This window comes from Zwartia lucis, from assembly GCF_965234455.1.
In the GTDB taxonomy this organism is placed as follows: Bacteria; Pseudomonadota; Gammaproteobacteria; order Burkholderiales; family Burkholderiaceae_B; genus Zwartia; species Zwartia lucis.
Map to the genome: position 1 here is coordinate 57,672 of NZ_OZ248476.1, position 113,696 is coordinate 171,367.

The window sequence follows — 113,696 nt, forward strand, 5'->3', positions numbered from 1 at the left end:
AAATTCGTTCCATTGGCGCTGCTCCCATGATTGGTGGATCCAAGCAGCTTGCTGAGCTGCTCAATCAAGAGATCGCACGAGCCGGAAAAGTTGTCAAAGATGCTGGGATCCAGCCGGAATAATGATGATGCGTTCACCCCGTATTTTTCTTGTGCATGCCGTTGACGTTTCGATGGCACCGGCCTCCACAAGTTTCAAACAGCAATGGCCAGAGGCGAACATTATCAATGTGCTCGAGGAGTCATTGGCCGTCGATATGTTGGCCGACGGGAAAATGACCCCTCGAATGATTGAGCGGTTTTCACGACTGGGTCAGTACTGCGTAGACGCGGGCGCCGATGGCATTTTGTTTACATGCTCGGCATTTGGCGAAGCCATCAATTATCTCAAAACTCAGCAATCGATTCCAATACTGACCTCCAACCAAGCGATGTTTGAAGAGTTGCTCGAACGGGGTGGCACGATCGCGATGTTAACGACCTTTGGCCCTTCTTTGCAGACGCTGCGCGATGAGCTATCTCAGATGATGCAAGAAAAGGGTGTTGAGGTACAGGTGGATTCTTTCATGGTGGATGGTGCGCTGGATGCCTTGTTAGCCCGTGATCAAGCGCAGCACGATTTTTTGATTGCAGAGCAGATTAATCGACTTAGTCAGTATTCAACTATCGTACTGGGTCAATTTTCGATGGCGGCTGCGGCAAATCATCCTGCGATTCGCACGCAGGCGCGGGTGATGACCACACCTGATAGTGCTGTTAGAAAGCTTAAGCAGTCCTTGAATTAATTTTTAATCTTTTTGTTCAAAGGGTTTTGCCATGCAAAGTTGCTATGATCGTTATACACGCTTGAAGTTTGATCGACCCCATCCCCGTGTCCTGCGTATCACGCTCGCCTCTCCACTGAAGATGGGTGCGATGGATGCGACGATGCACAGAGAGGTCTCAGAGATCTGGAAAGATGTGGATGCCGATCCTTCGGTGTCAGCGATTATCATGACAGGCGAGGGCAGAAACTTCTCGGCGGGCGGTGACTTGAATCACGAGCGCAAAGTGTGTGATGACTACGCGCAGCGTATGGAAGCCATGCGCGAAGCGCGTAACCTCGTCAACGGGATGATCAATTGCAGCAAGCCGATCGTGACAGCCGCGCGTGGCTGGGCGGTGGGTGCTGGCCTTGCTCTGTTGATTTTGGCAGATGTGTCGATTGCATCAAAAGATGCAAAATTTTCAGATGGACATTTGAAAATTGGTATCGCTTCGGGCGATCATGCCACGATTATTTGGCCACTATTATGTGGCATGGCCAAAGCCAAGTATTACCTGATGACTGCTGATACCTTTACCGGTGAAGAGGCAGACCGCATGAATCTGATTTCGATGGCATTGGATGATGCGGAAGTCGAACAAAAAGCAATCGATATCGCCAGCAAGTTCGCCGACGGTCCTCCAGGTGCCTTGCGTTGGACCAAGCACGCTCTTAATAGCTGGTTGCGTCAAGCCGGTCCGATTTTCGATGCCTCACTCGCGCTCGAATTTATCGGCATGGCAGGTCCTGAGGGCAAAGAAGGGATGGATGCCTTCTTGCAAAAACGCCCACCTAATTTTGATCAAGACTTTTCGATTTAGTCACAAAACCAAGGGGAGCCTTCGTGCATGTTCCCCCTGAACGCTCAAGTTCTTGATGCCCTTGTTCTAGACAATCTCTCAATCCCTGCGCGTCACAATTTGAACATTTAGTTCGAATTGAGCTTGATCTTTAATGATAATGAGCTATTATTATCATTAATACAGAAGCCAAATTTTCAATATTGGTGTTCTCAATCATCGAGTGTTGTTGAGAGAAAAGAGGAGCTTGTCATGCTTTTAGTCAGACGTTTAGCCCAACGTTTTGTCATGTTGGCAGCAATTTCTGTGCCGCTGGTGGCTCCTGTCACTGCGCAGTCGGTTTCTGCGGCGGATATTGAGAAACTTCAGGAAAGTGTCCGCGCGATGCGTGAGCAATATGAGCAAAGGATTAATTCGCTTGAGCGCAAAATTGAGACGTTGCAAAAAGTACAGGCCGTACGCCCTCAGCCCGCCACAATAGCGGGCCCAACAACCCCGGCAAACAAAGGTGGGACAGCACAGGCGGTGCCAACGAGCACAGCCGTGATGACCAGTGCAAGCTCCCCTGCGCAGCCAGTCAATGGTCAAGCAGGTGACTTGACTCCCATCCCGCAGCAAGCACGTGTCGTGACACGCAACCCTCCCTCATCGTTGGGTTCCGGTATCACTCTACCGAAAATAGGTGCGGTGACACCTGAAATTTCATTGATTTTGGACGGCAAATATTCGTCACAGAGTCAAAATCCAGAATCGTTTAGACGAGGATTTATACCGTCTGGTGGGGAGAGTGTCCCGCGCGGCTTCAGTCTTGGAGAGTCTGAATTTGCAATCGCAGGTACGGTTGATAATTTGTTTCGAGCAGAGGCTCGCCTAGTGTTGGGACAAGAGGGTTCTGAGTTTCATGTTGCACTTGAGGAGGCCTTTTTTGAGACAATCAATTTACCTGTTGGCTTAAAAGTCAAAGGCGGTAAGTTCTTTTCAAATGTCGGCTACCTCAACAACAATCATCCTCATGCGTGGGATTTTGTGGATCTCCCCCTGGTCTACAAGGCCTTCTTTGGTGGGCAGCTGAACAATACGGGCGCACAGCTTTCATGGGTAGCCCCGACAGACAAGATTTATATCAGACTAGGCGCGGAACTCGGGCAGGGTATGCATTATCCGAATAGCGATAATTTCAATCAAAATAAACCAAGACTAAGTACGTTTTATGCCAAAGCAGGTGGTGACTTTAATGAGTCTTCATCTTGGCTCGGTGGATTGTCATTTGTATCTGCTTCCACAGGCGATAGACCGAATATCTCCGTTTTTAATGACAATGCAGACTCCTTCGATTTCACGGGAAATACAAATATCGTGATTGCAGATTTTGTTTATAAATGGGCGCCAAATGGAAACCCAAGTAGACAAAATTTCAAATTACAAGGAGAAGCTTTTTGGAATACACAAAAGGGATCAGCAGCCCTTTCAGGACAGGGACCCTTTGGAAATTGTGAGGCACCCTGTCTAGGTCAATCATACACAAACACACAGAGTGGCTTTTATGTCCAGGCGATTTACCAGTTCATGCCAAGGTGGCGTGTAGGTTATCGCTTTGATCAATTATTCGCAGGCAATTCCAACTATGGATTCAGTCCAGGCACATTGGACGGCACGCCAATTGAGCCGTGGAATCCAACACGGAATACGCTGATGTTGGATTGGGCAAATTCAGAAAATTCGATGCTTCGATTGCAGCTTGCGAGAGACACGGTGTATGGACCCAATATGCCGAATAATCAAATCTATCTTCAGTACATCATGAGCCTCGGAGCCCATGGTGCGCATCGTTTTTAAGCGAATCTCCAATGAAACTAAATCGAATGTCGCTTAAATGGCTCGTGACTTTTACAGTCATTCTTTGCTGTTTTTTTCCTCAGGCAAGCCGCGCTACGCTCAATGTTTTTGCCACGGTACCAGAGTGGGGTGCACTTGCTCAAATGCTAGGTAAGGATAAAGTAAAGGTTTTCATTGCAACCACTGCATTGCAAGACCCTCATCAAATCCAGGCCCGTCCCTCATTGCTTGCAAGAGCAAGAACCACAGATTTGTTGATTGCGACAGGAGCAGACCTTGAGGCAGGCTGGCTTCCTGTTCTGCAGCGCGACGCGGGAAACCCTAAAATTCTTCCTGGCCAGCTCGGTATGTTGGAGGCAGCAAGCTATGTGCAAGTGCTCGATATCAATAGTGCGCCAGATCGAAGTATGGGACACGTTCATGCCTCAGGGAATCCACATATCCAGACCGATGCGCGAAACTTCATGCCGATCGCTCGTGCCATGACGGAACGGTTGATAATTTTAGATCCTCAAAATACGACTCACTATCAAGAGCAATTACAGATATTTTTGACGACTTGGTCAAAAAATCTTGAACGTTGGCAAAGCCAAGCTAGACCCTTGATCGGCGCAAAAGTATGGGTTCAACATGATGCGTTCAGATACATGAATGAATGGCTTGGTTTGGATCAGGTCGGCGTGCTTGAGATCGTACCGGGCGTAGATCCATCTGTCACACAACTGAGTACGATTCTAAAAAAGCAGTCTGAAATCAACGCCAAAATGGTGTTGTCACCCGTGTATCTCAATCAGAACGCATCGAAATGGCTCAGCGAAAAAGCAAATATCCCTTCAGTTATTTTGCCATTCACAGTCGGCGGAAATAATGAGTCGAGAACCTTGGAGACACTGTTTGATGACACGATCCGGCGGTTATTGCAGGCTTGGAATCGTGGATAGTTCAAGGGCATGAATATTGATTTTATTTTGCCTGGTGGTGTGCCTGTCGATCTATTGATCTTCGCCGTGTGTGCAAGTTTGTTGGTGATCGCGACACATGTGCCGTTAGGCATGCAGGTATTGAACAGAGGTATTATTTTTATTGACTTGGCGATCGCGCAGGTTGCGGGGCTTGGCGCTTATCTTGCTATCGCTGTGCTTGGGGAGCAAATTGATCCTGTTTGGACCCAGGCGTGTGCAATGGGGCTTGCTTTATTAGCTGCGTGGTTGTTTAGCATGACAGAAAAGTTATGGCCTCGTTATCAAGAGGCACTCATCGGTGTGGTGTTCGTGTTGTCTGCGACGGCTGTTTTGATTCTTTTAAGTAGTCATCCCCATGGTGGTAATCAACTCAATGAGTTGTTATCCGGGCAATTGTTGTGGGTGGGGCAAGAAAAGTTGATGTATTCAACGCTAGCCACCTTGATACTGTTGTTATTGATGTATCTCTTACGACATCAACAGAAAGCATTTTATGCGCTCTTTGCCATAGCAATTACTATTTCGGTCCAGCTCGTGGGTGTTTACTTAGTGTTTGCGACCTTGATCGTTCCGAGTTTGGGTGCTGCGGCTTGTCAGGATAATCGATACAAGAAATGGTTGGCCTTCACTATTGCGCTCACAGGCTATTTAACAGGTTTGGTGCTTTCTGCATGGCTGGATTTGCCGAGCGGACCGTTAATCGTCTGGACACTAGTGATGTCCGCACTCACCCTTGGCGTGATTGGACGACGATGTATAAAAAAACGTGCTCAACAGAGCACGCTTGATCACTGAATTAAGCAGACCTTTTAGGAAAAAATTAGAAAAAAGCCTGGATGCCTGTCTGCGCACGACCCAAGATGAGCGCGTGCACATCATGCGTACCTTCGTAGGTGTTGACCACTTCGAGGTTGACCAAGTGACGCGCCACGCCATACTCGTCAGAGATTCCGTTACCACCTAGCATGTCGCGCGCCATGCGTGCGATGTCGAGCGATTTGCCGCAGGAGTTACGCTTCATGATCGACGTGATTTCAACCGCTGCAGTACCTTCATCTTTCATACGACCCAGACGCAAGCATCCTTGTAGGCCTAATGTGATTTCTGTTTGCATATCGGCCAGTTTTTTCTGGATCAACTGATTCGCGGCAAGTGGGCGACCGAATTGTTTGCGGTCCATGGTGTATTGACGCGCCATGTGCCAGCAGAACTCGGCAGCACCGAGTGCACCCCAAGCAATACCAAAGCGTGCGGAATTGAGGCAGGTAAAGGGGCCTTTGAGGCCGGACACACCAGGCAACATTTGTTCGTCGCTGATTTCAACGTTGTCCATCACGATTTCACCCGTGATGGAGGCACGCAAACCGACTTTGCCATGAATAGCCGGTGCTGACAGTCCCTTCATGTTTTTTTCAAGGATAAAACCGCGGATACGGCCATCGTAATCGCCGCCCACGCACTTGCCCCAGACCACAAACACATCCGCGATGGGGGAGTTGGAGATCCACATCTTGCTGCCGGTCAAGGAGTAGCCATTGGCCGTTTTAACGGCGCGTGTTTCCATTCCGGCTGGATCAGAACCATGATTGGGTTCAGTCAGACCGAAACAGCCAATCCATTCGCCGCGGGCGAGTTTGGGCAGATATTTTTGCTTTTGCGCTTCGCTGCCGAATTCGTTGATCGGTAACATGACAAGTGACGACTGCACGCTCATCATCGAACGGTAACCGGAGTCTACGCGCTCAACTTCGCGGGCGATCAAACCGTAGCTGACGTAGTTCAAGCCAGAGCCGCCGTACTCAACAGGGATCGTGGCGCCAAGCAGTCCAAGTTCACCCATTTCAGGAAAAATCTTGACGTCTGTTTTCTCGTGACGAAAACCCTCGAGGACGCGTGGGGCCAGCTTGTCCTGACAGTAGGAGCGTGCAGCATCGCGCACCATGCGTTCCTCGTCGGTCAGCTGGCTATCCAGCAAGAGTGGGTCTTCCCAGTTAAAAGAGGCTTCAGCCATTGTCATGCTCCAAATTAAAAACTATCCAAAATTTTACAAAATGCCGACTCAGGTACATCCGAAAACCTTAGGCTTTCTGGGCAGCGGCTCTGAGCTTGGCAATGGTTGTCGTTGGGGTGATGGCCTCGGGATCAATCAACAAATGCAAAATCGCGGGCTGGCCGCTCGCGACCGCGCGCTCATAGGCGGGGCCGAACTCTTCGGTTTTCTCGATCCGCTCGCCGTGACCGCCAAAGGCGCGCGCATAAGCAGCAAAGTCTGGATTTTTCAGGTGCGTCGCGGAAATGCGGCCGGGGTAATGTTTTTCCTGGTGCATTCGGATTGTGCCGAACATGCCGTTATCGATAATCACCACGATGATAGGCAAGTTGTACTGAACAGCCGTCGCGAACTCTTGACCGTGCATCATGAAACAACCATCACCAGCAAAGCACACGACCAGTTTTTCAGGTGAGAAGCGCTTGGCACCAACCGCAGCAGGCAGTCCGTACCCCATCGAGCCTGAAGTCGGGGCGAGTTGGGTACCGAATTGCGTAAAGCGGTGGAAACGGTGCAGCCAAGTCGCGAAGTTACCGGCACCGTTGGTCATGATGGCATCAGCGGGTAAATGCGCCTCGAGATATTCCATCACACCGCCCATTTGCACGGCACCGGGCGTTTTGATGGGGGCTGGATCGCTCCAGGCGAGGTAGCTTTTGTGCATAGCCTCGGTACTCGCTGCCCAGGGTGTTGCCGTAGGCGTTGGGAGCGCGGCCAATTCGGCGGCAAAGGCAATCGGTGAAGCATTGATCGCGATCGAAGCGCGGTAGACCCGACCGAGTTCGCCACTGTCAGGGTGCACATGTACAAGCGCTTGCTTGGGCACGGGAATATCGAAAAGCGTATAGGCCTGGCTTGGCATTTCAGACATGCGACCACCGACAAGCAGCACCAGATCAGCGTCTTGTACGCGCTTGAGCAAGTCGGGATTCAGACCGATGCCGACATCACCGATGAAACAGGGATGGTTCGCAGGGAAAAGCATTTGGCGACGAAACGACACCGCCACCGGCAGCTTAAAGCGCTCGGCGAACTCAGCGAACTGTGCGACGGCCTGTGCGCTCCAGCGTGCGCCACCCAAAATCGCGACGGGTGCTTTCGCTTTAGACAGGCGTTCTGCCAAGGCAGCCATTTGACCGGCAGCAGGTGCGGAGTCGATGGCTTCGTAGTGTGGTGCATCGGCGACCGTGGCCATTTCAACCAACATGTCCTCGGGCAAGGCAATGACCACGGGACCAGGGCGTCCTGAGGTCGCAACATGGAAGGCACGCGACAAGATCTCGGGGATTCGCGTCGCATCGTCAATCTCGGTGGCCCATTTGGCGGCCTGTCCAAAGACCGCGCGATAGTCCATTTCCTGAAACGCTTCGCGCTCGCGCATGCCGCGTTCGATCTGTCCAACAAAGACAATCACCGGGGTGGAGTCTTGCTTGGCGATGTGGATACCGGCCAAGGCATTAGAAGCACCGGGCCCGCGCGTGACCATGCAAATGCCAGGGGTGCCCGTGAGTTTGCCATAGGCGTCAGCCATCATGGCGGCCCCGCCTTCCTGTCGACAAACCGTGACCTCGATGCTGACATCCACCAAGGCGTCGAGTACGGCAAGAAAGCTTTCGCCAGGCACGCAAAATACGTGCTTGACGCCATGGCTGACGAGTTGACCGACGAGAATCTGACCGCCGGTGCGAGGCTTGCTGGGGGAGGGTGCTTGGCTCATTTTTCTTGTCTTCTTTTTAGAGAAAAGGGATAAGTGTAATCATAGGGTTAAATCGAGGCGGATAACCAGTCGACCAGACGTGCGTCCGCTAAAAGTGGATCGGCGATCGGGTCACGTGCAGCGAGACGATGCTGCAAGACAAGGTCGGCAAGAAGGCTGCGGATGGGCATCTTGGCCTGTTTGGCCTCCCAGCGCATACCCGCCATGGTGACGACGTTGTAGAGGGAGGTGGCGACTTGTCTTGCTTGTTCGGAGTTGTTTGAGTCGCTGGCTGTCGCGGCGAAGGCAAAGGCACGCTCGATGCGTTCGGCTTGCAGAGCGGCCAAGGAATTGCTGACGGATGCGCCTTCGGCAAGTAATGTCTCTACATGCAAGCGTAAGGCTGGGAGTGAATCCTCGCGCTGAATGGCTCTAAGTACGTCGAGTGCGACGATATTGCTCGTCCCTTCCCAGATAGACCCAAGATGTGCATCGCGCAAGATCCGTGGATCACTCCATTCCTCGATATAGCCGCAACCACCTCTGACTTCCATGGCATCGCCCGCGACTTTACGGGCATCGCGACAGGCGCGAAACTTGATCAGTGGCGTCATGATGCGCATGAGTGGACGCTTTGAGGCGTCCTCGTCCGCCGCCGCCAGCGCTCGCGCAGTTTGGTAAACCATGGTGCGGGCTTGCTCGGTCAGCATGGCCATTTTGCTCAGTTGGCGTTGCATCAAGGGCATCTGGTCGAGTCGCTTGCCAAACGCCTGGCGATGCTTGGCGACGTAGAGGGCCTCAGTCAAGGCGCGTCTCATGAGTCCCGCGGCGCGCACACCATTGGAGAGCCGCGAGTTGTTGATCATGTCCGACATCTGCTTGAAACCCTGGCCGCGTTCACCCACGAGCCAGGCAAAGGCCCCTTCGAGACGAATTTCACCGCTCGCCATTGAGCGCGTACCGAGTTTGTTTTTCAAACGCAAAATGCGATAGCTGTTCCGCGAGCCATCAGGCTTCGTGCGCGGCAACAGAAACAAGGACACGCCTTTGAGTCCGTCAACGGCCTCGGAGCGTGCTAACACCATGGCGAAACCCGCATCGGGATTTGAACAAAACCATTTGTCACCAGAGAGCTGCCACTGACCATCCGAGCCCAAGGCGGCCTCGGTCGCTGTCGCGCTCACATCCGAGCCCGCACCTTGTTCGGTCATGAACATGGCGCCTTGATGAAGGGCGTCAAAATCTTGCGTCGTGACCATGGGGAGCACTCGCTCGACCAGCGCGGGATCACCAAACTTGCGCAAGGTCCGGGCCAGCGAATCGGTCATACTTACAGGGCAACACAAGCCAAACTCAGCCTGCACAAATAAATAGGTCAATGCATATTTAGCCGCGGGCGGCATGGGCGTGGGCCAACCAAGCACGCCACTCCGGTGCGACATCGCCGCGAGTCCGAATTCGCTGTAGGCAAAGCGCTCAAGCTCGACATACGCGGGATGCTTGTCGACTTGATTGGTATCGACCCCTGCGCGCGTACGCACGGAGAGCGTGGGGGGGTGTTTATCAGCGACGCCGGCGAGATCGTCGAGCAAGGCGCCTGCCAAGCCTCCAAGTCGCTCTAGATGCGGCAACAAATGCGCATGTAAATCATTAGGTAGGTAGCAGGCCAGGAGGTCACGTCCCGCGTCCGCTGCAAAAAGATTCAGTCCGTGAGCGTCTGGAACGGGGTGTGACATGTTGAGTGTCTCTCTGGCTTAGGGATGGAGGCGGACGAGGGTTTCCTCTGCGATCGCGAGGCTAGAGGTGAGTCCTGGCGATTCGATACCAAAGAGGTTAACCAGGCCAGGGATACCATGGGTGGCTTGACCCACAATCATAAAGTCGGCGGCAGGCTCGTGTGGTCCGGAGACTTTAGGTCGAATACCGGTGTAACCGGGCGACAACGAGCCATCTTTCATGCCTGGCCAGTAACTCCGAACCGCTTCATAAAAACCATCGCAGCGGCTAGGGTCGATGTCGTAATCCACGCGGTCAATCCACTCCGTGTCAGGGCCGAATTTGGCCTGACCTCCGAGATCGAGTGTGAGATGAACCCCAAGACCCGCATGGTGCGGTGTAGGATAAATCAGGCGCGTAAAGGGCGCGCGACTCTGCAAGGTAAAGTAACTGCCTTTGCACAAATACTCGTTAGGAATAGAGGCTGGAGGGATGCCTTCGATGCGACGCGCGAGGGTAGGCGCATGCAAGCCCGAGGCGTTAATCAGTACGTTGCAAGACAGGCTCATGGCCTCTGAGCCCCCAAACTGAAGCTCAAATCCGCCACCTTCGCGGACCCGTCCAGTCGCGAGGGGCGTATGAAAAACGCATTGCGCTCCGGCGTTTTCGGCGTCACCTTGATAGGCGAGCATCAAACCATGGCTGTCAATGATGCCCGTGGACGGCGACAGTAACGCAGCGGTACAAAAGAGCGCCGGCTCGAGTGCCATCGCTTGTTGCGCTGTCAACAACTCCATATCCTCGACCCCGTTGACACGGGCTTTCTGCAAAATGTCGGTGAGCTTAGGAATCTCTTCTTGGCTGGTTGCGACAATCAGTTTGCCAATCTTTTTATGCGCAACACCTTTTTCAGCACAATAGGCATAAAGCATGTGCCTGCCTTTTACGCAGAGCTTGGCCTTAAGGCTTCCCGCAGGATAGTAAATGCCTGCATGGATGACTTCGGAGTTGCGGGCACTGGTACCAGTGCCAATCCCTTCGGCGGCTTCGACCACCATCACTTCGCGACCTGAGAGCGCCAAGGCGCGTGCGATCGCTAACCCAACGACACCGGCTCCAACAACGATGCAATCAATATCTGTACTCATGATGTCTCGTGATATTTTGATTTATTTACGCACGTCAGCAGGCGTCAGATCATAGCCGCCGGCGTGATAGACCAAAGGTAGCGCTTCAGTGCGCGCGCAATGTTCTACGGCACCAATAAAGATAATGTGATCGCCTTCTTCGTAGCGACGATGATTGGCACATTCAAACCACGCGGCACACGGCAGATCGAGCCGAGGTGAACCATTGGGCGCACTTGTCAGGGGAATGCCGTTAAAACGCTCGGCCGCAGGACCGCTCGCAAATTGTTGGGAGACCGACATTTGGTTCGAACCCAGGACATGAATCACATAGCGATCACATTGCTCTAAGGTCTTGAGCGAAGAAGAATTGCGCGACAGGCTCCAGACCACAAGAGGTGGATCGAGTGAAACGGAATTAAACGAACTCACGGTGAGACCAACCGGTGCCATGCCCTCAGCCGCAGCGGTAATAACCGTAACACCCGTAGGAAATCTGCCGAGTGCTGCCCTGAAAAAAGTCGAATCAAAAGAAGGGGAAGTGGCGTTCATATCAGGGAGCAATCCGTCCGATCGACCACTGTCCCGCAGCGGTGGCTTGGTAGGTCAGGCGATCGTGCAGGCGCGAAGGGCGCCCTTGCCAAAACTCGAAATACTCGGGCTTGAGTCGATAGCCGCCCCAGTGGGGGGGACGCGGAGGCTTTTGATCGCCGTATTGTTCTTTGAGCGCCTTTTCGGTCGCGGCAAGTTGCTCGAGCGTGACGGGGCGGCTCTGGGGAGAGGTCCAGGCACCAATCTGTGAGCCGAACGGACGTGTTTGAAAGTACTCATCGGACTCCGCAGCCGTCACTTTTTCAACAACACCTTCGATGCGGACTTCGCGCTCAAGCGGTTGCCAGAAAAAGAGCAGGCTCGCCCAGGGCTGAACGGCAAGCTCGAGACCTTTGCGAGATTCGTAGTTGGTGAAAAATAAGAAACCTTGGTCGTCCACGCCTTTGAGAAGCACGATCCTCGAGGAGGGCCGTCCCCGCGCATCTGCAGTCGCCAGCGTCATCGCAGTGGGTTCGGGGACGTTTTGACGCAACGCCTCGTCAAACCAGACTGAAAACTGTTCGAAAGGGGATGTTTTGGCATCCTTTTCTAACAATGTGAATTTTTCGTAGCTTTGTCGGATATCGGCAATAGACATGATTCGGGTCCGATACGGCGCGCTGTGAGCGGTCGCCAAACGTGAGTTAAGGGTAACAAAGAGTTTACCGTGACATCAGTCGGGTTGCTTTGATTGACCTGCTGTCAGGAAAGGGAGTGATACCATTTTGGCTAGCGTTGATGAAGTCTCTCTTTGAGTCGTGTCACGAGCGCTTTCAGCCTCGCATCGTGAATACCCGCAACCTCAAGCGCATCGGCTGTTTGCGTGACATATTCAAGGCAAGAACCGTAAATGCCAGAGGCTCTCAAGATAATCTCGATCAGAGCGTCATCGGAAGGCTCGGGCACATAGGCCGGGCCTGTACGATCAATCACAAAAGCGAGCGCCTTGACAGCACCCTGGGGCGTTTGGCAATCAATCCAGCTTGGGTGGTAGGCACCCGTCGACATTTCCCTACGCCAAAGTGTTTCAAAGATCGGAAAAACTTGGTCGGCAGCGACGCGAAAAGTCATGCCATTGCATTTACCGCCAACCTCCAGCCCAAACACCAGGCCGGGTAACTCAGGCGTACCACGATTGATACGAGACCAGAGGCACAGCGCACGATGATGACCGGGGAGCAAAGCGGGCCGCTGCTCGATAAAGTCGAACTCGGGTTTCCAGATGAGTGAGCCATAGCCAAACACCCAAACGTCCTGAATACCGCACCAATCTTTGAGTGCGGCTTCGCGCGATGTTTTTAGACGCTCTTCGGGCCAGCGGGTAAACGTGTTGAGAGGCGGGGCAACAGGGATATGTGAGGATGCGCTCATGACGAGTCACCTTCAGCCTTTTTTGCTGTCTCTGCATGGCGGGTGAACCAACGGCCAGCGCCGAGTCCAACGGCGGTCAGCCAGAACAGTGGCATGACCCCGATCACGGCGCCTAGAGCACCGAAGGCAAGTGGTAGTGTGACCTGACAGCCATTAATCAAGGCCATGCGCAGTCCAAAGGCCTCTCCTGCACGTCCGGCAGGGGCATTCTGTTGCAAAAGAGTCAAAACACTAGGCTGCGTTGAACCGAGTCCGAGGCCTAAAATAAAAGACAAGGTCATCAAAATCCAGACTTGCTCGAAAAATGGATACAGCACAAAGTTTAGACCCGTTGCCAGTAACGCAAAATGGATGAGTTGCCAGGGGCGAACGCGATGTTGCAGCAAGGGCAAGGCTAGCCGTATCACAATCGTGGCGGCCGCGAAAGAGGCCAAAATCAGACCGATTGTGGTGGCTGAAAGTCCTACCATCACACCGAAAATCGGTACAACGAACATGTGCGTGTCCCAGGCGCTGGAGAGCAACATGTTGGCCGTATAGACACGACGAAGCTTTGGACTCGAGATCAGGTCAGTGACGCTTTGTTTCTTTTCGCTGACGGCGGTGGGGGGCGTATGGGAGGTCTTAAGATAATTGCGGACGCGATACAGACCAAACACACAGATCACTGGAGAAATCGCCAGTAAGGCGAACACGGCGCGGTAACCAAGATAGTCAATCGACATTCCCGCTAGCAAGGGTCCGAGCAGACCAGAGGTGGCCATGGAGAGGGATAGCCAGGAAAAATTGCGGAGCCGCTCTTCTCCGGCGCTCAAGCCCATTTGCCGCTGTATGGCGAGTTGAAAAATCATGTGACCGATACCGACACAGGCCGCGGCAATAACTAGGGCAACGAAGTCCTGCCAGACCCAAGGCAGAATGGTGCCAACAATCACCACAAAGGCGCTCGCTCTCATCGGGCGCCAAGGGCCAATCTGATCAAGCATGCGACCAGCTTTGATCGAAAGCAGCATCGGCAAGAGGGCAAAGACTGCGATGAGGATACCGACCTCGAAGGTCGAGCGTTTGAGCTCAAGCGCAGTGAGAGACACCGCCACGCGACCACCGGAGATCGCCATATGGATCAACAAGAGGAGCAGGCATAGGGCAATCGGTCCGGCGATGGCGGACGATTTGGCAGAAGATGGGGTGGATGGGGACGACATGCTCACGGTGTTAGATTCAAATTGTGTTCCTCTGGCGGACTCTTGTCGAGAGAGAATGCCAGTTTTTTTCTGGATCATGCAAAAATGCATCATTCAGCAGACCACAGGATACTCAATGCACGGCGTTCAGGCAGAAGTTCAGTCGAATGTTCGTATCGATGACACCAGCGAGGCAGAACGCCGCTTCGGTGGACTCGCTCGCTTGTTTGGCTTGGAAGCGTATGTTGCGTTGCGTCAAGCACATGTGGCCGTCGTCGGTATCGGCGGGGTGGGTTCCTGGGCAGCCGAAGCTTTGGCTCGCCACGGGATCGGAGCCTTGACCTTGATTGACCTCGATCACATTACCGAATCCAATATCAATCGACAGGTGCATGCCCTCTCGGAGACACTTGGGCAGTCCAAGGTCGAAGCGATGGCGGCTCGGATTCAAGGGATTCACCCAGAATGCCAAGTCACCCTGGTGGACGATTTTTTAACGCCTGAAAATGTCCATGAAGTTCTGCCCGAAACCCTCAGTGTCGTCATTGATTGCACCGATCAAATGAGCGCCAAGGTAGTGATGGCGCTTCAGGCCCGGGCGAGAGCTCAATCGCTCATCGTTTGCGGGGGCGCAGGAGGTAAAACGAATGTGCTTGCCCTGCGCGTGGGAGATTTGTCCGAGGCCACCCATGACGCTCTTCTCGCCAGGTTGCGCAATGTCTTGAGAAAGCAACATGGCTTTGCCCGGGCCGCTACCCAAGCGGGCAAGTCACGCAAGCGCACTCCTAAAATGGGTGTGCGGGTGTTGTGGCTCGATCAGCCAACGATTTTGCCTGAGGCCTGGCAAGCCTCTGAGGTGACCACAAAGGCTGGATTGCAAGGCCTCTCTTGCGCTGGGTACGGCTCAAGCGTTACTGTCACGGCATCGATGGGACTTGCGGCGGCAGCGGAGGCCGTCAACAAGATTATTTACACACAATCAAAATAACAACCATGACTCAGACACGTGCTTTATCCAAGATTTTGTCTTTAGCGGATTTTGAGAGGGCTGCGGAAAAACGCTTGCCGAAACCTATTTTTGGTTATGTTGCAGGCGCCTGCGAGGACTGCTACTCGCTGCGCGCGAACCGTGATGTCTTTGCCGAATATGAGTTTGTTTCCCGTATTTTGGTCGATATTTCACAGCGTTCCCAAACCGTCGAGATTTTTGGAAAGCAATACCAAGCACCCTTTGGCATGGCACCGATGGGCATTACCGCGATGTCAGCGTATCGGGGCGATGTCGTTCTCGCCGAAGCCGCAAAGCGTGCGGATATTCCAATGATTATGAGCGGTTCTTCGCTGATCCGGATGGAAGAGCTGATCGCCGTCGCGCCAGATACGTGGTTCCAAGCCTATTTGCCCGGCAAGGTTGAGCAGATTGCGCCCTTAATCGATCGCGTCGCGACGGCTGGTTTTAAAACCTTGGTGATCACGGTGGATACGCCGTCAGCATCGAACCGCGAAAACAATGTTCGTTCAGGGTTTTCGACACCGCTCAGGCCCAGTGTGCGTTTAGCTTGGGAGGGGATCACGCATCCGAGGTGGTTGTTTGGCACCTTTTTAAAAACGTTGATGCGTCACGGTATGCCGCATTTCGAAAACTCCTTTGCGACCCGCGGCGCTCCCATCATGTCTAAAAATGTGTTGCGTGATTTTTCATCGCGTGGCCATCTCAATTGGGATCATGTGCGGGAGATTCGAGCTCGCTGGAAGGGTCCGATGGTGATCAAAGGGATTTTGCATCCCGGGGATGCTGCGCTCGCGCGACAATACGGCATGGATGGCGTGATTGTTTCCAACCATGGCGGCCGTCAGCTTGATGGCGTGGTACCACCCCTGCGGATGTTGCCGCAGATTCTAGATCAGTTTAAAGATGGCCCTGTGATGCTTGACAGCGGTGTGCGGCGTGGGACGGACGTTTTAAAAGCCCTTGCGCTTGGTGCACGTTGTGTGTTTTTGGGCCGACCGTTTAACTATGCTGCCGCGGTGGGTGGCCCAGCAGGGGTAGATCATGCGATTTCCTTGCTGTCGCAAGAGATTTCACGCAACATGGCGATGATGGGTATCAACCGACTGAATGAACTCAGCCCGGCTTCGCTCATTCACGTCGGTAAGCGCTAAGCTTTTATTTTTTTTCACACTCTTTATTTTTTTAAACGGAGTCAACATGGCAGACCTAGGATTCGCAGTCAACACACACAAGCACACCGTCAGCAACGCCACGCTGAAGAAATTCGCTAAATTCGCCGTGGCAAACATCAGTGATGCCGTGAGCCGCACCAATGGAACGGTTGATCTGCGTCCGATCCATAAAGGAGGCCGCATTCTGGGTCGCGCCTTTACGGTCAAAACAGCGCCTGGCGATAACCTGATGGTGCACAAGGCGATTGATATGGCTGCGCCTGGCGATGTGATCGTGGTCGACGCGGGAGGTCTCCAGCGCAACGCCATCATCGGTGAAATCATGTCCACCTTGGCCGAAAGCCGCAAGATTGCTGGTTTCGTGATTGACGGTCCTATTCGTGACTTTGATGCCTTGAGTAAAGGTAAATTTCCAGTCTTCGCACGCTCCATTTCGCATCGCGGCCCTTACAAAGAAGGTCCAGGAGAGATCAATGTGACGGTATGTGTGGACGGTATGGTCGTTCACCCCGGTGACATCATTGTGGGTGATCAGGACGGCGTGTTTGCGATTCGCCCAGAAATGGCTGAGCAGTTGGCAAAACTCGTGGCTGATATTGAAAAGAAAGAAAAAGAGATTTTTGTCAAAATCGCTAAAGGTACCTTGGATCGCAGCTGGGTCGATCAGTCCCTGCGCGCAAAAGGCATTCTCAAGTAATGCTTCACCGCTATAAGCGCATACCCTGATACACAGTATGCGCTGAATCAATAAAAATCAGTCACACTGCCCACTCCGGTGGGCAGTCCATTATTGGACGGAGACAATGAATAAAAAGGTTGTGCGGTTTGATTTTTGGCTGAACCCAGCGTTTGATCGGCACATGAGTGGCCTCAAGGACATAGATGTGTCCGTGTGTCAGTACTCGGATGACGAGCAAAAGACGCTTGCGCTTTTTAAAGAAGCGCACATCTACCATGTCTGCGCAGCGAGAGACGAGGTGCCCTCAAAGTGGTGGGTCGACGAGGCTTTGCTCAGCAAGATGCCTCATTTATTGTGCGCATCCACTTCGGGCGCGGGGTACGATCCGGTCGATGTCGAGGCGTGCAATCGTCATGGCGTGTTGGTCGTCAACCAGTCTGGTTGCAATGCTAACTCTGTGGCCGAACACGCCATGGGAATGTTGCTTTCCGTCAAGCACCGGATCACGGAGTCCGATCGTGTCATGCGCGCCAATGCTTACACCACGCGTGAAGATCTCATGGGCAATGATATTCGGGGCTCGACGATCGGCATCGTAGGTGTGGGCAATATCGGCACACGCATGGCGGAGTTGGCAAAAGGTTTTGACATGACCGTGTTGGGTTATGACCCCTATTTGTCTGATGAGGAAATCAAGCGACGTGGTGCGACGCCTGTGAGTTTCGAGGATCTTTTGGCGCGTTCCGACGTGGTGACGGTCCATTGCCCTCGAACCCCTGAGACCCTAAACTGGATTGGTGCCAAAGAGTTCCGCGCCATGAAAAAAGGCGCTGTGTTCATTGCCACCGCACGTGGTGGCATTCACGATGAGCAAGCCCTCTATGAAGCCCTGCGGGACAAGCATCTTTCGGGCGCGGGTCTGGATGTTTGGTCCGTTGAGCCCCCTGCGCCTGACAATCCTCTTCTGAGTCTTCCTAATGTCACGGCCACCTATCACACTGCTGGCGTCAAACATGAGGCGCGTGGCAATGCTGCAGCCATGGGGGCAGCTCAAATCGAAGTGATCCTGCGTGGAGAACGTCCGCCGCGCTTGGTCAACCCTGAAGTATTTCCAGTGTTTTTGGAAAGATACAAAAAGATGTTTGGCTAACAACACTTAAACAGTACAACAGTCATAAACCGAGGAGAATGAGTATGAAAAAAGTCTTCAATAAATTGGGTCGTCTGAGTTGCGTTGCTGTGCTTGCTGCAGCGGCTTGGTCTGGTTCGGCGGCGGCGCAGCAGTATCCCTCCAAACCGATCACGATGATCATCGCCTTCGCGCCAGGTGGAGGCACAGATTTGATTGCGCGTTTGATTGCGCCTTACATTGAAAAAAATCTAGGCAATAATGCACGCATCATTGTGACTAATCGTCCGGGTGCGGGCGGTGGTATTGGTTTTACTGAGATCGCCAGGGCCACACCAGATGGTTACACCATTGGCTTTGTCAATACACCTAATATGTTGTCGATCCCGATCGAGCGTCCTTCCAATTACACCTGGCAGAGCTTTGACCTGATTGGTAACCTGATCGATGATCCAGGTGCTTTCGCTTTAAACACCTCCTCCCCGATTAACAACCTCAAGGAGCTTGCCGCCTTCGCTAAAGCCAATCCCGGCAAAGTCACCGTTGGCACAACTGGCGTTGGTTCCGATGATCACCTCGCGATGCTCCTTTTTGAGCGTTCGGCGGGCGTCAAAATGACACATATTCCATACAAAGGCTCTGGTGAAACGCGTGCAGCAGTGGTCGGTGGTCAAGTCATGGTGGCTGCGATCAACGTTGGTGAGGCACTCGCCTATATCAAGGGTGGATCTCAAATCAAAATGATCGGTCAAATGTCGGCCAAGCGCACCGTATTGGCGCCTGACGTTTCTACGTTCGCAGAGCAGGGATATAACATTGAGAGCGCCTCATTGCGAGGCATGGCGGCTCCCAAAGGTTTGCCTGCCGATATTCGTGAAAAGCTAGTTTCTGCGGTTGCCAAAGCTGCCGCCGATCCTGAGTACATCAAAAAGGCAGGCGAATTGTACGCACCGATTCGCTATCTCGCGCCCAAGGAGTATGGCGCTGAGTTAGAAAGCATTGACAAGCAATTGCGTCAGTTATGGAAGGAAGCACCCTGGAAGGATTGAGGGGCTAATTTGTACGTCAAACCAGCCGCGCAAGGCGTTCGATAATCTGATCGAGGCCTTGCCGGCGGTGAGATCCGAGGGAGTGAGTATCGCCTCCTCGACTTGATGTGTATCTAATAATTGCGTGCGTAGCACACCACCCAAAAGTCCAGACGCGAGCGGTGGTGTCAGCCATACTCCGTTTTTCAAGACGTAAATGTTCGAGCGACTACCTTCGCAAAGCTCGCCTTTTTCATTTAAAAAAATCAAATCAAAATAATCAGGGTGTTGCGCCAGCCACTGCGTGGCGGCCTCATACCATGGTCGATGCGTAGTTTTGTGCTGCAACAAGGGCTCAGCACTTTCGAGTCTCAGTTGCGTGAGCGCGATCCACGGCACCCCTTGCAAAGCAGGCAAGGGTGCGGTTTGAATCACGAGTTGGCCGAGAGGACTCAGCAAGAGTCGCAGGCGTGTGCCAGAGGGCATGATTGTGGCAGTGCTTGTTTGGTCTAAAGCCGCTTTGATTGCCGTGATCACTGCGTCGTCGCCAGGATAGCGATACCCCAGCGCTCGAGCGGATTGCTTTAAACGTCGTAAATGATAGGGCAGCAGCGCGATCATGTCCGCCGCGTCTGCCTTCATCGTTTCAATCAAACTGGGTTGAGAGTCTTGCGTCATTAATCTGTGCTTAGAATCCGAGCTTTCCAATGGCATTCGTCCCATTCTTGCTCTGGGTTGGAGTCGTAGACGATGCCTGCACCGACATCATAGCGACCTTGACCGTCATCCTCCAATACAAGAGTACGAATCGCGACATTCAGTGAAAAGTCGCCGTTTGGCGCGAGCCAACCCAAGCTGCCACAGTAAAGGCCGCGCGGTTCTGGTTCAGTTTGTTGAATCCGTTTCATCGCGGCGATTTTCGGTGCGCCCGTGACAGAGCCGCAGGGAAACAGGGCTTTTAAAATCTCTTCCAACGAGGTCTCGGGTGCGATGTCAGCATGTAGCGTCGAGGTCATGGTCCAGAGGGAGGGATATTTTTCCAAGGAGAACAAGGGCTCAGCCCGAACACTTCCAGGGCGCGCAAGTCGTCCAAGATCGTTTCTTAATAAATCCACAATCATCAGATTTTCAGCACGATTTTTTTCGCTGGCGTGCAAGGCCTCGCCGAGTTTTCGATCCGTTTCAGGGTCAGCAGAACGAGGCGCAGTGCCTTTCATCGGACGCGTCATCAGAGTGTTGCCTGAGCGTTGTAAAAAAAGCTCAGGTGAAAAAGAAAGGACCGCTCGACCCACGTCTTCGATATAGGCTGCATGCGCCACTGGATGGCGAGTGGCAATTTGGCGATACAGTTGCGCCGGATCGCCTTCTGTTTTGACGCGCAAAGGAAAGGTCGCGTTCACCTGGTAGACCTCGCCTTGCGCAATCCATTCTTGGATCTGCTCAATACGCGCGAGGTAGCGCTCCTTGGGGAGGCCCGGAGTGACCGACATAATAGAAGCTGGCGTATCGCTTGTACATCCCACGTCCATAGACCAGGGCCGCTCTTCGTGCATCTGCTCAAACATGAGTGCAGTCAGTCTTGGTTGAGTGTTTTGAGTGTTTGATGACTTTGCGAGCGCCGGCTCTAGCCACTCTCCCAATTCGTACTCAAGTAGCAAAGCGACCCAGCGTCCGGCACGACGCGCTTTTTCGATCTGGGCGAACGCTGCAGGCAGCTCCTCGGGCGAATACGCCACAATGCGTCCGCATGTCCGTGTCAGCACCCGTGCGCGCTGCGTCAAACGATCTTCGAAACGACATTCATTCATGAGCGATTCATAAACTCGTGAAGCACTTGACCGGTATGCGACTTGTGACGCGCGGCGACCACTTTCTCGGGAGTGCCTTCGATGACGAGTTGTCCGCCGCCCGAACCACCTTCCGGACCTAAATCCAACAGCCAATCAGCTTCGGCAATGATGTCTAGATTGTGTTCGATCACCACAACAGTGTTTCCAGCCTCAACCAGGCGGTGCAAGACACGAATCAGTTTTTCCACATCGGCCATCGACAGCCCGACCGTGGGTTCATCCAAGACATAAAGGGTATGCGGCAGACGAGAGGCCCGTCCGGTCGTGATCACACCCTCGGTCATTCGAGCTTTGGCGAGCTCGGTCACGAGCTTGATACGTTGCGCTTCACCACCAGAAAGCGTGGGGGAGGGCTGTCCCAGTGTCAGGTAACCCAGTCCCACATCTTGCATTAACTGTAAAGGGTGTTTGATGCGTGGATGCGCCGCAAAATATCCGATCGCGTCATCGACTTCCATGGAGAGTACGTCCCCCGCGTGTTTCTCACGCATCCTGACACCCAAGGTGTCGGTATTGAAACGCGCGCCATTGCACGCATCACAGGGTACTTTGACGTCAGGCAGAAAGCTCATCTCCAACGTGCGCATGCCTTGACCTTCGCACAGCGGACAACGACCATCGCCGGTATTAAAGGAGAAGCGGCCAGCACCCCAGCCGCGAATGCGGGCTTCGTTGGTTTCAGCAAACTGTTTGCGGACATCGTCCCAAAAACCGATATAGGTTGCGGGACACGAGCGTGGCGTTTTACCAATCGGTGTTTGATCCACTTCGAGCACGCGATCCAAGGCATCCCAGCCGGTAATGTCTGCACAACCAAACCAGGGTTGTGCACCGCGCGCCGCAATTGCGGCAGAAAGATTGTCCAGCAACACCTCACGCGCAAGTGTGGACTTACCAGAACCGGACACACCGGTCACGACGCTGAGACGACCAATCGGAAAATGTGCGGTGACACCACGCAAATTGTGCAACGTCGCACCCTTGACCGTGATCATCGGCGTATCTTTTGCAATCGGACGTCGAGGCTGTAGTGGATGCGCTAAGGGGTGACGCAAGTAATGTCCTGTGGTCGACTCTGGCGCATCCATGAGGTCTTGCAGCGTGCCTTGTGCGACCACGCGCCCGCCACGCACCCCTGCACCTGGACCAATATCGATAATGTGCTCAGCCCGACGAATCGTTTCGTCATCGTGCTCCACCACCACCAGCGTATTGCCATTTTTCTCCAGTCTGGAAAGTGCGCCAAGCAGGATGCGATTGTCGCGCGGATGCAAGCCAATCGTGGGCTCATCCAGTACATAACAGACGCCTTGCATGTTTGAACCTAATTGCGCAGCGAGACGAATGCGCTGTGCTTCGCCGCCAGATAGGGTCGGTGCGGCACGATCGAGGGCTAGATAGCCCAAGCCGACTTCTTGCATAAATTGCAGACGGCCACGGATCTCACTCAAAATATCACGCGCAATCTCTGCATCCCGACCACGCAGGACGAGGCCCGTAAAAAAGGTGTGCGCATCGGAGACGGGCATGCCTGCCAGCTCAGCGATGGATTTATCGCGCCATAGTACTGCGCGCGCGATTGGATTGAGGCGTGCGCCATGACAGCTCGTGCAGGTTTGCGTCTCACCCTCATACGAAGCATTCCACGCGTTCTCTTCACCGGTCTGTTCACCATCGAAACCCTGCAATTGCAGGCCTGTTCCAAAACATCCCTGACACCAGCCGTGTTTGGAGTTATAAGAGAACATCCGTGGATCGGGCTCTGGAAAGCTGGTGCCGCAGCTCGGACAGGCACGCTTGACAGAAAAATGCGTTTGTTCAAGCGGCGCTGACATATCGGTTTCGAGTTTACCCAGAGGCCAGAGCACACTCATCACCCCTTGGCCGTATTCGAGTGCGCTGCGGACCGCTTCACGTAAAGCCGCTTCGTCTTTGGTACTGACAATTAAATCGGCAACCGGTAACTCAATGGTGTGCTCTTTAAAACGATCCAGACGTGGCCATTTTGCGGTGCCGATAAATACATTGTCGACGCGCAGATGCGTAAAACCTTTGCCCGAGGCCCATTTAGCCAGATCGGTATAGAAACCTTTTCTCGCCGTGACCAGAGGTGCCATCAGCCCGATGCGCTCGCCTTTGTGGTCACGCATGATGCGCGCGACAATTTGATCCGCGCTCTGAGGCTCTACGCTGACCTGACAAGTCGGGCACATTTGTGTGCCGAGCTTCATATACATCAGGCGCAAGAAATGGTGGATCTCCGTCATCGTCGCGACGGTCGATTTACGACCCCCGCGGCTGGTGCGCTGCTCGATGGCTACGGTGGGTGGAATGCCAAAGATTGCATCTACGTCGGGCTTGCCGGCAGGCTGCACGATCGCGCGCGCGTAGGCGTTCAAGGACTCGAGGTAGCGGCGCTGACCCTCGTTAAACAAAATATCAAATGCTAATGTCGATTTACCCGAGCCCGACACGCCCGTGATGACGGTGAACTTATCGTGCGGAATGCTGACATTGATATTTTTGAGGTTGTGCTCCCGCGCATGCAAAATATCGATGCTGTGGGCGCGACGGCGTTCTTTCAACACGCTTTGAAGGGGTCGACCACTCGTTGCGCTGATTTCACTTGCGGGCAAACCTGACGCACTCGAGCCAATCGCATCCGGCGTCATGGCCACGGCATACTCACGTAGCGCCGCACCCGTGTGTGAGCGCGGATTCACCATCACGGTTTCTGGGCTGCCCACGGCCACCAGTTCACCGCCGCCATCGCCACCCTCTGGACCCAAGTCGAGTACCCAATCCGCGGCACGAATCACATCGAGGTTGTGCTCGATAATGAGTAACGTATGTCCCGCGCCCAACAGCTTACGAAACGCGCGCATCAGCCGCGCGACATCATCAAAGTGCAAGCCTGTGGTGGGTTCGTCAAATAAAAATAAACTCCCCTTTTTAGCGACCTTGGCAGTGGAAATCCCACTACGTGCCGCCTCGGCGAGGTGTCCCGCTAACTTCAGACGTTGCGCTTCACCACCCGACAACGTTGGAACAGGCTGACCCAGCTTGACGTACTCCAGGCCGACATCGGCAAGAGGTGCGAGACCCAGCTGCACATCGCGCAAGCCTTTGAAAAACTCCAAAGCCTCTGACACTGTCATGTCGAGTACCGCATCAATCGAAGCGCGTCGTCCGAGGTGTTCGATTTGGACTTCGCGGACCTCGGGTCGGAAGCGCTTGCCATCGCAATCCGGACAGCGGATATAGATGTCCGATAAAAACTGCATCTCGACGTGTTCAAACCCTGTGCCACCACAGGTCGGACAACGACCATCGCCGCTGTTAAAGCTAAAGGTCCCCGCCGTATAGCCACGTTCGCGCGCCACCGGGGCTTGCGCAAAGAGTTTGCGGATCGGATCAAACGCGCCCACATAGCTTGCGGGATTGGAGCGTGCAGTCTTGCCGATTTGCGCCTGATTGACCATTACAACATCAGCAAGTTGCTCCGCCCCTAACAGTCGATCAAACGCACCGGGTGCTTCGGTCGGCTTGCCCATGATCTTGAGCAGGCCCGGGTACAACACGTCTTGAATGAGCGTCGATTTGCCTGACCCTGAGACACCCGTCACACACACCAGACGTCCTAAAGGAATTTCGATCGAGATGTTTTTGAGGTTGTTCGCAGTCACGCCCTCAAGAATGAGTCTGGGTGTGTTCGCCGCGACGGGCATCGGACGTGGGGCTTCGACCTTGAGTCGACCGCCCATATATTTGCCCGTCAGTGTGTTGGCGTCTTTGAGTGCAGCGGGCGTGCCATCAAACACGATTTGACCACCGCGCTCTCCTGGACCGGGGCCGACATCGATCACACGATCGGCGGCGATCATGACCTGAGGATCGTGTTCGACGACGACGAGGGTATTGCCTGCGTCACGCAGTCGATGCATCACCTCAACCACACGGTGGATGTCGCGGGGATGCAAACCAATTGAGGGCTCGTCTAAAACAAACAAGGTGTTCACCAGCGATGTGCCAAGGGCAGTCGTTAAATTGATCCGCTGTACCTCGCCCCCTGAAAGCGTGCGACTTTGTCGGTCTAGCGTCAGATACCCCAAACCCACATCGCATAAAAACTTGAGACGCGCACGTACCTCGGTCAGCACGAGATCCATGGCCGCATCCATCGCACCCGGAAAGGTCAGTTGATCAGCGAATGCGCGTAGATGAACGATTGGCGACAACATCAAATCCTGAATCGACTTGCCCTCGATGCGCCACAGCAAAGCATCGGGCTTGAGGCGCGCGCCTTTGCAAGTCGGGCAGGGCGTATAGCTGCGGTACTTGGACAACAAGACCCGCACATGCATTTTGTAAGACTTAGTTTCGAGCCAGTCAAAAAAACGCTGCACGCCGTACCATTGATTTTTCCAAGCCTGACTGCCACCTTTCCAGAGCGGGTCGCCATGTAGCACCCACTCCTGATGTTCGGGTGGCAGATATTTCCAAGGCGTATTGATCGAAACGTTGGCACGCTTGGCGTACTTTTCCATTTCGACCTGACATTCTTTGTAGCTCGGCGTCTGCCAGGGCTTGATCGCGCCGCCCTCAAGCGTCTTGTTTTCGTCTGGAATCACCAAGCCAAAATCAATGCCGATCACGCGGCCAAAGCCACGGCAAGCCTCACAGGCACCAAGTGGCGAGTTAAACGAAAACGTACTCGGCAGGGCATTGCTATAACTGATATTGCAATCTGCGCAGTGCAGCTTGTCACTGAATTTCCAGACAGCCGTATCCGTACCCTCTTGGTCAACCGCATGGACTGACATCAGGCCATTACCCATCTTGAGGGCAATATCAAAGGCCTCCATGACGCGTGAGGGCTCTGCGCTAGAAAAGCGAAACCGATCCTGCACGACGCGCAGTGTGCGCAGCAACGGCGACAAGGTCGCAGATTTCTTTTTAGAGGCCTTGGCAGGCGCCGCGACCGCCGCGCTCGAGACTGCGCCTGATTGCTGCGGGCTTTCATCCGCATGAACACGCGTATAGCCTTGCTGCTCTAAAAATCCAAGGACCTCTTCCTCGGTAAAGTTCAGTGGCACTTGAACCGGAAAAGTCACCACCAACCTGGGATCGCCCGCTTGTTCAGAACGTTCTTTGACGGCGGCAAAAATAGACGCGGTGCTGTCACGACAGACCGCCTGTCCACAGCCGCGGCACATGAGCTGCGCGCCCCGAGCAAAGAGCAGCTTGAGATGGTCATTGAGCTCTGTCATAGTGCCGACCGTACTGCGCGAGCTGCGCACAGGGTTGGTTTGATCAATGGCGATGGCAGGCAAAATGCCTTCGATGCGATCGACAACCGGTTTATCCATGCGATCCAGAAATTGACGCGCGTAGGGCGAAAAGGTCTCGACATAGCGTCGCTGACCCTCGGCATAGAGTGTGTCAAACGCCAGAGAGCTTTTACCTGAGCCGCTCACGCCCGTGACGACCGTCAATTCGCCCGTATTAAGGGTCAAATCGAGGTTTTTCAGATTGTTCTGGCGTGCGCCAGTAATGCGAATAGTTGGGTTCATGCTGTAATCATAGAATGCCAGCCTGAAGGCTGCGTGGAAAACCAGATGAATATTCTGGCCGGATATAGGGTAATATACGCAGCTAAATACCGGAGAATTGCTATGGCTTCAGAAACAAAACGCACCCGCCGCAACACTCTTGAGCGCCGTTGCTTGGGCAAGGCCTTCAAGCGCCTGTTCGTCAACGCACCGAAAGGCGTGTTCAAAATGCTGGAAAAAGTCAAGAAAGCCTGAGTTTTTGGCATTCTGACAAAGAACGTAGAATGAAGTATGGGGCTGCAAACTTTATGGTTTGCAGCCCTTTTACTTTTTTCTGCCAAGTTTTTGCGTCTTTTTACGGTAAAACCGTTCAAACGAACCAAGACAGTCCACGATCGTTTAATTTAATAATAAAACCTGGAGATCAGCTATGAGTGGGAATAAACGTTGGGTTAATCGCCCAGAGGGCTCTACCTGGGGTGATTTTGGTGAGGATGACCAGCGTGGTCGCATCAATTTGCTGACCTCTGCAAAGCTCAAACAGGGTATTGCCGAGGTCAAAGAGTTTCAGCCTTTCTGTTTGAGCCTGCCACTGGACCTCCCCGGCGGTAACTTATTGAATCCACGACGTTTTCCGCCTGTCATCCGCCCCACCTTGCGTGGTGATCGCCCCAATATGAACTACGGGTTGTTTCGCGATAACGACCAGCAAACAGACGTGATCAGCGACGATTTGGTCGTGATGCACCTCCAATACTCAACTCAATGGGATAGTTTGGCTCACGTGGGCTCCAGATTTGATGCCAATGGCGATGGGATCCCTGAGTCCGTCTATTACAACGGCTACCGGGCGGGGGAGCACATTATTGGACCGACGGACGGCAAGGATGCGGGCGTGCCTGGACCGGGTGAAAACAAATCCACCTCCAACGCGATGGCGCTCGGCATTCAAAATATGGCCGAGTCCTGCGTACAAGGACGTGGCGTGATGATCGACTTCCACGCCCACTTTGGTAACAAGCGTGAAATCATTGGTTACGACACTCTGATGCGCGTGATGGAGCAAGACAAAGTCGTCGTCGAGCCCGGCGACATGGTGTGCTTGCATACAGGTTTTGCACAACTGCTGATGGACATGAAGGGCAATCCTGATCTGCACACGCTTGAAAACAGTTGCGCAGCCTTAGACGGACGCGATCAAAAACTCCTCAAGTGGATCACCGACAGCCAATTGGTGGTCTTGATGGCGGATAACTACGCGGTTGAAACCTATCCGGCAACCAGCCACATCGGTTGCTGCGCGACGCTGCCGTTGCATGAACATTGCTTGTTCAAGTTAGGTGTGCATCTGGGTGAGATGTTTTATCTCACGCCTTTGGCGCAATGGCTGCGTAAAAATGGGCGTAGTCGTTTCTTGTTGACCGCGCCACCACTGCGTTTGCCCGGCGCTGTGGGTTCGCCTGCCACGGCAGTCGCCACGGTTTAAACGTCAATCAAAAATCCCTCATCCGCGATGCTGTCAGTTTGGTGAAAGCTTGAATAAGCTTATGGTTGACGCAGTCATGGCGAGTGGGGCAATATGGTCAAGTTATTTCACTCATACAGGAGCGTGCCATGCGCCGTACTCTGATCGCTGCGGCCCTTTCAGCCGCGATGCTATTGCCCGGCTTGGGCTTTGCCAAAACATTTAAATGGACCAGCCAGGGCGATATCCTGACACTGGATCCTCACTCACAAAACGAAGGCCTGAACATCGCCGCCAACTTGTGGGTGTATGACCCACTGGTCAAGTACAACGAAAAATACGAAGTGGTGCCTTCGCTGGCAACCTCGTGGGAGCGTCTCAATCCCACCACGATGCGTTTCAAGTTGCGTCCAGATGTAAAGTTCCAGGACGGCACACCGTTTACGGCCGATGACGTTGTGTTCTCGCTCAAGCGCGCCATGGCACCTTCCTCGCAGTTCAAGTCCTATGTGGCGGGTATCACAGATGTCAAGGCCGTAGACCCCTTGACCGTGGATGTCATCACCGGAGGTCCCAATCCTGTTTTGCTGCGTCAGTTGCCTTCTCTGGGCATCATGAGTAAAGCCTGGGCTGAAAAGAACAATGTCGTATTGCCTCAGGATTTCAATAAAAAAGAAGAAAGCTTCGCCGCACGCAATGCCATGGGCACCGGCCCTTTTCAGCTCAAGTCGCGAGAAGTCGATATCAAAACGGTTTATGTTGAAAATCCTAACTGGTGGGGCAAACCGACCAAAACAGGTAACGTGACAGAGATCGTCTACACCCCGATTAAACAGAATGCGACCCGCACGGCTGCGCTGCTTTCTGGCGAAGTCGATTTCGTGCTTGATCCGCCAGCCCAGGATTTGGACCGCTTGCGTAAACAAGTCAACGTGTTGGATGGTAACGAACACCGCACCATCTACATCGCGATGGATGTAAAAAATCCTGAACTGAAGTACAGCAACATCAAGGGTAAAAACCCACTCGCGGATGTACGTGTGCGCGAGGCGCTTTATCGTGCCATCGACATTGAGGCGATCAAAAAGTCCGTGATGCGCGGCATGTCTTTGCCGACTGGCGCCATGATTGCACCACAGGTCAATGGTTATTCAGAAGCCCTAGGCAAGCGTGTGCCTTATGATCCCGTCAAGTCGCGAGAGTTGCTCAAAGCAGCGGGTTACGATAATAACCTCGAATTCACCATCGATTGCCCGAACAACCGCTACATCAATGACGAAGCGATTTGCCAGGCGGTCGTGGCGATGTGGGCCAAGATTGGCGTGAAAACCAAACTCAACGCCATGCCTCGCGCGACCTTCTTCCCGAAAGTGGCGAACGGCGATACGAGTATTTACCTGTTCGGCTGGGGGGTGCCAACCTTTGATGCCTATTACACACTTGAGTCGCTGATCCAATCCAAGGGTACGGGTGCTGCGGGTGCGTTTAACTACGGCGGTTACTCAAACCCTAAAGTCGACGCCTTGATTGACACCATTAAAACTGAGACTGACGATGCCAAGCGCACCGCCATGATTCAGGAAGCACTGACTATCCACGCCAAAGAATTTGGCACCATCCCTTTGCATGACCAGATCATCCCCTGGGCTATGAAGAAAAATGTCAAAGTGACCCACCGTCCGGACAATCGTCCTGTCATCGAGTGGGTGCGCATCGATTAATCGATGTTTCTAAAGCGAGTCTCCGTGTGGAGGCTCGCATCTTTGTGAGAATGCATGTTCGCTTTTATTATTCGCCGGTTGCTTCAGGCCGTAGGCGTGATGCTGACTGTCGCGCTGTTGGCTTTTATTTTGTTTCAGTATGTTGGCGATCCCGTCATGATCATGTTGGGTCAGGAGGGTACCCCTGCCGAGCGTGAGCAATTACGCCGAGATCTCGGACTCAATGATCCGATCATCGTACAGTTCTATCATTTCCTCGCCAATGCCGTTCAGGGTGATTTTGGTTTGTCACTGCGGCAAGGGCAAAAAGTTTCCTCACTTTTGCGCGATCGACTTCCCGCTACTCTGGAGTTGTCAATCGCCGCTGCCTTGATTGCGCTCGTGATCGGCGTGCCGCTCGGCGTGTACACGGCGCTCAAGCGTAACGGAAAACTCTCTCAAGCCTTTTTGGCTTTTTCGCTCTTGGGCGTTTCGCTTCCCACATTCCTCATCGGGATCTTATTGATCCTGGTGTTCTCCGTTCATCTAGGTTGGTTGCCTAGTTACGGTCGGGGTGACACCGTCAAGCTGGGCTGGTGGTCCACCGGTTTACTGACAACGAGTGGTTGGAAGCATTTGATCCTGCCTGCCGTGACTTTGTCTCTCTTTCAAGTCGCCTTGGTCTTGCGTCTGGTGCGCTCTGAGATGCTCGAGGTCTTGCGTGCGGATTACATCAAGTTCGCACGTGCGCGTGGCTTGACCAAGCGTGCGATTCATTTTGGTCATGCCCTTAAAAATACACTCGTCCCTGTCATCACCATTATGGGTTTGCAGCTTGGCGGCATTATCGCGTTTGCGATTGTCACAGAGACCGTGTTTCAGTGGCCAGGCATGGGTTTACTCTTTATTCAAGCGGTTCAGTTTGCGGACATCCCAGTGATGGCCGCTTACCTCTGTCTGATTTCTTTTATTTTTGTGCTGATCAATCTGATCGTTGATTTACTGTATTTCGCGGTGGATCCAAGACTGCGCGTCGGTCTTGGTAAATCAGGAGGGGGCCACTGATGCGCGCCGCGCTCTCTAAATTTTGGGATGGTGATCTTGCGTGGTCCTGGCGACACACGCCTGTCGCGATTGTCGCGACCTTGACGCTGCTGGTCATGTTGATTGCCGCCTTTGGTGCGGACTGGATTGCACCCCATAATCCTTTTGATTTGGCGACCATCGAGTTGCTCGATGCACTGAAGCCGCCTGTTTGGGCGGATGATGGTACGACCCAATATTTACTAGGCACCGATAGCCAAGGCCGCGATCTGCTCTCCGCTCTGATGTACGGGACCAAGGTGTCTTTGTTGATCGGTTTGGCTGCGGTGGCCGGTGCCATGCTGCTGGGGGTCGTGCTTGGCTTGATTTCCGGCTACGCCGGTGGACGCATTGATGCCTTGATTATGCGCGTGGCCGATGTGCAGTTGTCGTTCCCAGCCATTTTGATTGCCCTTTTAATCGATGGTGTGGCGCGTGCGGTCGTGCCAGGCGATATGCATGAGGTGATCGCGTTTCCGGTGCTGGTAGGGGCCATCGCACTCGCCGGCTGGCCACAATATGCACGTACTGTTCGGGGTTCGACGCTTGTTGAAAAAAATAGAGAATATGTCCAAGCAGCACGTGTGATTGGTATTTCATCACCCGTCATTATGTTTCGTCACGTACTGCCCAATGTGCTCGGTCCAGTCCTCGTATTGGCGACGGTCCATCTAGCCACCGCGATCATTACCGAAGCGACATTGTCCTTTTTAGGCGTGGGTGTGCCGCCAACGTCCCCTTCGCTAGGAACGCTGATCCGCGTAGGTAATGACTTCTTGTTTTCCGGAGAGTGGTGGATCACTATTTTTCCGGGTGCGGCACTTGTATTGTTGGTGCTGTCTGTCAACCTGCTTGGGGATTGGCTGCGTGATGCCCTGAATCCCCGTTTGAGTTGAGGGCAGACATGTCAAATATTTTAGAAATTAAAAACCTCAGCGTCGAGTTCCCGACACGCCGAGGGACCTTGAAAGCTTTAAACGATGTGTCCTTTTCGATTGCGGCGGGCGAGATCGTAGGCGTGGTGGGTGAGTCGGGCGCAGGCAAGTCCCTGACAGGTGCCGCCATCATTGGTTTGCTCGAGCCTCCAGGTCGTATTTCAAATGGAGAGATCCTGCTCGAAGGACGTCGTATCGACAATCTTTCAGACGATCAGATGCGCAAAATCCGAGGTCGAGAGATTGGTGCGATTTTTCAAGATCCGCTGACCTCTCTTAATCCGCTCTACACCGTGGGTCACCAGATTGCAGAGACGATCGTGACGCATCTGCCAATGACTTGGTCGCAAGCGCGTCAGCGTGCCATTGAGCTGCTGGAGTCGACGGGCATTCCCGCCGCGCGCGAACGTATCGATCATTATCCTCACCAGTTTTCAGGTGGCATGCGGCAGCGCGTGGTGATCGCTTTGGCACTTGCGGCTCAACCAAAATTAATCGTGGCCGATGAGCCCACCACCGCATTGGATGTTTCCATCCAGGCGCAGATTATTGAATTGCTTAAAAAGATGTGTCGCGAACAAGGCGCCGCCGTGATGTTGATTACGCATGACATGGGTGTCATCGCTGAAACGGCTGACCGCGTAGTCGTGATGTATGCGGGACGCGTCGCCGAAATCGGCAAGGTGCGCGACGTGATCCACTCGCCACGTCATCCTTACTCCGTTGGTCTGATGGGTTCGATTCCTTCGATTCATCATCATGTCGAGCGTTTGGTTCAGATCGACGGCACGATGCCAAGACTGACTGCGATTCCTCCGGGCTGTGCGTTTAATCCTCGTTGTCCCCAGGTGATGGAACGCTGCCGCGTAGAACGTCCCGAAATCATTCAGGTCGGCACCTCGCAGGCAGCCTGTTGGTTGCATGAATCCAAGGAGGCGTCATGAGCACCGAGCGCCCTTTAGTTGAAGTTCACGACGCCGCGAGATGGTTTGATGTCTCAGCACCGTGGCTCGAGCGCGTGCTATCGCGTAAACCTCGCAGTATCCTCCGAGCAGTCGACGGCGTATCCTTTAGTATTCGCAAGGGTGAGACATTGGCCTTGGTGGGCGAGTCTGGCTGCGGCAAGTCTACGATTGCTCGCATGTTGGTCGGACTTTATCCGCTTACGCGTGGGACTATCACCTTTGATGGTCAGCCGATCTCGAACATGCAAGGCCGCTCAGGCCTGGCTTTGCGCAAGCGTCTGCAGATGATTTTCCAGGATCCCTATGCCAGTCTGAATCCTCGCTGGCGCGTTGGGCGGATCATCGCCGAGCCGATGTTGGCGCATACCGATATGACGGAGCAAGAGCGTGATGACCGTGTCGATGTGTTGTTGACCCAGGTGGGTTTGCATCCCTCTGATAAATCCCGCTTCCCCCATCAGTTTTCCGGCGGGCAAAGGCAGCGTATCTCCATTGCCCGGGCCTTGGCGGTCAACCCTGAGTTTCTAGTTTGTGATGAGCCGACGTCTGCACTCGACGTTTCGGTTCAGGCGCAAGTGCTCAACATCATGAAAGACTTGCAGAGAAATCTCGGTCTGACCTATCTGTTTATTTCACACAACCTGGCCGTGGTGCACCATGTCGCCGATCGTGTGGGCGTGATGTATCTTGGTCGTATCGTTGAGATTGCGGATCGGAATACGCTGTTTGCTAATCCGCAGCATCCCTATACAAGGATGCTGCTTTCCGCTATTCCTGATATGACCGGGCAGGGACGCAAGCGCACGCCTGTCGCAGGCGAAGTGCCCAATCCGCTGAATCCACCCTCAGGTTGTACCTTTCATCCACGTTGTCCGTTTGTGCGCGAACGCTGCAAGATCGAGGCGCCCGTGACACAAAACTTTAAGGGCGTGGAAATCGCCTGCCACGGGGTTGCAGAAGGTTGGCCGATGCAGGTTTAGGGGCCTCGACCAAGCCTGTTTGGATCATTAGTTCGCCTTGATGTTACGTACCTTGACGAGCTCGTTCCATTTCTTGATATCGGTTTCCACAAATTGCTCAAACTGCTTTGGCGTACCGCCAACAGTTTCCATGCCGATCGAAACAAAACGTTGCTTCACCTCAGGTTGCGCGAGGATTTCGTTGATCTCCTTGTTCAGGCGATTGACGATGTTGGCGGGCAGTTTTGCGGGACCGATCAAGCCAAACCACGTGTAGACATCCGTATCCTTGAATCCTTGCTCACCGAGCGAGGGCACATCAGGTAGCAAGTCCGAGCGCTGTGAACCAAACACGGCAATTGCCCGCAACCTGTCGTTTTTGATAAAGGGCAGAGGTGCGACGATGGGGTGAACGCCAGCGGTCAGTTGACCACCGACGAGATCCGTCACTGCTGGCGCATCACCCTTGTAGGGGACATGCGTCATATTTGATTTGGCCAGATAGTTAAACAACTCGATGGCTAAATGCGGGCCGGTTCCGTTGCCTGGGCTTGAAACATTGACGGCCTCAGGTTTGGCGGTAAGCTCGAGTAGTTGCTTTGTTGTTTTGATGGGCGAGGCTGCAGGGACCAACAAGAAAAGAGGTGCACGCACGACCTGAACGATCGGTGTGAAGTCTTTGATCGTGTCATATTGCAGCTGTCCAAACAACGCAGGGTTGGTCGTATGTGGGGCTGCAGCCATCAGCAAGTTATAGCCATCCGGATCGGCTTTGGCGATTTGTGCGGAAGCGATACGCGTGTTTGCGCCTGGTCTGTTTTCCACGATCACGGGCTGTTTGAGTCTAGTTGCGAGATGTTCGCCGATCACGCGCGTCGCAATGTCGTTTGAGCCACCCGCCGGGAAAGGCGAAATCAGTTTGATGGGTTTTGAGGGCCAGTCCTGAGCGAGTGCCAAGCCACTGGCGCCAAAGCTCATGCCGAGTGCCAATACGATGTGGGTCATTATTTTCATGTCTACCTCCAGAGAGCGATTGAACCTGCTAATAAAAAAAATAAACTACTTCATGATCCGCTTTGCGATATTGAGCAAGTGAATTTGGCTGGTGCCCTCGTACAGACGGAACAGCCGGACATCCCGATACAGCATTTCAATTGCTCCGCCAATGTCGGCACAATAGCCCGCACCGCCAAAAATTTGCACCACACGATCCGCCACGCGTCCGCACATCTCTGAGGCGAAGTATTTGCAGATCGAGGCTTGTGTTGTAACGTCCTCGCCGTTGTCACGGGCCCGAGCGGTTTCCAAAACCAGACTGCGCGCCGCTGAGATTTCTACTTGGCTTTCGGCCAGCATGGCCTGGACAAGTTGAAACTCCGCAATCGGTTTACCAAATTGCTCGCGTTTCTTGACATGCACGAGTGCTTCATCAAGCATTCGCATCGCAGGACCAATGCATAATGCTGCCAAGTTGATACGTTGTTTGTTGAGTGTCTTCATGGCGGTGGCAAAGCCTTTGCCGGGTACGCCACCCACGATTTGCTCGCTGCTAGCTAGCACATCCTCAAGATAAACCTCCGACACAGGCGAGCCTGACTGGCCCATTTTTCGATGTTCAGGACCTGTACTTAGCCCAGGAGTCTGACGTGGAATTAAAAAGGCACTGATGCCGCGATGGGACAAATCGTCCGAATCGGTTCTAGCAAAAACAGTAAAGAGCTCGGCGATCGGTGCGTTCGTGATGTAGCGCTTGGTGCCGTTGATGCGCCAGTGCTGCGATCCTCCTTCCATGACCGGCATCGCTGAGGCTTTCAATGCTGTGGCGTCCGAGCCCGCGTCAGGTTCAGTCAGCGCGAGGCAGCCCGTGACTTCACCACTGGCGAGCTTGGGTAACCATTCTTGCTTTTGTTCGAACGTGCCGTCTTGAATGATCGATTCCGCACCAATCCCGGTGTTGGTCCCCGCTCGTGCGCGAAAAGCCGTCGCGGCTTTCGAGAGCTCCATATTGGCGAGTGCGAGTTCTTCGGTCGTCATGCCAGCGCCACCGTATTCGCGAGGAATGCTCCAACCAAAATAGCCACGCTCACGCATCATTTGGACGAGGTGTGCTGGGATTTCATTATCTTTGACGACTTGCGCTTCCGCGGGAATCGCAATCTCACGGACAAACTGTCGAATGTCGTCCAGACGTTTTTCGTTGAGTGCTGAATCTTGAATCATAGGAATGTTCCGCTTGTAGTCACAATCTTGCCACTGTCGCGCTCAATGTTGTGACATGCTTCGAATAAATGTGGAATGATATTTTTAAGGAGTTCGGCTTTTGTTAGTCTAGCGGTACTGATCGTGCAATTCATACCGATTTGCAGATGGTCATCCGAGGCGACATTCAGTGGAACGGCAACAGCGAGTACATTGCGCTTCCAGTCACCTCGGCTTAAACAAAAGCCATTTTTCTCGTAAAAAACACGATCTTTTTCAAAATAGGGAAGGTCTGCCGTGTATTGCGCTGCGTCTTCGACTTTGAGTCGATTCAGGATAGAGGCACGTTGCGCGCTTGTACTTGCGAACAGTAATGCCCGTCCGAGCGCGGTGGTTAATAGGGGGCGCGCACTCCCAATATCGGGTTTTAAAAAATTTCCTCGGTCAATACGTAGGGCATCGATATACACCACCTCGAGTTTTCCCAGCATCCCGAGATTCACGGTCCAGCCCGTTTTGGCAGCCAACTTTTCGATATGGGGGCGGGCCAGGTGCCGGATTTCCATGCTGGCAAGCATGGGATAACCCAGCATGAGGACGCCCGGTCCAAGACGATACTTTTGCAAGCGATCGATGCGCGTCAGATAACCGAGTTGCTCGAGGGTGTACGTCAATCGCGAAACCGTGGCCTTGGGCAAACTGGTTTTTTCGCAGAGCTCACGATTGCCCAGTAGATACTCTGCGGGCGTAAAGGCACGCAGTACCTGCAGCCCTCGGCTCAGGTTGATTGCAAACTGACGATCTGTCTCCACAGTTTGGGGCGCCTTGTTCATATCTGTATGTTGAGGGATTGTTGAAAGGGGGACAACCTAAATTTACAAGAGTTTCGCTGTGCGGAACAAATGACTCAGCGACTGATAAATCTGCTCAAATATCTCGATGTATACAGAAAACCCCTCCGCAACGCCCCGATCCCCTATGCTGCAAGGCATCAATATCCTGGATTTCTCGACGGTGCTTGCCGCCCCTTTTGCGGCCACGCTCTGTGCCGATCTCGGTGCGCAGGTCACAAAAATTGAATTACCAGACGGCTCCGACGCGTTGAGAGGCTTGGCGCCCACAACGCCTGAGCATGCGCTCTATTGGAAGGTTGTGAATCGCAACAAACAAGGCATTACCCTCGATGTCCGCAAGGAGCAAGGCCGTGACTTGTTTCTGAAAGCGATCGCCCGCACCGATGTTCTCGTAGAAAACTTTCGTACCGGCACGCTTGATAAGTGGGGATTGGATTTAAAGACCTTACACGAGGTGAATCCCCAGCTAATCGTCTTGCGCATCACGGGTTTTGGACAGACCGGCCCTTATGCAAAACGTCCGGGCTTCGCCAGGATATTCGAGGCCATGAGTGGTTTAACGAATCTGATCGGTACGCCCGAGAGTGGTCCACAACATCCTAATTTACCGATCGGTGATTTGATCACAGGCGTCTTTGGCGCTTTTAGCATCGCCTCAGCCATGGCGTCACTGCGCGCGCGGCCAGAGCAGGGCGGTTTTGAAATCGATTTGTCCGCGACCGAGGCGATTTTCCGATTGCTCGACCCACTTGCCGTCGAGCATGAGGTATTGGGTTATACGCGCAGTCACGTCGGGAATCGGGCTGACTACACGGCACCGTCAAACATGTATCGGAGCAAAGATCATATCTGGGTGACCTTGGTCGCCTCCTCCAACCCCATCTTTAGCCGTTTGTGTCATGCGATTGGGCACGCTGAGTGGTTATCCGACCCGCGCTTTGAAACCAATCCCGGACGGTGTCGTCATGTCCAGGTAATCGACGAGGGCATCTCTCAATGGTTTGCCAGCCAAGACTTCAGTGAGATCGAACACATATTGGGTCAGGCTGATGTACCTTATACCAAGGTGTTCAACATCAAAGATGTACTTGCTGATCCACAGGCGCAGCATCGTCAGTCCGTCATGCGGATCGAGGATGCCGACCTGGGATCGATCCCAGCGCCTTGCGTAGTGCCCAGGATCAGCGGTGCCTCGAAAATCACCCACCGCAGCGGACCCGCGGTCGGTGAACATAATGCTGATTTTTTTGGAAAGCTTGGTTTGTCGCCCAGCGATCTTGCTAGGCTTAAAGAGCAAGGCGTGATTTAAGTCACGAGCTTACCTTTAAGCTGTGGCTGCAACTTCCATCAAGGCATCACTCATAGCAACTGAATAAAGAACGTTTGCATCCAATATGACGGTGTATCTGTTGTGTCCAGCCATAATCCAGAGCTTTAGTATTCAAGCCCGAGCTCGCGCGCGTTTTCTGCCATTTCATTGAGCGCGTCTTGTTGTGCTGCGCGCATCAACTTTGCATAAGTCACCAGATCTGTAAATCTGATCCGACGATGAGTCCCTACCATGCGATGGGCGAGTTTCCCTGCATCAATTTCTTTAATTAAGAATGGTCGTGAGACGTTTAAAAAATTTGCTGCCTCTACGGTGCTGAGCTCCTGTTTTTCAGGAACGAGCATGATGGGTTGGTGGCGTGCCATCAGCCCAAGTGTTTGGCCAAGAATGCGCAAGACTTGAGGAGGAACTTTCACGCTTGGACAAGTTCCGTCGTCACTTTCTATGGTGATTGTTGCTGCGCGCGAGTGATCCAGGCAAGCCATGATCAAGCGCTCTGCTGCTTTAACCATTTCGGTTTCGATTTCGTTCAAATCAGGGGGCACGAGTTTGTCCCTGTCGAGCGTTTTGCCCATGCTGATCTCTCGTTGCGTTGTGATTGGTGGCGTTTAAAAAAATTAAAGATCTCTCTCAATTTTAACGCCACAGGTGCAATAAATGCAATAAGTGAAACATAATAAAGAAATCTGAATGCTCTGGCCTTGAGTCCTTCAAGGTGTGAAATTAATGAATAGACGGCGGTTTGCCGTTCAAGCCCTCTGGCGAATCGTCCTCATCCTCGTCATCCCCCAGGTCCTCAAGCAGTTCTAGATCTGGATCTGGCAAGGCCTCTTCGGTCAAATCAAAAGGCAAAAGCTCGGCAAGCTCCATCGCGAAGTCAAACTCGTCACCATTTTGATCCAGACGAACAAAGCGCGCTTCGGGATCTTCGGTAATTTGGATCGCCCAGAGATACTGACAGTCATAGACTTCCGTATCGAGATCGAGACCCCCACGGTTACCGACAAAGCGCGCGCCCGGCCCACCCATTTGCACCTGTGTCGCTTTTTCATCGGGTGCTTCATCGACACCCAGCGGGATGGCAAAAATGACCCACTCCGCATCATCATCCCTACCGATTTCCGCCAAAACGGATTTACCCATATAGGCGCTTAGGCCATCGGCAGTTTTGCCTAACATGGCAAGTTCTTGTTCGGTAAAGCGCAGGGCGTGGTCAGGTGTGGTCATAAGTACTCAGTTTGGAGCTGTTCAGTCAGGCAAAAATCGATTTAGCCGTCATCATAGCGCCCTCCAAGCTCTACAATAGCGCATCGTCTTTTTATTCTTTGATGGACCTATGGCTCAATACGTATACACCATGCACCGCGTGGGCAAAATTGTCCCCCCCAAGCGCCAGATTCTGCGCGATATCTCCTTATCCTTTTTCCCGGGTGCCAAAATTGGTGTGCTGGGTTTGAATGGTTCGGGAAAATCGACCCTGCTTAAAATCATGGCCGGCGTGGACAAGGAGATTGAGGGCGAGGCCGTCCCGATGCCAGGACTCAATATCGGCTATCTGGAGCAAGAGCCTAAGCTCAACCCTGAGCACACCGTGCGCCAAGCGGTCGAGGAGGGCATGGGTCCCGTCGTCGCGGCTAAAAAGCGACTCGACGAGGTCTATGCGGCCTACGCCGAACCAGACGCTGATTTTGATGCGCTCGCCGCCGAACAGGCGGATTTAGAGGCCATTATTTCGGCCGCGGCCTCAAGCGGCTCCGACGATACAGAAACACAAATGGAAATCGCCGCCGATGCGCTGCGCCTGCCACCCTGGGATGCCAATGTCGGCAAGCTCTCCGGTGGTGAAAAGCGTCGCGTTGCGTTGTGCCGTTTATTGTTGTCCAAGCCAGATATGTTGCTGCTAGACGAGCCCACTAACCACCTCGATGCCGAGAGCGTCGAGTGGTTGGAGCAGTTTCTGGCCAAGTTTCCCGGTACTGTCGTGGGCGTGACCCACGATCGTTACTTTCTAGACAATGCCGCCGAGTGGATTCTCGAACTCGATCGCGGGCATGGCATCCCCTGGAAAGGCAATTACAGCTCCTGGCTTGAGCAAAAGAACGACCGCCTCAAACAAGAAGAATCCACCGAATCAGCCCGTCAAAAAACCATTAAAAAAGAACTTGAGTGGGTACGTCAAAACGCCAAAGGCCGTCAGGCTAAAGCCAAGGCACGTATGACCCGTTTTGAAGAGCTCTCTTCGCACGAATACCAAAAGCGCAACGAAACCCAGGAGATCTTTATTCCTGTGGCCGAGCGACTGGGTAACGAAGCGATCGAGTTCGTGAATGTCAGCAAGGCCTTCGGCGACAAGTTGCTGATGGATAACGTGAGCTTCCGAGTCCCACCTGGTGCGATTGTCGGTATTATTGGTCCTAACGGCGCTGGTAAATCAACACTGTTTCGCATGATCGCCGGACAGGACAAGCCTGACAGTGGAGAGGTCAACATTGGTCAGACCGTCAAGATCGCCTTTGTCGATCAGTCCCGTGATGCGTTACCTGATGCCAAAACGGTGTTTGACACGATTTCCGACGGCGCAGATCTGTTAACAGTCGGTCGTTTTGAAATGCCGGCGCGTGCCTATTTGGGACGCTTTAACTTTAAAGGCGCTGATCAAGGGAAAATGGTCGGTCAGCTCTCCGGTGGTGAACGCGGACGCCTGCACCTGGCCAAAACACTGATTACGGGCGGCAATGTGTTGCTGCTTGACGAGCCTTCAAACGATCTGGACGTAGAAACCTTGCGTGCACTCGAGGATGCGCTGCTTGAGTTTGCAGGTTCTGTGATGGTGATCAGTCACGATCGTTGGTTCCTCGATCGTATTGCTACGCACATCCTCGCGTTCGAGGGCGACTCACAGGCTGTGTTCTTTGATGGCAACTATCAGGAATACGAAGCGGACAAGAAACGTCGCTTAGGCGAGGCAGGTGCAGCGCCCAAGCGGATTCGCTACAAGGCGCTGCGTTAAAGCATCGTTTCAGCCGCTAGACTTTTTTACGACAGATAGCTATTGACCAAGTCGCGACTCGCCAGTAATTCTCTGGCGGGTCCTTCCATGGCGCAGACTCCGTTGCGTAACACCATCGCCCGATCTGCGTATTCCAACGCTAGCATGGCGACCTGCTCCACTAAAATAATGGCCAATCCTTGATCCGCGAGGTTGCGCAAGGTCGTCATAATGAGCTGAACGATTTGAGGGGCAAGGCCCAGCGAGGGCTCGTCGAGCATGAGTACTTTGGGCCGCATCATCAAGCCGCGTGCGACTGCCAGCATTTGTTGCTCTCCGCCCGAGAGTGCGGAGCCCGGGATCCCCTGCCGCTCTTTCAGGATTGGAAAGCGAACCCATTGTTCTTCTAACGCCTGATCGATGACTGCGCGATCAAGACCGATGTTTTTAGCGCCGATCAGCAAATTGTCACGTACAGAGAGGCCAGGAATAATTTGTCGTCCCTGCGGGATATGGATCATGCCGAGCCCGGGTAGTTTGTGCGCGGGAACCCCTCGGATATCTGTTCCATTAAAAGAAATCTTGCCTGCCTCAATTGGAAGCAGAGCAGACAGGACGCGCAGCAAGGAGGTTTTACCCGCCCCATTAGCACCGATAACTGTAAAGAGCTCCCCATCACGAACGTTCAGACTGATGTCCTTCAAGACCTGATTGGCACCAATTTTGGCGGAGATGTTTTGAGCCTGAATCATGCGCGTGCTCCAGTACCGAGGTAGGCTTCAATCACATCAGGATTCTTTTGAATCTCTGCCGGAGTTCCATCTGCGATCAGTTTTCCAAAATTAATCACACTTACCTGATCGCACACCGACATGACAAACTCCATATTGTGTTCGACCAAAAGAATCGTGATACCCAGAGCACGAAGTCTTTTGATCACTTGCGCGATTTCTTGAGCTTCTTGGCTATTTATGCCTGCGATCGGTTCATCTAAGAGCAAAATTTTAGGACGTTGCGCAATGGCTCTGGCGAGTTCAAGAAGTTTTCGATGACCATAGGGCAGTTGACTAGGCAGCAGATGCGCTGCGTGCGCAATTCCAAAGAACTCCAAAATGTCGAGGCAATCTTGCTGGGCGGCACGCTCAGGCTCAGCTCCAGATAGCCAGGTCAAAAAGTCACGTAGATATGATTGTCGGTGCTCAATGCCGAGCATGACATTATCAAGAACTGAAACACCCTCAATCAACTGCAGATTTTGAAATGTTCGCGCCAAACCATGCCGCGCGCGTTGCGCAACATCCAGCCCAGAAATATCTTGGCCATCGATTTTGATGAAGCCTTGGTCAGGGCGATAGATACCAGCAATCATATTGATGATGGTCGATTTGCCAGCACCATTTGGGCCGATCAGTCCATGGATCGAACCACCCTGCACATCGATTGAAACAGCATCGACAGCCTTAAGTCCACTGTAGCTCTTGCTGATGCCGTGAATAGTGAGCGTAGCCTGACTACCTTTCATATTTTCCATGAAGGCAGGTAGGAACTGCTTACCCTCATTTGCAGCGTGAGGCATGGTTGGCGAGTGCTCGGCAGAGCGAACCTGACTGAGGCGATTCCTAAGACTCTCAAGAATGCCAGCCGCACCTTTTGGAAACATTAAAAGCACGATCAAGAGGATCAAGCCATAAATGAGCAGGCCATATTTGTCGATCCCGGCAATGACTTCCACGATCGCCAACAGAATTAAGGTTCCCAGTAGCGGTCCGCTTTTAGTGCCGAGACCACCCACTACAGCGGCAATCAACAGGGCGATACTGAGCCTGACTGAGAAAGCATCACTGCCGACGTAACCAGACTGATGTGCGAAAAATGCGCCACCCAATCCGGCTAATGCCGCGGCAAACGCAAAAATCCCTGCTTTCCAGCGACTGACGTTGATCCCGACCGATGCGGCAAACACTTCAGATTCGCGAATGGCGCGCAGGTTACGACCCAAGCGGCCTTGTTCGATAAAGTCCGAAATCAATTGAACAGCAAAAAGGCTTAGTCCTGCGACGTAAAAGAAGGCAGTAGGCCCCAGTTTGCCAAGCCCGAAGTCGAGCGTGGGGATGCTGCTCAAGCCCATGGCTCCGCCCGTCAAGCCGATCCAGCGTTGAGCAAGGATATCCAAAATATATCCAACGGCCAGCGTTGTCATCGCCAGATATAAACCACGCGTACGGAGCGCAAAAACGCCAACGAGTCCTCCGCCAATCGCCGCCAGCAACGTACCAAACAAGATAGATAAAGGCACGGGCCAGCCGAGTTTAAGCGCGGTGAGTGCAGAGCCGTAAGCGCCGAGCGCGTAAAAGCCGGCTTGTCCAAGCGACATTTGACCCGAAAGACCGAGCAGCAGATTCAAACCAATCACTGCAATGGCTGTATAAAAAAATGTCTGAGCCAAAAATAAGTAGAAGCCGTTAAGAGGCAACCAAGGAAAGATTAAAAAAACCGCTAATGCCAACGCATATATCTTTCTATTGGATAAAGATTTGGCCAAATGAGCATTATCGGACATCTGTGCCTCGCTCTGAAAAAAGTCCCGAGGGTTTGATGGCGATAATCACAAGCGCGGCGAGTAATGGATATAGATCGCCAAAGCCAGAGTCCATATAGTTGGAAAGTGATTCAAAAATACCAAACAAGATGCCACCGATCAAAATCCCGACGGGATTGGCAAAACCACCAATGGCAGCGACGATCAGGGCTTTGATGGTGAATACCAAGCCCATGTGCGGGTTGATGGTGACCAGGGGACCGATCAAAATCCCTGCGACGGCAGCCAGGATGGAGGCGATCACGAATACACCGGTTTTAACGCGAAACGTATTAATGCCTAACAGCATCGCTGCATCCGGGTTGAAGGCGACTGCCTGAATATTTTTCCCCCATCTTGAATGAAACATAAAGCCATAAAACAAAGCGACGATCGTGACTGCTGCCACGATCACCAGTATTTCCTCGAGAAAGAGACCTGCTCCCAGCACCTGCACCACTTCGTCGCGCTTAGCGCTAAAAAGAGGGGCAGAGTACTGGGAGGTCTTGCCAAAACCAAGTTCAATCACGTTTTGAAGAATGAGCGCGATACCCGCTGTGGTCAGGATCCAGGAATACGCACCGACGTTGGAGGATTTTTTACGATCCAGTGGTTGAATGGCGATTCGGTTCAATAGCCATCCCATCACAGCAAGAATCATCAAAGTGGCGATGATTGCGAGTCCAAGTGGCACTCCTACTTTCCTCAAAATCAAAATAAGGAAAGTACCCACCATTAAAAAGTCACCTTGTCCAAAATTGACACGATGCGTGGTGAGGTGAGTGATATAGAGACCAAGCGCGACAAGGACGTAAATTGCCCCCATCGCGAGGCCGCCTGATAACAGTTGGATAACGTTGCTCAATTCCATATTATTTCAGCCGTGTCACAACACCATTTTTCCAAACACCAAGAAAAACATGCTCTTTGTCGAGGCACTCATGGTCGGTTGGGCTAAAGGGTTTTGCAGGGGTTGAGGAAATCGCCTGAATGCCATCGATATTTTCAATAGCGTTACGGATCGCAACAGGGTCTGATTTCCCAACTTTGTCCACAGCCTTAAAAACAATCATGCCAGCATCGTAGCCAAGCGCTGCCACGACAGGCCAGCGATATGCTTTGCCGTACTCTTTAGTCATGCGTTCATCAAAGCTTTTTGCACGGGGTGTTGTGATATCGAGGGCTTGACCCATGACGGTGCCTTCGATGGCATCTTTTCCAACGATCTCAAGCACTTTTTGTGACGACAGTCCCCAGTTTCCTGCGATGACAGGTTTGTAATTCAGGCGTGGCAACGGACGGAAAGGTAATTCAAAAGATTCATGAAAGTTCAAGACGAGATCGGCTTTTGCGTCACGCAGTTTAACCATCTGTGGCGTGAGATCGTTCACCCCAGGCGCTGCAGCCTCTGTCGCGACGAGTGTGACCCCTCTTGCTTTGAGTCCTTCGACAATCTCTTTAGCAGCGAAATTTCCATAGCCAGTTGTTGAGTGAATCAGCCCGATGCGTTTAAAGTTTTTAATACCCCAGTCCAACATTTCATCAATTTGAAATTTTTCCACCATGGAGCAACGGAAAATATAGCTAGGCTTTTCGTTGATGAATTGAGTCGTAATGTTGGTGGCGATAGAGGGGCCGGCAACAAGTGGCACACCCGCCTTTTGAAGAATTGGCGCCATCGCCAGCACGTTGCCGCTACTAACTGTACCGATCACGACGGGAACTCTGTCGTTTTGTATGAGTCGCTGTGCCAGTGATACGGCTCTTTGCGGATTAGCCTCATCGTCATAGACGACGAGCTCGATCTTTGTTTTACCACCTGCAGCTTGATAATCCTTGAGCGCAAGCTTGATGCCTTGCAGATACGATTCGCCAAAATCAACGATGGCTGGTGGTCCGCTCAGGCCTTCAATCACGCCGACTTTGACTTGAGCGACGGCGGTAGTGCCGAGCGAAATGCACGCAGCGGCCAGTGTGGTTTTAAGTAATTTGTTTAGTAGTACTTTATGCATGTTGTCTTCTCCGGTTTTACTGTGAAAAATTAATCGTCTCTTGTATCAACGACCTTTAAAGTTTGCTGCTCTCCTCTCCTTAAACGAAGTCACACCTTCTTTTAAATCTTCTGTCATCCCGACATCGTAAAAAGAGCGGGACTCCCACTTCAGCGCTTCATCCTGATGCATGCCCATAGATCGGCGCACGACTTCCTTGGCGAAGCGATGCGACAGGGGCGCACGCGAGGCAAGCATTTGCGCGTAATCCAGTGCGCGCTCCAGGAGCTCGCTCTGAGGATAAATGCGGTTGACCAAGCCGATACGATAGGCATACTCTGCATTGACGCGTTCACCCGATAAGATGATTTCCATGGCGTGCCCCATGCCTATTATCTGAGGTAAGCGAATCAGACCGCCATCACACGCGTGAAAGCCCCATTTGGCATCCTGCAGAGCAAACTCGGCATTTTCCGAGCAAAATCTGAGGTCGCACGCGAGTGCAAGTTCAAACCCTCCGGAAATGGCAAAACCGTTGACAGCCGCGATGATGGGCTTGTCGATATCTAAATTGCGCGTAATGCCACCAAAACCAGGGCCATTCGTATATTTTTTTCGGAATTCAGGTGCCGAGGTCTGCGCAAAAGCGAGCGTATAGGTTTTGAGATCTGCGCCCGCACAAAAGGCTTGACTGCCCGCCCCAGTAATGACCGCAACACGCGCATCATCATCTTCCTCAAACTCATACCAAAGATCGACGAGCTCGTCATTCGCCGCGAAATCAAGAGAGTTCATTTTTTCGGCGCGATTAATCGTGATGAGGCGGACATGCCCCTTTTTTTCATACAAAATGTTAGACATGTTTATCAACTTTAAATGTAGGAGTGGTCATTGCTTGATTGGGCTCTGGTAGCGCGATGACACGGTCACCAAGCGCATCACCTTCTTGAAGCAGAAATCGTCCGGTGACACGTTGGCCGTTATCCAGATCAAATACGCCTACGTGATAGATGCCGTCAGCTTTGAACTTGAGCGGCGGCTTGCGAATGGTGGTCCAGCTCACCAGCCGGCCGCGACCGGGTATCTGAATGGGGAGCATGTCTCGGCTCAGGCAAGTCGAACAAAGATCGATACAAGAGGCATCAAGAGCACCGCAGTGATTGCACTGATGGAACGTCAGCATGGCGGATTCACTCATGCGTCTCTACCTAAAATATTGACAGTGCAGGCGACGCCTGTTCCACCCAAATTGTGGGTCATTCCAAAGCGTGCGTTGTTGCGTTGGTTAGGATGCTCGCCCCGCAGTTGTTTGACGACCTCATAGACTTGCCCAATGCCTGTGGCGCCCACAGGATGTCCCTTGGCTAATAGACCTCCGCTTAGGTTGATCGCGACATCGCCCTCCAGTCCCGTACGCCGTTCCAGCGCCCATTTGGCACCTTCACCGCGTGGCACGAGTCCCAGATCTTCGCTGTCGATGATTTCTGCAATAGAAAAACAGTCGTGAAGCTCAACAACGTCAATATCTTTTGACTGTAGACCTGCCTGAGCATAGGCATGGTGCGCGGCCGCGACAGTCGCCTCAAAGGTGCAGAGATCAGGATGACTGGCGACGCTCGGTGAGCCGCTGGTTTGCGCGGAGGCGAGCACACGGATCCGTGGACTTCCATCGTGAGAAAGCATTTTTTCGGAGCACAACACGATGGCGGCAGCGCCGTCGCTTGCCGGGCAGCAGTCGAACATTTGCAGCGGATCTGCGATCATGGCCGACTGTTGTATCTGTTCAAGGGTCAGTGTGGCGCCCATCTGCGCAAGTGGATTTTTCAGTCCATTGCTTTTATTTTTCATCACGACTGCGGCGACTTCCTCGCGGGTCGTGCCATAGCGTTGTGCATGGATACGCCATGCGAGGCCGAACAAGCCTGGAAAAGTGAGGCCGCTCGGACCGTCATTCTCGTTGTCCATCGCACAGTTCAGCGCTGAGGTGACCTCGGCCGTCGAGGCGTGCGTCATTTTTTCGACACCGACGACGATGGCGACGTCACACATCCCGCTAGCGATCGCAATCCAGGCATGACGAAAAGCGATTCCACCAGAGGCGCATGCACCTTCAACTTTTGTGCAAGGGATGTTTTTGAGACCCAGCCTGTCTCCAACAATGCCAGCGAGCACCTCTTTGCCATTGAGCGGTCCGCTGATAAAGTTCCCCAGATACAGAGCACCGATTTCTTTGCGTTCCAAGCCGGAGTCTAGGATGGCTTGCGCCGCTGCATCGACTGCGAGGGATTCGATGGGAATGGCAATGTGCTTGCCAAAGGAGGTTGAGCCAATGCCTGCGACAAATACTTTTCGCATCATGCCTCTCCTTTTTTGAACGTCTTACGTAACTCTGTTTTCAAGATTTTTCCGTAGTTATTTTTTGGCAAACTTTCACTGAAGATATATTCGCGTGGACGTTTAAAGCGCGCCATATTTTCAAGGCATAGTGCGTCCATCTCTTCGCTTGTGACAACGTGTCCGGGTTGTGTGACGACAAAGGCAATGGGCTCTTCGCCCAGATCCGCATGCTCACGTCCCACCACGGAAACTTCGATGATGGCCGGATGCCGCAGCAAAACCTCTTCGATCTCTCTGGGATAAATATTGCTACCACCGCGGATGATCATATCTTTGGAGCGGTCCCTCAGCGTGAGATATCCCCTCTCATCCATCGTGCCGATGTCTCCTGTCCAGAGCCAGCCATCCCGAATGGTGGAGTGGGTCGCTTTCTCGTTGTTCCAATATCCAAGCATTCTCGTGTCGCTGCGCGTGACGACCTCTCCAAGTTCACCATTCTGTACTTCACGTCCCTCATCATCCACCACGCGCAGTTCAACCCCCGTTCGAGCTGTGCCGCAGGAGGCCAGTCTTTCCAGATGACGCGTATCGCGCGTGCCTTCGTGGTCGCGTTTTGACAAGCCTGTGATCGTCATTGGACTCTCGCCTTGTCCGTAGACTTGAAAAAGCTTTGGACCAAACAGATCAAGCGTTTGTAGGAGATCGCTGACGTACATCGGACCACCACCGTAAAAGGCGGTCAGAAGACTGCCTGCAGGGTTGTTGACGCCATTCGCTGAACGGATCAGCCGTGACAGCATCGTCGGTGCGGCAAACATAGAGACATCCGGATAGCGTTGCAAAGACTCAAAGACGATGTCAGTCGTAAACGAACTTTCGATGACTTGATGTCCGCCACCAAATAAATGTGGCAAGGCATATAGGCCCGAGCCATGTGAAAGAGGTGCGACATGCAGCATTGTCTGACCGGGCAATACTTGATCGACATCTGCGCAATATTGCAGACACATTGTCATCAGGTTTCGGTGTGAAAGCATGGCTCCTTTGGGAGTACCCGTCGTTCCGCTGGTATAAAAAATCCATGCCAAGTCATCAGGATGTTTGTCGACGCAGGCAATCGGAGCGTGCTTGACGTTGATTTCGTACTCGAGGTCATCCACACTTAAGATTTCGCAATCAGCGAGTGCGCCTGAGAGTTCTTGATGCAGTCCTAGATACAGCGACTGGCTAGTGAAAATAATGCTCGCACCGCTATCGCTCGCAATGGGCTTGACTTCCTTGGGGTGAAGTTTTGCGTTGACGGGCACCGCACAAAAGCCGGCAGCCCATGTTGCAAAAAGCACCTCTATGGCTTCACGTCTGTTTTCCATAAAAATCAAGACGCGTGCGCCTGACTCCAACTTCTTTGCCTGTTGAAGTGCGCCTGAAAGACCGAGTATTCGCCGTGCGAAATCACCAAAAAGGACGGTGCTGCCCGCGTGCGTGATAGCTTTGAGTTCAGGATGGCTTCGCGCCCGTGTCAAAAATGGTTGAGCGATGTTCATGTTTTTTTGTGTGCCAGCGAGTGGATGTCGGGGCGGGGGAGCGCCATAAAGAAAATCTCTACGAATTGCGCGAGGGGTTGCACGGTTTGATGACGTTTGGCCTGCATAAGCGCACCTTCCCAGCCGGTCCAGAAAAATTCAGCGAAAGGCCGAACGTTGATGGAGGGTGGTATGTCTCCCTCGGCAACGGCTTGTTCAAGACAGTCAGTCATGCGCTCTTCCCAGCCAAGTAAAGCCTCTTGGATGGCCTCTCTAAAGGTAGGGTTTGTTGCGGCAAGCTCCTGCATTAAATTACCGATCAGGCAACCCCGCTTGAATTCGAAGCGCGCCATCCCCTCCATGCCATCTTCGGTGTAGCGACGCAGTCGTTGCAGGGCAGAAGTGCCATCAGGTTTTAGTGCCCGATCCAGTTTCCTGTTAAATAACTCCGCATAGTGCTGGATCACTTCGAGTCCGAAGAGCTCCTTCGAGGCAAAGAAGTGATAGAAGGACCCTTTGGATAACCCTGCGCGTTTAAGGACAACTTCGATGCCCATACTGGCGAAGCTTTGTTCGCAGAGGATTTCTGCACCGATCTTGATGAGACGGTTGCGGGTTTCTGCTCGTGCCGCGGAGCGCGAGATCGTGGCGACGTCTGAAGACGCAGTGTCGGAAGTGGGGATGGGGTGGACCATCATTTAGCATAAACCGGTCTACTCAAAATTAGAGAAAAAAAATCCTAGGGATTTACCCCTAGGATGAATTGCCATGCATAAAAAGTGTTGAACGAGCGCGTCTCGTCTTAACGCTGAGGCATCTCGATCTTGACCTCAAGCACTTCAAGACTGTCTTGACGATCAAATTGGACCTTGATGTCCTCGGGGTTGATCTGCACATATTTCGAGATCACTGCCAGCAATTCCTTTTGGAGTGCGGGCAAATAGTCCGGCGAATTGTTTCCGCCACCGACACGCTCGTGGGCTAGGATAATCTGCAGTCGCTCTTTGGCAACATTGGCGGAGGTTTTTTTCTGGCCGAGCAAAAAAGACAGAAACGACATCACTTACCTCCGAACAATCGCTTGAGTAGGCCTGGCTTTTCGTAATTGACGAAACGCAGGGGCTTTTCCTCTCCGAGGTAACGTGACACTACATCACGATACGCTTCGGATACATCACTCTTTTCAATGTGAATGGCGGGCAAACCTTGGTTGGAGGCTTGCAACACCGACTCGGACTCTGGAATCACGCCGATCAGTTTGATCCGCAAAATATCCTCGATGTCCTTGAGTGAGAGCATCTCACCGTCTTCGACGCGTTTTGGGTTGTAACGCGTCAGCAACAAATACTCTTTGATCGGCTCGTCAGCTTCGATCGCGCGGCGTGACTTTGAGGCCAAAATACCCAAAATACGGTCTGAGTCGCGCACTGAGGAGACCTCAGGATTGGTGACCACTAAGGCATCATCGGCAAAGTAGGCGGCGAGCAAGGCGCCCGTTTCAATACCGGCTGGCGAGTCGCAGATAATGTATTCAAAGCCCATCTCTTTGAGATCGTTGATGACCTTGCCGACGCCCTCGAGGGACAGGGCGTCTTTGTCGCGCGTCTGTGAGGCGGGCAAAATAAACAGGTTCTCAAGGTTTTTATCCTTGATCAAGGCTTGGTTGAGTGTGGCTTCGCCCTGGATCACGTTGACAAAGTCATACACCACGCGACGTTCGCACCCCATGATGAGGTCCAGATTGCGCAGACCGACGTCAAAATCTATCACGGCTGTTTTATGGCCACGCATCGCCAATCCAGAGGAAAAGCTTGCGCTCGTGGTGGTCTTGCCAACACCACCCTTACCTGAAGTCACCACCACAATTCGAGTCATGACGCAAAAACCTTTAAATAGAAAAGTTAATTTTACTGCCCAAGGGCGTTGATAAGAAGCGCATCTTTTTCCAGTTGAATCACAACGGGTTTTTGATGCAGTTCGGGAGAAAGTTTGGTGTCGATCACGCGATAGATCCCGGCGATTGCGACAAGCTCTGCGTCAAAGCCGGTCGTAAAAATGCGCGCTGCGACATCGCCGCGCGCGCCTGCCATGGCTTTGCCGCGCAGTGGGCCGTAAATATGGATATTGCCATCCGCGATCACCTCGGCGCCGCGACTCACGACACCCAAGACGATTAAATCGCTGTTCCGTGCGTAGACGCGTTGACCGGAGCGCAAAGGACCTTTGATCACCATGGTGGGAGCGGCCGTCGCAGCAGAGACCGCCACAGAATCGACGCGCTGAGAGGCGGCGTTGTTTGCTGCGTCAGCGCTGGTGTTCGCAGTTGCAGCAGGTGCGTCGAGGCTGTTTTCTTGTGAGGCGGCAGGGGTCGGTAAACTAGCTGTAACAGGCTCGGCGACAGAGGCTGCCGTTTGCGTATCCGACGCGTGACGTGCAGGCGCAGCAGACAGGTCGACAGGCGTCAGGCCGAAGGCTTGAGCCTGGATCAAATTGTCACCTTGGGCAACCACACCAATCACAGGCAGTTTGTGTTTTTTAAATGCCTCAATCAGCGGTGCCCATTCGATTAAATCATCCACGCGCATCGCGTCGATGACAACAGGCTCGTTTTCAAAAAAAGCACCGGCATCCGCCATGCGTTTTTTAAGTGCCTGAATGAGTGCTTTGGTGTCGGCGTGCTGAAGCACCACACGTATTGCGTAGAGTGTGGCGCTTTTAAATTCTAGGGGGAAAAGTTCAGTCGTCATTGTCAAGGATCATACCTTACCTAGGTCAGCGAGGAAAACCCCGAAAATTGATCGAACATGTCTTAAAAATCACTAAGACTCAGGGGGTGACAAAGGAGCTTACGGCTCGTTCAAGGAGGCTTTGGCCGCCTCTTGGGGCGTTAAACCCTCATAAAACTGATCGGTAAACCACTCGGCCTGTTCTTCGATATAGCCTTGAGCTTCGCGCAAACTTGCCCCGGCCGCTACTAAATGTGCTTCAACCTCGGTGCACCATTGGATTAAGGCCAACGTGTCTGCATCAATCTCTTCTTTTTTTGCCATAACAGGCAGCCTTTGTTAGTAGCTGAAACATATATTCATCAGGCAGACCCTGCGCTTGCCCAGGTGTCTTTGAGGGTGGTGACCCGATTAAAGACAGGGCGCTCAACGGTGGAGTCTTTCGCATCAATCACAAAATAGCCCAAACGTTCAAATTGGGAAATAATACCGGTTTCGAGAGAAGTACCTGGCTCAAGCCATGCCTGAACGCTCTGGACAGATAACGGGTTGAGAGAGTCCAAAAACTCACGATCGCCCGCATCGGGAAAGGGCTCAGAGAACAAACGGTCGTACAACCTGATTTCTGCAGGCACAGCGGCCGCACAACTAATCCAGGTGACATTGCCTTTGACTTTGACTGCATCCGAGCCAGGTGTGCCGCTCTTGGTGTCAGGGTTGTATTCGGCGTGCACCTCAATGATGTTGCCTTGTTCGTCTTTGACGCAGCCAGTGCAGGTCACCACATAGCCGTACTTGAGTCTGACAGAATTACCTGGAAATAATCTAAAGTATTTTTTAGGTGGTACTTCGGCGAAGTCCTCTCGCTCAATCCATACTTCACGGGTGAGTGGAAACTCGCGTTGACCCGCAGTCGGGTCGTGCGGATTGCGCGGGGCGTGACAATGTTCTGTGTGGCCCTCGGGAAAGTTCGTGATCACGAGTTTGAGCGGATTCAAAATCGCCACAGAGCGGGGTGCCAAAGGATCTTGAACCTCTCGTAGGGCCTGATCCAACAAGCTGTAGTCAATACGCGAGTTGGATTTGGAGACGCCGGTTCGTTCGCAAAAGAGTCTGAGTGCCGCTGCGGTATAGCCACGCCGGCGCAAACCCGCCAGGGTAGGCATACGAGGATCGTCCCAGCCGCTCACGTGGCCTTCCTTGACGAGTTGCAACAATTTGCGTTTGCTCGTGACGATATAGCTCACATTGAGACGTGCAAACTCATATTGATGCGGCAAAGGCAAAGAAAACTTGCCTAGCTCTTGGAGCCGATTTAGTGTCCAGTCGTAAAACGGGCGCTGGTCTTCAAACTCAAGCGTACAGATGCTGTGGGTAATGCCCTCGAGCGCATCCTCGATCGGGTGCGCGTAGGCATACATGGGATAGATGCACCATTGCGTCCCTGTGCGGTGATGCGCGGCGTGGCGGATACGGTAGAGCACGGGGTCACGCATGTTGATATTGGGCGAGGCCATATCAATTCGTGCGCGCAAGGCCATGCTGCCGTCAGGATGTTTCCCATCGCGCATCTCGCGCAGCAAGCGCAGCGAATCTGCGGCTGAGCGATCACGGAATGGCGAGTTTTGACCTGGTTCGGTGAGCGTGCCGCGCATCGCTCGCATTTGCTCGGGGCTTTGATCATCCACATAGGCGTGACCCGCCTCGATCAGCGCCTCTGCAAATGCATACATGTCCTCAAAATAACTGCTCGCAAAATAAAGATGTTCCTTGCCTTCGACCTTCCAGTCGAATCCCAGCCATTTGACGGCCTCAATAATGGAATCTACGTATTCTTGTTCTTCTTTTTCTGGGTTCGTGTCATCAAAACGCAGATGACAGATGCCACCAAAGTCGCGTGCTAAACCGAAATTCAAACAAATGCTCTTGGCATGGCCGATGTGCAGGTAGCCGTTGGGCTCTGGGGGAAAGCGTGTCCGAATCCGTGCTAAATCAAGCGCACCAGCCGCTTGCACTTGTGCAGCGCCGGGGTGACCCGCCCATCGTTTGCCGGCAAATCGCTGAGAAGCGAGGTCGGACTCAATAATGTTGCGCAGAAAATTAGTCGTAACAGGAGCGTTGGATTCAGAGGTCATACAAGGTTTTTTGGGCAGCCAAGTCAAGCAATAAGGACATATTTTGCCATGAGGCGCACGACATAGCGTGCGGACCTCATAAATACCCACAATTTGTTCCTCTACAATCCCATTATGTTGTTAATAAAAGCCCCCTATGCTTAAGCCAAGCGCTTTCGCTGCTGACCCGTCCTTCCATCATTCCTCGCCGTCAAGCGTCAATGCATCAGACGCTTCCGAGGTGTTGGCGAGGGTTTTTGGCTACGAATCGTTTCGTGGTGATCAACACGCCATCGTTGAGCACGTCATCAGCGGGGGAGATGCCTTGGTGCTGATGCCGACCGGTGGCGGCAAATCCCTTTGCTACCAGGTGCCCGCACTCGTGCGGCCTGGCACTGGCGTTGTGATTTCCCCTCTGATCGCGCTGATGCAAGATCAGGTGGATGCCCTCACAGAGCTCGGCGTGCGCGCGGCTTTTCTCAACTCCACGCAGGACTGGCAAGACACCAAGGATGTTGAGCAAGCATTCCTAAACGGCGAGCTCGACTTACTTTACGTTGCGCCCGAACGCTTGTTGACCGAGCGGTGCACCCAGCTGTTAGAACGAGGAAAAATCGCGCTGTTCGCCATTGATGAGGCCCATTGCGTCTCTCAATGGGGGCATGATTTCCGTCCGGAGTATTTAGGGCTTTCCGTGTTGCACGAACGCTGGCCCAACGTGCCGCGTATCGCGCTTACCGCGACCGCCACCGATGTCACGCGGCGCGAAATCGCCAGCCGTCTCTCGCTCGACGACGCACAACATTTTGTCGCAAGCTTTGATCGCCCCAATATCCGCTACAACATTGTTGAAAAACAAGACGTTCGCAAACAGCTTTTACAGTTACTCAGACAAGAGCACAAAGGCGATGCAGGGATTATCTATTGCCTGTCCCGCAACAAAGTCGATGACACGGCCGAATTTCTGTGTGCGCAAGGTATCGAAGCCTTGCCCTATCACGCGGGCTTGGGTACGCAGGTACGGGCACACAATCAGTCGAGATTTCTTCGCGAAGACGGCATTGTGATGGTGGCGACCATTGCGTTTGGCATGGGAATCGACAAACCCGATGTGCGGTTTGTCGCGCACATTGATATGCCAAAGTCCATTGAGGGCTACTACCAAGAAACAGGGCGTGCAGGTCGAGATGGCTTACCTGCCACGGCATGGTTGGCCTATGGTTTACAAGACGTCGTACAACAGCGCCGCATGATTGACGAGTCTGCGGGTGACGATGCCTTTAGGCGTCGGCTTGGGGCACAACTCGATGCCATGCTGGCGATGTGCGAGGCGATTGCCTGCCGACGTCAGCGCTTGTTGCAGTATTTTGGTCAACGTATCGCGCCTTGCGGCAATTGTGATAATTGCTTGCTGCCTCCCGTCGCGTGGGACGGGACAGTCGCCGCACAAAAAATGCTATCAGCGATTTATCGCTTGATGAAAGAGCGCGGGCAACGTTACGGTGCAGGGCATTTGATCGATATTCTACGAGGCAAATCGACCCCTCGTGTCTTAGAAAATCAACATGAAACTCTCACGGTTTTTGGTGTGGGCCTGGATCTAACAGAGCAGGCTTGGCGCAGCGTACTGCGGCAGCTCCTTGCACATGGTCTGCTGGTGGTCGATCACGAAGGGTATGGCACCCTTGCACTCACTGAAGAAAGTCGCACGGTTTTAAAGGGTGAGCGGACCTTGATGCTGCGACGAGAAGCTGAGCGTTCAGAAAAATCAACCACGCCAAAGTCTAAAGCTGCGCTGCCCGATTTGCCTTCAGGCGCACAGCGGATCTTTGAGGACTTGCGCCAATGGCGTTCTGAAATCGCGCGCAGTCATGGCGTGCCCGCATATGTCATCTTTCATGACGCCACGCTGCGTGAGATTGCGATGGCCCGCCCCGATAGTCTAGAGTCTCTGGGCCATGTCAATGGGGTGGGGGTTCGCAAGCTCGAGTCTTATGGCGACTCAATTTTGGCGTGTATCGAAGCGCATACCGAGCGCTGAGGCGAGCGCCGTCAACTAATCGGCAAGCAAAGGTCCATCGGCAGGGGGTGCCTTGGGTGGCGTCAAGCCAAGATGTCGCCACGTTGTTTGCGTCGCCATCCGTCCTCGCGGCGTCCGCTGCAAGTAGCCGTGTTGGATTAAATAGGGCTCGATCACGTCCTCGATCGTGTCGCGCTCCTCGCCGATCGCAGCCGCTAGGCTGTCGACACCGACCGGCCCGCCATCGAATTTGTGCACGATCGCCTCAAGCAACTTTCGGTCCATCAAATCAAGACCCTGTGGATCAACCTCAAGCATGGCTAACGCGGCATTGGCGACGGTCGCATCGATGGTGCCCTTGGCTTTGACCTGGGCATAGTCGCGCACACGGCGCAACAGACGGTTGGCGATACGAGGCGTGCCACGAGAACGTCTGGCAACCTCGGAGGCACCGTCTGGTGTGATGGGAACTTGCAGCAAACCGGCGCTACGGGTCGCAATGCGCGTAAGCTCCTCAGGCGTATAAAACTCCAGACGCGACACAATGCCAAACCGATCACGCAGCGGGTTAGTCAGCATGCCGGCACGCGTCGTCGCGCCCACCAGCGTAAAGGGCTGCAGATCAAGCTTGACGCTGCGCGCAGCAGGGCCCTCACCAATCAGGATGTCGATTTGGAAGTCTTCGAGTGCGGGGTACAAGATTTCTTCGACAACGGGCGATAGCCGATGAATCTCGTCGATAAACAACACGTCGTTGCGCTCAAGGTTGGTCAATAAAGCCGCCAAGTCGCCCGGACGCTCAAGCACCGGTCCCGAGGTTTGGCGCATATTGACGCCCATTTCATGGGCGATGATGTGCGCAAGCGTCGTTTTCCCAAGTCCGGGTGGGCCAAAGAGCAAGACATGATCCAGGGATTCTTGGCGATTGCGCGCAGCGGCGATAAAAATCTGCAGTTGCTCGCGCACGCGCTGTTGGCCGACGTACTCCTCGAGGGCTCGGGGGCGCAACGCACGTTCAATGGTTTCCTCATTGGGTGTCGTGGCCTGAGGCGTCACGAGACGCGAGGCTTCGGCACGGGAACTAAGGGAGTCCGACTGTATCGCCATGAATGTAAAAATTGGTCCTAAAGGGGAGTAAACCGCACAATGTTGCTCAGACAATCGTACACTATCCTGCATCTGAGATCTGTAAATAAGGGGAAAGCAATGTCGACTGTGTTACCAACATATGATGATGTGGTGCGTGCGTCTGAGACGCTCAAAGGTGTTGCTCACCGTACACCCGTGATGACCTCGGCGACTGCGGACCGGATGACGGGCGCGCAGGTATTTTTTAAATGTGACAATTTTCAGCGAACTGGGGCCTTCAAGTTTCGAGGCGCCTACAACTCGATTGCCAATCTCTCGCCAGAGCAGCGCCAGGCCGGTGTGTTGACATTTTCTTCGGGCAATCATGCACAAGCCATCGCGCTCGCGGGCAAGATGCTCGGCGTGGCGACGACCATCATCATGCCGCACGACGCTCCCGCGACTAAAAAAGCGGCCACCCAAGGCTATGGCGCCACGGTGGTGAGTTACGACCGTTACAAAGAAAGTCGCGATGACATCGCCCGTGAGATGCAAAAAAAGACGGGGATGGCACTGATCCCTCCTTATGATCATTTCCATGTGATCTCGGGACAAGGCACCGCCGCGAAAGAGTTATTCGAAGATGTCGGCGAGCTTGATTACTTGCTGGTGTGTTTGGGGGGCGGAGGCCTGCTTTCTGGTAGCTTGCTGTCGGCGTCCGCACTCAGTCCTCAGTGCAAGGTTTTTGGCGTAGAACCCGAGGCGGGTAATGATGGTCAGCAGTCCTTACGCAAAGGCGAGGTGGTGCATATTGATCCGCCGCGCTCCATCGCAGATGGGGCCCTCACGCTCTATCTAGGCCAGTTGACGTTTGGGGTTATCAAGCAGCGCGTCACCGATATCTTGACCGTAACAGATCCCCAATTGCTCTCGACGATGCGCTTCTTTGCGGAGCGGATGAAGATTGTGGTCGAGCCAACAGGATGCTTGGGTGCCGCTGCGCTTCTACAGGGCGTCTTACCGGTTGAAAAGGGTGCGCGCGTCGGCGTGATCATTAGCGGTGGTAATGTAGACTTGCAGGCTTATGCGGGCTTTTTGACGCAAGTCTAAGTTTTTTCTTGGAGTAAAACGATGCGTGTTTTGGTGATGGGTGGTGCGGGTTTTCTGGGTCGACAAATCGTCGGTCGTCTGGTCGCCCAAGGTCACGTAGTGCATGTACCAACGCGTCAGTATCAGCATGGTCGCGCGCTCTTGGTACACCCGACTGTGACGGTCATGCAGGCGGATATTCATGACGATGCGACGATGGATCGTCTGGTGACCGGTTGCGATGTCGTGATCAATCTCGTCGGCATTTTGCACAGTCGCTCAGGACAGCCTTATGGCCCTGATTTTGATCGCGCCCACGTTCAATTACCTAAACGCATCGCCCAGGCTTGCCTGACGCATGGCACCAAGCGGTTCATTCATGTGAGCGCGCTGGGCGCCGATGCTCAGGCACCCAGTGGCTATTTACGCTCCAAAGCCGCTGGCGAGCAGGCCATTCGGTCAGCCTATGCCAATGTCAAAAACGATGGTTTCACGATTTTCAGGCCTTCGGTTGTCTTTGGCCCCGAAGACCAGTTTATGAATATGTTTGCGCGCTTGGCGCGATTCTTTCCCGTGCTGCCGATCGCGGGCGCAAAAGCCAAAATGCAACCTGTATTTGTGATGGATGTTGCCGATGCGATCCTCAACGCGATGTCCCAAGCCTGGGCGTGTGGTCAGACCTTCGATCTTGCTGGGCCTCGAGTGTATACATTGGGTGAGTTGGTTGAGCTTGCCGCGCTCTGGAGTGGTCATCCTCGCACCGTGATCGCTTTGCCTCTGTCGATCGGACGCATGCAGGCTTTCTTTTTTGAATGTTTGCCTGGTGAGCCCCTGATGTCGCGCGACAACCTGGCTTCATTGACCGTCGACAATACCTCCATCGCACCGATCAACCCCTTGCTCGGGATCGTACCCACACCGTTAGAGTCGATCGCCCCCGTTTATTTGAAACCTACCGCCTGAGTTCATCCATCATGACAACGATAAAAAAAGGTCAAGCTTTAAACATTAAAGATTCCCGTATTTTGATTGCAGGCGCGGCGAGTCTTGTGGGCTCGCATACCGCCGACCTTTTACTCAAGGAAGGCGCGCGGGAGGTTTTGCTGTTGGATAATTTCTCCTTCGGTTCGATGGAGGCGATCCAGCATTTGCAGGACAATCCGCGCATCAAGATCGTACGTGCGGATTTAATGCGCTTGCCAGACTTGCTGATGGCGACTGAGGGCGTGGATGGCGTGGTTCATTTGGCTGCCTATATGACCTTGGGCTTTTCACAAACACCTTGGCAAGCGGTCGATGTCAACATCCGAGGCGCGCAAAACATGCTCGAAGCGTGTCGTGTCAACAAGGTCAAGAAAATCATCTTCGCCTCTTCGAATGCTGTGTATGGTTATGGAACGGGCATCAAGGGCGCCTTGTCCGAGGAGATCCCTTTTCATTCCGTGGGTGCCCCACCAGCGGCGATCCTTTATGGCGCCTCGAAAATCATGGGCGAGCAATTATGTCGTCATTATCACCAGACCTTCGGCCAGGACTATGTTGTCCTGCGTTACTCCACGGTTTACGGAGAGCGCCAACATTATCGTGCCGCAAACTCCTTGTACATCATGGAAACTTACGATCTGGTGCGCAAAGGTCAGGCGCCAGTCTTGCCAGGTGATGGCACGGATACCAAGCATTTTGTGCACGTCTCGGACGTTGCGCGCGCCAACCTCGCTGCGCTCCAAAGCACGGCGACCGATGTGGCGGTCAACGTCTCAGGTCCCGCACCCATTACGACGGGGGAGTTGGTGACGTTGGTGCTTGAGTATTGCAAGAGTGATCTCAAACCAGAGGTACGTCCGGATCCCCCTGGCAAGGTTCGTCTGACTTCGGGCGGTGCCTTCCATATCCCGCATGACAAAGCTGGGGAAGCGATTGGCTGGAAGCCTCAAATACAAATGCGCGAAGGTATCACGCGTTTGTTAGCCTGGCGTGAAGCACAAACATAAACGTTGAAAGAAGACATCCATGAACATGAACACGAATATAAATCGACTATTGCTCAGTGCTGCTCTGTTAGTGGGGGCCGGTTTCGCAGGTGTCGCCGTTGCACAGAGTTTTCCTGAAAAAACGGTGACGCTGGTCGTGCCTTATCCTCCCGGTGGCGCCACGGATGTGATCGGACGAATGGTCGCTGAAAAACTCCCTGCACAGTGGAAACAACAAGTCGTGGTGACCAACCGTGCCGGAGCCGGCACAACGGTCGCAGCAGAGTCTGTGGCGCGCGCTCAAGGAGATGGCTATACCCTCTACATCACCACGGCGGCCCACACGATCAGTGCGAGTCTCTATGGCAAGCTGAAATACGATCCCGTCAAAGATTTCGCCCCAATTACCTTGATTTCAACTATTCCACTGGTGTTGGTGGCCAATCCAAGCTTGCCGGTCAACTCGCTGTCTGAATTGATCACCTACGCCAAAGCGCAAAAAAATGGATTGACCATGGCTTCTACTGGCAATGGCACGCCACAGCACCTCGCAGGCGAATTGTTCAAATCTAAAACAGGTACGCCTTTGACACATGTGCCCTACAAGGGCGATACACCGATGTTGACTGATTTGCTCGGTGGCCAGGTTCAGGTCGCTTTCGTCACGCTATCGGCAGCGCTGCCCTATATCAATTCGGGCAAGCTCAAACCGATTGCTCTTGCGCATGCGCAACGTGTGGCGGCGATTCCTAATGTGCCCACGATGACTGAGGCGGGCGTCCCTGATTTCACGGCCGCCACATGGTTTGGTATTTATGGCCCCGGCACGATGAACGATGCCTTGCGTCAAAAAATCTCTGTGGATATTCAGAAAATCGTGGCAGAACCCGCGATGACGCAGCGGCTTAAAGACATGGGTGGCGAGGTGAACAATAGTTCGCCCGAAGCCTTTCAAAAGGTTATTGCCTCAGAGGTTAAAAACTGGTCTGAGGCCGTACGACTTTCAGGCGCGCGTATTGACTAAGCAATCAGGCTCAAGCTTTCGTTGATGTGGGTCATTTTGAAAGTCTTTTGAGTGCCTGGCGAATCGCATCCGAGATATTGAGGCCTTCGGGCAGGCCTTTCACTGCAGCTAAGGACTCGCGTTCGGAGTAACCGAGCGCGGTCAACGCGTGCATGACATCGGTTTGGGTGTTAGAGCCCGCAGCGGCATGAGTGCTGAGACTGTGCCCAAGATCAGCGCCGAGTTTGCCTTTCATCTCGAGCAATAACCTTTCAGCTGTTTTTTTGCCAATACCCGGTACGCGCATGAGTCGGGCGGGATCTTGTAGTGTGATGGCCTGTGAGAGCTCTTCGACAGACATGCCCGATAAAACGGCCAATGCGGTGCGTGCACCTATGCCGCTGACTTTGACAAGTTCGCGAAAGGTCGCGCGCTCTTGCGCAGAGGAAAAACCAAACAAAATATGTGCATCTTCTCTGACGGTCAGGTGTGTCAGCAACGTCACCTGCGCGCCGATTTCTGGGAGCGCGTAGAACGTGGTCATCGAAACATCGATTTCGTAGCCGACACCTTGTACATCGAGACCGATGCGTGGAGGTGTCTTGTCATAGAGCGTACCCGTGAGTCGACCAATCATTCTGAGTCCTTTGGAGGCTAGCCTAGCAATCTACCCGCGCGCAGGCGCGAGCGACCGCGCGAAGTGCGCGTCTGATAGTTCATTTGTCCGAGTTTCTCCGTCAGTGGAGCGATGTGCGCATGACAAATCGCGCAGGCGAGTGCGTCTGCAGAGTCGGCTGCAGGGACGCCATCAAGCCTTAGGAGGCGTTGGACCATCATTTGCACTTGTTCTTTGGCGGCACGACCTGCACCCACGACAGATTTCTTGATTTGTAGAGCCGTGTACTCATGCACGGCTAGATTGCGATCTGCCAGTGCGCATAACGCCGCGCCACGGGCTTGACCCAGCAGCAGCGTACTCGCCGGATTGGTATTCATAAAAACGATTTCAAGCGCCGCGACATCAGGTTGAGTGTCTTGGACCACTTGGCGAAGATTATCTAAAATGACTTTGAGCCGCAGAGGCAAGGTGATGTCGGTGGGCACAATAATCGTGCCACTCGCAACATAGCTGAGCGTTGCGCCCTTGACGTCGATCACGCCAAAACCTGTTCGGCGAAGTCCCGGATCGACACCAAGTATGCGCATTTCGCTTGCTCCTTTAGTGACGGAAGTGTCGCATACCTGTCAGCACCATCACAATGTCGCGCTCGTTGGCCGCTGCGATGACCTCGTCGTCACGCATACTGCCGCCAGGCTGGATCACGCAGCTCGCGCCTGCGTCAATGACGACATCGAGTCCGTCACGGAAGGGAAAGAAGGCATCCGACGCGACGGCTGAACCCTTGAGCGTTAGACCTGCGTTCTCGGCTTTGATCGAGGCGATGCGGGCTGAGTCGATACGGCTCATCTGGCCCGCACCCACGCCAAGTGTCATGCTATCGCCACAAAAGACGATCGCATTTGATTTGACGAACTTGGCGACCTTCCAAGCGAACAGCAGATCGCGCATTTGCTCAGCCGTCGGCTGTTTGCGCGTGACCACACGCAGATCTTCGGTCTTGAGGATTTCGCAGTCTGGCGTTTGGACGAGCCAGCCACCACCAATGCGTTTAACATCGATGTCGTTCTGGCCGTCACCCATAGGTACCTGCAACACACGCACGTTCTTTTTGCTTGTGAGTAAAGCAAGGGCGTCCTGATCGTAAGCGGGTGCGAGTAGGACTTCGACAAACTGTCCGCTGACAGCCTGCGCGGTCGCGAGATCAACCGTGCGGTTAAACGCAATAATGCCGCCGAATGCAGAGGTCGTGTCTGTCTTGAACGCTTTGAGGTAGGCGTCCAGTGCCTTGCCGGCCGTAGCCACGCCGCAAGGGTTGGCATGTTTGACGATCACGCATGCAGGCACGTCGAAACTACGAACGCAGTCCCAGGCCGCATCGGAATCGGCGATATTGTTGTAGGAGAGCTCCTTGCCTTGCAGTTGCACAAAATTCGAGAGCAGACCGGCTGGGCAATAAGGATCGACGTAAAACGCCGAGCGCTGCTGTGCGTTTTCGCCGTAGCGCAGGACTTGTTTTTGGTAGACCTGCAAGGTGAGGATGTTGGGCCAAGTGTTTCGGGCAGGTGCGGTCTCTTGAGCGGGCTCGTCGACGTTGAGGCTGCTCAGGTAGTTGGCAATCGCACCGTCGTAGGCAGAGGTGTGCGCGTACACCTTGGTCGCGAGTTGCAGGCGCAAGCCGTAGGAGGTCCCGCCGGTCTGATCCATCTCGGAGAGAACCCCAGCATAGTCAGCGGGATCGATGACAACGGTCACGCCACCTTGTTCAGTACCGTGGTTTTTAGCGGCAGCGCGCAGCATGGCGGGCCCACCAATATCGATGTTTTCGACAGCATCTTCAAAAGAGCAATTGAGGTTTGAGACGGCTTGACGAAATGGATACAGGTTGACGACCAACAAATCAATCCGGTCAATGCCGTGTTGTTCGATCGTTTTGAGGTGTTCGGCGTTGTCGCGACGTGCCAAGAGGCCGCCGTGAATCTTTGGATGCAGTGTTTTGACACGACCATCGAGGATTTCAGGGGAGCCGGTGTGCTGCGCGACTTCGGTGACCGCGAGTCCAGACTCGGCGAGTAATTTCGCCGTTCCGCCAGTCGAAAGCAAACGGACGCCGCGTGCAGCGAGCGCAGTGGCGAAATCGACGATACCGGTTTTATCGGAGACGGAGAGCAGGGCAGTTTGAATATTCATTGCTTGGTTAATTTTGAGGGATAAGTTTATGGAAAAGGAGTTTTTTGCGAAGCGTGTTGCGCGTCACGCCCAGCATCTGAGCGGCTTTTGACTGATTCTGTTGCGCGCGTTCCATCGCCACTTCGAGCAAGGGACGCTCGACGCAGCGAATCACCATGTCGTAAAGATCGCTCGGGTCGGTGTCGCCGAGATCGCTGAAATATTGCTCAAGGCTCAAGCGGACGGACTCTTCGAGGATATTATTTTTTTTCATGGATCACGATGCGTGCAGTTTAAGCCGCGTAAAGATGGCCTGAGCGTAGACCTTGATTGTCGCAGGTTGACGCTGGGATGTCTGGCGAAATTGTATGTTGAAGCGTAAACCATTGATTCACGGCTTCGAATTGCGCATGCGTGCTCTCGATGGTGTTGATCTGGTCGGAAAACTGTTTGCCCGAGGGCAGGCTGCTGACATACCAACCGATGTGCTTGCGCGCGGTGCGCACGCCCGGTAATTCACCATAAAATTGATAATGATCCGATAAATGCGCCAGCAGTAGGTCCCGCATCTCGATCCAAGTTGGCGGTGGGAGACTCTCACCTGTCTTTAGAAAATGATCCACTTCTCTGAAAATCCAAGGCCGACCTTGTGCGGCGCGGCCGATCATAACGGCATCCGCTCCCGTGTAGGCCAAGACCTCGCGGGCTTTAGCGGGACTGCCGATATCTCCATTGGCGACCACGGGGATCGTCAAGCTGGCTTTTACCTCTCGAATCGTGTCGTATTCGGCTTGACCTAGATAGAGGTCTGCGCGCGTGCGACCGTGCAAGGTCAGCGCTGCAATGCCGGCGTTTTCGGCGAGTTTTGCGATCCGTAGGGCGTTGCGGTGCTCCCTGTCCCAGCCTGTGCGGGTTTTGAGTGTCACGGGAACGCCCAAGGGCAGGCAGGCCTGCACGACCGCATCCAGAATGCGGGCGACCAGATCCTCATGACGCAGCAGGGCAGAGCCCGAGGCGACGTTGCACACCTTTTTGACTGGACAGCCCATATTAATATCGATGACGCGCGCGCCCTTGCTGACATTGAATACAGCGGCCTGCGCCATCATTTCTGGATCCGCCCCTGCAATTTGCACAGCGACAGGATCGATTTCACCATCGTGATTCAAGCGACGGGAGGATTTCACCGTGTTCCAAAGTTGGGGATTGCTGGCCGCCATTTCGGAGACGGCATAGCCCGCGCCCAGCTTTTTACAAAGCTGACGAAACGGACGATCCGTCACACCCGCCATCGGGGCGACGAAAACGTTGTTCGGAAGGGACCACGGACCAATTTTCATAGCGAAATTGTAATCGCTCAAAGACGACCGCCGAGACGACCGCCAGGTTTAGCGTCTTAAACCTTGTAATAAATGACGTGCGAGGGGCGCACGTGCAAGAGGCAAGGCATCCATCCCCAATAGCGCGAGACCCGCTAGATGCTCGATGGGGGCCAGACCCGTTGTGAAGGTTCGGGCCATGCTGTCCGTCAACAAGGCGGTGAGTTGACGATCCGGCTGTCGCTGAAGTTGAAACTGTGCGAGTATCGGGGCAACATCTCTTTCAGGTTGTATCAACCAGTCGCGCAAGGCGATGGCGAGTGCGGCGGTATCCCGCAATCCTAAATTCAATCCCTGTCCCGCGACGGGATGAAGTGTTTGTGCTGCGTTTCCGATCGCAACGCAGCGTCCCTCAACGATATTGGATCGAACATTGAGGCGCAAAGGCACTGCGACGACCGGAGCGTCCACAGAGAGCACTCCCAAGCGTGTACCAAACATGTTGCTCAGCGCCGCAGAAAACGCTTTGGGGGCGAGTGTGGTCAGGACGCTGGCGCGAGTGGGTGTACAACACCAAACGATCGATTGCGCATCGGCGGCTTGCGGATGAGGCAGAACAGCCAAGGGGCCTTCAGGCGTAAACCGTTCAAAGGCCCAAGCTTTGCGGGGCAGACTCGCGTTTGCACGCGTCAGCAGCGCCACTTGAGCGTACTCGCGCTGCACAGCGGTGTTCGGATGTCCGTCAGCCTGGATCACCAGTGCCGCGCGAAAAGGCTGGCCGTCTTGTGCGATGCTGACGCTTTGCGCGTCTTGTGTGGTCACGTGTGCGGCGAGTCCGGTACGCAAGGCGATACCGGAGGCTTGAACGGCTTGCATCAGGCGAGTCTGCAGCCGTGGATAGTGCACTACGGAGCCTAGTTGCGGGACGTTAAAGTCGTGATGTCGAATGATGGCTCGGCCTAGTCGACCTTTTTGCGAGACATGAATATTTTGAATGATCGCAGCCTCGGTCGGCCAAGCGTGAAGCGACTCGAGCAAGACCCGGCTGCCATGATTGAGCGCCAGCACTCTAGGATCCTGCTCGGGTGCATAGCCGTATTGGGAAGACGCTCCAGACTGAAACAGTGCGATGCGTTCCGGGTGAGCGGTACAGCGCGCCAATAGCAAAGCGAGTACGCAGCCGACAGGCCCGCCTCCAATAATGACAACATCGAAATCTAGTCGCGACATGCCATTATTCTACTGCCGACAATGATATGACTGGAGGATGACCTTGAATCAGGTATGCTCGAAACATTTGATCGTACTGTTGAGCTCATGAACGTGAACGCTGCTATGTCCACCACACACGCTGATCCTAAATTTCGCTACAAAGCCACGGTTGGCCTGCTCGCAGCTTTGCTCGGCATTTTCGGCGCCCATTGGTGGTACCTCAGACGTCCTTATGCATGGCTTGTGACGGCATATAGCGTGGTGCTGTTGGTGATCAGTGCCTTCGCAGAGGTGTGGTGGGAAAATCCGGCTTTTTTCCTTTTGTATATCCCTATCCTGAATGGTTTTATCGAGGCGATTGTGTGGTGTCTCATGAGCGATGCGCGCTTTGACGCACGCTTTAATCCTGGGCTTAAACGAGAGCGCCCAAGCGGTTGGGGCGCGATTTTGGTGGCCTCTTTCACCCTGCTCATCGGCACAGTGGCCTTTATGTTTGGCATCGCCATGATCGTGATCTATGTTTGGACAGCGATTGGTTGGCTCGACGGCTTGAACTTGCAAGGCTAGGGGTTGCCAGTCATGCGTGATTGATCATGCTTGCATCAACGCTTCGATCTCGTTCATTCCCACTGGGACCTCGCGCGTCATGAGTTCGCACCCTTTTTCTGTGACGATGGCATCATCCTCAATACGAATGCCAATATTCCAAAAAGCCTCTGGGATATCTTGGGCAGGACGAATATACAAACCTGGTTCGATGGTCAGCACCATGTTGGGCACAAGCATACGCCATGGTCTATCCTGGGTGTCCGAGGTAGGCGCTCGATAGGCGCCCACGTCGTGTACGTCCATGCCTAGCCAATGGCCAGTGCGATGCATGTAAAAACGGTTGTAAGCACTGGTTTCCAGTGCTTGTTCGAGCGAGCCCTGCAATAGTCCTTCGTCCAGCAAGCCTTGCGTCAGTACCTTGACGGCCGCCTCATGGCCTGCATTCCAATGATGTTTGGGAGAGGTGTGCGCCGCGGCTTCTTCTTGCGCTTTAAGCACAATCGCATAGAGTGCTCGCTGTGGACCCGAAAAACGACCGTTAACAGGAAAGGTGCGTGTGATGTCCGAGGCATAGCCCTCTAATTCACAGCCCGCATCAATCAATACAAGCTCACCGTCGCGCATCACGCAGTTACCAGCGGGATGATGCAACACGCAAGAATTGGCGCCTGCTGCGACGATGCTGTCGTAGGCCACGCCTTGCGCGCCATGCTTGCGAAAGGTGTAGAGCAACTCGGCTTCGAGCTCATATTCGTGCATGCCGGCCTGTGCTGCTTGCATCGCGTGGATGTGGGCGCGAGCCGAGATCGAGGCGGCTTTGCGCATGATGTCGAGTTCTGAGGCGTCCTTAATCAGACGCATCTCCGACAGGGGTTCGCACAAGTCTAGCCATTTGACGGGAGTGGCACGTGCGCCGCGGGCTTTGCGCTGCGCCAGCCCAACCCAGTCGTGTATTTTGTTTAAGAGTTGTTGATTAGAAAAATTGGACAAAGGTGTCAAAAGTTGCGCGTGCCCCTGCAGGAGTTCAGGCATGCGTTGATCAATCTCAGCCACGTCATAGGCTTGATCAAAAGAAAAATACTCAGCGGCGGCTTGAGGTCCCCAGCGTTTGCCATTCCAGAGTTCAACCTCAGGATTTTTTTCCTCGCAAAATAAAATGCTTTGGTTGACCTCGCCTGCGACCAACACCAACCAAGCCTCGCTTTCCTTCAAGCCAGACAAGTAGAAAAAATCACTGTCGTGGCGAAAGGTGAAGTGATTGTCGCGGTTGCGCTGTCGCAAACTCGCCGTTGGCAAAATCGCGATCCCTCCACCCTGAGTATGCATCCATGCGAATAATTGTTCGCGACGCTGTTTAAAGCTCTGAAGAGGACTTGTGACGTTGGACATAAGCGGTTGTGGGCAGGAATGAGGATTAATCAGGATTCTACGTTCAACATACTACAATCGAGAGCTTGTTTTGTTCTACAAAGCGTATTTACGTAAAGGCTGTAGCGATGGATTGGCTCGGTTGGTTAAAGCCTTGGGAGTTTTCTCCGTTTCTGGTGGTGTGTTTCATCATCAGCGCTTGGCTATTTGTGCGAGGTCAGCGCGTGCATGCCATATCTCGGACCCGTCAGGTGTTTTTCTGGATGGGCTGGATCATGCTTTACCTGTCCATGCACACACTGCTGGACTATTACGCTGAGCGCATGTTTTTTATCCATCGGCTGCAGCACCTTGTGCTTCACCACCTTGGACCTCTCGTCATCATGGCCGCCTATCCGGGCTCGGTGATGCGCGCAGGTTTGCCGCTGTCCTGGCGCATTCGTCTGCATCGCTTTAATCAAACACTCCTGGGTCGGGCTCTGATTTCTATCATGACCAATCCAATCATCGTACCGACCTTGTTTGTATTTTTGGTGGTGATTTGGCTGATTCCGTCCGTACAGTTCTATTCGATGCTGGATTGGCGTTTGTACCGACTGATGAATTGGTCAGTGGTCATTACGGGTTTCATGTACTGGAATTTGATTTTGGACCGAAGGCCCAATCCCCCTGCGGCGATGACGCCTGGTGGGCGGGTGATTTCTCCCATTCTGACGATGGCGCCACAAATGGTGGCGGGCGCTGTCATTGCTTTTACCGAGCGGGATTTGTATCCCCTGTTTGACTTGTGCGGACGAGCGATTGCGATGAGCCCTCAGACCGATCAGATGATTGGGGGGTTGACAATGTGGATTCCCGCCGCGATGACCGAAGTCATTGGACTGCTCGTCGCATTACGCGCTTTGATGCGGTTATCCGCCAAAGGGCGATGGGGCGTACCCAAGCCCCGAATGCTTAAGCCTGAGGCACGCAAGCCTCAGGCACCGAACCCACACCTTAAGCCTTAGGGAATCAGGCCGTGATATTTGCGGCCCAGAGCCACGGTGGCTTTGAACATGCCTTCTTTATTGCCACAATCGTAACGAATACCATCGTAGCGATGCGCAAAGACGGCTTGTTCCTTGAGTAGGGACGCAATGCCGTCAGTGAGTTGGATTTCTCCACCCGCACCCGCTTGTGTTTGACGCAGATGCGCAAAAATCCTAGCGTCCAGTACGTAACGACCCACCACGGCGAGTGTTGAGGGGGCCACATTCGGTTTGGGCTTTTCCACGATATGACGGACACGCTCTGTCAGTGCGGAGACGGGGTCGGTCGCCACAATGCCGTACTTGTCCGTGTCGGACAAGGGCACTTCTTGAACGCCCAGAATACTGCCTTGGTGGGTCAGTGCGGCATCGATGAGTTGCCCGATCACGGGCCGATCCGCATCCAGCAAATCGTCCGCCAACAGCACTGCAAACGGTTCATCGCCCACGATCGGGGCTGCAGTCAGAACCGCATGTCCCAAACCTAAAGGGGCCGACTGGCGAATATAAATGCAGCTCACATTTGAGGGTAGGATTTCTTGAACAATCGCGAGTAGTTCTTTTTTTCCTTTGCGAGCGAGCTCTGCCTCCATCTCGGGGGCACTGTCGAAATGGTCCTCAATCGCGCGTTTATGCCGTCCCGTAACAAAAATCAGGTCGGTGATGCCCGCGGCGATGGCTTCTTCGACAGCATATTGAATCAGTGGCTTGTCTACCACGGGGAGCATTTCCTTAGGCATCGCCTTGGTGGCGGGTAAAAAACGTGTGCCTAAACCAGCAACGGGAAATACAGCTTTTCGTACGGGGCGCATAAATAATCCTTGAAGCTTCGCGCCAAAGTGGCGGAACCAATCTCAACTCCCGCTATCATAAGCGTATGGCACGATATTCTCCAACTTCGACCTCAACCACGTTCTCGCGTGGCCTCGTGTTCGCCCTCTCCCTAAGTTTCGCTTTTACGCCTGTCTGGTCGCAGCCCTCCGCTGCGCCCTCGATGGGTTCGCCCTCGTCTCTCGAACTCTCGCCCGCGCTAGAGCGCAAGCTTGGCGAAGCCATCATGGTCCAGGGTCGGCGCGATCCCGAATACATCAGCGATCCGGATATCAGTCAGTATCTCGAAAACATGGGCCGCAAGCTAGGTGCGTACGCACCTGGTGGTGCGCCTCAGATCGATGTGTTTGGTGTTCGCAATCCAGAAATCAATGCTTTCGCGATGCCGGGAGGCTTTATTGGTGTGCATACAGGACTCATCGTGGGTTCTGGCTCTGAGTCTGAGGTCGCTGGTGTCGTGGCGCACGAAATCGCGCACGTGACTCAACGGCACATTGCACGCGGTCTGACCCAGCAACGTCAAAGCAGTCACATCGCGCTGGCCTCGATCGCGGCCGCGCTACTCGCTGCGTTGGTGCCTGGAGGCGGTCAGGCCGCGATGGGTATCGCAGCGTTTGGTCAGGCGGCGGCGATTGATCGCCAATTGGGCTTTTCTCGCGAGGCCGAGCAAGAGGCTGACCGAAATGGCCTTGAAATGCTCCGAAAAGCCGGCTATGACCCTAGCGGCATGGCCGCCATGTTTGGTCGTTTGACCAGAGCCTCAAGCTTGAACGAAGGGCGTGGCGGCGGCGCCTATGTATCGACCCATCCACTCAGTTTGCAGCGGATGACCGACATGCAAAACCGTACGCGTCAGTATGGTCCTGTCGGCGTTCAAAACGAAGATGAGTACTGGTTTATTCGGGCAAAGTCCCGTGTTTTGCAGGCGGTTGATCCACGTGCCTTACGTCAGGCGCAGGAACAACTCGAGGACGAGGCTCGGGCACCCACTCAGCGCGAGGGTGCGCCACCGTCGCCCGCGCGTCGCGCTGCGGCTTGGTACGGCGTGTCGCTCGCAGCACTCGCCAGACAAGACTCTGCAGCGGCCGCCACGGCACTCGCGCAAGCGCAGCCTCTGATGCCCAACTCACCTTATCTGGAGTTGCAGCGCATTGATATTGAGTTGGCGCGACGTCAGGTTGCTCCTGCCTTGAGTTTGGCGCAAGCCGCCCACAAACGCTGGCCACAAAGACGCTCCTTTGTGTTGCGCACTGCGCAGAGTTTGCAGTTGCTTGGTCGAGACACCGAGGCGGTTACATTTTTAAAAGCGCAGATCAAGCGTTGGCCGACTCAGGATCCAGAACTTTATAAGATGTTGGCGATGAGCCAAGAGCGCATCGGCGAACGCGTTGAAGCTCGACAGACCATGGCGGCCTATTATGAAAACCTTGGTGCGTTGCCCTCGGCTTTTACGCAGTTGCAACAAGCCAGAACAATGTCCAAAGACTTTTACGTCCAGTCTCAAATCGACGTCAAAATACGAGAGCTTTCGAGTCGTATTGCCGATGACAGAAGGTTGTTGGAACGGTTTAGGTCCTAAGTCTTTCGCGCTGTTTCACAGCAGAAAAAAATGTGGCGAGCCGTGTTGGTAGCCACGTCAAATTGCCTGGCCACATTCCCGTGACAAAGGCGATGTGCCCCCCTTGGGCGGGCTGGTGAAAGACGATGTTGGCGCTTCCGTAATCGGGACCCGGCAAGACTTGCTCAGGTAAAAAGGGATCGTTACGCGCGTTCAGTACGAGTGTTGGGGTGAGTATATTTTTTAGCCAAGGCTTAGCAGACGATTGTTGCCAATAGTCTGTGGCGTCTTTAAAGCCATGCATGGGTGCGGTGTAAGCAGTATCAAAATCACGCAAATCGCGTGCTTGATTGATCCGCATCACATCAATCACACCCGGAAACCGACGAGATTTCTCCAAAACCTTTGGTTTAAGCGTGCGAAGAAAATACCTCGAATAAATTTCACGGTTAAAGAGATCGTCGGACAAGTGATTGCCTGCAGCGACGAGATCCAGGGGGGCGGAGATCGCAGCTGCGGCTTGTAGCCAGTTAAATTGTGTGGGCGCCTCGCCCAGTCTTTTGAGCAGAGCGTTACCGCCCAAAGAAACACCAATCGCATGCCATTGCGCGTTCGGTGCGCGTTGATGGACAGTATTGAGGATGAAGGAGATCTCGTCCGAGTCGCCCGAGTGATAGGCGCGTGCCAAACGGTTTGGAAAGCCCGAACAGCCCCTAAAGTGCGCAACGACCACGAGCCAGCCTAAAGCCAAAAAATGTTGCGTAATGGACTGGGCGTAGCGACTTTGACTGCTGCCTTCTAGGCCGTGCAGCAACACGAGTGCTGGGTGCGCCGCGCCGGAATTGAGTTGCTCTTGATCCACGGGCGTCATCCAGCGTACGGCAGCCGTGTGCGCGAGTGCGGGATCCTGCTTGCGTTTTGAGCGTAATTGCAGTGCCGGGGTGTTCCAGTCCAGATCGATGAAGTCACCATCTGGCGTGTTCAAACGCTCCCGCACAAATCTGATGCGGTTAAAGGGGACGGCCAGTGCGCCGAACAGTGTTTGTGATTGCCTATCGGGTAACCAGGCAGGTACTGGACAAGCGTCTAGATCAAGCGCGGCTTTTAAGGGAGCACCATACAAGGGGGAGGCATCGTCAGAAGTTGCGGTCACGGCGAGTAGGGGGTCAGTGTAAAAGTCCCGAGCTATCTTGCAAATCAAATGCATTTGCCTCGGCGGGCGCTGCGCTAGCATGGTGCATCACGAGACGCCAGCCCGTCGGGCCTTTGTGGTAAATGTTGGTGGCATAGCAATACGCGACCTCGGTGCTTTGCGCGCCATGCATGGTGATTTGTTCAATTAAAGAATGCACTGCACTCATCATGCTGTGCAGCACGGTGGGTGCGGACGGACGAATGGCCAAGCCACCGTTGGCCAATATTTCTTGCCATGATTCTTTGACCGCATGCAAACCAATGATTCTCAGACCACCGGGATGCACGCAAACGATTTCTTCATCGTCAGCCCAGACTTGCATCAGTCTGGATAAATCGGCGCGCTCGAGTGCGTCGTAAAACGCAAGTTCTGCTTCTTCGGCGGTGGCGAATATATTGGGCACAGGGAGTCTTTGCTGCGACGTGTGAGCGTTTAGTGAGCGTGTACCACGGTGCCTTCGGCGAGTTTGTACTCAGTGCTGCAATAAGGGCATTTGACCGAACCTGTGTCGACAATGTCTAAAAACACACGGGGGTGCATGCTCCAGAGAGGTGCCTTGGAGCCTGGGCAATGGAGGGGCAAATCCTCTGCGGTCACGATCACAGGGTTTTGGTTTTTACCGGCATTGGATGCTTGGGTCATGAGTCTTCTCTAAGCTCGAATTCAATGACACCATTGTACCAAGCAGGAGGTCTACAATACCAAAATATCTATCTTTTGCTGATCCTAATTCCATTGCCTTCCCCGCTTACCTCGCAGCAAACCTCACCTTCGCTCAGCGTTCAGCGCAGAGCCGCGATGCGCGCCGGATTTCAGGCTGTGAGTCCAGGCCTCATCGCCTTAGGGATTTGGGGTGTCGTGACCGGCATCGCTATGGTCAAATCCGGTCTGACCGAAACGCAGGCCATCATGATGTCTTTGTTGGTCTATGCGGGATCTGCTCAGCTCACGGCCCTGCCGTTGTTGGCGACAGGTGCCCCAATATGGCTGATATTTGCCGCGGGGATCATCGTCAACCTGCGCTTTCTGATCTTTGGTGCTGCGCTCCATCCTTTTTTTCGTGATCTGTCTTGGCGTAAACGCTTGCTGCTGGGCTATATGAATGTCGATGTTTCGTTTGTGGTCTTTATGCCGCGTTTTGCGGACGCACCCCAAAAAGGAACGCTTGAGCAACATTGGTTTTTTATTGCCACAGTTTTGTCCTCCTGGATAGTCTGGCAAGCGACTTCGATGGTGGGTGTTGCGCTCGGAACGATCGTGCCAGTTTCATGGTCTCTTGAGTTTGGTGCCGTCTTGGCACTCATGGCGATGATGCTGCCGCACATTACGTCCAGACCGATTCTTATCTCCGTGATTGCTGCGGGTATCACGGCGTGGTTGACGCAAATGTGGCCTCTGAGGTTGGGCTTGCTTGCCGCTGTCGTAGTTGGAATTGTGGTGGGTATGTGGTCCGAAAGGCGCTTAAAGGCCAAGGTGAAGACCTGATGGAAAATAACGTTTATTTTTATACTGCGATCATCTTATTGGGGTTGTGTACCGCAATTTGTCGTGCTGGTTACTTTCTCTTTGGGCATCACATCCCGTTGCCCGAAGGGTTGCGAAGCGCTTTGCGCTATGCCCCCTTGGCCGCGCTGGCGGGCATCTTGATCCCGGAGTTACTGCCCTGGCACCCGGTTGACGGGCCACAAGTGGACCTGCGTCTATTTGCCGCGGCGATCGCGATTGGGGTCTTTTTGTGGACGCGCAATGGTTTCTTGCTGATTGTTTCTGGTATGGGCGCGTTGTGGTTGTCTCGCTGGCTGTTTGGGCTCTGACGCCGTTTTCCTGACGCCTTGTCCCTCACATTTCTGGCTGTCGCAGCTTAATTTGGTCTGGCTGCGTTACACTGGTGGGTGATTTCTTTAAATAATTCAATGACTTCAAACACTCAAACTCCTAATCCGGACGAAATCGCACCGGCTACTCCAACATTCGCTGAGATCGGACTTCATCCCTCTATCTTGCAGGCTGTCGCGAATACGGGATACACCGTACCCACACCGATCCAAGCCCAAGCCCTTCCTTCTGCGATGGCAGGTCACGACGTGATGGGTGCGGCACAGACGGGTACAGGAAAAACAGCCGCTTTTACACTGCCTATTTTGCATCGTTTGATGCCGATGGCCAATACCAGCGCGTCTCCTGCTCGGCATCCGGTGCGCGCTTTGATCCTGACACCAACGCGTGAGCTCGCTGACCAGGTGTACGAGAGTGTCAAGCGTTATGGTTTCAAGACACCTTTGCGCTCGACGGTGGTCTTCGGTGGCGTGGATATCGGTCCTCAAAAAGAAGCCTTGCGCAATGGCTGCGAGGTATTGATCGCCACACCCGGACGCTTGCTTGATCATGTCGAGCAACGTACCGTCAATTTGAGCCAAGTCGGTATTTTGGTGCTGGACGAGGCAGACCGTATGCTAGATATGGGCTTTTTGCCCGATCTCGATCGCATTATGCAACTTTTGCCCGCTCAGCGTCAGACATTGCTTTTTTCAGCGACCTTCAGCAATGAAATCCGCAAGCTTGCCCGTACCTATTTGAAAAATCCGGTTGAAATTGAAGTGGCGCAGCGCAATGCCACGGCAGATACTGTGACACAGATTGCGTATGCGATGGCCGGTGAGGCCAAGCGCGCCGCAGTGGTTCATCTTGTTAAATCGCGTGGACTCAAGCAAGTCATCGTATTTTCCAACACCAAAATCGGTACGAGTCGTCTAGCCCGTCAATTAGAGCTCGATGGGGTGCGTGCCGAGTCGATTCATGGTGACAAATCCCAAGCGGATCGCATGAAGGCGCTCGAGGCCTTCAAAGCGGGTGAGCTCGAAGTCCTTGTGGCGACGGATGTCGCCGCGCGAGGCCTCGATGTTGCTGGCGTGCCTTGTGTGATCAATTACGATTTACCGCACAGCGCCGAAGATTACGTGCACCGCATTGGCCGGACCGGTCGTGCAGGCGCAAGCGGAGAGGCGATTTCGTTTTTCTCTCCCTCCGAAGAAAAATATTTAATTGATATTGAAAAGCTCATCAAGGCACCTGTGACGCGCGCAGTGTTACAGATCCCCGGAGAGTTGCTTGTTCGCGCACCGTTGCGCGACGATGCGCGTCCCGCTCGTTCGGCGCGGTCAGGTGAACGAGGCGGAGACCGCGGCGGTAGTGGTGGAGGAGTGAGCGCTCGACCCAGCCGCTACAGCGCACCTGTCAAGCCAATTGATGAGTTTTTCCTCAAGCCTTATGAGCCTTCTGCTTCTGCTGTGGCTGCCGCGGCGCAAGCGCCTGCCTTGACGGGCACAAAATCTGTGACGCAGGCAAAACGGGTGGTCGGTTTGTTGCTCGGTGGCGCACAAAAAAAACCAGAGGCTAACTAGAGCCTGACGTCCCATCCGCGAACTAACGCCTTGCGCCTTTGAGCATTGTCAAAAGCGTTTCGGGCAAAGCCGTCGGTTGAGGTTTTCCGGGCGCACGCATGGCAGTGATCAAGCGATCCAGATGTTCAATGTGCGGCAAAATCGTACCCATGAAACGCACTTCAGTCTTGTCAATGATGGCGACTGTGGGAAAGTTTTCAACATCTTCGTCGCCTAATAGTTCTGGGTGCTCTTCGATATCTACCCATATAAAGCATACGTCGGGATATTGCGCTGACAAACTCTCGAACTTGGGTTGGTATTCTTTGCAAGTGTCGCACCATGCCGCACAAAAACACATCACCAGCGTGATTTCGCCGCAGGCGAGTCGTTGGGTGAGCGCGGGGGTGTCAGGAAAAAAACAAGTCATATCGGCACAAGGCAAAATGATTGTCTATGATAGCCGGGATTCGTTAGCTTTCAATTGACTGTATTGATTGAACGCACTTCAGCCTTTTAGTGGAGGCATGCCATGCCGCAGTATTCAGTTTCTCAGACCCCAACTCATCGCGAGATCTCCACTGGCTTGGCGGGTGTTGGTCCGGCATTTTGGCGGGCTATCCTCTCGCAGTTTCATCCGCGTATGCTATTTGCGCTTTTGTTGCCGTTTTTGATCATGCTTGTCGGGGCGATCTTGTTACTCGTGTTAGCGCTTGGCCCGTTGACGGACTGGCTCAATCAACAGCTGAGTCAGTCAACGATGCTCATCGCGACCAATGAGTGGATGGTGTCGGTGGGTTTGTTTTCGCTCTCCGCGATCAAGGCTTGGCTCGTGCCGTTTGCCGTAGCGATTGTACTTCTGCCGATCTCGGGTATTTTGGGGCTGACCGTTGCGGCAATTTTTGTCATGCCAATGGTGGTGACGCACGTTTCGCGTCAGCATTTTCCAGGGCTAGCGTTGCAAGGGCAAAATACGCTGGTCGTGAGCGTCTGGAATGCCGTCTGGGTCAGCGTGGTTTTTGTTCTGGGGTGGGTGTTGACCTTGCCCTTTTGGTTATTTCCGCCGCTTGGTCTATTGGTGTCGCTTCTTTGGTGGACATTTGCCTTTTCTCGCATCATGCGGATCGATGCGATCGTAGAGCACGCAACGTCGCAAGAACGTTTGCTCCTCATCAAGCGCCAAAGCACAGGCTTTTGGACCATTGGCATGGTGTGCGCTCTCATGAATTTGATTCCACCCGCGTGGATTTTCCTGCCCGTCTTTTCTGGTTTGGTTTATACCCATTACGGCTTGGATGCTTTGCAGCGATTGCGCTCAGAAAGAACCCTCGATATTTAAGCAATTAAATGCCTGTTGGTCGTAATGACCAAGACATTTTGTGCTGAAATGTTGAATTACTGATTTGATTTTTTAATGGATTGCATATGTCAGTCTCTCAAGCCAAAGCCCGATTCGGTTTAATTGTCGTCGGCGATGAAATTTTGTCTGGCCGCCGCCAAGACAAGCACTTTCCCAAAGTCGTTGAGTTGCTTGCGGCACGCGGCCTGCAACTATCCTGGGTTGAAATCCTTTCTGATGATCGCGCGGCGTTGACTGAGGCACTCAAGCGTAGCTTCGCCGGCAATGACATTGTGTTTTGTTGTGGCGGCATTGGCGCCACGCCCGATGACCATACGCGTCAGGCAGCCGCGGCTGCACTCGGCCGACCCTTGGCACTGCATCCGTTTGCCCAAGAGCAAATTACGCTTCGCTGTATAGAAAATGCCGCAAAAGGCCAAGGAACGGCCGATATGACGGCACCAGAAAATGTGCAGCGTTTGCAGATGGGTTACTTTCCAGAGGGTTGCGAAGCCGTCGTGAATCCTTTCAATCGGATACCTGGATTTTTTATTCAAAACCATACCTTCGTACCCGGTTTCCCTGTGATGGCCTGGCCGATGCTCGAAGCGACGCTTGATGCGCGATATGCGCACCTGCACAACAAGGAAGAGCGTACCGAGTACTCCTTTATCGTCTACAGCATGCCCGAGTCACGCATTACCCCGGCTCTCGAAGCACTCGAGCAAAAGTGGCCTGGCGTGCGTGCCTTTAGCTTGCCTTCTGTAGGAGATGGCGGTGGCGTTCCACACATCGAACTGGGTGTCAAAGGCGAGCCTGTGGCCAGTGCTCAGGCACTTGAGTTCCTCAGAGCCGAGGCGCTACGCCTTGGTGCTCGCTTCGATCCCCCCGTGCAGTGATTTTTCATAATATGGGATAAAATATTTTCTGTTGCATTGCAATAGAGAGTACCTTCAATGAATTCCTCACGTTCCACACGGCCGCAATTGTCTTCACTGCAGGTGTCTTTAGCTCACCCTTCGGTGGCGTCCTCCCAAGCCAATGGCGGCTTGGGGATGGCGATTCAGGTACTCGAGCGCGCGACGGCGCTGCTGGATGCCTTGGCGGCACAACCCGATCCTGTGGCCCTCAAGGACTTGTCCAAAGCGACGGGACTTCATGCCTCGACTGCACATCGTATTTTGAATGATCTCGTGCTTGGGCGCTATGTTGACCGCGTTGACAGTGGTTTGTATCAACTTGGAATGCGGTTACTCGAACTGGGTTCGCTGGTCAAAGGCCGGCTCAACGTGCGTGAAGCCGCGATCGACGCGATGCAAGCCCTTCACAAATTGACCGATCAAACTGTGAATCTATCGGTCCAGCAGAGTGATGAAATTGTCTATATTGATCGTGCTTGGAGTGAACGCTCGGGCATGCAGGTTGTGCGCGCGATCGGTGGGCGGGCGCCACTACATCTGACCTCCACAGGCAAACTGTTTCTTTCCGCCGTCGATACCCGGCAAGTACGCGCATACGCGGCGCGCACGCAATTGGCGGGAAGCACGGCTAATAGCATCACCGTTCTCGAGGCACTAGAGCGCGAGTTATCACTGGTGCGACAGCATGGTTATGCCCGCGATAACGAGGAGCTCGAGCTTGGCGTTCGTTGTATTGCGGCCGGGATTTATGACGACACAGGCAAACTTGTGGCGGGTTTATCGATTTCCGCTCCCTCTGGTCGCCTAGAGGATGCTTGGATAACGCAACTTGTCGCGACCGCGGGCAAAATTTCCGAAGCGCTGGGCTACGACGCGAGCCTTGCGACCTGAACTGTGTGGTTTTTTGGTGCAACGCAACAAAAAAGTGTTGACACTCAGTTTTTGAGGCCTACAATAGAGTCTTGTGCAGTGCAGCAAAGAATTTGTAGCAATATCTACGATGCCCTGCAGCCCACAACGTAGCAATTGATGGAGCAATTTGTGCTCCCCCAACCCTCCAGGAGAACACGATGTCCGCAATTCCTCAGCAAGTTTTAAACAGCCAGAAAGCCGCGATCGAAGCGCTGGTTTCCATTCAGGGTTCAGTATTTGGCGGCTTTGAAAAGCTCGTCGATCTAAACCTCAAGGCCATTAAAGCCACCCTCGACGAAGTGTCGGAAAAATCACAACAAGTCGCTGGCGTCAAAGATGCTCAAGAAGCTGTCGCGATGACCTCGAGCTTGGTTCAACCTAACGCAGAAAAAGCGATGGCTTACGGCAAGCATGTGTATGACATCGTGAGCTCCGTGCAGTCAGATTTGGCCAAGCTTGGCGAAGCCCATCTCGCCGAAGGCCAGAAACACATGCAGGATGCGATTGAGCAGCTGACCAAAAATGCACCAGCAGGCTCGGAAAGCGCCGTTGCAATGCTCAAAAGCGGTTTGGCTCAGGCAAACACTGCCTTTGATTCAATGACTAAAGCCGCCAAGCAGGCTGCCGAAGTCGCTGAAAAGAATCTGGCTGCCGCAACAAGCGCCACCATGAAAGCGGCTGGTGAGGCTGTCGAAGTCGCCAAGTCAGCAACACGTGGTCGCCGCGCTGCTTAAGTCTCGCTCTGATCCTAGACGCTCTTGAGGAGTGTCTAAACAAAAAGACCGCCCAATATTTCAACAGGGCGGTCTTTTTGTTTGAGTGGCTGAATAGGGTTTTATCGATGTTGGCGAGCAATTTCTTTCGCGCATTCGCCGACTAGGCTTGGGCCACGATAAATCAACCCTGTGTAGAGCTGAACGGCATTAGCACCCGCCGCCATTTTTTCAACTGCATGCTTGCCAGACATGATGCCGCCTACGCCGATGATGGCGAAATCCGATCCCAGTTTTGCACGCAGGCGAGCAATGACTTCGAGAGATCGGGCATGCAACGGGGCGCCTGATAGACCACCCGCTTCGTCGGCATACTTTTGTCCTTGCACCGACTCACGGGCCAGAGTGGTGTTCGTCGCGATGACCCCATCGATACCATGACGTGGCAGGACCTCAGCGATGATGTCTATTTGTTCTTCGGTCAGATCGGGAGCGATTTTGACGGCGAGCGGAACCTGCTTTTGATGTTGCTCGGCAAGGGCCAAGCGCCGTGTAGCAAGCTGGGATAGCAACTGATCAAGTTCATGCTCGCCTTGCAAAGCACGCAGATTTTTCGTGTTGGGCGAGGAAATATTGACCGTGATGTAGTCGGCATGTGGATAAACGCCCGACAAGCCGATCAGGTAGTCGTCTGCGGCTTGCTCAATGGGTGTGTCGGCATTTTTTCCAATATTGAGACCGATGATGCCGCCGCGACTACGCCAAGTGCTGCGCTGAACGTTCGCTAAAAATGCCTCGAGCCCTTGGTTGTTAAAGCCCAACCGGTTGATCAGCGCCTCGGACTCCGGCAGTCTAAACATGCGCGGTTTTGGATTGCCAGGTTGGGCGCGTGGTGTCACGGTTCCGACCTCGATAAAGCCAAACCCGAGGTTACCCATCGCGTCGATATGTGCGCCATTTTTATCAAGACCTGCTGCTAAACCAACAGGATTTTGTAAGCGCAGACCCATGAGTGTGGTGGGAACCGACACCTGACTATGCATCAAACCGCGTGTGAGAGAGCAATCGTAAGCGCGTTGTAACGCACTGAGCGTTGCTTCGTGCGCGGTTTCGGCATCCAGTGCGAAAAGCGCGTGGCGAGCGAGAGGGTAGGCTTGAAATAAAAAGGACATTTGACTCAGTGCCTTGGCGATGTGGTGACGCTATTTTAGCGGGCTGTTTGCCACTGACCGTCTAGTAGGTATTCAGAAGGCTTGAAAAGCGCTTTATAAGCCATCTTTTCACTGTTTTCGATCCAATATCCCAGATACAGCCAAGGCAAGTTGAGTTGTCGACATTGATTGATCTGCCAAAGAATGCCGTAGGTGCCCAAGCTGCCCCGTGTCTCAGGCTCATAAAAGGTGTAGACCGAGGACAAGCCTTGCTCCAATACATCAATAATCGACACCATTTGGAGTGCGCCGTCTTGATTACGGAACTCGACCAGCCGCGTATTGACTCTGCTCGCAAGCAGAAACTCGCCATACTGTTGACGACTGTCATCATCCATGCCACCTTGAGGATGACGTTGGGCTTGGTAGCGTTTGTAAAGCGCGTAATGTTCTTCAGACCAAGCGAGCTCAGCGACCAGAGGTCTGAGGTCTTTGTGTTGCTTGAGCGCGCGCTTTTGAGTGCGCGTGGGCTCAAACTGCTCAACATTGACACGCACAGGGGTGCACGCTTTACAGTCATCGCAATGCGGCCGATACGTAAACAGTCCGCTGCGACGGAAGCCTTGATCGATCAGCTGCGAATAGGTATCGGAATGGATCAGATTGCCCGGGGCCGCCACCTGAGAGCGCGCCTGTCGCCCGGGTAGATAACTACAAGGGTAGGGTGCCGTGGCATAAAACTGCAACGTCGCAAAGGGGAGTTCCTTGATTTGGCTCATGCCTGACACTCGGGTTCAACATACACAAACATGGTGTTGAGAATATTACAAATCTGCCGGCAGCGGGTGCAATCCCCCTTGTTGATCCAAGACGCCTGGATGCCAGACAAGGCTTGGTTGGAGAACGCTCGCCCGTACATGTTCAAGAAACTCCTCGCGCGGCACGAGCTTTGCACCGAGTGAGCCCAGATGATCCGTTTTCATTTGACAATCAATCCAGGTGACATCTCGTTGCTTTAAAAAGGCGACTAAGTGGACAAAGGCAATTTTGGAGGCGTCATTGGCGCGACTAAACATCGATTCGCCATAAAACATCCGACCCAGACTCACACCATAAAGACCGCCTATGAGCTCGCCATTGATCCAGGTTTCAATGCTGTGCGCTTGTCCCACCACATGCCAGGCCTCATAAGCAAGCTGCATTTCTTGGGTGATCCAGGTGCCTGGCTGACCATCGAGCGCCGACCTGGCACAAGAACGAATGACCGAGCCAAAAGCGGTGTCCACCGTCACGGCGATACTGAAATCGCCTGCGGCTTGCGCTCGGGCGATTTGGCGCAGACGCTTTTTTAGCGAGTGCGAAACGTGGAGATCGTCGCACTTTAAAACCATGCGAGGATCGGGTGACCACCATAAAGGGGGTTCGTCTTGGGAGTACCAGGGGAAAATGCCTTGCGAGTAGGCTGCGCGCAAACGTGGAATCGACAGATCACCGCCCGCGGCGAGCAAGCCAGGGGGGTCCTTCAGCGCGCGCGCGACAGGTGGGAAAGGGGTGTCGATCTCTAGCCAGATCAGGTTCAACATGTTGCCCGCGTCAACATTCGCGAAAGCGGCTAACGATTAATCGCGAGCGAGTAGTGGTGCATCTCGAAGTGCCCATGCGACCGATCATGAATATAGTGTTTGAGTGTGGTCGATACGGAGCGAAAGGCGAGGTTGTCCCAAGGAATTTCATCGAGCCCATACCAACGCGCTTCGAGAGTTTCTGGACCGGGGTCGAGCTCGGGACCCAAGGCTTCGGCCAGAAAATAAACATGGACCTGATCTACTTGCGGAATGTCGATAGCGGTATAGAGTTTGCCGAGAGTGATATTGGCGCCCGCTTCTTCTTGCGTTTCGCGCATTGCGCCTTGGGCCATACTTTCACCGAGCTCCATAAAGCCGGCTGGTAGTGTCCACGTGTTGGCGCGTGGCTCAATCGCACGAAGGCAAAGTAAAACTTTGTCGCCCCAGACAGGGAGGGTCCCCACGACTAAACGGGGGTTTTGGTAGTGCACCGCGCCACAGTGTTCGCAGACGTCACGCTTGCGGTTATCCCCCTCGAGTAAACGATTGGTATTTGGAGTGCCGCATTGACTGCAGAACTTCTGTGCTCGTGGTGCGGGAAAGTAAAAGCTTGGATCGTGGCTCATGGCGTTATTTTACGACTAAGAGCGTCGGAATTGATCAAGCTCGGACCCGGGTTAGGAATAAAGTGCAGCGCCATAGGGATTTCAGCGGCTTTGATAAAGCTCAGCGCTGCGGGTTCGGTCAAGGCAGCGTATTGCTTGTCAGGATCCGAGAGCAGGATATGTGTCAAACTCACGCATACCTCATTTCCCTTGAGAGATTGTTCTTGCGCTTGTTCAAAAAGCGCAAACCAATCAAAGAGTGAACGCCTGTCCGCACTGCGCAGTATTTCGGCGATGAGGTGTAGGTCACGGTCATCGACTCGAGCGGGGCCGACGTTTGTCTGCGCGAACAGTTGACCGGTCTCGTCGCAATACCAATGGGAGATTTGTTGGATCGTGATGCCATTATGCGTGGTGATCGCTTGAGCCGAGGGGTCGATATGCAGGATCAGCGGGGCGGCATCGAGGCGCACATAGACGCACTGCGGACCATTTTGGAAATACCAAGAGCCATTGGCTTGGCTTGCATAGTTGCGACCAATAAAGCCGAGGATTTGAGTGTTGGTGATGCCTTGACCTGCCCCCCCAAGTTGAGCGTCCCCAAGCGGGTGCAGTTTCCATTCCCCGCGGGCTGTTAAAGAGAGCCATCCATAGACCACGGGCACATTAGGCCAGCGTTTGACTGCATCAAGTACGGACTGATCCATCAGGTTTTCTCGCTAGAAACCAGAAGAGGCTGGCAAACTGAAGAATGACTAGAATGCCCATCGCGCCAGTCAGCGCCTGAGACGAGTCGTAGCCAAAGCCTTGAAATAAATCAGTCAGCAAGCCAAAGCCCCACTGCACGGCGAAAGAACCCACAAAAACCATCAGGTTATAGGTGGTCAGTATCCGACCCGCGATGTGTTTGGGAAAAGCGAGCGCCATTTGGGTCTGCAGCAAAAACATCGCCGGAACCATGAGTACCAAGATCAGCCAAACGATCCAGGAAAGGCTGCCTTGCCAGAAAACGATGATGGCGAAACACACGGGGATCCAAATCAACGCGCAGACCGATTGCGTGAGCAGTACGACCCCTTTTTTAATCAACCAGGGGCTAATCGAGCCCATCAGGATATACGCTAGCAGGACGGTCGCATTGAGATAAAGCAAGGTTTGGCTGGCTTGGTCGGGCGTCATCCCGAGTACACCGGTAAACCAAGGTCCGGCCCAAAGGGTTTGCAGCGCAACAAAGCCGCCGACGATAAAAATCGTCGGCGGAATCGCCTGAATCATCAAGGGGTGTTTACAGAGGGTGAAAAAGTCACCCTCGCGATGGTGTGCGGTGACAGTCGGCGCCAGCTGACGATCCAGGTCGCCCGCAAACAAAAAAATAGTTAGCGAACTCAACACCAGTAACCCTGCGATTAAACCAAACGAGTCGCGCCAACCGATCCACTCTGCCAAGATCAAGGCAGGTTGGCTGGCCATCAAGGCTCCGGAGGTGCCGGCAATCAACATGTACATCACCAACCGGGGCTGTAGTTCAGCGGGAAAGCAACGACGAAAATAAGAGTACGCAGCCATGAGGCAGGCAGAAACACCGATACCAATCAGCATCCGACCGACCGAAAGCAGCCAAAGTGCCTCGCTGGTGGCCATCAAGACGGCGCCGAAGGCCGCGACCAAGAGCAGTAAAGATTCGGTGCGACGGGCGCCATGTCGGTCTAGCCAGATGCCCACAGGAATCTGCACCGCGCTGAATCCCAAAAAAAAGGCGGAGGTCAACCACCCGAGCTCTCCCGGCGAGAGCTGGAGATCGTCCGCAAGCAGAGGGGCAATCGCGGCATTGACCGAGCGCAAGACATAGGAAAGAAAATATCCACAGGCAAAGACCAGTACGATCCTAAAAGCGGCAAAGCCCACTGGAGTCTGGTGCTGCGTCGAGGGGGGAAGGGCTTGATTCATGTGGCGCTAGCCAGACCATGCACTAGTCAATGTGTGAGGTGTTGGAGGCGCAACCCGGAATCGAACCGAGCTACACGGATTTGCAATCCGCTGCATAACCACTCTGCCATTGCGCCAACACGAAGCTTTACGCAACCGTAGATCATACTACAAAAGCGCTTTTTAATAGACGCCACAACAAACTATACTCATACTATAGTTTGCTGCTTGTGGCCGCGTGATGCAAACGCATGGCGTCTCCTGCACATCGGTTCTAAAGGTTCCATTGTTCATTTAATCATTTGGAGACATCCATGAAAACAATCATTAAGCGTCGGATACTGATGCAAGTAGGCGCGTGCGCCTTAGCGCTGTCGGCAATGGGCGTCTACGCGCAGACCGATTGGCCCGCTAAACCAGTGACCCTAGTGGTGCCATTCCCACCAGGCGGCGGTACAGACGCCTTTGCGCGTCCACTGGCAGCCGTGTTGAGCAAATCGCTTGGCAAACAAGTGATCATCGACAATCGTGGTGGCGCAGGCGGTACCCTCGGTGCAGGCATTGCGGCGAAGGCGGCACCTGACGGTTACACACTCTTAGTGGGTGCCGTGCATCACTCAATCGCGCCATCGATGTACCCCAAGCTTGACTACGATCTCCAAAAAGATTTTGTGCCGATCGCGGTCGTCGCGCGCGTGCCACAAGTGCTAGTCGTCAATCCCCAAAAAGTTCCGGGCGACTTTAAGGCCTTTATGAATCAGGTCAATGCCAACCCAGGCAAGATGAACTATGGCTCGGCGGGTAGCGGTACTTCTCACCACCTCGCAGGCGAGTTGTTCAAAATCCAGTCCAAGACCGATATCGCACACATTCCCTATCGTGGCGCAGGCCCGGCTTTGCAGGGTTTGATAGCAGGTGATGTCGATATGATGTTTGACGGTTTAGGTTCTTCGTCTGCGCACATCAAGTCTGGCCGAATCAAGCCTTTGATGGTGGCGGGTGCCTCACGCAATCCTGCGATTCCTGATGTACCAAGCGCAACCGAACTCGGTTTTCCTGATTACTCCGTCAGCACGTGGTACGCGATCTGGGCGCCCAAGGGCACTCCACCTGCTGTACAGGCCAAGCTGATTGACGAAATCAAAAAGGCGTCAAAAGACGACACGATTGTTAAGGTTTGGGCAACAAATGGCGCTGAGTTCCCTGATCTGACGGGTGCACAGTTTGGGAAGTTTGTTGATGGCGAGATTAAGCTCTGGGCGGATGTCGTCAAAAAATCTGGTGCTAAGCTTGATTGATCTATGCAGCTAAGAAAAAAGCCTGACGCAAATAAATTGTGTCAGGCTTTTTTTGCCGAATTTGGAGCGGGAGACGAGGCTCGAACTCGCGACCTCAACCTTGGCAAGGTTGCGCTCTACCAACTGAGCTACTCCCGCTTGGTCTTCACAAAAAACGTTGTTTTGTGCGAAGACCAAAACTATATCACAACTACCCGCCTGCATGTCAAATCCGCCCCTTCCCTCGTCTGATTGCGCCCCTTCTTTGCAAAGCATGTCATTGACCCGGTTCAATACGCTAGGTTTGACCTGCGAGGCCAAGCAGGTGTTGACGCTCTCGTCCCAAGACCAATTGCCTGAGGTCACAGTGTGCGCGCGCAAGGCCGGCGTTATCTTGGTGCTAGGGGGAGGAAGTAACGTCGTATTGCCCGCGGAGCTCGATCGCCCGGTGGTACGTGTCGCGCTCAAAGGAATCACGCTTGTCGAGCGGTCTGATCAGACCGCATGGCGAATCGATGTCGCCGCAGGCGAAAACTGGCACGATTGGGTTGAGATCGCGACGAAAAACGGTTGGTCTGGGCTTGAAAACTTGGCGCTCATCCCGGGCACCGTTGGCGCGGCTCCTGTGCAAAATATTGGCGCCTATGGCGTTGAGCTCCAAGATCGTATTGAGTCGGTCACCGCTTGGCATATTCCTGAGGGCAGGCTCGTGACGCTTTCCAAGGATTCTTGTGGTTTCGCCTACCGGGATAGTATTTTTAAACGCGATATGCTCGGGACATGGTTGATTGTGTCGGTACGCTTTTTACTGCCCAAGAAATGGGTGCCCGTCTTGAGTTATCCAGATTTGAAACACCACGCGGTGCTTTCTCGTCTGGAGCCTGCCCACGTCAAAGCCGAACAGATTTTGCAGGCCGTTTGTGAAATTAGGCGAGCCAAGTTACCGGATCCGGCAGTACTGTGTAATGCGGGCAGCTTCTTTAAAAACCCCGTCGTTTCGGAAACCCAATACCTGTTGCTCAAGAAAAAATATCCAGCCCTGATCGCCTATCCGCAGTCAGATCAGACCTTCAAGCTCGCCGCCGGTTGGTTGATTGAGCGCTGCGGTTGGAAAGGCAAACGTTTAGGCGCAGTTGGTGTGCATGATCGTCAAGCGCTCGTGCTGGTTAATTACGGTGGTGCCCATGCCTCAGCGCTGATGGCGCTGGCGCATGAGGTACGCGCAAGCGTCAAGGCAGAGTTTGGGGTAGACCTTGAGATTGAACCGGTCGTGGTGCCCGGCAGTTAAAGGCCCAACACGGTCTGCATGTCGAACAGGCCTGTGCGTTTGCCCTCGAGGAAACGGGCCGCGCGCAAACTCCCCTCGGCATAGCCAGCACGGCTACTAGAACGGTGTGAAATCTCGATGCGTTCGCCCGTCCCGCAGAAAAAGACAGTGTGATCACCCACAATATCGCCACCACGCACAACGGAGAAACCAATTTCGCCCGTTTGACGTGGCCCTGTATGACCATGTCGAGTCCAGGTCGCGATATCGTCGAGGGATTTGCCCCAAGCTTGGGCGATCGTTTCACCCATTTTGAGGGCAGTTCCCGAAGGGGCGTCTACTTTGTGACGGTGGTGTGCCTCAAAGACCTCGACGTCATAGCCCGAATTTAGGATGCGGGCAGCCATGTCGAGTAGTTTCAGGGTGGCATTAACACCTACGCTCATATTGGGTGCGAACACAATCCCGATGCTTTCGGCGGCCCGCTTGATGTCGGCTTTACCCGTCTCATCAAACCCGGTCGTGCCAATCACCATATTGACTGAGTGCTCAACGCACGCAGCCAGATGTTGGAGAGAGCCCTCAGGCCGGGTGAAATCAATCAGACAGTCGGCATCTTTAATCGCGGCAAGCTGATCAGTGATCAGGACACCGCTTGGTTTGCCCAGAAACGCACAGGCATCCTGGCCCAGCATGGGCGCGCCTGCGATATCGAGGGCGACAGTCAGTTGTAAATCAGTGGATTGGGAGACTGCTTCGATGAGCATTTTACCCATACGACCACTCGCGCCGGCAATAGCAATTCGCATCATGAACTCTTTGGTTGAAAGTCGTTAAAGCAACGGGGCTGGGGCATCATCTGGCGCGCCAGGTAGTGCAGCAGGGTCGGCAATGGAAGTGTCACCCAAGGTCTGGCCTAAATTCAAACCTGGCGCCATTTGAATGGGGGCGCCGAGGCCGGCATCATTAGCCTGACGCTCTTTAAAGAGTGCGTCTTTGGCAGCTTCGCGTTTGGAGATGCCGACTTCTTCGCGGGCGATCTGGAAGGGCTGAAGCTCAGGTTGTTCGTGGCCTTTCCAGCTGGCGAGCTGCCCGCCATCAAACATGACGGTAAAGACGCGTTCTTCAACCTTGCCTTTTCCGGAGCGGTAGTAATAAGGATAATCCCAGCGGTTGGCATGCAGCGCGCTGGTCAGCGTCGGGGTGCCAAGGGCGAAGCGCACTTGTTCTCGGGTCATGCCGGGACGAAGGAGAGCGACTTGATCTTTGGTAATCCAATTTCCTTGCTGGACCCCGACCTTGTAGGGAAATCCCCATTGGTTGGAGGAGCAGCCCGAAAGCACGAAAAGTCCCACAGTGAGGGCGATCACAGTCAGACTGGAGCGCAAAGGAGAGGTGGTTGGGCTGAGCTTGAACACTGCGAACCTCTAAGGGGTAAAGGACTAAAGACGTTATCATAAAGCTTTACAGTGCTGAAGTCTTTACCCAACAGGACAATCCGTGGATCTTGAAAACGATCAGAATGATCTAAAAAACGTTGGTTTGAAAGCGACGTTTCCGCGTTTGAAGATTTTGGACATTTTTCGAAAGTCAGATGAACGCCACCTCAGCGCCGAAGACGTCTATCGGTCATTGATCGCTGAAAACATCGATATCGGTTTGGCGACTGTTTATCGTGTATTGACGCAATTTGAACAGGCCGGGATTCTTGCCCGGAGTCAATTCGATGGTGGAAAGTCGATTTTCGAGTTGAATGATGGTGATCATCATGATCATTTGATCTGTACGCATTGTGGTTGCGTAACGGAGTTCAATGATGCGGAGATTGAAAAGCGACAACATAAAATCGCCCGAGACAATGGCTTTACGCTGGAAAGCCATGCCATGGTTTTGTACGGAGTTTGCAAGAACTGTAGTACCTGAAGCTGATCCGGTTGCGCTAAGCGTCTAGGAGCTCTTGAGCGTGTTTGCGAGTCGTTGGGGTGATTTTGATCCCGCCCAACATTCTGGCGACCTCTTCGATGCGCGCATGGGCGTCAAGTTTCGAAATCGAGGATTCGGTCACGCCTTTACTTTGTTGTTTGCTGACTTGGAAATGGTGTTGGCCGCGAGCGGCGACCTGGGGCAAGTGTGTCACGCAGAGCACTTGGTGGCGCAGTCCTAGTTCGCGCAGCAAGTTGCCCACGACTTCGGCTACAGCACCCCCAATCCCACTATCGACTTCGTCAAAAATGAGTGTGGGTACGCGTGCGGCACGACTTGCGATGACAGAAAGAGCGAGAGAAATACGCGCGAGTTCGCCACCCGAGGCGACCTTGGCAAGAGGTTTTGGGGTTGTTCCTGCATGCCCCGCGACTAAAAACTCAACGAGATCTTGTCCCTGAGCGGAGGCGGGCCCTTCGGCGAGTGTGATGCTGAACTGTCCGCCCTCCATGGCGAGTGTTTGCATGGCTTGGGTGACTTGTTTGCCAAGATCAATAGCAGCCTTGCGACGCCCGCCAGACAGAGCGCTGGCATGTTTCTGATACTCGCTGTTGAGTGCGGCAGCAGTGGCGCGCAGCGTTTCAATATCGGCGGTGGCACTCAAGGCTTCGTGCTCGCTGCGCAGGGATGCGTGGAACGCAAAGAGCTGTTCAGGTTCAGTTTTAAATTTGCGCGCGAGGTCAAAAATTTGACCCATGCGCGCGTCGACAATCGCTAGCCGCTCAGGGTCGAGCTCGACGCGTGATAAATATGCATTCAGATCGGAAACGGCCTCGCTGATAGAAATCTGGGCCGATTCGAGTGATTCGTGAACCGATGCGAGCAAAGGATCATGCCGCAATAATTGGGATATCTTTTGCAATGCGGTGACGACTTGATGATGTGCCGAGTCATCGTTTTCGTCCAGGCAACCCAAGGCGAGCGCGGCACCGTCAAGCAAGGACTGCGCATTCGCTAGGCGAGTTTGTTCTGCTGACACGTCTTCCCACTCGTGCTGACCTAGCGCGAGGCGATCGAGTTCGGCAAGCTGCCATTCAAGTCGTTCACGGGCAGCAAGGAGGGCGCTGGCGTCTTGTTCGGAGAGAGAAAGTTGTCGCTCGACCTTTCGCCACGCTTTCCATGCCAGCGCGACTTGTTGGCGCAAAGTTTGGTGGGAACCATGGGCATCCACCATATCCCGTTGGTTCTCTGATTGAAGCAAGCTCTGGTGCGCATGTTGTCCATGAATATCAACGAGATGCTCGCCCACCTCGCGAAGCTGGGCGATGGTGACGGCCGAACCGTTGATATAACCTCGACTGCGCCCTTGGGCATCAACTACGCGCCGCAGGATCAGCGCATCCTCGCCACTGAGGTCGTGCTCAGAAAGCCACTGGGTCAGGGCAGGTGGAGCGTCAAAGACCGCGCTAATTTCGGCACGCGCGGCACCCGTGCGCAGCACAGAAGAGTCGGCGCGTTCGCCTAAGGTCAACGCGAGCGCGTCGATCAGAATAGATTTACCCGCACCGGTTTCACCAGAAAACACCGTAAAGCCATGTTCGAAGCTTATTTCGGCTTCGGTCACGATCACAAAGTCACGAATGTGCAGCGCGCGCAGCATCCGTTATTCTCCGCTGTGACCAGACTGAGGCAGTCGATTCCAGTCAAGTTTGCGGCGCAAGGTTGAAAAGAAGCTGTAACCGGTCGGGTGTAAAAAACGAATCGTATGCGGCGCGCGGCGCACGACGATACGATCGCCTGCGGTCAGGTCGGACCATGTCTGCATGTCAAAGTGGACGCTGGCACCAAGCTCGACGCGACTCATCGAACTGAGTGTCATATTGAGGACACTGTCGGCCGGAATCACGATTGGACGATTCGAGAGCGTCTGCGGCGCGACCGGGACCAGCAGCATGGCGCTCACGGAAGGATGCAGAATCGGACCTGCCGCGGACAGGGCATACGCGGTCGATCCCGTTGGGGTCGCGACGATCAAGCCGTCCGCACGCTGGGTATACATAAAGGTGTCGTTGACCTCGACACGGACTTCGATCATGCCGCCACGGCCGGCGCGGTTCAGTACCACGTCGTTCAAGGCGGTAGCGGCGTACATTTCTTCTTGGCCGCGCCAAACCGTCGCGCTCAACAGCATGCGCTCTTCGGTGTCGAAGCGGCCCTCTAGCAAATCAGTGAGTGCGGCGTCAGCGTCGTGCACGGGAATGTCGGTAATAAAACCTAATCTGCCGTGGTTGATCCCCACGACAGGCACTGAAAAAGGAGCAAGATGCCGCGCTGCGCCTAGCATGGTGCCATCACCGCCCATGACAATCGCGAGGTCCGCGTTCTTGCCAATGCTGACAAAGTCCGCGGTAGGATATTCGGATACGCCCGTATGACGGGCTGTTTCGGCTTCGATGAGAACTTGCCGGCCCGCTTGGGTCAATAAAGTAGCGAGCGCGCGCAAAGGCGCATGCAAGCCTGAATCTTGGTAGCGACCCACTAAAGCGATGATGGGAAAATGCATGCAAAGCTCATTCGACGAAAAACGGTTCGATTATAGAGGCGGGGAAGGTAAAATAGGGTAATGATGGATGATCGTGCGCGCGCGCTACTAAAAGCCCTGATTGAACGCTACATTGATGACGGCCAGCCCGTCGGCTCTCGTACGCTCTCAAAATTGTTTGACTTGTCGCCCGCCACAATTCGCAATGTCATGGCCGATCTCGAGGAGTTGGGGCTGATTCATAGCCCCCACACCTCAGCGGGGCGAGTACCGACCCCAAAAGGCTATCGCCTGTTTGTCGATACGATGTTGACGGCCAAGCCTTTTGAGCTGGCCTCGACTGCCAATATGCGGGATTTGCAGTCCGCTTCGGATCCCTCGCGCGCAGTCAATGCTGCGGCCTGTATGTTGTCCAATTTGACGCAATTCGCCGGCGTGGTGTTATCCCCTAGGCGCGCTCAGGTTTTTCGTCAGATCGAATTCATCCGTCTCTCAGAAAAGCGTATTCTCCTCATTATTGTTACCCCGGACGGCGATGTGCAGAATCGTATTTTGCTCACGCCTAGGGATTACAGCAGTACTGCGCTGATCGAGGCCGCTAATTTTTTCAACCACAATTTTGCCGGCAAGTCTTTCGCCGAGGTCAGGCTGACCCTTTCCCAGGACCTGGCCCGACTTCAAGAGGACATGTCACGCTTGATGCAAGCCGCCGTTGAGGCGGGTGCTCAAGCCGCCGATGAGGTTGAAACGATGGTGATCTCCGGGGAGCGCAGGCTTCTTGATGTCAATGAGTTGGCATCCGATATGGATCGTTTACGAAAGACCTTTTCCATGTTTGAGAAAAAAACCGACTTGATGCAGCTTCTCGAGGTTTCAAGCCGCGCCCAAGGCGTACAGATCTACATTGGAGGAGACTCCGAACTCGTTCCGACGGCCGACCTATCCGTGATCACGGCACCTTACAGTATCGACGGTCATGTCATCGGGACGTTGGGCGTCATCGGTCCAACGCGAATGGCGTACGAACGCGTGATCCCCATCGTTGATATTACGGCGCGCTTGCTTTCCAACGCGCTGAGTCACAACTCTTCTGAGCGTTCCTGATATGCGATTTTGGCCCGAACCCAAGCGCGCTGCCGCGCCCGCTCCACGCTTTTTGCCCTGGCCAAAGCCTTTCACCACGGCCCGGGTAGGCGTTTTGTTAGTTAATTTAGGCACGCCTGATGCCCCCACGGCACCCGCGATCAAGCGCTATTTGCGCGAGTTTCTTTCTGACCCCCGCGTCATCGAAATTCCCAAGCTCTTGTGGTGGCCGATTTTGAATGGTCCGATTTTGTTAGCGCGTCCGCGCAAATTAGCGCCCCGCTATCAAAGCATCTGGATGGAGGAAGGTTCTCCTCTTTTGGTTTATACCCAGCGACAGACCACGGGCTTGCGTAGGATTTTTGCTGAGCGTGGCCTCGACGTCGAGGTTGAAACCGGCATGCGCTACGGTAACCCCTCGATCAAAAGCGCGATGATGTCTTTACGCGATCGGGGTTGCGAACACATTTTGGTCGTTCCCTTGTATCCGCAATACGCCTCCAGTACGACTGCGACGGTCGTGGATGCAGTCACGCAGGTCGCGGCCCGGTTGCGGGACCAACCGGCAATGCGCTTTATCAAGCGTTTTCACACGCACCCCTCGTTTATCAAGCCCCTCGGTGACAAAATCGCGGCGTATTGGGCAGAACATGGTCGTCCGCAAAAGCTCTTGATGAGTTTTCACGGCTTGCCTCAACAATGCGTGAACATGGGCGACCCTTATTGCAAAGACTCTTATGAGACTGCGCGCGCGCTTGCCGCCCATTTGGGGTTGACTGACGATCAGTACTTAGTGACATTTCAAAGCCGTTTTGGGCCCGCCAAGTGGTTGGAGCCCTACACGGAGCCTACGGTCGAGCGACTTGCCAAAGAGGGGATCACCGACATCGATGTGGTGTGCCCGGGATTTTTGGCGGATTGTTTAGAGACGCTTGAGGAAATCTCGATCGAAGTCGGTGAAACCTTTAAACATGCTGGCGGAAAGCAGTTTCGTTATATTTCTGCTTTAAACGACGATCCTGCTTGGTTGACTGGGTTGGCCGATATGGTTCAAGAACACCTCCAAGGTTGGCCGATCCGTTCAGAGTGAGCGATATTTTTCATTTTTCTCTTGAATCTTGGGATTTTGGCCCCAAATGCATTGTTAATGATGCATTTTCTGGAGAAGTTTAATGACGGCTCATCAAGGTTCGGCAGATCCCAAGTCCGACTCAGCCCCCCAAGACGCCCCGACCTCAAGCGCCGACACCCAGCAGGCTGAGGGTGTCGAGCAACTCGATCCTATCGCCCGCCTCGAAGCCGACTTGGCTACGGCGTTGGTCCAGGTCGCGGAGCACAAGGATCAGGTCCTCCGTGCGCACGCTGAAATGGAAAACGTGCGTCGACGCGCCCAAGATGAGGTCTCCAAGGCGCGCAAGTTCGGGATTGAGTCCTTTGCTGAGAGCATGGTGCCTGTTAAGGATAGTCTTGAAGCTGCCTTGTCTCAGTCCGAGCAGACTCAGGAAGACTTGCGCTCTGGCATTGAAATGACTCTCAAACAGTTGGTGAGTGGTTTTGAGCGTAATCATCTCAAGGAGATCGCTCCTGCACCCGGCACTAAATTTGACCCACACCAACATCAGGCCATCGCAACAGTCCCGGCTGAACAGGAAGCCAACACGGTGGTGCTGACCTTACAAAAAGGCTATCTGATCGCAGATCGCGTTCTCAGGCCTGCCTTGGTGACGGTCGCAGCCTGAACGCCTTCAACATATTCAGGATGAAAACAGTTGTTTTGGGCTTGAAATCAATGATTTGGGCCCCATCTGTTTCTCATCCAAGTATTTCATCTCATTCTGATTTTTTAAAGGATCTTCACCATGGGTAAGATTATCGGTATCGACCTTGGCACCACGAATAGCTGCGTGGCTGTCATGGATGGCAATCAGGTCAAAATCCTGGAAAACGCCGAAGGCGCCCGCACGACTCCCTCGATCGTCGCCTACATGGAAGACGGCGAGACCTTGGTGGGTGCGCCCGCCAAGCGCCAGGCTGTGACGAATCCAACCAATACCCTTTACGCCGTCAAGCGTCTGATTGGACGCAAGTTTTCCGAAGACGCTGTGCAAAAAGACATCCATTTGATGCCTTACAAAATTGTCAAAGCGGACAATGGCGACGCCTGGGTCGAAGCACAGAACAAAAAACTCGCACCTTCACAAGTCGCGGCCGATGTGCTGCGCAAAATGAAAAAGACCGCTGAGGACTTTCTGGGCGAAGAAGTGACTGAAGCCGTCATTACAGTCCCTGCTTACTTCAATGACAGCCAGCGCCAGGCGACTAAAGACGCAGGCCGTATCGCGGGACTGGACGTCAAGCGCATCATTAACGAGCCGACCGCTGCCGCTTTGGCATTTGGTATGGACAAGATGGAAAAAGGCGATCGCAAGATTGCGGTCTATGACTTGGGTGGCGGTACGTTCGACATTTCGATTATCGAAATCGCCGACGTGGATGGCGAAAAGCAATTTGAGGTCTTGTCGACCAACGGCGACACCTTCTTGGGTGGCGAGGACTTTGACCAGCGCATCATCGAATATGTGATTGGCGAGTTCAAGAAAGAGCAGGGCGTGGACCTTTCCAAAGACGTCCTTGCTTTGCAGCGTCTGAAAGAAGCTGCTGAAAAAGCCAAGATTGAGTTGTCTTCCAGTCAGCAGACTGAAATCAACTTGCCTTACATCACCGCTGATGCTTCAGGTCCTAAGCACTTGAACTTAAAGATGACACGTGCCAAGCTTGAGTCGTTGGTAGAGGAGCTGATCGCTCGCACCATCGAGCCTTGCCGCATCGCCATCAAGGACGCAGGCGTCAAAGTCAGCGACATTGATGATGTGATCTTGGTCGGCGGTATGACGCGTATGCCCAAGGTGCAGGAAAAGGTCAAAGAGTTCTTTGGTCGTGAGCCACGCAAAGACGTCAACCCAGATGAGGCTGTGGCTGCAGGCGCGGCGATTCAGGGTTCAGTGCTGTCTGGTGACCGCAAGGACGTGTTGTTGTTGGACGTGACACCGTTGTCACTTGGTATTGAAACGCTCGGTGGCGTGATGACCAAGATGATCACAAAGAACACGACCATTCCAACCCGTCACTCACAGGTATTTTCGACAGCGGATGATAATCAGCCTGCCGTGACCATCAAGGTATTCCAGGGTGAGCGCGAAATCGCAGCCGGTAACAAGACATTGGGTGAATTTAACCTTGAGGGCATTCCACCTGCCTCACGTGGCACGCCTCAGATCGAAGTGACCTTTGATATCGACGCAAACGGGATTGTGCACGTGTCCGCTAAAGACAAGGGCACAGGCAAGGAAAACAAGATCACGATTCAGGCAAACTCAGGTTTGACCGAAGACGAGATCCAGCGCATGGTGAAAGATGCCGAGGCGAATGCCGAGGAAGATCACCGCATGGCTGAGTTGGCGATGGCACGAAACAGTGCGGACGCTTTGGTCCATGCCACGCGCAAATCCTTGACTGAGTATGGTGACAAACTCGCGGCAGAAGAAAAGACTGCCATCGAAGCGGCTATCACCGAGGTCGAAGAGGCTTTGAAGAATGGTGCAGACAAAGCGGCGATTGACACTAAGGTCGAAGCCTTGTCAGCTGCATCACAGAAACTCGGTGAAAAGATGTATGCCGAGGCTCAGGCTGCTCAGGCTGCAACACAAGGTGGCGCAGGTGCAGAGGGAGGTGCCAAGCCGGCCGATGATAACGTCGTCGATGCTGAGTTCAAAGAAGTCAAGCGCGATCAAAAGTGATTGCCTAGCCTTCGATTCGATCCGCCCGGGACTCTTTGAGAGCATCCCGGGCGCATTTTTTTGCCTTACTTCATTCTGTTTGACTTTAAGAGCCTGAGATCATGGCAAAACGTGACTTTTATGAAATCCTTGGTGTTGCTAAAAACGCCTCGGATGATGAGCTGAAAAAAGCCTACCGCAAGCTGGCGATGAAATACCATCCGGATCGCAATCCGGATAGCAAAGAAGCCGAAGAAAAATTTAAGCAGGCGAAAGAAGCCTACGAAATTTTGTCTGACAACAATAAGCGTGCGGCTTACGATCGCTATGGGCACGCGGGTGTCGATCCCAATGCCGCAGGCATGGGCGGTGCAGGCGGAGCAGGTTTTGGTGATTCTTTTGGCGATATCTTTGGCGAGATTTTCGGTGCAGGGCGTCGCGGCGGTGGCGGCGGACCTCAGGTCTATCGCGGTGCCGACCTCAAATACGCTATGGAAATCACGCTTGAGCAGGCGGCCAATGGTTTCGATACCGAAATTCGAGTTCCGAGCTGGGAAAATTGCGAGGTCTGCAAAGGCAGTGGTGCCAAACCCGGCACGACCCCCAAGACGTGCCGCACTTGCGGTGGCTCGGGGGCGGTTCGTATGCAGCAAGGCTTTTTCAGCGTGCAACAGACATGTCCGACATGTCATGGTAGTGGCAAAGAGATTACCGATCCTTGTGTGCCTTGCGATGGCGTCGGACGAACCCGCCGCAACAAGACCCTACAAGTCAAGATTCCTGCGGGTATTGACGATGGGATGCGCATTCGCTCCTCCGGTAATGGTGAGCCAGGGATCAATGGCGGACCATCGGGTGACTTGTTTGTGGAAATTCACATCAAGGAACACAAGATTTTCCAGCGTGAAAATGATGACTTGCATTGCGAGCTCACCATTCCTTTTACGAGCGCTGCACTTGGCGGCGATATTCAGGTGCCGACCTTGAATGGCAAGGCTGAAATCACGATTCCCGAAGGCACACAGTCAGGTAAAACATTCAGACTGCGTGGTAAAGGCATCAAGGGTGTTCGGGGCGCGTACCCTGGGGATTTGTACTGCCACGTCGTGGTGGAAACACCCGTCAAGCTAAATGATGCGCAGAAAGCAATCCTACGCCAGTTTGAGGCCTCGCTTGGTGAGGGTGGCGAGCGCCACTCGCCTCAGAGCAAGTCTTGGACGGATCGCGTCAAGGACTTTTTTTCTTGAGGCTCATGCGGGATGAGTAAAAAAGCCGGTTCGAATGAACCGGCTTTTTAATGCGCGAAAATATCCGAACTTGGCTTATCCGGACTTGGCTTATTTCTTCTTTTCAAAATCTCCGGCTGCCACACTACTGAACTCTGCAGGCTTGAGATATTTACGAACGACTGTATTGACTTGTTCTGCTGAGAGCTTAGCCATTTTTTGATCATGCTCAGCCGCCCAGGCAAAAGTACGCCCAGTATCGAGATAGCTGATCCATGCGCCAGTTAGGCCACTATCTTGAGCGCGCGCGAGCTTGCGATAGTTGAGCAAGGCCTTGATGCCGTCTTGAACTTCAGTCTCGCCAAAACCTTCTTTTATGACGCGCTCAAACTCTTCGCGAATCGCTGTCTCGACTTTGGTTCGATTTTCAGGTGAAAAGATCGCATACACACCCCATGACCCCGTAGGTTCAAACGCCGAAACATTCAAGCGCGAGCGAACGTTATAAGACAGGCCTTCCTTTTCCCGCACACGCATCCATAATCTGGAGGTCTCCGAAGTACCGAGTAAAAAGTTGGCGAGAGACAAGGCAGCAAAATCTGGATCGGTGTCCTGCATCTTCAGCGGCATCGCAGCCGTATAAAACGCGTTGGCTTTATCCGGTGTCAGCGCTTGCATTTGCACAGGCTTGATGTCGCGATAAGGATTAGGCAGGCGCGTGTAGGAGGCACCAGCGGCCCATTGATTAAGCGCTTGGGTGAGGGTGCTCTCCATCGAGGCAGGATCAAAACTGCCAACAGCAGCAGCCGAGACCTGCGATGACCCGAAGAAATTCTTGTGGAAAGTCACGAGCAGGTCACGCTTGAGTTCAGTCACTGAGGCGATTGATTCCTCGAAGCTTGGTTGATAGCGAATATCATCTTTAGACCAAGGGTTGTCATGACGCGAGAGCATTCGTGACGCAATCGACGTAGGCTCTGTCATTGCGCTTTTGAGCGAGGTCAGCACTTTGCCTTTGTACTCGTCGACCTCTGTTTGTGGAAAATTCGCTTGGCGTACAACGTCCAGCACAAAGCGCACTAGGGGATCAATGTTGGCGCGGGTAGTCGATAAACTGATATTGACGGTCGTACCGGAGCCTGAAACGCTGACTTGACCGCCTAGCGCATCAATCCGGTCCTTAATGTGCTGACGTGTCAGTTGCTCGGTACCACTGAGCAATAAATCCGGCGTCGCGATGGAGGCAATGCGTTGTCCTTTTAGAGTCTGCACATTGCCAAACTGAAGCTGAATCACGGTTTGTACGCGTTCGCCTCTGGACTCTTTTGGCAGGAGGGCCAGACGGAGTGTGCCATTCGAAAGTTTGACGGTTTTGCGCTGCGTACGCTTGTCGATATTAGTTGGATCCGGATCAAAAGCTTCGGCTTGCTTAAGTTGCGTATCGCCGATGTAGTCTTTGAGTTCGGCAGAGAGGTCTGGCTTGCTGAAAGCGGGGGCGCGTATGGGCTTTTCCGTGGGGATGTATTGACCCTCGGTGCGATTTGACTGGGTCAGATACTGAGCCGCGGCTTGTTGCACTTGGGCGAGAGTGACTGCGCGAATGCGATCCCGCGACAGGAACCATAGACGCCAATCACCGCCGGCGATGGCTTCAGAAAGTCCCGAGCTGACTTTTTGCGCATCGCTGAACATCTGGTCCCAGGAAGTCAGCCACTGGTTGCGCACGCGATCGAGTTCTTCTTGGGTAAAAGGATGTTGGGCGATGGACTCGAGCGTGCCAGTCAATGTTTTGAGCGATGCGGCTTGATCCATGCCGGGCTGCAAGCTCGCACCAAACATCACGGTGCCAGGGGCTGTGCGGTCCATCGTGAAACCAAAGACACTTGCGGCGTGTTTGGTCGGGACCATGGCCTTGTACAGGCGACCAGACGGTGTGTCGGCCAACATCATGCTGGCCAGATCAATCGCAGCAAAGTCTTTGTGGGCTGCAGAAGGGACGTGGTACATCGCCGCGACTAAAGGCGCGCCTCCTACGCGTCGTAACAGGACGCTACGCTCACCGTCTTGAACGGGATCCACGGTGTATTCGGGGGGTAGTGTACGGGTAGGGCGCGGGATGTTGCCAAACGACTTGATGACATCGGCAAGGACAGTGGAGGTCTCAAACTTGCCCGTCACGATCAATACGGCGTTATCGGGCTGATAATGCGTTTTATAAAAGGCGCGCAGCTGTGAGATATCAACGTTTTCAACGTCAGTGCGGGCGCCAATGGTTGATTTTCCATAGTTGTGCCATTCGTAGGCGATGCTGAGCATTTTTTGCAACAAGATACGGAAGGGGTTGTTTTCACCACTCTCCATTTCATTGCGGACAACGGTCATTTCTGTATCCAGATCTTCGCGCTTGATCGTGGCGTTGATCATGACATCGGCTTGCCAGTTCAGGTACCAGGCCAAGGTGTCCGGATTGGCCGCGAAGCTCGCGTAATAGTTTGTGCGGTCTACAGTGGTCGTGCCATTGGCCTGCAGACCTCGCTTGGAAAACTCTCCAAGCGCATTGGGCATTGTCGGCGTACCTTTGAATAGCATGTGCTCTAACAGGTGCGCCATGCCGGTTTCGCCATAGTTTTCATGACGCGAACCCACCAGATACGTCATATTGACAGTCGTGGTGGGTTTGGATTCGTCGGGCGCGAGCAAAATACGCAAACCATTCGCGTCGAGCCGATACTCAGCAATGCCTTCGACGCTCGTGACCTTGGTGATCCCTGCGGGAATGGCAGCGGCCATTGATTGACTTCCAATAAAGGCGAAGGCGGCACCGATAAAGGTGCGCTTCAGGGCATCAGTGAACAGTGACATGCGAGAGTCCTGAAAGAAACAACGAACCATTTGGAGCGCGGGCGCCCGAAATGGTTCACTTTTGACATATTACTTGGATAGTAGGCGCATCGCTTGCTCGATGCCGGCGACGGTCACTGGGAACATTTTGTTTTGGACAATATTGCGGATGATCGAGATGGACTGACGGTATTGCCAGGAAGCTTGCGGCTCGGGGTTGAGCCAGACCGCCTTGGGCCAGGCATTGACCATGCGCTGCAGCCATTCTGCGCCCGGCTCTTTGTTGTAATGTTCGACAGAGCCGCCAGGCTGCAAAATTTCATAGGGACTCATGGTGGCATCGCCGACAAAAATCAGTCGCCAGTCGGCGTTGAATTTGCGCAGCACATCCCAAGTTTCAAAGCGTTCCATCTGCCGACGTCGATTAGACTTCCACAGATGCTCATAGGGACAATTATGAAAATAGTAAACCTCAAGGTTTCTAAATTCGCTACTCGCGGCGGAAAACAACTCCTCGACGCGTGAGATGTGATCATCCATGCTGCCACCCACATCGAGCAGCATGAGGACTTTGACGTTGTTGTGCCGCTCGGGGACCATTTTGATGTCGAGATAGCCCGCGTTGCGAGCGGTGCTTGCAATGGTGTCGCCCAAATCGAGTTCGAAATCGGAGCCTTCGCGGGCAAAGCGTCTCAGGCGCCGCAGGGCAATCTTGAAGTTACGCGTGCCGAGTTCGATTGAATCGTCATAGTCTTTGAAGTTGCGCTCATCCCAGACCTTGACGGCAGAGCGACTGCCGCCTGCGCCTCCGACGCGAATACCCTCGGGGTGCGAGCCGCTATTGCCAAAAGGTGAGGTGCCTCCGGTGCCGATCCATTTGTTGCCGCCTTGATGGCGCCCCTTTTGCTCCTCAAGGCGTTCTTTGAACATTTCCATGAGCTTGTCCCAGCCGTGTTTCTCAAGCTCGGCTTTTTGCTCGGGGGTGAGGCGTTTTTCAAGTTCGGCGACTAACCAGTCGAGCGGGATCTTTTTGCCGGCGGGCAGCTTTTGCTCAAGGCTGCGGTAGTAGCTGGCAAAAGCTCGGTCAAAGCGGTCAAACAGCGTTTCGTCCTTGATCAGCGTCGTGCGTGCGAGGTAGTAAAAATCCTCGAGCGTAGGCGGCATGATCGGGCTCGACAGTGCTTGGAGCAGTGTCAAATACTCCTTGACCGAGACGAGGAGCTTTTGCGAGCGCAGGTGATAAAAGAAGTCAACAAGCATGGCGATTGAGTTGATAGGTCAGATGTGCGCGAATCTCGGGCCACTCGCCCGCGGTCACGCTATACATCACAGTGTCTCTGACGGTGCCATCGCGACGTAGTGCATGATGTCGGATCACGCCGTCGCGTTTGGCGCCAAGCCGCTCAATCGCACGCTGTGAAGCAAGGTTAAAGTTATCGGTGCGCCAGCCTACCACCGCAGCGCCGAGAGCATTAAAAGCGTGCTCAAGCAAGAGCAGCTTGCAGGCGGTGTTGACATGACTGCGTTGGTGACTTTTGGCGTACCAGGTGTAACCGATCTCCATGCGCGCGACCGCAGTAATGATGTCGTGATAGCGGGTGGAGCCAATGATTTCTTGCGTGCCTTCGTGAATCACCACGAAGGGCAGCATATGTCCCGCCGCATATCCATCGAGTGCAGTCTGAATATAGCCAGCTGTTTGGTCTGGCTCCGGCACTGAGGTGACGCGAAGCTTCCATAGCTCACCATCACGGGCGGCGCGGGTAAGTGCTTCTGCATGATCAAGAGACAGGGGCTCAAGCCGTACGCCGTGTCCTGCCAGTTTGCAGGGCTGTGGTGTTTGAGTAAAGCCTTGGTTCAGCGTCATTTAAGATCCTGAAGGGCGACGCGTGCTGCGGGTCACCGCGGCGAGTCGCTCCAGTAGTTGTAGGTCTTGTTCATTTTTCAAAAGTGCCCCGGCCATCATCGGGATCGAGGTGGCTGCATGTGCGTCAATTTGCTCAGCGGTAGCGTCTTCGGCGATCAACAGACGCAACCAGTCGAGAAACTCAGAGGTGGAAGGTTTCTTTTTTAAACCAGGTGCTTCACGCAGGGCAAAGAACGTATCGAGGGCAGCACGTAAAACATCTGCATGCAGATTGGCGAAATGGACGTCGACGATATTGCGTAAGGTCTCGCGATCTGGAAAACGAATGTAATGAAAGAAGCAGCGTCGCAAAAACGCATCAGGCAGATCTTTTTCATTGTTCGAGGTGATGATCACGAGCGGACGATGACGCGCCTTGATTGTGGAGCGCGTCTCGTAGACGTAAAACTCCATTTGATCGAGTTCGCGCAGCAAATCGTTTGGAAACTCAATGTCCGCCTTATCGATTTCATCAATCAGTAGAACAACGGGTTCGGGAGACTCGAAGGCCTGCCAAAGCACACCTTGCATAATGTAGTTGCTGATGTCTTTGACTTTTTCATCACCAAGCTGGGAGTCACGCAGGCGAGAGACCGCATCATATTCGTACAGACCTTGATGCGCTTTGGTTGTGGATTTGATGTGCCACTGAAGCAGAGGCCGCCCTAGGGCTTTGGCGACCTCTTCGGCCAACATGGTTTTGCCGGTGCCTGGTTCGCCCTTGATGAGCAAGGGTCGCTGGAGCGTGAGGGCGGCGTTGACGGCTAGTTTCAGATCATCCGTGGCGACATAGCGCTCGGTGCCGTCAAAGCGTGAGGTTTGTGCTGTAGAAGGGTTCTGCGAGGTCATTATTTGCCAAAATGAAAGTGGTCGGGGTCAGTGGATGTGGGTTTGAAGTCTAATTTTCTCAATTATCGTACAATCTTATGGTTTTGCGGCCGGGAGTTGATCCCGGGATTTTTCCCTGCCAGACCAAGAGTCCATTATGAAGTTTCCGAACAATGTGCTGTCTCTGTTTGTTGGCGCGATGACAACGCGTTCCTCGATCGCCTCTTTGGCGCTCGCAGCTTCCTGTGCCATGGCGACCCCTGTGCTTGCAGCAGATCCGCCAAAAGGCAACATCGAAGCCGCCAAAGCCAAGGTTTCAATGTGTATCGGCTGTCACGGGATCCCCGGCTATCGTGCCAGTTTCCCTGAGGTTTACAGTGTGCCCAAGATTACCGGTCAGAATGACAAATACATTCAAGTGGCTTTGCGGGCTTATGCCTCTGGAGAGCGTACCCATCCCTCGATGAATGCGATTTCCAAGAGCCTTTCAGATCAAGACATTGCTGATCTGGCTGCCTACTACGCAAACCTTAAATAATTGGGGGCTGACATGAAATACTTCTCGATCGCCCTCGCTGGGGCTGTTCTTCTGGGTTCTGCCAGTTTGAGCCATGCTGCAGATTTAGCCGCTGGTAAAGCTGTCTGGGACAAACTTAACTGCGCCTCCTGCCATGGTGCGGACGCTGTCAAGTCCGTTGATCCATCCTACCCAATTTTGGCGGGGCAGTACGCTGATTTTCTAGTTCATGCCTTAAAGGCCTATCAGCGCGGTGCCTCTGGTGCTCCTGCCACGGCCAACGTACGCAAAAATGCCATCATGGGCGCGTTTGCCAAGCAGTTGTCCCCGCAGGACATCAAAAATGTCTCAGCATGGCTGGCTGCCCAGCCAGGTCCTTTAGTCGTCAAATAGTCAGCTTTAGGCGCTCCTGACAAAAGGGTCAGTCTTTACTGACCCTTTGTTTAATGAGATCGATGTAGGCATCGCTGTCCAAGGTGGTGCCCAAGCGCTGAGACTCCCAGACGACTTGACCCAGACACTCCATGATTTCATGCGCTGCGTGATGCGGATCGGTACGTGAAGCCAGCCGATCAAAGGCTTGTCGAATGCCTCTCGGGTGGTCGATGGACAGTTGTTCGGCAATCGCCAAATGCATAGAGAGATGCAAAAAAGGATTGGTTTTACCTTCTTCGACGTTGAATTCACGCGTCATTGATTCGGATTGCACAAGCACTTCGTGGTATTCGGGGTGCTGTTCGATCCAACTCAAGGCAATGTCCTCCAAAGGGGTTAGAACCTGCTTTGCTTTGTGTTTGGCCCAAGTGTCGATGAAAAACTGGCGAACCTGATCTCGTGAGGGATTGAACATAAATGGTGCTTAAAACCTCTAGTGATAAAAGAAATTGTGACTTTTAGCCCCCAACTAGGGCATTCCCTGATGCGTCAGGCGAGTCCGTAGTGCAGAATCGGATTCATGCAGGTGAGGGGACAAAGACCCAAAAGGGCATGCCAGCATGAACGGCATTATAAAAAAGAAAAACGCACAACGGCTGGCACTTAAGGTGTCGGCCGTTGTCGCATACGGCTACGCGATCAGCTCTTTTGCTTTTTAAATCTATGAATGCGATGCCCGACACAGGTAAAACACCGCGATATTGGCGCAATAATTTGTGTCTGATCTGCATTTTGCTTGCGATCTGGGCAATTGTCACCTTTGTCCCTGCTTATTACGCCGAGTCTCTGACTGCGTTGAGCATCTTTGGTTGGCCTTTTCCCTTTTGGGTGGCTGCCTTTGGTGCACCGACCGCCTTTTTATTGATTGTAGGCGTGTATGCATGGCGCATGGAGCGAGAAGACCAGCGGCGCAGACTGGAACGTGAGTGTGAGGCTCGCTGTGACAAACCCTAAGCAACGCAGCTTTGGTGCGCAACTCTTTCGAGGCTATGCCGCATATACGGTTGGCTTTATCGCGCTGGTGTTGTTGTTGGCGATGCTCGAGATTGCAGGTATGGAGCGGCAATGGATTGGTTATGCCTTTTTGCTGTCTACGGTGGCGCTCTATGCCGGGATTGGCATTATGTGCCGTACCTCGGATCCAGTCGAGTATTACGTCGCGGGGCGCCGCGTTCCCGCAGTCTTCAACGGAATGGCGACAGCCGCGGACTGGATGTCGGTCGCTTCTTTTATCGGTCTCGCAGGTACGCTTTACTTGTCTGGCTACAACGGCCTCGCCTATATTTTGGGCTGGACGGGCGGGTATGTTTTGGTCGCACTTTTTTTGGCGCCTTATTTGCGTAAATTTGGTGGATACACCATCCCCGAGTTTTTAGGCGCACGCTTTCATGGCAACTCGCCTAGATTGGTTGGGGTGATGTGTGCGGTCTTGTGCTCCTTTACTTATCTGGTGGCCCAAATTTACGGCGTCGGCATTATCACGACTCGGATGACCGGTATTTCGTTTGAGCTTGGGATTTTCATTGGCTTGGGCGGCGTACTGGTGTGCTCTTTTCTGGGTGGCATGCGCGCTGTCACGTGGACACAAGTGGGGCAGTACATCATCCTTGTGATCGCCTACCTCGTACCGGTGGTTTGGCTAGCGGTCAAGCAAACAGGCGATCCAGTTCCTCAACTTGCGGCGAGTTCGGTTCTCACACAGGTGATTGAGTATGAACGTCTGTTGAGTCGGGATGATGCGGAATTGGAAGTGCGTAATATTTGGCAAAGCCGCGCAGACCTCATGCAGTCCAGAATTTCCAAACTCCCCGAGTCTTGGGAAGCTGAAAAACAACAACTGAGCGTGAAATTGCTCCGTGCGCGCGCCATCGATGCGCCGATGGTCGAAATACGCTCTCTCGAGAGAGCGTTCGCAGCCTATCCAAAGTCTGTGGAGGCGGCAAGAACAGTCTGGTCTAAAGCGCGAGATGATTTCGCAGCGCGTGCGGCACCTCCTATGCCGCATGCAGAGCCTTTTGTCAGCAAATCTGAGGAGTCGCCTCAGGCCGTTCGAAATAATTTTCTGGCGACGGTTCTATGCCTCATGCTAGGTACGGCAGGACTGCCACACATTTTGATGCGGTCTTTGACAACGACGTCTGTAGGACACGCAAGACAGTCTGTGTTCTGGTCCTTATTATTTATTTTGCTTTTGTATTTAACGGCTCCCGCACTGGCTATTTTGGTGAAATTTGAGATTTACAACAATCTCGTTGGGATGCCTTTCGTGGATCTTCCTTCTTGGGTCAGTGCGTGGTCGGCAGTGGATCGCTCTCTCATCAGCATCCTCGATCTCAACCAAGATGGCATTGTGCAGTTGTCTGAGGTTCAGATTGGGAGCGACATTATTGTGTTGGCTGCTCCCGAAATAGGAGGGTTGCCCTATGTTGTGTCGGGACTGGTTGCGGCGGGTGCGCTGGCGGCCGCGCTCTCGACGGCGGATGGTTTGCTATTGACGCTTTCCAATGCCTTGTCGCACGATACGCTGTTACGCGGTGTCTCCTCGCGTATGGGTGGAGGGCGTCAGGTCATCTTATCCAAGGTGCTGTTATTGGTCGTCGCTTTTACCGCCGCCTGGGCCGCGACGCGAACGCCCGCAGATATTTTGTTTTTGGTCGGCGCTGCGTTTTCTTTTGCCGCTTCAACATTTTTCCCGGTGCTTGTTATGGGCATTTTTTGGAAACGCGCTAACCAATGGGGAGCGACCTCGGGCATGCTAGCGGGGTTATTCACCACGATTTTTTACATGGTGCAGACGCAACCCTGGTTGCGTGAGCTGGTGTTGAGCGTGCCTCGCAGCACGCCTATCGATTTGTGGTGGGGGATTCAGCCCATCGCAGCGGGCGTGTTTGGCGCACCCGTAGCGTTCGTTGTGATTGTCTTGGTGTCTTTGCTAACACCTAGGCCAGATGCCGTCACGTATCAATTGGTGGAGTTTCTTCGCGAGCCTGATTAAGTCTGCTCAGGCTTTCAGGCGGAGGAGGACAAGAAGCGCACCTCGTCCGCCGTGCGCAGGGGGCGCTGAAGCAAAGGCACTGATCGCTGGGAGTTGTGTCAGCCATTGAGCCACGCGGGCTTTTAAAACGGACTGGCCGTCTGCGGAGCCATAGCCAATACCGTGCACGATACGCACGCACCGTGTGCCGTGCGTCTGGCTGACCTCAATGAATTGGGTGAGGGCTAATCTAGCTTCGTCGCTGTTCAGGCCGTGCAGATCAAGATGCGCACCCACAGGCCAAAAGGCGCGCCGCAATTGCCTCAATACCTCGGGGCCCATGCCGGGCGCAAGCCAAGAGAGCGCTGCATCGTGATCAGCAAAAGGTGAGAATCCGTCCGAAAGCGCCGCAGCTGGAGGACTTGAGGCCCCGATCGCCTGCTGCCTTCGTTGCGTCATCAACTCAGTCGGCTGTGCGTCACTCGGACGATGTTTCACGCGCGCGGCAGCTTTTAGAGGCGTGACGGCCTGTGTGGCACGTGCAAAGAGCTTGATTTCTTCCGCGGAGCTCGTAGAAGTAGATCGAGTTGCACCAGACCGCAATTGTTCTTGCAGTTTGGTTTGCTCGTGCGCGAGTTGGGCACGCTGTTTCTCAAGAGCCGTTTGATGTAGACGCTTGAGGTCAGCGAGCCCCGCTTTACTGTTCCGCATTCTCCAGCCAGCGCTGTGCGTCGAGTGCGGCCATGCAGCCAGTGCCTGCGCTGGTGATGGCTTGGCGGTATATGTGATCTTGAACATCGCCGGCGGCAAAGACACCTGGCACCGAAGTCATCGTCGCGAGACCCGCTAAGCCGCTGCGTGTCACGATATAACCATTCGCCATATCGAGTTTTCCGTCAAAAATCGAAGTGTTAGGTTGGTGTCCAATCGCAATAAAGACACCCGTTGCGGCGAGTTCTTCTGTTTTTCCCGAGTCTGTCGAACGTAGGCGTGCGCCAGTAACACCAGAGTCGTCGCCCAGAACTTCGTCAAGCTCCCGGAAGGTTGCGAGCTTCATATTGCCGTTGGCAACTTTGTCCATCATTTTGTCAATCATGATAGGTTCGGCGCGGAATTTGTCACGGCGGTGTACAACGGTCACTGAACGACAGATATTGGACAAATACAAGGCTTCTTCGACAGCGGTATTGCCGCCACCCACAACTATAACATCTTGATTTTTATAGAAAAAACCATCGCATGTTGCGCAGCCGGAAACGCCGCGCCCCATGAAGGCCTGCTCGGAAGGCAGTCCGAGATATTTTGCCGAAGCGCCCGTCGCGATGATTAGGGCATCGCAGGTGTACTGGACGCCGCCATCACCCGTGAGACGATAGGGTCTGGATGAAAAATCTACACTGGCGATATGATCAAACACCATTTCAGTATTGAAACGCTCGGCATGCGCGGCAAAGCGTTGCATCAGTTCTGGCCCCTGGACGCCGTTGGCATCCGCCGGCCAGTTATCGACGTCTGTGGTCGTCATCAGTTGACCACCTTGGGCAAGTCCTGTGATCATGACGGGATTGAGGTTGGCACGAGCAGCGTAGACTGCGGCGGTGTAGCCTGCAGGTCCCGAGCCGAGAATGAGAACTTTGGCATGTTTTGGTGTTGACATCAGATTTTCCCTCTAGATTGACCAGCAAATTATAATGGCGACTATGCCTAGACTTTCCCCAGCTACGACGCGGACTTCGCGAACGACCCGAAATACCCGAAATGGGCCCTCGGTCATGCAAACACGGATCCTCTCCATCCTTCGAGAGGCGCGTTGGATCATCTTTGCCGCGCTTGCTGCTTGGCTGACGCTCGCCTTGGGGACTTGGGACGGCAATGATCCCGGTTGGTCCCACTCTTTTGGTCGCGATGTCGCCACGCTCCAAAATCGTGGCGGCCGGATCGGTGCCTATGTTTCCGATATCCTTTTGTACCTATTCGGTTTTTCTGCTTGGTGGCTCGTTGTTTTATTACTACACCGGGTCCGTGCGGGTTATTTGCGCTTGGCGAACCAGATCCGGACGCGTGGAGAGCCAGAAACCCTCGCGCGAGTCCGTTGGGAGCAGGGCATTGGTTTTTTCATGGTCCTTTTGGGTTCAGTGGGTCTCGAAGCGTATCGTCTGAGCTCCTGGGGCTTGCAGTTGCCCGGGCGTACCGATGTCACCAGCGGCGCTGGCGGTGTGATTGGTCACGCTTGGTCAGGTTTTTTGTCCTCTGCGGTCGGTTTTTCTGGAAGCACTCTGATCCTGTTGGCATTGATTATTTTTGGTTGTAGTTTGTTTTTCGGCTTTTCCTGGCTGACGATCGCTGAAAAAGTGGGGAGCGGGATTGATTGGGTGTGGTTCAAGATCCAAGACGGACGTACTGCCAGACAAGATCGTCGCGCCGGTCAAGTTGCCCAGGCTGTCAGGCATGAGCAGGTTGAGGCCAAAAATGAAAAAATTGTCCATGACCAGCCCGTCCGCATCGAACCTGCGATTGTTATCGTGCAGAAATCCGAGCGTGTACAAAAAGAAAAGCAACAGTCTCTTTTTATCGAACCAATGGTGGCGGGAGATTTGCCTGCGCTCAGTTTATTGGATCAACCAGGCGAAGCCTTCGAGACGGTTTCTGATGAAACGATCGAATATACCTCGCGTCTGATCGAGAAAAAACTGGCTGATTTCGGTGTTGAGGTGCAGGTTGTTGCTGCGCAGGCTGGGCCTGTGATTACGCGGTATGAAATTGAGCCTGCTACGGGTGTCAAGGGTAGTCAGATCGTCAACTTGGCCAAGGATTTGGCGCGTGCGCTGAGTTTGGTCAGCATACGTGTTGTGGAAACGATTCCCGGCAAAAATCTGATGGGTTTCGAGCTGCCCAATCCGCGCCGCCAAATGGTCAAGCTTTCTGAGATTCTCGGTTCTCAGGTTTATCACTCGAGCGCGTCTGTCGTCACCATGGCATTAGGCAAGGACATCGCCGGAAACCCCGTGGTTGCTGACCTCGCCAAAATGCCCCACTTGTTAGTGGCGGGCACCACAGGTTCGGGTAAGTCTGTTGGTATTAATGCGATGATTTTGTCGCTTCTGTACAAAGCGGATGCGACTCAAACACGCCTGATCTTGATCGATCCTAAAATGCTCGAAATGAGCGTGTACGAAGGTATTCCCCATCTTTTAGCGCCTGTGGTGACGGATATGCGTCAGGCTGCCAATGCCCTGAATTGGTGTGTGGGCGAGATGGAAAAACGCTACCGCTTGATGAGTAAACTAGGCGTGCGTAATTTAACGGGTTACAACAACAAGATTCGCGACGCGATCAAGCGCGAGGAGCCCATTCCGAATCCATTCTCGTTGACACCCGATGCGCCTGAGCCTCTCAAAGAGTTGCCAACGATCGTGGTTGTGATCGACGAGTTGGCCGACTTGATGATGGTAGTGGGCAAGAAAATCGAAGAACTGATTGCGCGCTTGGCCCAAAAAGCGCGTGCCGCGGGGATTCATTTGATTCTCGCTACGCAGCGCCCAAGTGTGGATGTCATCACGGGTCTCATCAAAGCCAATATTCCAACGCGTATCGCTTTTCAAGTTTCATCCAAGATCGACTCACGCACTATTCTTGATCAGATGGGTGCAGAGGCTTTGTTGGGGCAGGGTGACATGCTCTATATGCCGCCCGGGACCGGATTGCCCGTGCGTGTGCATGGCGCTTTTGTCTCTGACGAGGAGGTTCATCGCGTGGTGGACTCACTCAAATCGCAAGGCGAGCCAGACTATATCGATGGCCTGCTTGAGGGGAGTTCCGAGGGTGAAACCGGGGATGGCGTGAGCAGTGTGACAGGAATGGCCAATGCCGAAGCCGATCCGATGTACGACCAAGCCGTCGAGGTCGTACTCAAGCACCGACGCGCTTCCATTTCTTTGGTGCAGCGTCATTTACGTATAGGTTACAACCGAGCTGCACGCTTGCTCGAGCAAATGGAAAACTCCGGTTTAGTTTCGACGATGCAGTCTAACGGGAATCGTGAAATTCTCGCCCCTAACGTGCCACGAGAGGAATAACGCGGATGTTTTTGATCGCTAGAATGCGGTTCTTTTTGATGATGTGTGCGCTGGCTTCGCTAGGTGTGGCAGTCGCCATGCCGGCCTCGGCGGAAACCGCCCGCGAGCAGCTCAGGACTTTTGTCTCTCAGGTTCAATCCGCCAGCGGTGACTTTGTGCAATACACGGTCGGACCTCAAGGCCAGACCAAGCCCCCACAGAGAGGCAAGTTTTTATTCATGCGTCCCGGACGTTTCAAATGGGATGTATTAAAACCTTACGAGCAACAAATTGTTTCCGATGGACAGGAAATTTATCAATTCGATGCCGACCTTAATCAAGTGACGGTTCGCAAAGCGGGTCAGACTATTGGCGCTTCACCTGCCGCTATTTTGTTCGGCTCAGGATCTTTGGAACAGTCGTTCGACGTCAGCGCGCTGCCTGATAAAGAGTCGCTGGCTTGGTTGCGCGCCAAGCCTAAGCAACCCGATGCTGGATTTGTGCACGTCGATTTGGGTTTCAAAGATGGGGTGCCGCTTCGCATTGTTTTGCTCGATGCGTTTGGACAAACGACCCATATTGAGATTTCTGCCTTGATGCGTAATCCAGGCCTATCCACGAGCAATTTTGACTTTGTGACCCCAAAAGGGGCCGATGTCGTCCGGATGCAATGATGGGCGCGTCAACCACCCCAAAGATGTTGTCTTGCGATGGTTGACCTCTTTAAAACGACGCCTAAACCGCCTTTGGCCGAGGCGCTGCGACCCCGCACGCTAGACGAGGTTGTTGGGCAAAAGCATCTTCTTGGGGCAGGCAAGCCGCTGCGTGTGGCTTTTGAGTCCGGACGCCCGCACTCGATGATTTTGTGGGGGCCGCCGGGTGTGGGTAAAACGACACTGGCCCGCTTGACTGCACATGCTTTTGATTGCGCATTCATCGCGATTTCCGCTGTGTTTGCGGGGGTCAAAGAAATACGCGCTGCGATGGACGAGGCACAACTGACCTTGGATCAATATCATCGCCGGACTTTGCTGTTCGTCGATGAGATTCACCGTTTCAACAAAGCCCAGCAGGACGCTTTGCTGCCTTTTGTTGAGTCTGGCCTAGTGACTTTTATTGGCGCGACGACGGAAAACCCTTCGTTCGAAGTTAATGCGGCTTTGCTGTCGCGCGCACAAGTCTATGTTCTGCAGTCACTTGACGAAACTGAGTTGCGTGAGTTGTTGGCGC

At 53.7% G+C, this 113,696-nt stretch carries 110 protein-coding genes and 2 tRNA genes (2 of these 112 cut by a window edge); 50 read left to right on the forward strand and 62 right to left on the reverse strand.

Annotation, left to right across the window (positions count from 1 at the left end):
• From AC8GE9_RS15845 to AC8GE9_RS15870, 6 genes are all read left to right on the forward strand, one after another.
• Window positions 1-122: the final stretch of a Bug family tripartite tricarboxylate transporter substrate binding protein gene (locus AC8GE9_RS15845; protein WP_506678137.1), read on the forward strand. The gene continues 853 nt to the left of window position 1, outside the view; 122 of the gene's 975 nt are visible here — the last part of the coding sequence; the start codon falls outside the window, past its left edge; it ends in the stop codon at window positions 120-122.
• A 2-nt stretch (window positions 123-124) separates the two neighbouring features.
• Entirely contained in the window at window positions 125-784 is a 660-nt protein-coding gene (locus AC8GE9_RS15850; protein WP_506678138.1) for an aspartate/glutamate racemase family protein, read from the forward strand.
• Between the two features lie 31 nt (window positions 785-815).
• Entirely contained in the window at window positions 816-1,625 is an 810-nt protein-coding gene (locus AC8GE9_RS15855; protein WP_506678139.1) for an enoyl-CoA hydratase/isomerase family protein, read from the forward strand.
• 231 nt (window positions 1,626-1,856) lie between these two features.
• A complete protein-coding gene (locus tag AC8GE9_RS15860; protein ID WP_506678140.1) occupies window positions 1,857-3,440 on the forward strand; it encodes a porin family protein in 1,584 nt (527 codons plus the stop codon).
• An 11-nt stretch (window positions 3,441-3,451) separates the two neighbouring features.
• Window positions 3,452-4,381 (forward strand): metal ABC transporter substrate-binding protein, encoded by a 930-nt coding sequence (locus AC8GE9_RS15865; protein ID WP_506678141.1) that lies wholly within the window; start codon window positions 3,452-3,454, stop codon window positions 4,379-4,381.
• 9 nt (window positions 4,382-4,390) lie between these two features.
• The gene (locus AC8GE9_RS15870; protein WP_506678142.1) at window positions 4,391-5,197 is read left to right on the forward strand and encodes a metal ABC transporter permease; all 807 of its coding nucleotides are present in this window, start codon (window positions 4,391-4,393) and stop codon (window positions 5,195-5,197) included.
• Between the two features lie 25 nt (window positions 5,198-5,222).
• Here AC8GE9_RS15870 and AC8GE9_RS15875 read toward each other — a convergent pair whose 3' ends face one another.
• The 8 genes from AC8GE9_RS15875 to AC8GE9_RS15910 form a co-directional block, all read right to left on the reverse strand.
• Window positions 5,223-6,413: an acyl-CoA dehydrogenase gene (locus AC8GE9_RS15875; protein WP_506678144.1), complete on the reverse strand. Its 1,191-nt coding sequence runs from the start codon at window positions 6,411-6,413 to the stop codon at window positions 5,223-5,225.
• Window positions 6,414-6,480: 67 nt separating this feature from the next.
• Entirely contained in the window at window positions 6,481-8,169 is a 1,689-nt protein-coding gene (locus AC8GE9_RS15880) for a thiamine pyrophosphate-binding protein (RefSeq protein WP_506678145.1), read from the reverse strand.
• Window positions 8,170-8,216: 47 nt separating this feature from the next.
• Window positions 8,217-9,884: an acyl-CoA dehydrogenase family protein gene (locus AC8GE9_RS15885; protein WP_506678146.1), complete on the reverse strand. Its 1,668-nt coding sequence runs from the start codon at window positions 9,882-9,884 to the stop codon at window positions 8,217-8,219.
• An 18-nt stretch (window positions 9,885-9,902) separates the two neighbouring features.
• Window positions 9,903-11,012: an L-2-hydroxyglutarate dehydrogenase LghO gene (gene lhgO / locus AC8GE9_RS15890; protein WP_506678147.1), complete on the reverse strand. Its 1,110-nt coding sequence runs from the start codon at window positions 11,010-11,012 to the stop codon at window positions 9,903-9,905.
• A gap of 21 nt (window positions 11,013-11,033) precedes the next feature.
• Complete coding sequence (locus tag AC8GE9_RS15895; protein WP_506678148.1) at window positions 11,034-11,543, reverse strand: flavin reductase family protein; 510 nt, start codon at window positions 11,541-11,543, stop codon at window positions 11,034-11,036.
• Window position 11,544: 1 nt separating this feature from the next.
• Complete coding sequence (pdxH, locus tag AC8GE9_RS15900; RefSeq protein WP_506678149.1) at window positions 11,545-12,180, reverse strand: pyridoxamine 5'-phosphate oxidase; 636 nt, start codon at window positions 12,178-12,180, stop codon at window positions 11,545-11,547.
• Window positions 12,181-12,311: 131 nt separating this feature from the next.
• Window positions 12,312-12,953: a gamma-glutamylcyclotransferase gene (locus AC8GE9_RS15905; RefSeq protein WP_506678150.1), complete on the reverse strand. Its 642-nt coding sequence runs from the start codon at window positions 12,951-12,953 to the stop codon at window positions 12,312-12,314.
• Window positions 12,950-14,164 (reverse strand): MFS transporter, encoded by a 1,215-nt coding sequence (locus AC8GE9_RS15910; RefSeq protein ID WP_506678272.1) that lies wholly within the window; start codon window positions 14,162-14,164, stop codon window positions 12,950-12,952. The genes AC8GE9_RS15905 and AC8GE9_RS15910 overlap by 4 nt, the downstream gene beginning before the upstream one ends.
• Before the next feature lie 109 nt (window positions 14,165-14,273).
• Here AC8GE9_RS15910 and AC8GE9_RS15915 point away from each other — a divergent pair, with 109 nt between their 5' ends.
• The 5 genes from AC8GE9_RS15915 (at window position 14,274) to AC8GE9_RS15935 (ending at window position 19,178) form a co-directional block, all read left to right on the forward strand.
• Window positions 14,274-15,125 carry a tRNA threonylcarbamoyladenosine dehydratase gene (locus AC8GE9_RS15915; protein WP_506678273.1) on the forward strand — a complete coding sequence of 284 codons (852 nt, stop codon included), beginning with the start codon at window positions 14,274-14,276 and terminating at the stop codon, window positions 15,123-15,125.
• Window positions 15,126-15,130: 5 nt separating this feature from the next.
• Window positions 15,131-16,300, forward strand: a complete 1,170-nt coding sequence (locus tag AC8GE9_RS15920) for an alpha-hydroxy acid oxidase (protein WP_506678151.1) — start codon at window positions 15,131-15,133, stop codon at window positions 16,298-16,300.
• 46 nt (window positions 16,301-16,346) lie between these two features.
• A complete protein-coding gene (locus AC8GE9_RS15925) occupies window positions 16,347-17,018 on the forward strand; it encodes an RraA family protein (protein WP_506678152.1) in 672 nt (223 codons plus the stop codon).
• A gap of 106 nt (window positions 17,019-17,124) precedes the next feature.
• A complete protein-coding gene (locus AC8GE9_RS15930; protein ID WP_506678153.1) occupies window positions 17,125-18,150 on the forward strand; it encodes a hydroxyacid dehydrogenase in 1,026 nt (341 codons plus the stop codon).
• Window positions 18,151-18,188: 38 nt separating this feature from the next.
• Window positions 18,189-19,178: a tripartite tricarboxylate transporter substrate binding protein gene (locus AC8GE9_RS15935; RefSeq protein WP_506678154.1), complete on the forward strand. Its 990-nt coding sequence runs from the start codon at window positions 18,189-18,191 to the stop codon at window positions 19,176-19,178.
• On the opposite strand, the gene AC8GE9_RS15940 is transcribed toward AC8GE9_RS15935, so the two are convergent.
• The 3 genes from AC8GE9_RS15940 to uvrA are packed head-to-tail and all read right to left on the reverse strand — an operon-like array spanning window position 19,149 to window position 26,580.
• Entirely contained in the window at window positions 19,149-19,835 is a 687-nt protein-coding gene (locus tag AC8GE9_RS15940; protein WP_506678155.1) for an aminotransferase class IV family protein, read from the reverse strand. The genes AC8GE9_RS15935 and AC8GE9_RS15940 overlap by 30 nt on opposite strands.
• A complete protein-coding gene (locus AC8GE9_RS15945) occupies window positions 19,835-20,965 on the reverse strand; it encodes an aminodeoxychorismate synthase component I (protein ID WP_506678156.1) in 1,131 nt (376 codons plus the stop codon). Before AC8GE9_RS15945 ends, AC8GE9_RS15940 begins: the two co-directional genes overlap by 1 nt.
• Entirely contained in the window at window positions 20,962-26,580 is a 5,619-nt protein-coding gene (gene uvrA, locus AC8GE9_RS15950; protein ID WP_506678157.1) for an excinuclease ABC subunit UvrA, read from the reverse strand. Before uvrA ends, AC8GE9_RS15945 begins: the two co-directional genes overlap by 4 nt.
• Before the next feature lie 102 nt (window positions 26,581-26,682).
• On the opposite strand from uvrA, the gene AC8GE9_RS15955 reads away from it, so the two are divergent.
• From AC8GE9_RS15955 to AC8GE9_RS15985, 7 genes are all read left to right on the forward strand, one after another.
• Window positions 26,683-26,814, forward strand: a complete 132-nt coding sequence (locus AC8GE9_RS15955) for a hypothetical protein (protein ID WP_259662067.1) — start codon at window positions 26,683-26,685, stop codon at window positions 26,812-26,814.
• Window positions 26,815-26,989: 175 nt separating this feature from the next.
• Window positions 26,990-28,045, forward strand: a complete 1,056-nt coding sequence (locus tag AC8GE9_RS15960) for a cyclase family protein (protein WP_506678158.1) — start codon at window positions 26,990-26,992, stop codon at window positions 28,043-28,045.
• A 128-nt stretch (window positions 28,046-28,173) separates the two neighbouring features.
• A complete protein-coding gene (locus AC8GE9_RS15965) occupies window positions 28,174-29,745 on the forward strand; it encodes an ABC transporter substrate-binding protein (protein ID WP_506678159.1) in 1,572 nt (523 codons plus the stop codon).
• Between the two features lie 54 nt (window positions 29,746-29,799).
• Entirely contained in the window at window positions 29,800-30,789 is a 990-nt protein-coding gene (locus AC8GE9_RS15970) for an ABC transporter permease (RefSeq protein ID WP_506678160.1), read from the forward strand.
• Complete coding sequence (locus tag AC8GE9_RS15975; RefSeq protein ID WP_506678161.1) at window positions 30,789-31,703, forward strand: ABC transporter permease; 915 nt, start codon at window positions 30,789-30,791, stop codon at window positions 31,701-31,703. Before AC8GE9_RS15970 ends, AC8GE9_RS15975 begins: the two co-directional genes overlap by 1 nt.
• Before the next feature lie 8 nt (window positions 31,704-31,711).
• Entirely contained in the window at window positions 31,712-32,686 is a 975-nt protein-coding gene (locus AC8GE9_RS15980) for an ABC transporter ATP-binding protein (RefSeq protein ID WP_506678162.1), read from the forward strand.
• On the forward strand, window positions 32,683-33,687 hold the full coding sequence (locus tag AC8GE9_RS15985; protein ID WP_506678163.1) for an ABC transporter ATP-binding protein: 1,005 nt from the start codon (window positions 32,683-32,685) through the stop codon (window positions 33,685-33,687). The genes AC8GE9_RS15980 and AC8GE9_RS15985 overlap by 4 nt, the downstream gene beginning before the upstream one ends.
• Before the next feature lie 27 nt (window positions 33,688-33,714).
• On the opposite strand, the gene AC8GE9_RS15990 is transcribed toward AC8GE9_RS15985, so the two are convergent.
• From AC8GE9_RS15990 to AC8GE9_RS16000, 3 genes are read right to left on the reverse strand one after another with little or no spacing between them, the layout of a single operon-like run.
• Window positions 33,715-34,680, reverse strand: coding sequence for a Bug family tripartite tricarboxylate transporter substrate binding protein (locus AC8GE9_RS15990; protein WP_506678164.1), 966 nt, complete (start codon window positions 34,678-34,680; stop codon window positions 33,715-33,717).
• A gap of 45 nt (window positions 34,681-34,725) precedes the next feature.
• Window positions 34,726-35,886: an acyl-CoA dehydrogenase family protein gene (locus AC8GE9_RS15995; protein ID WP_506678165.1), complete on the reverse strand. Its 1,161-nt coding sequence runs from the start codon at window positions 35,884-35,886 to the stop codon at window positions 34,726-34,728.
• A complete protein-coding gene (locus AC8GE9_RS16000; protein WP_506678166.1) occupies window positions 35,883-36,698 on the reverse strand; it encodes an IclR family transcriptional regulator in 816 nt (271 codons plus the stop codon). Before AC8GE9_RS16000 ends, AC8GE9_RS15995 begins: the two co-directional genes overlap by 4 nt.
• Window positions 36,699-36,843: 145 nt before the next feature.
• Between AC8GE9_RS16000 and AC8GE9_RS16005 the strand changes: the two genes are divergently transcribed.
• Entirely contained in the window at window positions 36,844-38,028 is a 1,185-nt protein-coding gene (locus AC8GE9_RS16005) for a CaiB/BaiF CoA transferase family protein (RefSeq protein ID WP_506678167.1), read from the forward strand.
• Between the two features lie 125 nt (window positions 38,029-38,153).
• On the opposite strand, the gene AC8GE9_RS16010 is transcribed toward AC8GE9_RS16005, so the two are convergent.
• On the reverse strand, window positions 38,154-38,624 hold the full coding sequence (locus tag AC8GE9_RS16010; RefSeq protein ID WP_506678168.1) for an excisionase family DNA-binding protein: 471 nt from the start codon (window positions 38,622-38,624) through the stop codon (window positions 38,154-38,156).
• Window positions 38,625-38,772: 148 nt separating this feature from the next.
• Complete coding sequence (locus AC8GE9_RS16015) at window positions 38,773-39,276, reverse strand: hypothetical protein (protein WP_506678169.1); 504 nt, start codon at window positions 39,274-39,276, stop codon at window positions 38,773-38,775.
• Between the two features lie 109 nt (window positions 39,277-39,385).
• On the opposite strand from AC8GE9_RS16015, the gene ettA reads away from it, so the two are divergent.
• Entirely contained in the window at window positions 39,386-41,059 is a 1,674-nt protein-coding gene (gene ettA / locus AC8GE9_RS16020; RefSeq protein ID WP_506678170.1) for an energy-dependent translational throttle protein EttA, read from the forward strand.
• A gap of 26 nt (window positions 41,060-41,085) precedes the next feature.
• Here the strand turns inward: ettA and AC8GE9_RS16025 are convergent, their stop codons facing one another.
• From AC8GE9_RS16025 to AC8GE9_RS16090, 14 genes are all read right to left on the reverse strand, one after another.
• Window positions 41,086-41,790, reverse strand: a complete 705-nt coding sequence (locus tag AC8GE9_RS16025; RefSeq protein ID WP_506678171.1) for an ABC transporter ATP-binding protein — start codon at window positions 41,788-41,790, stop codon at window positions 41,086-41,088.
• Window positions 41,787-43,598, reverse strand: a complete 1,812-nt coding sequence (locus AC8GE9_RS16030) for a branched-chain amino acid ABC transporter ATP-binding protein/permease (protein ID WP_506678172.1) — start codon at window positions 43,596-43,598, stop codon at window positions 41,787-41,789. The genes AC8GE9_RS16025 and AC8GE9_RS16030 overlap by 4 nt, the downstream gene beginning before the upstream one ends.
• Window positions 43,588-44,487 (reverse strand): branched-chain amino acid ABC transporter permease, encoded by a 900-nt coding sequence (locus AC8GE9_RS16035; protein ID WP_506678173.1) that lies wholly within the window; start codon window positions 44,485-44,487, stop codon window positions 43,588-43,590. Before AC8GE9_RS16035 ends, AC8GE9_RS16030 begins: the two co-directional genes overlap by 11 nt.
• A gap of 1 nt (window position 44,488) precedes the next feature.
• Complete coding sequence (locus AC8GE9_RS16040) at window positions 44,489-45,628, reverse strand: ABC transporter substrate-binding protein (protein WP_506678174.1); 1,140 nt, start codon at window positions 45,626-45,628, stop codon at window positions 44,489-44,491.
• Window positions 45,629-45,673: 45 nt separating this feature from the next.
• A complete protein-coding gene (locus tag AC8GE9_RS16045; RefSeq protein ID WP_506678175.1) occupies window positions 45,674-46,468 on the reverse strand; it encodes an enoyl-CoA hydratase/isomerase family protein in 795 nt (264 codons plus the stop codon).
• Window positions 46,461-46,805 (reverse strand): Zn-ribbon domain-containing OB-fold protein, encoded by a 345-nt coding sequence (locus AC8GE9_RS16050; protein ID WP_506678176.1) that lies wholly within the window; start codon window positions 46,803-46,805, stop codon window positions 46,461-46,463. The genes AC8GE9_RS16045 and AC8GE9_RS16050 overlap by 8 nt, the downstream gene beginning before the upstream one ends.
• On the reverse strand, window positions 46,802-47,965 hold the full coding sequence (locus AC8GE9_RS16055; RefSeq protein WP_506678177.1) for a thiolase domain-containing protein: 1,164 nt from the start codon (window positions 47,963-47,965) through the stop codon (window positions 46,802-46,804). Before AC8GE9_RS16055 ends, AC8GE9_RS16050 begins: the two co-directional genes overlap by 4 nt.
• Window positions 47,962-49,488: an AMP-binding protein gene (locus tag AC8GE9_RS16060; protein ID WP_506678178.1), complete on the reverse strand. Its 1,527-nt coding sequence runs from the start codon at window positions 49,486-49,488 to the stop codon at window positions 47,962-47,964. The genes AC8GE9_RS16055 and AC8GE9_RS16060 overlap by 4 nt, the downstream gene beginning before the upstream one ends.
• Window positions 49,485-50,165, reverse strand: coding sequence for a TetR/AcrR family transcriptional regulator (locus tag AC8GE9_RS16065; RefSeq protein ID WP_506678179.1), 681 nt, complete (start codon window positions 50,163-50,165; stop codon window positions 49,485-49,487). The genes AC8GE9_RS16060 and AC8GE9_RS16065 overlap by 4 nt, the downstream gene beginning before the upstream one ends.
• A gap of 104 nt (window positions 50,166-50,269) precedes the next feature.
• Window positions 50,270-50,527 carry a cell division topological specificity factor MinE gene (gene minE, locus AC8GE9_RS16070; protein WP_481932865.1) on the reverse strand — a complete coding sequence of 86 codons (258 nt, stop codon included), beginning with the start codon at window positions 50,525-50,527 and terminating at the stop codon, window positions 50,270-50,272.
• Window positions 50,527-51,342 (reverse strand): septum site-determining protein MinD, encoded by an 816-nt coding sequence (minD, locus tag AC8GE9_RS16075; RefSeq protein WP_506678180.1) that lies wholly within the window; start codon window positions 51,340-51,342, stop codon window positions 50,527-50,529. The genes minE and minD overlap by 1 nt, the downstream gene beginning before the upstream one ends.
• Window positions 51,343-51,374: 32 nt before the next feature.
• Window positions 51,375-52,214 (reverse strand): septum site-determining protein MinC, encoded by an 840-nt coding sequence (minC, locus tag AC8GE9_RS16080; RefSeq protein WP_506678181.1) that lies wholly within the window; start codon window positions 52,212-52,214, stop codon window positions 51,375-51,377.
• A 99-nt stretch (window positions 52,215-52,313) separates the two neighbouring features.
• The gene (locus AC8GE9_RS16085) at window positions 52,314-52,517 is read right to left on the reverse strand and encodes a hypothetical protein (protein WP_506678182.1); all 204 of its coding nucleotides are present in this window, start codon (window positions 52,515-52,517) and stop codon (window positions 52,314-52,316) included.
• A 38-nt stretch (window positions 52,518-52,555) separates the two neighbouring features.
• Window positions 52,556-54,328: a glutamine--tRNA ligase/YqeY domain fusion protein gene (locus tag AC8GE9_RS16090; protein ID WP_506678183.1), complete on the reverse strand. Its 1,773-nt coding sequence runs from the start codon at window positions 54,326-54,328 to the stop codon at window positions 52,556-52,558.
• 136 nt (window positions 54,329-54,464) lie between these two features.
• On the opposite strand from AC8GE9_RS16090, the gene recQ reads away from it, so the two are divergent.
• The gene (gene recQ, locus AC8GE9_RS16095) at window positions 54,465-56,348 is read left to right on the forward strand and encodes a DNA helicase RecQ (protein ID WP_506678184.1); all 1,884 of its coding nucleotides are present in this window, start codon (window positions 54,465-54,467) and stop codon (window positions 56,346-56,348) included.
• Window positions 56,349-56,363: 15 nt separating this feature from the next.
• On the opposite strand, the gene ruvB is transcribed toward recQ, so the two are convergent.
• A complete protein-coding gene (gene ruvB / locus AC8GE9_RS16100; RefSeq protein ID WP_506678185.1) occupies window positions 56,364-57,434 on the reverse strand; it encodes a Holliday junction branch migration DNA helicase RuvB in 1,071 nt (356 codons plus the stop codon).
• 99 nt (window positions 57,435-57,533) lie between these two features.
• Here ruvB and AC8GE9_RS16105 point away from each other — a divergent pair, with 99 nt between their 5' ends.
• From AC8GE9_RS16105 to AC8GE9_RS16120, 4 genes are read left to right on the forward strand one after another with little or no spacing between them, the layout of a single operon-like run.
• Window positions 57,534-58,505 carry a threo-3-hydroxy-L-aspartate ammonia-lyase gene (locus AC8GE9_RS16105; protein ID WP_506678186.1) on the forward strand — a complete coding sequence of 324 codons (972 nt, stop codon included), beginning with the start codon at window positions 57,534-57,536 and terminating at the stop codon, window positions 58,503-58,505.
• A gap of 21 nt (window positions 58,506-58,526) precedes the next feature.
• Window positions 58,527-59,447, forward strand: a complete 921-nt coding sequence (locus AC8GE9_RS16110; RefSeq protein WP_506678187.1) for a complex I NDUFA9 subunit family protein — start codon at window positions 58,527-58,529, stop codon at window positions 59,445-59,447.
• 11 nt (window positions 59,448-59,458) lie between these two features.
• Window positions 59,459-60,475: an NAD-dependent epimerase/dehydratase family protein gene (locus tag AC8GE9_RS16115; RefSeq protein ID WP_506678188.1), complete on the forward strand. Its 1,017-nt coding sequence runs from the start codon at window positions 59,459-59,461 to the stop codon at window positions 60,473-60,475.
• A 19-nt stretch (window positions 60,476-60,494) separates the two neighbouring features.
• A complete protein-coding gene (locus tag AC8GE9_RS16120) occupies window positions 60,495-61,478 on the forward strand; it encodes a Bug family tripartite tricarboxylate transporter substrate binding protein (RefSeq protein ID WP_506678189.1) in 984 nt (327 codons plus the stop codon).
• Window positions 61,479-61,509: 31 nt separating this feature from the next.
• Here AC8GE9_RS16120 and ruvA read toward each other — a convergent pair whose 3' ends face one another.
• The 6 genes from ruvA to AC8GE9_RS16150 are packed head-to-tail and all read right to left on the reverse strand — an operon-like array spanning window position 61,510 to window position 66,794.
• Entirely contained in the window at window positions 61,510-62,094 is a 585-nt protein-coding gene (ruvA, locus tag AC8GE9_RS16125) for a Holliday junction branch migration protein RuvA (protein WP_506678190.1), read from the reverse strand.
• 17 nt (window positions 62,095-62,111) lie between these two features.
• On the reverse strand, window positions 62,112-62,663 hold the full coding sequence (gene ruvC / locus AC8GE9_RS16130; protein ID WP_506678191.1) for a crossover junction endodeoxyribonuclease RuvC: 552 nt from the start codon (window positions 62,661-62,663) through the stop codon (window positions 62,112-62,114).
• Window positions 62,664-62,676: 13 nt separating this feature from the next.
• Complete coding sequence (gene purH, locus AC8GE9_RS16135) at window positions 62,677-64,266, reverse strand: bifunctional phosphoribosylaminoimidazolecarboxamide formyltransferase/IMP cyclohydrolase (RefSeq protein WP_506678192.1); 1,590 nt, start codon at window positions 64,264-64,266, stop codon at window positions 62,677-62,679.
• A 7-nt stretch (window positions 64,267-64,273) separates the two neighbouring features.
• Entirely contained in the window at window positions 64,274-64,519 is a 246-nt protein-coding gene (locus AC8GE9_RS16140) for a helix-turn-helix domain-containing protein (protein WP_506678193.1), read from the reverse strand.
• A 19-nt stretch (window positions 64,520-64,538) separates the two neighbouring features.
• Complete coding sequence (gene dusB, locus AC8GE9_RS16145; protein ID WP_506678274.1) at window positions 64,539-65,585, reverse strand: tRNA dihydrouridine synthase DusB; 1,047 nt, start codon at window positions 65,583-65,585, stop codon at window positions 64,539-64,541.
• A gap of 48 nt (window positions 65,586-65,633) precedes the next feature.
• Complete coding sequence (locus AC8GE9_RS16150; protein WP_506678194.1) at window positions 65,634-66,794, reverse strand: FAD-dependent monooxygenase; 1,161 nt, start codon at window positions 66,792-66,794, stop codon at window positions 65,634-65,636.
• A 54-nt stretch (window positions 66,795-66,848) separates the two neighbouring features.
• On the opposite strand from AC8GE9_RS16150, the gene AC8GE9_RS16155 reads away from it, so the two are divergent.
• Window positions 66,849-67,343 carry a TM2 domain-containing protein gene (locus tag AC8GE9_RS16155; RefSeq protein ID WP_506678195.1) on the forward strand — a complete coding sequence of 165 codons (495 nt, stop codon included), beginning with the start codon at window positions 66,849-66,851 and terminating at the stop codon, window positions 67,341-67,343.
• A gap of 24 nt (window positions 67,344-67,367) precedes the next feature.
• Here the strand turns inward: AC8GE9_RS16155 and AC8GE9_RS16160 are convergent, their stop codons facing one another.
• Window positions 67,368-68,714 (reverse strand): aminopeptidase P N-terminal domain-containing protein, encoded by a 1,347-nt coding sequence (locus tag AC8GE9_RS16160; protein WP_506678196.1) that lies wholly within the window; start codon window positions 68,712-68,714, stop codon window positions 67,368-67,370.
• Between the two features lie 107 nt (window positions 68,715-68,821).
• On the opposite strand from AC8GE9_RS16160, the gene AC8GE9_RS16165 reads away from it, so the two are divergent.
• Entirely contained in the window at window positions 68,822-69,700 is an 879-nt protein-coding gene (locus tag AC8GE9_RS16165) for a cytochrome c oxidase assembly protein (protein WP_506678197.1), read from the forward strand.
• Here AC8GE9_RS16165 and galU read toward each other — a convergent pair.
• Window positions 69,697-70,533: a UTP--glucose-1-phosphate uridylyltransferase GalU gene (galU, locus tag AC8GE9_RS16170; protein WP_506678198.1), complete on the reverse strand. Its 837-nt coding sequence runs from the start codon at window positions 70,531-70,533 to the stop codon at window positions 69,697-69,699. The two genes, AC8GE9_RS16165 and galU, sit on opposite strands and share 4 nt — an antisense overlap.
• A 65-nt stretch (window positions 70,534-70,598) precedes the next feature.
• On the opposite strand from galU, the gene AC8GE9_RS16175 reads away from it, so the two are divergent.
• The gene (locus AC8GE9_RS16175; protein WP_506678199.1) at window positions 70,599-72,131 is read left to right on the forward strand and encodes a M48 family metalloprotease; all 1,533 of its coding nucleotides are present in this window, start codon (window positions 70,599-70,601) and stop codon (window positions 72,129-72,131) included.
• On the opposite strand, the gene AC8GE9_RS16180 is transcribed toward AC8GE9_RS16175, so the two are convergent.
• From AC8GE9_RS16180 to AC8GE9_RS16190, 3 genes are read right to left on the reverse strand one after another with little or no spacing between them, the layout of a single operon-like run.
• Complete coding sequence (locus tag AC8GE9_RS16180; protein ID WP_506678200.1) at window positions 72,121-73,263, reverse strand: YheT family hydrolase; 1,143 nt, start codon at window positions 73,261-73,263, stop codon at window positions 72,121-72,123. The genes AC8GE9_RS16175 and AC8GE9_RS16180 overlap by 11 nt on opposite strands.
• 13 nt (window positions 73,264-73,276) lie before the next feature.
• The gene (locus AC8GE9_RS16185; RefSeq protein WP_506678275.1) at window positions 73,277-73,699 is read right to left on the reverse strand and encodes a YybH family protein; all 423 of its coding nucleotides are present in this window, start codon (window positions 73,697-73,699) and stop codon (window positions 73,277-73,279) included.
• 38 nt (window positions 73,700-73,737) lie between these two features.
• Window positions 73,738-73,947: a zinc-finger domain-containing protein gene (locus AC8GE9_RS16190; protein WP_506678201.1), complete on the reverse strand. Its 210-nt coding sequence runs from the start codon at window positions 73,945-73,947 to the stop codon at window positions 73,738-73,740.
• A 156-nt stretch (window positions 73,948-74,103) separates the two neighbouring features.
• On the opposite strand from AC8GE9_RS16190, the gene AC8GE9_RS16195 reads away from it, so the two are divergent.
• From AC8GE9_RS16195 to AC8GE9_RS16205, 3 genes are all read left to right on the forward strand, one after another.
• The gene (locus AC8GE9_RS16195; RefSeq protein WP_506678276.1) at window positions 74,104-74,790 is read left to right on the forward strand and encodes an AzlC family ABC transporter permease; all 687 of its coding nucleotides are present in this window, start codon (window positions 74,104-74,106) and stop codon (window positions 74,788-74,790) included.
• Complete coding sequence (locus tag AC8GE9_RS16200; protein ID WP_506678202.1) at window positions 74,790-75,119, forward strand: AzlD domain-containing protein; 330 nt, start codon at window positions 74,790-74,792, stop codon at window positions 75,117-75,119. The genes AC8GE9_RS16195 and AC8GE9_RS16200 overlap by 1 nt, the downstream gene beginning before the upstream one ends.
• Window positions 75,120-75,218: 99 nt before the next feature.
• Window positions 75,219-76,706, forward strand: coding sequence for a DEAD/DEAH box helicase (locus tag AC8GE9_RS16205; protein WP_506678203.1), 1,488 nt, complete (start codon window positions 75,219-75,221; stop codon window positions 76,704-76,706).
• Between the two features lie 22 nt (window positions 76,707-76,728).
• Here AC8GE9_RS16205 and AC8GE9_RS16210 read toward each other — a convergent pair whose 3' ends face one another.
• Window positions 76,729-77,115 carry a thioredoxin family protein gene (locus AC8GE9_RS16210; RefSeq protein ID WP_506678204.1) on the reverse strand — a complete coding sequence of 129 codons (387 nt, stop codon included), beginning with the start codon at window positions 77,113-77,115 and terminating at the stop codon, window positions 76,729-76,731.
• 102 nt (window positions 77,116-77,217) lie between these two features.
• Between AC8GE9_RS16210 and AC8GE9_RS16215 the strand changes: the two genes are divergently transcribed.
• From AC8GE9_RS16215 to phaP, 4 genes are all read left to right on the forward strand, one after another.
• Entirely contained in the window at window positions 77,218-78,024 is an 807-nt protein-coding gene (locus AC8GE9_RS16215; RefSeq protein WP_506678205.1) for an EI24 domain-containing protein, read from the forward strand.
• Window positions 78,025-78,110: 86 nt separating this feature from the next.
• Window positions 78,111-78,923, forward strand: a complete 813-nt coding sequence (locus AC8GE9_RS16220; protein ID WP_506678206.1) for a competence/damage-inducible protein A — start codon at window positions 78,111-78,113, stop codon at window positions 78,921-78,923.
• 156 nt (window positions 78,924-79,079) lie between these two features.
• The gene (locus AC8GE9_RS16225) at window positions 79,080-79,835 is read left to right on the forward strand and encodes an IclR family transcriptional regulator (RefSeq protein ID WP_506678277.1); all 756 of its coding nucleotides are present in this window, start codon (window positions 79,080-79,082) and stop codon (window positions 79,833-79,835) included.
• A gap of 179 nt (window positions 79,836-80,014) precedes the next feature.
• A complete protein-coding gene (gene phaP / locus AC8GE9_RS16230; protein ID WP_506678207.1) occupies window positions 80,015-80,590 on the forward strand; it encodes a TIGR01841 family phasin in 576 nt (191 codons plus the stop codon).
• A gap of 101 nt (window positions 80,591-80,691) precedes the next feature.
• Here the strand turns inward: phaP and AC8GE9_RS16235 are convergent, their stop codons facing one another.
• From AC8GE9_RS16235 to AC8GE9_RS16265, 7 genes are all read right to left on the reverse strand, one after another.
• Complete coding sequence (locus tag AC8GE9_RS16235) at window positions 80,692-81,741, reverse strand: quinone-dependent dihydroorotate dehydrogenase (RefSeq protein WP_506678208.1); 1,050 nt, start codon at window positions 81,739-81,741, stop codon at window positions 80,692-80,694.
• 35 nt (window positions 81,742-81,776) lie between these two features.
• Window positions 81,777-82,499, reverse strand: a complete 723-nt coding sequence (locus AC8GE9_RS16240; RefSeq protein ID WP_506678209.1) for an arginyltransferase — start codon at window positions 82,497-82,499, stop codon at window positions 81,777-81,779.
• Window positions 82,500-82,544: 45 nt separating this feature from the next.
• Entirely contained in the window at window positions 82,545-83,300 is a 756-nt protein-coding gene (gene aat / locus AC8GE9_RS16245) for a leucyl/phenylalanyl-tRNA--protein transferase (RefSeq protein ID WP_506678278.1), read from the reverse strand.
• Window positions 83,301-83,332: 32 nt separating this feature from the next.
• Complete coding sequence (locus tag AC8GE9_RS16250; RefSeq protein ID WP_506678210.1) at window positions 83,333-83,911, reverse strand: NUDIX hydrolase; 579 nt, start codon at window positions 83,909-83,911, stop codon at window positions 83,333-83,335.
• Entirely contained in the window at window positions 83,908-84,597 is a 690-nt protein-coding gene (locus tag AC8GE9_RS16255; protein ID WP_506678211.1) for a DUF2946 family protein, read from the reverse strand. The genes AC8GE9_RS16250 and AC8GE9_RS16255 overlap by 4 nt, the downstream gene beginning before the upstream one ends.
• Window positions 84,578-85,837 carry an MFS transporter gene (locus AC8GE9_RS16260; RefSeq protein ID WP_506678212.1) on the reverse strand — a complete coding sequence of 420 codons (1,260 nt, stop codon included), beginning with the start codon at window positions 85,835-85,837 and terminating at the stop codon, window positions 84,578-84,580. The genes AC8GE9_RS16255 and AC8GE9_RS16260 overlap by 20 nt, the downstream gene beginning before the upstream one ends.
• A 42-nt stretch (window positions 85,838-85,879) precedes the next feature.
• Window positions 85,880-85,953: transfer RNA gene (locus AC8GE9_RS16265), tRNA-Cys, on the reverse strand.
• Window positions 85,954-86,130: 177 nt separating this feature from the next.
• Between AC8GE9_RS16265 and AC8GE9_RS16270 the strand changes: the two genes are divergently transcribed.
• On the forward strand, window positions 86,131-87,114 hold the full coding sequence (locus AC8GE9_RS16270; protein ID WP_506678213.1) for a Bug family tripartite tricarboxylate transporter substrate binding protein: 984 nt from the start codon (window positions 86,131-86,133) through the stop codon (window positions 87,112-87,114).
• Between the two features lie 62 nt (window positions 87,115-87,176).
• Here the strand turns inward: AC8GE9_RS16270 and AC8GE9_RS16275 are convergent.
• Window positions 87,177-87,252, reverse strand: a tRNA-Gly gene (locus AC8GE9_RS16275).
• A 64-nt stretch (window positions 87,253-87,316) separates the two neighbouring features.
• On the opposite strand from AC8GE9_RS16275, the gene murB reads away from it, so the two are divergent.
• Window positions 87,317-88,381, forward strand: coding sequence for a UDP-N-acetylmuramate dehydrogenase (gene murB, locus AC8GE9_RS16280; protein WP_506678214.1), 1,065 nt, complete (start codon window positions 87,317-87,319; stop codon window positions 88,379-88,381).
• On the opposite strand, the gene dapB is transcribed toward murB, so the two are convergent.
• Entirely contained in the window at window positions 88,378-89,169 is a 792-nt protein-coding gene (gene dapB, locus AC8GE9_RS16285) for a 4-hydroxy-tetrahydrodipicolinate reductase (RefSeq protein WP_506678215.1), read from the reverse strand. The genes murB and dapB overlap by 4 nt on opposite strands.
• A 24-nt stretch (window positions 89,170-89,193) precedes the next feature.
• On the reverse strand, window positions 89,194-89,778 hold the full coding sequence (locus AC8GE9_RS16290) for an outer membrane protein assembly factor BamE (protein WP_506678216.1): 585 nt from the start codon (window positions 89,776-89,778) through the stop codon (window positions 89,194-89,196).
• Window positions 89,779-89,860: 82 nt separating this feature from the next.
• Here AC8GE9_RS16290 and fur point away from each other — a divergent pair, with 82 nt between their 5' ends.
• Complete coding sequence (gene fur / locus AC8GE9_RS16295; protein WP_506678217.1) at window positions 89,861-90,283, forward strand: ferric iron uptake transcriptional regulator; 423 nt, start codon at window positions 89,861-89,863, stop codon at window positions 90,281-90,283.
• 16 nt (window positions 90,284-90,299) lie between these two features.
• Here fur and recN read toward each other — a convergent pair whose 3' ends face one another.
• Window positions 90,300-91,943 (reverse strand): DNA repair protein RecN, encoded by a 1,644-nt coding sequence (recN, locus tag AC8GE9_RS16300; RefSeq protein WP_506678218.1) that lies wholly within the window; start codon window positions 91,941-91,943, stop codon window positions 90,300-90,302.
• A gap of 3 nt (window positions 91,944-91,946) precedes the next feature.
• Window positions 91,947-92,846, reverse strand: a complete 900-nt coding sequence (locus AC8GE9_RS16305) for an NAD kinase (protein WP_506678219.1) — start codon at window positions 92,844-92,846, stop codon at window positions 91,947-91,949.
• A 63-nt stretch (window positions 92,847-92,909) separates the two neighbouring features.
• Here AC8GE9_RS16305 and hrcA point away from each other — a divergent pair, with 63 nt between their 5' ends.
• The 5 genes from hrcA (at window position 92,910) to dnaJ (ending at window position 98,931) form a co-directional block, all read left to right on the forward strand.
• Window positions 92,910-93,929, forward strand: coding sequence for a heat-inducible transcriptional repressor HrcA (gene hrcA, locus AC8GE9_RS16310; RefSeq protein WP_506678279.1), 1,020 nt, complete (start codon window positions 92,910-92,912; stop codon window positions 93,927-93,929).
• A 1-nt stretch (window position 93,930) separates the two neighbouring features.
• On the forward strand, window positions 93,931-94,998 hold the full coding sequence (gene hemH / locus AC8GE9_RS16315; protein ID WP_506678220.1) for a ferrochelatase: 1,068 nt from the start codon (window positions 93,931-93,933) through the stop codon (window positions 94,996-94,998).
• Window positions 94,999-95,080: 82 nt separating this feature from the next.
• On the forward strand, window positions 95,081-95,647 hold the full coding sequence (gene grpE, locus AC8GE9_RS16320; protein ID WP_506678221.1) for a nucleotide exchange factor GrpE: 567 nt from the start codon (window positions 95,081-95,083) through the stop codon (window positions 95,645-95,647).
• Window positions 95,648-95,767: 120 nt separating this feature from the next.
• Entirely contained in the window at window positions 95,768-97,705 is a 1,938-nt protein-coding gene (gene dnaK, locus AC8GE9_RS16325) for a molecular chaperone DnaK (protein WP_506678222.1), read from the forward strand.
• A 101-nt stretch (window positions 97,706-97,806) separates the two neighbouring features.
• On the forward strand, window positions 97,807-98,931 hold the full coding sequence (gene dnaJ / locus AC8GE9_RS16330) for a molecular chaperone DnaJ (protein WP_506678223.1): 1,125 nt from the start codon (window positions 97,807-97,809) through the stop codon (window positions 98,929-98,931).
• Window positions 98,932-99,021: 90 nt separating this feature from the next.
• Here dnaJ and AC8GE9_RS16335 read toward each other — a convergent pair whose 3' ends face one another.
• The 4 genes from AC8GE9_RS16335 to AC8GE9_RS16350 all read right to left on the reverse strand — a co-directional run bounded on the left by AC8GE9_RS16335 (window position 99,022) and on the right by AC8GE9_RS16350 (window position 104,506).
• The gene (locus AC8GE9_RS16335) at window positions 99,022-101,772 is read right to left on the reverse strand and encodes a M16 family metallopeptidase (RefSeq protein ID WP_506678224.1); all 2,751 of its coding nucleotides are present in this window, start codon (window positions 101,770-101,772) and stop codon (window positions 99,022-99,024) included.
• A 69-nt stretch (window positions 101,773-101,841) separates the two neighbouring features.
• The gene (locus AC8GE9_RS16340) at window positions 101,842-103,011 is read right to left on the reverse strand and encodes a vWA domain-containing protein (protein WP_506678225.1); all 1,170 of its coding nucleotides are present in this window, start codon (window positions 103,009-103,011) and stop codon (window positions 101,842-101,844) included.
• Window positions 103,001-103,618, reverse strand: a complete 618-nt coding sequence (locus AC8GE9_RS16345) for a GNAT family N-acetyltransferase (protein ID WP_506678226.1) — start codon at window positions 103,616-103,618, stop codon at window positions 103,001-103,003. The genes AC8GE9_RS16340 and AC8GE9_RS16345 overlap by 11 nt, the downstream gene beginning before the upstream one ends.
• Window positions 103,619-104,506 carry an AAA family ATPase gene (locus AC8GE9_RS16350; RefSeq protein ID WP_506678227.1) on the reverse strand — a complete coding sequence of 296 codons (888 nt, stop codon included), beginning with the start codon at window positions 104,504-104,506 and terminating at the stop codon, window positions 103,619-103,621.
• Between the two features lie 178 nt (window positions 104,507-104,684).
• Between AC8GE9_RS16350 and AC8GE9_RS16355 the strand changes: the two genes are divergently transcribed.
• Together AC8GE9_RS16355 and AC8GE9_RS16360 are read left to right on the forward strand one after the other, a co-directional pair.
• Window positions 104,685-105,023 carry a c-type cytochrome gene (locus tag AC8GE9_RS16355; protein ID WP_506678280.1) on the forward strand — a complete coding sequence of 113 codons (339 nt, stop codon included), beginning with the start codon at window positions 104,685-104,687 and terminating at the stop codon, window positions 105,021-105,023.
• A 12-nt stretch (window positions 105,024-105,035) separates the two neighbouring features.
• Window positions 105,036-105,395, forward strand: a complete 360-nt coding sequence (locus tag AC8GE9_RS16360) for a c-type cytochrome (protein ID WP_506678228.1) — start codon at window positions 105,036-105,038, stop codon at window positions 105,393-105,395.
• A gap of 28 nt (window positions 105,396-105,423) precedes the next feature.
• Here AC8GE9_RS16360 and AC8GE9_RS16365 read toward each other — a convergent pair whose 3' ends face one another.
• Window positions 105,424-105,852 carry a DUF1841 family protein gene (locus AC8GE9_RS16365; RefSeq protein ID WP_506678229.1) on the reverse strand — a complete coding sequence of 143 codons (429 nt, stop codon included), beginning with the start codon at window positions 105,850-105,852 and terminating at the stop codon, window positions 105,424-105,426.
• A gap of 248 nt (window positions 105,853-106,100) precedes the next feature.
• Between AC8GE9_RS16365 and AC8GE9_RS16370 the strand changes: the two genes are divergently transcribed.
• Together AC8GE9_RS16370 and AC8GE9_RS16375 are read left to right on the forward strand one after the other, a co-directional pair.
• A complete protein-coding gene (locus AC8GE9_RS16370) occupies window positions 106,101-106,391 on the forward strand; it encodes a DUF4212 domain-containing protein (RefSeq protein ID WP_506678230.1) in 291 nt (96 codons plus the stop codon).
• The gene (locus AC8GE9_RS16375; RefSeq protein WP_506678231.1) at window positions 106,378-108,432 is read left to right on the forward strand and encodes a sodium:solute symporter family protein; all 2,055 of its coding nucleotides are present in this window, start codon (window positions 106,378-106,380) and stop codon (window positions 108,430-108,432) included. The genes AC8GE9_RS16370 and AC8GE9_RS16375 overlap by 14 nt, the downstream gene beginning before the upstream one ends.
• A gap of 6 nt (window positions 108,433-108,438) precedes the next feature.
• Here the strand turns inward: AC8GE9_RS16375 and AC8GE9_RS16380 are convergent, their stop codons facing one another.
• Together AC8GE9_RS16380 and trxB are read right to left on the reverse strand one after the other, a co-directional pair.
• Entirely contained in the window at window positions 108,439-109,122 is a 684-nt protein-coding gene (locus AC8GE9_RS16380) for a Smr/MutS family protein (protein ID WP_506678232.1), read from the reverse strand.
• Window positions 109,109-110,068, reverse strand: a complete 960-nt coding sequence (trxB, locus tag AC8GE9_RS16385; RefSeq protein WP_506678233.1) for a thioredoxin-disulfide reductase — start codon at window positions 110,066-110,068, stop codon at window positions 109,109-109,111. Before trxB ends, AC8GE9_RS16380 begins: the two co-directional genes overlap by 14 nt.
• 43 nt (window positions 110,069-110,111) lie before the next feature.
• On the opposite strand from trxB, the gene AC8GE9_RS16390 reads away from it, so the two are divergent.
• The 3 genes in view from AC8GE9_RS16390 to AC8GE9_RS16400 are tightly spaced (at most 36 nt apart) and all read left to right on the forward strand, a layout consistent with a single transcriptional unit that may run on beyond the window.
• Window positions 110,112-112,487: a DNA translocase FtsK gene (locus AC8GE9_RS16390; protein WP_506678282.1), complete on the forward strand. Its 2,376-nt coding sequence runs from the start codon at window positions 110,112-110,114 to the stop codon at window positions 112,485-112,487.
• 5 nt (window positions 112,488-112,492) lie between these two features.
• Complete coding sequence (gene lolA, locus AC8GE9_RS16395; protein ID WP_506678234.1) at window positions 112,493-113,140, forward strand: outer membrane lipoprotein periplasmic chaperone LolA; 648 nt, start codon at window positions 112,493-112,495, stop codon at window positions 113,138-113,140.
• A 36-nt stretch (window positions 113,141-113,176) separates the two neighbouring features.
• Window positions 113,177-113,696, forward strand: partial view of a replication-associated recombination protein A gene (locus AC8GE9_RS16400; protein WP_506678235.1) — the 5' end (the start) only. It continues 797 nt past the right edge of the window; 520 of the gene's 1,317 nt are visible here — the first part of the coding sequence; the start codon lies at window positions 113,177-113,179; its stop codon lies beyond the right edge, outside the window.

Coding starts and splice junctions, on each gene's coding strand:
- AC8GE9_RS15850 (WP_506678138.1), top strand. CDS start 125: ATGATGCGTTCACCCCGTATTTTTCTTGTGCATGCCGTTGACGTTTCG.
- AC8GE9_RS15855 (WP_506678139.1), top strand. CDS start 816: ATGCAAAGTTGCTATGATCGTTATACACGCTTGAAGTTTGATCGACCC.
- AC8GE9_RS15860 (WP_506678140.1), top strand. CDS start 1,857: ATGCTTTTAGTCAGACGTTTAGCCCAACGTTTTGTCATGTTGGCAGCA.
- AC8GE9_RS15865 (WP_506678141.1), top strand. CDS start 3,452: ATGAAACTAAATCGAATGTCGCTTAAATGGCTCGTGACTTTTACAGTC.
- AC8GE9_RS15870 (WP_506678142.1), top strand. CDS start 4,391: ATGAATATTGATTTTATTTTGCCTGGTGGTGTGCCTGTCGATCTATTG.
- AC8GE9_RS15875 (WP_506678144.1), bottom strand. CDS start 6,413: ATGGCTGAAGCCTCTTTTAACTGGGAAGACCCACTCTTGCTGGATAGC.
- AC8GE9_RS15880 (WP_506678145.1), bottom strand. CDS start 8,169: ATGAGCCAAGCACCCTCCCCCAGCAAGCCTCGCACCGGCGGTCAGATT.
- AC8GE9_RS15885 (WP_506678146.1), bottom strand. CDS start 9,884: ATGTCACACCCCGTTCCAGACGCTCACGGACTGAATCTTTTTGCAGCG.
- lhgO (WP_506678147.1), bottom strand. CDS start 11,012: ATGAGTACAGATATTGATTGCATCGTTGTTGGAGCCGGTGTCGTTGGG.
- AC8GE9_RS15895 (WP_506678148.1), bottom strand. CDS start 11,543: ATGAACGCCACTTCCCCTTCTTTTGATTCGACTTTTTTCAGGGCAGCA.
- pdxH (WP_506678149.1), bottom strand. CDS start 12,180: ATGTCTATTGCCGATATCCGACAAAGCTACGAAAAATTCACATTGTTA.
- AC8GE9_RS15905 (WP_506678150.1), bottom strand. CDS start 12,953: ATGAGCGCATCCTCACATATCCCTGTTGCCCCGCCTCTCAACACGTTT.
- AC8GE9_RS15915 (WP_506678273.1), top strand. CDS start 14,274: ATGCACGGCGTTCAGGCAGAAGTTCAGTCGAATGTTCGTATCGATGAC.
- AC8GE9_RS15920 (WP_506678151.1), top strand. CDS start 15,131: ATGACTCAGACACGTGCTTTATCCAAGATTTTGTCTTTAGCGGATTTT.
- AC8GE9_RS15925 (WP_506678152.1), top strand. CDS start 16,347: ATGGCAGACCTAGGATTCGCAGTCAACACACACAAGCACACCGTCAGC.
- AC8GE9_RS15930 (WP_506678153.1), top strand. CDS start 17,125: ATGAATAAAAAGGTTGTGCGGTTTGATTTTTGGCTGAACCCAGCGTTT.
- AC8GE9_RS15935 (WP_506678154.1), top strand. CDS start 18,189: ATGAGTATGAAAAAAGTCTTCAATAAATTGGGTCGTCTGAGTTGCGTT.
- AC8GE9_RS15940 (WP_506678155.1), bottom strand. CDS start 19,835: ATGACGCAAGACTCTCAACCCAGTTTGATTGAAACGATGAAGGCAGAC.
- AC8GE9_RS15945 (WP_506678156.1), bottom strand. CDS start 20,965: ATGAATGAATGTCGTTTCGAAGATCGTTTGACGCAGCGCGCACGGGTG.
- uvrA (WP_506678157.1), bottom strand. CDS start 26,580: ATGAACCCAACTATTCGCATTACTGGCGCACGCCAGAACAATCTGAAA.
- AC8GE9_RS15955 (WP_259662067.1), top strand. CDS start 26,683: ATGGCTTCAGAAACAAAACGCACCCGCCGCAACACTCTTGAGCGCCGT.
- AC8GE9_RS15960 (WP_506678158.1), top strand. CDS start 26,990: ATGAGTGGGAATAAACGTTGGGTTAATCGCCCAGAGGGCTCTACCTGG.
- AC8GE9_RS15965 (WP_506678159.1), top strand. CDS start 28,174: ATGCGCCGTACTCTGATCGCTGCGGCCCTTTCAGCCGCGATGCTATTG.
- AC8GE9_RS15970 (WP_506678160.1), top strand. CDS start 29,800: ATGTTCGCTTTTATTATTCGCCGGTTGCTTCAGGCCGTAGGCGTGATG.
- AC8GE9_RS15975 (WP_506678161.1), top strand. CDS start 30,789: ATGCGCGCCGCGCTCTCTAAATTTTGGGATGGTGATCTTGCGTGGTCC.
- AC8GE9_RS15980 (WP_506678162.1), top strand. CDS start 31,712: ATGTCAAATATTTTAGAAATTAAAAACCTCAGCGTCGAGTTCCCGACA.
- AC8GE9_RS15985 (WP_506678163.1), top strand. CDS start 32,683: ATGAGCACCGAGCGCCCTTTAGTTGAAGTTCACGACGCCGCGAGATGG.
- AC8GE9_RS15990 (WP_506678164.1), bottom strand. CDS start 34,680: ATGAAAATAATGACCCACATCGTATTGGCACTCGGCATGAGCTTTGGC.
- AC8GE9_RS15995 (WP_506678165.1), bottom strand. CDS start 35,886: ATGATTCAAGATTCAGCACTCAACGAAAAACGTCTGGACGACATTCGA.
- AC8GE9_RS16000 (WP_506678166.1), bottom strand. CDS start 36,698: ATGAACAAGGCGCCCCAAACTGTGGAGACAGATCGTCAGTTTGCAATC.
- AC8GE9_RS16005 (WP_506678167.1), top strand. CDS start 36,844: ATGCTGCAAGGCATCAATATCCTGGATTTCTCGACGGTGCTTGCCGCC.
- AC8GE9_RS16010 (WP_506678168.1), bottom strand. CDS start 38,624: ATGGGCAAAACGCTCGACAGGGACAAACTCGTGCCCCCTGATTTGAAC.
- AC8GE9_RS16015 (WP_506678169.1), bottom strand. CDS start 39,276: ATGACCACACCTGACCACGCCCTGCGCTTTACCGAACAAGAACTTGCC.
- ettA (WP_506678170.1), top strand. CDS start 39,386: ATGGCTCAATACGTATACACCATGCACCGCGTGGGCAAAATTGTCCCC.
- AC8GE9_RS16025 (WP_506678171.1), bottom strand. CDS start 41,790: ATGATTCAGGCTCAAAACATCTCCGCCAAAATTGGTGCCAATCAGGTC.
- AC8GE9_RS16030 (WP_506678172.1), bottom strand. CDS start 43,598: ATGTCCGATAATGCTCATTTGGCCAAATCTTTATCCAATAGAAAGATA.
- AC8GE9_RS16035 (WP_506678173.1), bottom strand. CDS start 44,487: ATGGAATTGAGCAACGTTATCCAACTGTTATCAGGCGGCCTCGCGATG.
- AC8GE9_RS16040 (WP_506678174.1), bottom strand. CDS start 45,628: ATGCATAAAGTACTACTAAACAAATTACTTAAAACCACACTGGCCGCT.
- AC8GE9_RS16045 (WP_506678175.1), bottom strand. CDS start 46,468: ATGTCTAACATTTTGTATGAAAAAAAGGGGCATGTCCGCCTCATCACG.
- AC8GE9_RS16050 (WP_506678176.1), bottom strand. CDS start 46,805: ATGAGTGAATCCGCCATGCTGACGTTCCATCAGTGCAATCACTGCGGT.
- AC8GE9_RS16055 (WP_506678177.1), bottom strand. CDS start 47,965: ATGATGCGAAAAGTATTTGTCGCAGGCATTGGCTCAACCTCCTTTGGC.
- AC8GE9_RS16060 (WP_506678178.1), bottom strand. CDS start 49,488: ATGAACATCGCTCAACCATTTTTGACACGGGCGCGAAGCCATCCTGAA.
- AC8GE9_RS16065 (WP_506678179.1), bottom strand. CDS start 50,165: ATGATGGTCCACCCCATCCCCACTTCCGACACTGCGTCTTCAGACGTC.
- minE (WP_481932865.1), bottom strand. CDS start 50,527: ATGTCGTTTCTGTCTTTTTTGCTCGGCCAGAAAAAAACCTCCGCCAAT.
- minD (WP_506678180.1), bottom strand. CDS start 51,342: ATGACTCGAATTGTGGTGGTGACTTCAGGTAAGGGTGGTGTTGGCAAG.
- minC (WP_506678181.1), bottom strand. CDS start 52,214: ATGACGACTGAACTTTTCCCCCTAGAATTTAAAAGCGCCACACTCTAC.
- AC8GE9_RS16085 (WP_506678182.1), bottom strand. CDS start 52,517: ATGGCAAAAAAAGAAGAGATTGATGCAGACACGTTGGCCTTAATCCAA.
- AC8GE9_RS16090 (WP_506678183.1), bottom strand. CDS start 54,328: ATGACCTCTGAATCCAACGCTCCTGTTACGACTAATTTTCTGCGCAAC.
- recQ (WP_506678184.1), top strand. CDS start 54,465: ATGCTTAAGCCAAGCGCTTTCGCTGCTGACCCGTCCTTCCATCATTCC.
- ruvB (WP_506678185.1), bottom strand. CDS start 57,434: ATGGCGATACAGTCGGACTCCCTTAGTTCCCGTGCCGAAGCCTCGCGT.
- AC8GE9_RS16105 (WP_506678186.1), top strand. CDS start 57,534: ATGTCGACTGTGTTACCAACATATGATGATGTGGTGCGTGCGTCTGAG.
- AC8GE9_RS16110 (WP_506678187.1), top strand. CDS start 58,527: ATGCGTGTTTTGGTGATGGGTGGTGCGGGTTTTCTGGGTCGACAAATC.
- AC8GE9_RS16115 (WP_506678188.1), top strand. CDS start 59,459: ATGACAACGATAAAAAAAGGTCAAGCTTTAAACATTAAAGATTCCCGT.
- AC8GE9_RS16120 (WP_506678189.1), top strand. CDS start 60,495: ATGAACATGAACACGAATATAAATCGACTATTGCTCAGTGCTGCTCTG.
- ruvA (WP_506678190.1), bottom strand. CDS start 62,094: ATGATTGGTCGACTCACGGGTACGCTCTATGACAAGACACCTCCACGC.
- ruvC (WP_506678191.1), bottom strand. CDS start 62,663: ATGCGCATACTTGGTGTCGATCCGGGACTTCGCCGAACAGGTTTTGGC.
- purH (WP_506678192.1), bottom strand. CDS start 64,266: ATGAATATTCAAACTGCCCTGCTCTCCGTCTCCGATAAAACCGGTATC.
- AC8GE9_RS16140 (WP_506678193.1), bottom strand. CDS start 64,519: ATGAAAAAAAATAATATCCTCGAAGAGTCCGTCCGCTTGAGCCTTGAG.
- dusB (WP_506678274.1), bottom strand. CDS start 65,585: ATGAAAATTGGTCCGTGGTCCCTTCCGAACAACGTTTTCGTCGCCCCG.
- AC8GE9_RS16150 (WP_506678194.1), bottom strand. CDS start 66,794: ATGTCGCGACTAGATTTCGATGTTGTCATTATTGGAGGCGGGCCTGTC.
- AC8GE9_RS16155 (WP_506678195.1), top strand. CDS start 66,849: ATGCTCGAAACATTTGATCGTACTGTTGAGCTCATGAACGTGAACGCT.
- AC8GE9_RS16160 (WP_506678196.1), bottom strand. CDS start 68,714: ATGTCCAACGTCACAAGTCCTCTTCAGAGCTTTAAACAGCGTCGCGAA.
- AC8GE9_RS16165 (WP_506678197.1), top strand. CDS start 68,822: ATGGATTGGCTCGGTTGGTTAAAGCCTTGGGAGTTTTCTCCGTTTCTG.
- galU (WP_506678198.1), bottom strand. CDS start 70,533: ATGCGCCCCGTACGAAAAGCTGTATTTCCCGTTGCTGGTTTAGGCACA.
- AC8GE9_RS16175 (WP_506678199.1), top strand. CDS start 70,599: ATGGCACGATATTCTCCAACTTCGACCTCAACCACGTTCTCGCGTGGC.
- AC8GE9_RS16190 (WP_506678201.1), bottom strand. CDS start 73,947: ATGACCCAAGCATCCAATGCCGGTAAAAACCAAAACCCTGTGATCGTG.
- AC8GE9_RS16195 (WP_506678276.1), top strand. CDS start 74,104: ATGCGCGCCGGATTTCAGGCTGTGAGTCCAGGCCTCATCGCCTTAGGG.
- AC8GE9_RS16200 (WP_506678202.1), top strand. CDS start 74,790: ATGGAAAATAACGTTTATTTTTATACTGCGATCATCTTATTGGGGTTG.
- AC8GE9_RS16205 (WP_506678203.1), top strand. CDS start 75,219: ATGACTTCAAACACTCAAACTCCTAATCCGGACGAAATCGCACCGGCT.
- AC8GE9_RS16210 (WP_506678204.1), bottom strand. CDS start 77,115: ATGACTTGTTTTTTTCCTGACACCCCCGCGCTCACCCAACGACTCGCC.
- AC8GE9_RS16215 (WP_506678205.1), top strand. CDS start 77,218: ATGCCGCAGTATTCAGTTTCTCAGACCCCAACTCATCGCGAGATCTCC.
- AC8GE9_RS16220 (WP_506678206.1), top strand. CDS start 78,111: ATGTCAGTCTCTCAAGCCAAAGCCCGATTCGGTTTAATTGTCGTCGGC.
- AC8GE9_RS16225 (WP_506678277.1), top strand. CDS start 79,080: ATGGCGATTCAGGTACTCGAGCGCGCGACGGCGCTGCTGGATGCCTTG.
- phaP (WP_506678207.1), top strand. CDS start 80,015: ATGTCCGCAATTCCTCAGCAAGTTTTAAACAGCCAGAAAGCCGCGATC.
- AC8GE9_RS16235 (WP_506678208.1), bottom strand. CDS start 81,741: ATGTCCTTTTTATTTCAAGCCTACCCTCTCGCTCGCCACGCGCTTTTC.
- AC8GE9_RS16240 (WP_506678209.1), bottom strand. CDS start 82,499: ATGAGCCAAATCAAGGAACTCCCCTTTGCGACGTTGCAGTTTTATGCC.
- AC8GE9_RS16250 (WP_506678210.1), bottom strand. CDS start 83,911: ATGAGCCACGATCCAAGCTTTTACTTTCCCGCACCACGAGCACAGAAG.
- AC8GE9_RS16255 (WP_506678211.1), bottom strand. CDS start 84,597: ATGGATCAGTCCGTACTTGATGCAGTCAAACGCTGGCCTAATGTGCCC.
- AC8GE9_RS16260 (WP_506678212.1), bottom strand. CDS start 85,837: ATGAATCAAGCCCTTCCCCCCTCGACGCAGCACCAGACTCCAGTGGGC.
- AC8GE9_RS16270 (WP_506678213.1), top strand. CDS start 86,131: ATGAAAACAATCATTAAGCGTCGGATACTGATGCAAGTAGGCGCGTGC.
- murB (WP_506678214.1), top strand. CDS start 87,317: ATGTCAAATCCGCCCCTTCCCTCGTCTGATTGCGCCCCTTCTTTGCAA.
- dapB (WP_506678215.1), bottom strand. CDS start 89,169: ATGCGAATTGCTATTGCCGGCGCGAGTGGTCGTATGGGTAAAATGCTC.
- recN (WP_506678218.1), bottom strand. CDS start 91,943: ATGCTGCGCGCGCTGCACATTCGTGACTTTGTGATCGTGACCGAAGCC.
- AC8GE9_RS16305 (WP_506678219.1), bottom strand. CDS start 92,846: ATGCATTTTCCCATCATCGCTTTAGTGGGTCGCTACCAAGATTCAGGC.
- hrcA (WP_506678279.1), top strand. CDS start 92,910: ATGGATGATCGTGCGCGCGCGCTACTAAAAGCCCTGATTGAACGCTAC.
- hemH (WP_506678220.1), top strand. CDS start 93,931: ATGCGATTTTGGCCCGAACCCAAGCGCGCTGCCGCGCCCGCTCCACGC.
- grpE (WP_506678221.1), top strand. CDS start 95,081: ATGACGGCTCATCAAGGTTCGGCAGATCCCAAGTCCGACTCAGCCCCC.
- dnaK (WP_506678222.1), top strand. CDS start 95,768: ATGGGTAAGATTATCGGTATCGACCTTGGCACCACGAATAGCTGCGTG.
- dnaJ (WP_506678223.1), top strand. CDS start 97,807: ATGGCAAAACGTGACTTTTATGAAATCCTTGGTGTTGCTAAAAACGCC.
- AC8GE9_RS16335 (WP_506678224.1), bottom strand. CDS start 101,772: ATGTCACTGTTCACTGATGCCCTGAAGCGCACCTTTATCGGTGCCGCC.
- AC8GE9_RS16340 (WP_506678225.1), bottom strand. CDS start 103,011: ATGCTTGTTGACTTCTTTTATCACCTGCGCTCGCAAAAGCTCCTCGTC.
- AC8GE9_RS16345 (WP_506678226.1), bottom strand. CDS start 103,618: ATGACGCTGAACCAAGGCTTTACTCAAACACCACAGCCCTGCAAACTG.
- AC8GE9_RS16350 (WP_506678227.1), bottom strand. CDS start 104,506: ATGACCTCGCAGAACCCTTCTACAGCACAAACCTCACGCTTTGACGGC.
- AC8GE9_RS16355 (WP_506678280.1), top strand. CDS start 104,685: ATGACAACGCGTTCCTCGATCGCCTCTTTGGCGCTCGCAGCTTCCTGT.
- AC8GE9_RS16360 (WP_506678228.1), top strand. CDS start 105,036: ATGAAATACTTCTCGATCGCCCTCGCTGGGGCTGTTCTTCTGGGTTCT.
- AC8GE9_RS16365 (WP_506678229.1), bottom strand. CDS start 105,852: ATGTTCAATCCCTCACGAGATCAGGTTCGCCAGTTTTTCATCGACACT.
- AC8GE9_RS16370 (WP_506678230.1), top strand. CDS start 106,101: ATGAATGCGATGCCCGACACAGGTAAAACACCGCGATATTGGCGCAAT.
- AC8GE9_RS16380 (WP_506678232.1), bottom strand. CDS start 109,122: ATGCGGAACAGTAAAGCGGGGCTCGCTGACCTCAAGCGTCTACATCAA.
- trxB (WP_506678233.1), bottom strand. CDS start 110,068: ATGTCAACACCAAAACATGCCAAAGTTCTCATTCTCGGCTCGGGACCT.
- AC8GE9_RS16390 (WP_506678282.1), top strand. CDS start 110,112: ATGCCTAGACTTTCCCCAGCTACGACGCGGACTTCGCGAACGACCCGA.
- lolA (WP_506678234.1), top strand. CDS start 112,493: ATGTTTTTGATCGCTAGAATGCGGTTCTTTTTGATGATGTGTGCGCTG.